Consider the following 93,019-nt stretch of genomic DNA (forward strand, 5'->3'; position numbering starts at 1 on the left):
TCGATACTGCCGTTGTCCGTGGCCTGCGCGGTATTGCCGGCGGCATCACTGACCTGCGCGACGACGCTGTAGCTACCTTCAGCCAGCGGCGTGCTGACCGCGACACTCCAGGAACCATCGGTCTGCACGGTGGCCGAGAGGTTCTGGGTAGCGCCGTTGGCATCGGTGACGGTGAGGGTGACGGTGCCACCGATTTGGTCACTGCTGCCGGTGAGGGTGGGCGTGCTGTCGTTGCTGTTGTCCGGCGCGCTGACGGTGAGGGTCGGCGCGGTGAGGTCGATACTGCCGTTGTCGGAGAGACTGGCCTGTGCGACCTGCTCTTCGCGCAGGAGTCCGGCGCTGCTGTCCAGGCCTGATGTATTGAAGCCAATCGTTGCTTCGACTTGTGCGCCGGTCTCGCTCAGCAAGATAAAGGAGTGGCCACCACCTGCGCCACCTGCGCCGCCGGCTGCGGGCCCCGCTGCAGTCGGCTCAAGTTCCAGTGTGGGGTCGAAGCCGGCGGCCAGGGCCTGCTCCAGATCGGATGGCAGGTCGTCCTCGCTGGCCAGGGCTGTTTCGCTAGTGGCGGGGGCGGCTTGCCAGAGACTGTCGCTGGCGACGTCCAGGCGTTCGCCGTTAGCCAGTTGCAGTACGGCGGTGGCGCCGCTTTCGGTCAGTAGCTGCTCGCCATTAAACAGGTGTTCACCTTCAAGGGCGGGGCGCTTGCTGCCATCGCTGGCGATGACGTAGGCGTTACCGAAAACCTGTTTGAGGGTGGCAGCAACGACGCTCATACCTTGGCTCCTGGCGCGCCGATGGGCGCGAATCATCCGTTTAGTTTAGTTGGCGCTCGGCGCAGAGGTGTATGATGCGGCAACTAATTGGCGTCAAAATAATGTCTTATTTGGTCGTTCTGACTAAAAGCGACAAGCTATTGACCCTTTGGGCGTGATCATAAACAATCCGCCCGTACAGTGTCACTTTGATATTGATCAGCTTTTTGCTGTGACGCGATTCGCATTTGCGGTCGATTTTTCGCACTTGGCGGATCGGCCACATACTCCCTGTGCTGCTTATGCGGTCAGCCCGTTCTGAAAGGAATTCAAGCATCATGCGTTTCTTCGTTCTCATGCCCCTGGCCTTTGCCGTCTCCCTGTCGGCCCAGGCGCTAACCTTGAATGAAGCCATGCAGCAGGCAATGGATAGCCATCCGCAGATCCAGGCGGGCATCAATGCGCGTTTGTCGACCGAAGAACAGATGAAGGCCGCGCAGGGAGGCTACCTGCCGCAGGTTGATCTGCTGGCCGGTTATGGTCGTGAGGGCACCGATAGTCCGGGTACGCGTGCGTCTTCGGGGCATGGTTTCAAAACCCTGACGCGGGGTGAGTCGACCCTGCGTTTGCAGCAGATGCTCTTTGATGGTTTTGCCACGCAGAGTGAAGTGGGGCGTCAGCGCGCTACCGTCAATGCGCGGGCCTATGCCTTGCTGGGTACGGCCGAGCGGGTGGGGCTTGATGTAGTGACGGTCTATCTGGATGTCCTCAAGCGTCAGGCCATGGTGCGTCTGGCTGAAGACAATCTGAACAGCCACCAGCGTATTTATGAGCAGATCAGCCTGCGCAGCCAGCGCGGGGTAGGGCGCATGGCCGATCTGGATCAGGCGGAGGCGCGTCTGGCGCAGGCACGCAACAACCTGATTACCGAGCAGACCAATCTGGCGGATGCCGAAGTCAACTATTTCAGCGTAGTGGGCCGGGTGCCCGGTGATCTGCGCCAGCCGGGTGCGCTGGACGCGCAGTTGCCCGCCAGCCTGCAGGCCGGTATCGAAGAGCTGCTGGCCAACAACCCGCTGCTACGCTCGGCCGACGCGGATGTACAGGCCACGCGTGAGCAGGAGAGTGCCGCCAAGTCGGCCTTCTATCCGCAGGTCAATGCGGAGTTGCAGCGCAACTTCGACAACAACCTGGACGGCACCAGCGGGCATAGCAACGAATGGCAGGCCATGCTGCGCATGCGCTACAACCTGTATGCCGGCGGCAGCAACCAGGCTGACCTGCGTGCCAAGGCGTATCAGGTCAATCAGGCCATGGACATCCGTAACGACGCCTTGCGCGTGTTGGGCGAGGAGCTTGGCCTGGCCTGGAATGCCCTGGATAACGCGCGCAAGCAGTTGCCGATTGCTCAGCAGTATGTGGACTACAGCACGCGGGTGCGTGACTCCTACCAGCAGCAGTTCACGCTGGGCGAGCGCAGCCTGCTTGACCTGCTGGACAGTGAGAACGAGTTGTTTGCCGCGGCGCGGCGTCTTGAGGAAGTGCGGACCCTGGAGCTGTTCAATCAGTACCGGATCAAGGCCACCACCGGCACCCTACTGCGTAGTCAGGGGGTAGTTGCGCCCCTGGCCAGCGTACCGCTGGAAGAGTCGAGTTCGCGTATCCGCCTGCCAGGGTTCAACTGAACCCAAGGGTGCGGCCAGGCTAGCTTCGGCGGCCCGGCAACGCGTAGTCTGTAGCGGCCGCCATTTGGGCGGCCGTTGTCTTTGTCGCCGCATGATCCGAGGTTTGCGTGGTAGCCGATCCTTCCTTCGCCGCACACAGCGATCCGCGCGATCGCTATGACGATCCGCTGCTCGACAGCCTGCTGTCACTGTGTGCGCTGCACCAGAAGCCGGTGAGTCGCGCGATGCTGACCGCCGGGCTGCCTTTGCCGCAGCAGCGCCTGAGCGCCGAGCTGCTGCCGCGTGCAGCGGCGCGCGCCGGCTTGCAGGGGCGTTGGTTGCGGCGCAGCTTGCAGCAGATTCCCGCGCTGGCCATGCCGGCACTGTTGTTGCTCAAGGACGGCCGCAGTGCGCTGTTGCTGGGTTTCGAAGGTGAGCAGGCGCGCATCATGCCCAGCGAAAGCGAGGGGGGCGAGGTGCTGGTGGATATCGCCCTGCTGGCCGAGGACTATGTCGGGCGCAGTTTCTTTGCCCAGCCGCGCCATCGCTTCGATATGGCGCGTGGCGAGCTGATTCCGCGGGCCAGGGCCTGGTTCCGCGATACCCTCAAGCGCTCGCGCTGGTTGTATGCCGATGCGCTGGCGGCCAGCGTGCTGATCAACCTGATTGGCCTGGCCACGCCGCTGTTTGTCATGAATGTCTACGACCGCGTGGTGCCCAACCAGGCCGAGGCTACCCTGTGGGTGCTGGCCATCGGCATTTGCGTGGCGTTCTTCTTCGATCTGCTGCTCAAGACCATGCGCGGCTTGTGCCTGGATCTGGCCGGCAAGAAGACCGACCTGATCATTTCCGCAACGCTGTTCGAGCGCATTGTTGGCATGGCCATGCGTTATCGCCCGGCGCGGGTTGGCAGCTTCGCCCAGCACATCCATGAGTTCCAGACCCTGCGTGACTTCCTGTCGTCACTGACCCTGGCAGCGCTGATCGACTTGCCCTTTACCCTGCTGATTCTTGCTGTGGTGGCCATGCTGGGCGGCCATCTGGTGTGGATTCCAATCATCGCCTTTCCTCTGGTGATCGCGATCAGCTGGGTGTTGCAGAAACCCCTGGAATCGACCATGCAGCGCAGCATGCAACTGGCCAGCGAGCGCCAGTCGAGCCTCATCGAGACGCTCGCCGGGCTGGACGCGGTGAAGGTCAACAATGCCGAGAGTGAACGGCAATACCTGTGGGAGCAGACCATCGGTACCCTCAGTCGCCTGGAGTTACGCGCGCGCATGCTGTCCGGTCTGGCCATGAACGCCACGCTGTTGATCCAGCAGCTGACCGGCGTGGCGATCATTGTCGTGGGCGTCTACCAGATCATTGCCGGGCAGCTCAGCATGGGCGGGCTGATTGCCTGCTACATGCTGAGCAACCGTGCCCTGGCTCCGCTGGGGCAGATCTGCGGGTTGATGACCCGCTACCAGCAGGCGCGGGTGACGCTGGATTCGATCAATCAGATGATGGAGCTGCCACAGGAGCGCCAGCCTGATGAACGCCCGCTGAAGCGGCAGAACCTGCAGGGGGCGGTGGAGTTTCGCCAGGTGGATTTCAGTTACCCCGATCAGCAGCAGGTCGCCCTGAAGAAGATCACCCTGCAGATTCGTCCGGGCGAGAAGGTTGGCATCATCGGGCGCAGTGGTTCGGGCAAGAGTTCGCTGGCCAAGCTGATTGTCGGCTTGTACCAGGCGGATGGCGGCAGCCTGCTGGTGGACGGTATCGATGTACGCCAGCTGGATGTCAGCGACCTGCGTTACAACATCGGCTATGTGCCCCAGGATATCCAGCTGTTCTCCGGGACCCTGCGTGACAACCTGCATTGCGGTGCCCGTTATGTAGAGGATGAGATGGTCCTGCAGGCCGCCGAGCTGGCCGGCGTGCACGAGTTTGCCCGTCTGCACCCGCAAGGCTATGAGCTGCAGGTCGGCGAGCGTGGCCAGAACCTGTCCGGCGGCCAGCGGCAGAACGTCGCTCTGGCGCGAGCCTTGTTGCTCGACCCGCCGATCCTCCTGCTCGACGAACCGACCAGCGCCATGGACAACACCGGCGAGGAGCGCCTCAAGCAGCGGTTGGCGGCGGTGATTGCCAACAAGACCTTGCTGCTGGTGACGCACCGTGCCTCGATGTTGAGCCTGGTCGACCGGCTGATTATCGTCGATCGCGGGCAGATCATTGCCGACGGCCCCAAGGCAGCGGTGATGGAAGCGTTGAAAAAGGGGCAGATCAGTGTCAGTTAATTCACTTCGCGAAGCCCTGGCCAGTTATTTCGGCAGTCGGGATGAGTTGGGCGACGAGCCGGTGCCCGAGGTGCAGAAGGCGCTTATCGAAGATGCGCCGCGGGTGTTGCGTCTGACCCTGTGGGGCATGCTGGCCTGCGTGGCGTGCTTGTTGCTGTGGGCGCATTTTGCCGTGGTGGACGAGGTGACGCGCGGCGATGGCAAGGCGATTCCTTCCTCGCGCCTGCAGAAGATCCAGAACCTCGAAGGTGGCATTGTCGCGGAGATCTTCGTGCGCGAAGGGCAGGTGGTGGAGGCCGGCGCGCCATTGCTGCGCCTGGATGACACGCGCTTTGCTTCGAATGTCGGGGAGACCGAGGCTGATCGCCTGGCCTTGCAGCTGCGCGTGGCGCGTTTGCAGGCGGAAGTGGACGAGCAGCCGCTGGCCTTGCCGGAGCAACTGCCGGAGGGGGCGCAGAGCCTGGCGGCGAGTGAGCAACAGCTGTTCGAGAGTCGCCAGCAGCAGCTACGTGACGAAGTGGCCGGTCTTGAAGAGCAACTGGCCCAGCGTCGTCAGGAGTTGCGCGAGTTCGTGGCCAAGCAGGGACAGTTCCGCAGCAGCCTGGGCCTGTTGCGCGAGGAAATCCGCATGTCCGAACCGTTGGTCGAGGCGGGGGCTATTTCGCCGGTGGAGGTGTTGCGCCTCAAGCGTGCCGAAGTCGATGCGCGTGGCCAGCTTGAAGCGACCGGCCTGGCCATTCCGCGTGCCGAAGCGGCGATCAAGGAAGTCGAGCGCAAGATCGATGAGACCCGTGCCCGCTTTCGCAGCGAGGCGCTGGGGCAGTTGAACGAAGCGCGCACCGAGCTGAGCAAGATCAAGTCCACCGGCAAGGCCCTGCAGGATCGTGTCGAGCGTACTTTGGTCACCTCGCCAGTGCGTGGTGTGGTCAAGCAGCTGCTGGTCAATACCATTGGCGGGGTGATCCAGCCGGGCAGTGACCTGGTCGAGGTGGTGCCGCTGGATGACAGCCTGCTGGTGGAAGCGCGTATCCGTCCGCAGGATATTGCCTTCCTGCATCCCGGGCAGGAAGCCGTGGTGAAGTTCACGGCCTATGACTACACCATTTATGGCGGCCTCAAGGCACAGCTGGAACAGATTGGTGCCGATACGGTCACCGATGACGAGGGCAACAGCTTCTACCTGATCAAGCTGCGCACCGAGAAGAGCCACCTGGGGACTGTTGAGCAGCCCTTGCTGATCATTCCGGGCATGGTGGCCTCGGTGGATATCATCACCGGGCAGAAGAGCATCCTCAGTTACCTGCTCAAGCCCATTCTGCGGGCGCGTGCCGAGGCCTTGCGCGAGCGCTAGGGCTGATCCTGCAGATCAGCCAGCGGATGTGCGCCGCTCCAGCAGGGCTGGAAATGGCTGGCCAGCACGCTGTCCGGCACATCCTGCAGGGTTGGCCAGCGCCAGTGGGGCTGCTGGTTCTTGTCGAGCAACCTGGCGCGCACGCCTTCGGAAAACTCGCCGAAGCGACAGCAGTTCTGACTCAGCGTGTATTCCATGCGCAGGCAGTCGGCCAGGCTCATGCCGCGTGCGCGGTGCAGTTGTTGCCAGCACAGCGCCAGGCTCAGCGGGCAGGCGCCGGCCAGGCGGGTGGCGGCTTCGCGGAGCAGGGGGTCATCACCTTCGCCTTGTGCCAGCAGGGCCGTTACGCAGCCCGCCAGGTCGGCGCTGTCGAGCAGGGCATCAATGCGTGCACGCCGTCTAAGCCATTGGCCTGTCGGGCAGTGCGCCAGGGCCTCGGCCTGTAGCTGCTCCAGTAACCCTGGCAGGGCGTTGGCCTGTTGCCAGTCGAGCGTTTGCAGGTCAGCCAGCAGTGCGTCCTGTTGGCTATCCTGCAGGAAGTAGTCGGCCAGGCCGAGGTCCAGGGCGTCGCGGGCGTTCAGCGGGCTGCCGGTCAAGGCCAGGAACAGTCCGAGGCGACCGGGCAGACGATTGAGAAACCAGCTGGCGGCCACATCGGGAAACAGGCCAATGGCGGTCTCCGGCATGCCCAGGCGGCTATCGGCGCAGACAATGCGCCGGTTGCAGCCTTGCAGCAGCCCCATGCCGCCGCCCAGTACATGGCCGTGTCCCCAGCCCAGCAGCGGTTTGCCGAAGTGGTGCAGCAAATGGTTGAGGCGATATTCCTCGGCAAAGAACTGGCGCGCCAGTTCGGGCACCTGAGCGGGGCTGGCCAGGCACTCCCGGGCCAGTTGGCGCACATCGCCGCCGGCACAAAATGCCTTGCTGCCCTGGCCGCGCAGGATCACGCCGACGATCTGCGGGTCAGCCTGCCAGACGCGTAGCTGCTGATCGAGTTGTTGCACGCTGGCGAGCGCCAGGGCATTGAGGGTGTTCGGACTGGCCAGGCTGGCGACGCCGAGCAGGCCGCCACGGCCTGTCGGCAGGCAGTCGATGTGTAGTGACATCAGCGGTTGCGCCAGCGCGGTTCACGCTTTTCCAGGAAGGCATTGACGCCTTCGCGGGTATCCTCGGCGTCGAACAGGTCGACGAAGCGCTCACGTTCGGCACTCAGCCAGCTATTTGGCGCTCGCTCGCGGGCACCCTGCAACAAGGGCTTGATGGCCCTTACCGCGACCGGGCTCTGCCGCGCCACGCGGGCGGCCAGCAGCAGGGCATGACCACGCGCCTCGCCGCGATCGACCAGCTGCTCGACCAGGCCGATCTGCAGGGCGGTTTGTGCATCGACACGCTCACCGCAAAGGATCATGCGCTTGGCCCAGCCTTCGCCGACCAGCCAGGCCAGGTGTTGCGTGCCGCCGGCACAGGGCAGCAGGCCAACTCCGGCCTCGGGTAGGGCCAGCTGAGCCTGCCGCTCGGCGATGCGCAGGTCGCAGGCCAGTGCGCACTCCAGGCCGCCGCCCATGGCATAGCCATTGATGGCGGCGATGGAGACCCCGCGAAAATCGCGGAGTGCTTCAAAGGCTTCGCCAAACAGGCGGGCCATTTCGCGGGCGCGTGCCTTGTCGCCGTCGGCGAACAGCTTTAGGTCGGCGCCGGCACTGAAGAAGGTGTTGCCCTGGCCGGTGATGACCAGGGCGTAGATGTCGTCGTCCTGGTTGAGGTGCTCGATGACCTGGCGCAAGCCGATCAGCGAGTCGCGGTCCCAGGTGTTGGCTGGCGGGTGATTGATGGTGATCAGCGCGGTGTGTTGCTGTTTTTCCACGGTGAGCTTGTGGGTCAAGTCAAAGTGGTGCGACTGATAGGGTTCGATTGCAGTGGTCATGGCAGCCTCGCAGTTCAGTCGAAGGACAGGCACGCAGCCGGTTATTCAAATAACCCGAGCGGGCCTGCCCTGGCAAGCCAGGCTTACTGGAGTTGCCGTGGCTGCCCCGCAGATTGGCGTTCCGCCTGCCACTGCTCAAGGGTCGGCAGGGTCTCGCTGGCGGAAAGACGCTCAACGATCTCGAAATAGTCCTGCTTGAGTGGATCCTTGAGTACTTCGCTGCGTTCCTTGACGCGCACGGCGTACATGCTCTGGGCATTCTGGTGGTCGAAGGCGCGCCACTCCTGCTGGTCCTTGAGCAGCTGGTAGCGATGTCCCTCCAGGGCCTTGATCACTGCTTCGCTGTCCAGACTGCGGGCGCGCTCTACGGCATCCCGCCACTGCCAGACGATGCTGTAGGCGGAAGCCGCAGAGCTCGAGGGATAGACCTGGTAGCGCTCACTGAACGTGCTGACGAAGGCCTGGCCGCGTGCGGAGTTTTCCAGTGCGGGCACGCGCCAGGTCCAGGGTTCGGTACCCAGCACGCCCTGCATTAGCGTGGGGCCTGCCTGTTCGACGATGCTTTGGGTGAGGTTGGGGGCAACAATCTGCATGCGCTTGTTCAGGCCAAGCTCACCGACGATGCGCATGGCGCGTACCAGGTCTTCACCGAACAGCACCAGAACCAGTACCTGGGCGTCGCTGGCGGCGGCCTGCTTGAGGGCGGCCTGGTGGTCGCTGATCCGTGCGCCGGGGAACGGCACCTTGAGCCCCGGGTGGCGCTGGTCGTCCTGGGTCGCGGTGGCCTGGCGCAGTGAGCTTTCACTGGTATGGCCCCAGGTGTAGTCGGCGGTGATGTAGAAGAACTGTTTGCCGGCCTGAGTCTTGCTCAGGTGCTTGCCGAGCACGGCGGCGCTCATCCAGGCGTTGTTGCATTCGCGGAACAGGTAGCGATGGCCGTCCTTGCCGGTGGTGTCGTTGGAGTAGGTGAGGGTGCCGAAGTACAGCAGGCCGCGCTCGCGCGCGCGCTTGCCGGCGGCGATGGCAACGGCGCTGGAAGCCCCGCCGAAGAGCATGGCAGCACCTTCATCGGCCAGCTTGTCGACATTGCGTACGGCTTTTTCCGGACGCGAGGCGCTGTCCTTGCTGACCAGGCGCAGCGGCCTGCCCAACACGCCGCCCTGGGCATTGACTTCATCGATGGCCAGCAGCGCGCCGCGCATCTGTGCCAGGCCTTCTTCTTTGTAGGGACCACTGCGTGGAAAGTTCAGGCCGAGGGTTACCGGTTCGGCGGCCTGCAGGGGAAGGCTGGCAGCGGCCCACAGGGCCAGTGTGGCAGTCAGTTTTTTCACGCGTTTGATCCTTGTCCTTGGCTGGGCTAAACAGTATGACTGTGAATCCCTTCAGGATATGTGGGCATTACCCATTGGTCGTAGGCGGCGAACTGTCGCAGTGTGCGCATGGCTTGACTTGCCCGGCCATGCTGCTTAGCGTCGCGCACTTTGTCTGGCAAGTGAGGTAGGTGATGAGCGAAGCGCAAGCCGTCAAGCTGGAGGCCGGCTGGAAAGCGGCGCTTGCTGACCAGTTCGAGCAGCCCTACATGCAGGCGCTGGGGCGTTTTCTGCGCGAGGAAAAGGCGGCGGGCAAGGTGATCTATCCGCCCGGTTCGCTGATTTTCAATGCGCTGAACAGTACGCCACTGGCCAAGGTCAAGGTGGTGATCATTGGTCAGGACCCTTATCACGGTCCGGGGCAGGCTCATGGTCTGTGTTTCTCGGTATTGCCAGGGGTGCCGGTGCCGCCGTCACTGCAGAACATCTTCAAGGAGCTGCAGCGTGACCTGAATATTGAGCCGCCAGGACATGGCTGCCTGCAGGCGTGGGCGGAGCAGGGGGTGTTGCTGCTCAACACCAGCCTGACCGTGGAGCAGGGCAAGGCCGGTTCGCATGCCGACAAGGGCTGGCAGACGTTCACCGACCGGGTGATCGAGGTGGTCAATGCCCGTGAAGGCCACCTGGTGTTCATGCTGTGGGGCGCGCACGCACAGAGCAAGCAGCGGCTGATCGATACGACGCGCCACCTGGTGCTCAAGTCGGCGCACCCCTCGCCGCTGTCGGCCTATCGCGGTTTCCTCGGCAATGGGCATTTCCGGCGCGCCAACCAGTACCTGCAACAGTGCGGTCTGCTACCTATCGACTGGCGTCTGCCGGTGCTTGCAGCGGACTGAGCAAAACCGCCAGACGGCCACTCTCGCCTAGCTGCTGCAGTCCCCGGTTGAGGCTGTCGCGCCAGTGCTGGGCCTGCGGATCCTGGCGATTGAACAGCACGAACAGGCCATCTTCGCGCAGTGGCCTGGGGGCAAGGCGCACCGTAGTCTGCTGTTCGCGCGGCAGTTTTCCCAGCAGATGGCGGGCTACGGCTTCTTCCATGGGCATGGCATCCAGTCGGCCTGCGATCAGCATGCGCAGGCCCTGGGTTTCATCCGGCAGGCGCAAGACCTGTAGCTGACCTTGTCGCTCAAGACGCTGGAACGCGTGGCTATAGTCATAGGCCACGACACCGGCCAGGCGTGCGTGCTGCAGGTCGGCAAGCGTTTGCCAGTGCAGATTGGCCTGGCGTCGCTCCACTAGTAGAACACGGTTGTGCATGAGCACATCGCTGAACAGGAAGTCACGTTCGCGGTCGCTGGTGCGTGACCAGAGCACGCTGCCCTGTACCCGCCCCTGACGGGCCTGGTGCAAGGCGCGAGCCCAGGGATAAAAGTGCCAGTCGACCTGCAGGCCCTGGCTGGCAAAGGCTTCGTCGATGATCTGCCGCAAGGGGCCGCCCGCGGGAAGCTGGCGGTCGATGAAGGGTGGCCAGTCGCCCGCGCTGAGGGTTATCCGGGGCTGGTCGGCGAACAGCGTGCCTGAGCCCAGTAACAGAAGCAGGGCGAGCCAGACGCAATGCCAGGGTGCTGCGTCTGCTCGCCACATGGCTTATTGCAGCATGCCCATGGCCGCTTCCATGGCGGCGGAGAGGTCTTCGTCGTCCTGCATGTTGGCGGTCGGATCGAGGCCCAGCTTGGCAAAGGCGGGGATCTGGCTCCAGTCCAGCTGGGTGTAAGGGTGCTGGCTGCCCAGATAGCTCTGCAGGGTGGCGACCTGGACGATATCCACGTAGTCGACCTTGGCCGAGTTGCGCTGGAAATCCAGGTACTGGCTAGGAATGCAGGCGATCTGCTCGGGGAAATCCCAGGCGCGCAGGATGCGGTCGCCGATGATCGGATGAATCTTCTCGATCACATGGTTGAGGCTGATCGAGTCGGCCAGCAGCTCGCTGTGTTCCTCGGCGTAGGTCAGGATGGGCAGTACGCCGATCATGTGCACCAGGCCGGCGAGGGTGGCCTGGTCAGGCGCCAGGCGTGTGTAGTGTTTGCACAACACATGGCAGATGCCGGCGATTTCCGTGCTCTTGTTCCACACTTCGCGCATCTTGCGATCCACCACGTCGGAGGTGGCCTGGAACATCTGTTCCATGGCCAGGCCGGTGGCCAGGTTGCAGGTGTAGTTCATGCCCAGGCGGCTGATGGCGGCCTGCAGGTCGGTGATTTCCTTGCTGGTGCGCAACAGCGGGCTGTTGACCACCTTGATGATCCGGGCGGTGAGGGCGGCATCGTTGCCAATTACCTTGCTCAGCGCCGGGATGCTGATATTCGGATCGTCGACGGCCTCGCGGACCTTGAGGGCGACTTCCGGCAGGGTCGGCAGGACCAGTTCGTCGTTGTCGATGGCCTGGATCAGTTCGGCCTGGACTTTCTCGGCAAGCTTGCTCATGAGCTCTCTCGTTGACGGCAATCGGGGGAGTTTAGCGTTGGATTTCGCGGTCGGCATCCACCACGTAGGGTAGGTCCAGCATGTGCAGGTCCGGCCCGTCGGGGCTGCCCAGATGCAGGCGGCCATCCTTGACGGCATCTTCCTGCACCACGGCCAGCAGTTCCGTGTCGCCGTCGACACTGGCTGCCAACACCACCTCGCCGACACTGCTGCCATGCACGGGGGAGAACAGTTCACAGGCCACTGCCGGCAGTGGGGCATCACGCAGCGCCAGACGGTACATGCGGCGCTTGAGTTTGCCGAGGTACTGCATGCGCGCGACGATTTCCTGGCCGGTATAGCAGCCTTTCTTGAAGCTGACGCCATCCACGGCCGGCAGGTTGATCATCTGCGGAATGAACAGCTCGCGGCTGGCGGCAAATACCTGGCCGATACCGGCGCGTATCTGCAGCAACAGCCAGGCTTGCAGCGGACCTTCGCCGAGCTGTTCGCCCAGCGTGGCCAGCACGGCGTGCTGTTCGCCGGCGGGCAGCCAGAGTTCGCAGCGCGTGCTGTCCAGGCGAATGGCCAGGCGCTCACCTTGACGCGCTACAGTGCCGGGCTGCTCGCCCGGCAGCAGGCCCAGCTGTTCCAGTAGCGCCTCACCCTGATGCAGGCCGATGCGTACCCAGGCCTGGCTTTCATCACTCAGGCGCGATTTGCTGAATACCGCATATTTCTGCAGATCGGCCAGTTGGCCGGCCAGCAGTTGCTGATCCATGGCGAGCAGGAACCCGTCGCTCTGGCTGACGATGCGAAAGCTCGACTGCATGCGCCCCTTGACGTTGCAGCGGGCGCCCAGGCTGCTATGGCTGTCGCTGAGGTAATTGATGTTGCAGGTCAGCTGACCTTGCAGGAACTTGCCGGCATCGCTGCCGCGTACAGCCAGCAGGCCTTCATGAGTAAGCAGGGTGAAGAAGGGGGAGAGAGACATGCGTGTTTCGCCCGTGGAAAACCAGATGCCCATCATAGAGGCCGGGGTGCCCCTTGTCAGCGTGGTGTGTCGGCATAAAAAGCGCTGCCGGCTGGCGCCGCTCAGCCTCTATAATGCCGCGGTATTTTCAGGAGCTCCCATGATGGTCGACGATATCGAACTCAATCGCCTGTTCTGGCATAGCCGGCGCGGCATGCTGGAACTGGATGTGCTGCTGGTGCCTTTTGTGCGCGAAGTGTATGCACACCTGGATGCCGAGGATCAGGCACGCTATCGCAAGTTGCTGGCCTGCGAGGATCAGGACATGTTCGGCTGGTTCATGCAGCGTGAGGAGCCGGAAGACCCGGACCTGCGACGCATGGTCAAGATGATCCTGGATCGCGTGCAGCCCAAGTAGCGCGCCCGCATGAGCGCGGCAATCGAGCCGTTCGAGTGCCACTGGCAGGCTTCGCCGCGGCTCCTGTGGCTGTATGCGCTGGCGCTGCTGGCCGCGCTGCTGGCCCTGGCCTGCTCGCCGTTGCCACTATGGCTGCAGGTACTGGGCGTATGTTCGCTGATCGGGCATGCCTTCTGGGTAGTGCCACGCCGCTTGTCGTTGAGTCACGCCAGTGCATTCAGCGGCCTGCGCCATGATCGCCAGGGCTGGCAGTTGTTCAGTCGCCGGCAGGGCTGGCAGGCCGTGCAGTTATGTCCGCAAAGCGTGGTGCTGCCCTGGCTGGTTCTGTTGCAGGTAAGGGTGCCGGGTCGGTTGGGCTATCGCCACGTGCTGATCGCCGATGACAGCCTGGAGCGCCAGCAACACCGGCGCTTAAGGGTGCGACTGCGCTTCAGCCGTAATAGGTTCCGGGCTGCAGGATAGTGTCCTCGGCGCGTTGCAGCTGGCCTGGATAATCCAGGGTGTAGTGCAGGCCGCGGCTTTCCTTGCGGCGCAGTGCCGACTCGATCATCAGTTCGGCGACCAGTGCCAGGTTGCGCAGCTCGATCAGATCGCGACTGACCCGGTAGTTGCTGTAGAACTCGTCAATTTCGCTTTGCAGCAGACGCACCCGGTGCTGCGCACGCTGCAGGCGCTTGTTGGTGCGTACGATGCCGACGTAGTCCCACATGAAGCGCCGTAGCTCGTCCCAGTTATGCGCGATGATCACGTCCTCGTCGGAGTCGGTGACCTGGCTGGCATCCCAGGCCGGCAGGTTGCTGGGCATGGCGATCTGTTCCAGCTGGGCAAGAATGTCAGCCGCCGCCGAACGGGCATAGACAAAGCATTCCAGCAGCGAGTTGCTGGCCAGGCGGTTGGCGCCGTGCAGGCCGGTGAAGCTGGTTTCGCCGATGGCGTAAAGCCCGGGCATGTCGGTGCGGCCATGCTGATCGGTCAGTACGCCGCCACAGGTATAGTGCGCAGCGGGAACTACCGGGATGGGCTGGCGGGTAATGTCGATGCCAAAGCCCAGGCAGCGTTCGTAGACGGTTGGGAAGTGGCTTTTGATGAACTCTGCCGGCTTGTGGCTGATGTCCAGGTAGACGCAGTCGATACCCAGCCGCTTCATCTCGTGGTCGATGGCGCGCGCCACAATGTCGCGCGGGGCCAGTTCGCCGCGCTCGTCGAAGCGCGGCATGAAACGTTCGCCATTGGGCAGCTTGAGTAGGCCGCCTTCGCCGCGCACGGCCTCGGTGATCAGGAAGTTCTTGGCTTGCGGATGGTACAGGCAGGTTGGATGGAACTGGTTGAACTCCAGGTTGCCGACGCGGCAGCCGGCACGCCAGGCCATGGCGATGCCATCGCCGCAGGCACCGTCGGAGTTGCTGGTATACAGGTAGACCTTGGCGGCGCCGCCTGTGGCCAGGACTACGAAGCGTGCGGCAAAGGTGTCGACTTCGCCACTATTGCGGTTCAGTACGTAGGCGCCCAGGCAGCGCTTGCCGCTTTCGCCCAGGCGGCGCCGACCGATCAGGTCGACCGCCACATGCTGTTCCAGCAGTTCGATATTGGTGTGTTGCCGGGCGCGCTCCAGCAAGGTGTTGAAGATCGCTGCGCCGGTGGCGTCTGCCGCGTGGATGATACGCCGGTGGCTATGGCCACCTTCGCGGGTCAGGTGGAACAGTTCACTGCCGTCTTCGCGGGTAAAGGGTACGCCCTGGTCGATCAGCCACTGGATCGCTTCGCGGCTGTTTTCTACGGTGAAGCGAACGGCCTCCTCCCGACACAGGCCGCCGCCCGCCACCAGCGTGTCCTCGACGTGCGACTGGGTGGTGTCACTCTCGTCGAGTACAGCCGCTACGCCGCCCTGCGCCCAGTAGGTCGAGCCGTTGGCCAGTTCGCCCTTGCTGAGTACGGCGATGCGCAGCGATTCGGGCAGGTTAAGTGCCAGGCTGAGGCCCGCTGCACCGCTGCCGATGACCAAGACGTCGTATTGATGGTGTTGGCTCATGTTCGAACTTCCGCGAAAAAGCGACGGCTAGTATATAGACAGGCTGGTCGGCACAATAGCAGACCCACGCCATCAGACTTGGCGCCTGGCTGTGACGGGTTGGCGCAGGGTGGTCAAGCCTTGTGCAGGTCCTTATGCCATGGGGTGACTAGCGGGAACTTTTTTAGTCTTTTCTGTTCCCAGGCTTGGATTCATGAATTCATGTCGACAGCGTCTGTCGACCATCAGGGCAGCCGTCCGGCTGTCGGGCGGGTAGTAGAGGGCGTTGATTTCAGGCGCGCCGCTGCTGTTCGCGAAGGGGAGAACTTTTGCGCAAGCTCCGAGTCTATCTTGGCAGGCCGGTTGATAGCCGCCCATGCCGCCTCTGCAGCAGGGGGCGAACATGCTGGTAGAAGAACAGGATCAGCAGCTGGTCGAGCGCGTGCAGCGTGGCGACAAGCGTGCCTTTGATTTGCTGGTACTCAAGTACCAACACAGGATTCTGGGGTTGGTGATGCGTTTCGTGCATGACCAGCAGGAAGCTCAGGACGTGACTCAGGAGGCTTTCATCAAGGCCTACCGGGCGTTGGCTAACTTCAGGGGAGACAGTGCTTTCTACACCTGGCTCTACCGGATAGCCATCAACACGGCGAAGAATCATCTGGTAGCGCGTGGTCGACGCCCTCCGGATAGCGATGTGAGTGCCGAGGATGCCGAGTTTTTCGAAGGCGACCACGGTTTGAAGGATAACGAGTCGCCCGAGCGACTGATGTTGCGTGATGAGATCGAAGCTACCGTGCATCGAGCCATCAAGCAGCTGCCGGAGGATTTGCGCACGGCGTTGACCCTGCGTGAGTTCGATGGATTGAGCTACGAGGACATTGCCACCGTGATGCAGTGTCCGGTAGGAACCGTGCGTTCGCGTATCTTCAGGGCGCGCGAAGCCGTAGACAAAGCCCTGCAGCCTTTGCTGCAGTAGACGCAAGCCTGTACCGCAGCTCGCTGCCAAGAGAGGAACAACCATGAGTCGTGAAAGCCTGCAGGAATCGCTGTCCGCACTGATGGATAACGAAACCGACGAGCTGGAACTGCGTCGCGTGCTGGCCGCTTGTGAGGAGCCGCAGATGCGCGAGCGTTGGCAGCGTTATCAGTTGGCGCGTGCGGCAATGCACGGCGAGTTGCGCGAGCCGCGTCTTGATCTGGCGGCTGCGGTCAGTGCGGCGCTAGCGGTTGAAGAGGCGCCTGTCGTCAAATCCCCTCGCCAGCCGCTGCGCACGCTTGGGCGTTTTGCAGTGGCTGCCTCGGTCACCGTGGCGGTGTTGGCAGGTGTCCGTTTGTACAATCAGGACAGCCTGCAGCAGCAAAGTCTGGCGCAGCAGTCTACAGCGCCCTCCAGTTTCAATCTGCCGCAGGTGCAGGGGCCTGCCTTGCTGGCAGCTTATGGCCAGCAGGCGGCAAGCAGCACGCCTGAACAGGGCGCATCGGTGAGCGTCTGGCATCAGCAGCGGCTGCCTGAATATCTTCGTCAGCATGCCCAGCAAGTCGGTATGGGGGCTGCTGATGGCGCGCTGCCTTATGCGCGGGCTGCCAGCATGCAGGGCAACTGATGACAGCAGGGTGGCGAGCCTGGTGCCTGGGCCTGGGGATGCTGTGTGCCGTACCTGCCCAGGCAGAGACGGCGGAAGACTGGCTGCAACGCATGCACGATGCCAGTCAGCTCGATTACCAGGGGGTATTCATCTACGAGCGTAACGGCAGTTTTTCCAGTCATCAGCTCTGGCATGCGGCGACGATGCATGGTGAGCGCCGAGAGCGCTTGTTGCAGTTGGATGGCCCGGCGCATGAAGTATTGCGTGTGAATGGCCGGACGCGCTGCCTCAGCAGTGATCTGCAGGGCCCTCTGGCTGAAGGGCAGGTTTGGCCGTCGCGCGAGCTGGATGTCGGGCAGTTGGCCAACTGGTATGTGTTGCGCCTATTGGGCAGTTCACGGGTAGCCGGGCGTGATGCGGTTGTGCTGGGGTTGTTGCCGCGTGATCCGCATCGCCATGCGTTCGAGCTGCATCTGGACCGACAGACGGCCTTGCCGCTCAAGTCGGTATCGCTCAATGAGCAAGGGCAGATGCTGGAGCGCTTCCAGTTCACCTCATTGCAGTTGCAGACGCCGACGTCGACCGATCTGCAGCCAGGAGCAGATTGCCGCACGTTGGATACTGATGTGTCCGCGTTGTCGGCAGCTCAGACGAATGACTGGCAGGTAGGCTGGTTGCCGCCTGGTTTCAGTGCGCAGGGGGTTATTCGTCGACCTGTGCCGGGAGATGGCGTCCCGCCGTTGCAGTGCCTGCTGTTTGCCGATGGGCTGGCGCGCTTTTCGGTGTTTGTCGAGCATCTGGGCGGTCTCTCGGTCGAAGAGGCGCATAGCCAGCTCGGACCTACCGTTGCCGTGTCGCGGCGCCTGTCGGCGCGCAGTGGCGAAGTGATGGTGACCGTGGTGGGTGAGATTCCTCTGGGAACTGCCGAACGCATCGCCTTGTCGGTACGCGAGGCGCAGGAGCAGGCCAGTGATTGAAGAACGTGGTCGCGTTGTTGCGCTGGAGCAAGGGGCAGTGTGGGTGCAGACCTTGCGCAAGAGCACGTGCAGCGGTTGTTCGGCCAAGGCTACCTGCGGCCAGGGCGTACTCGACAGCCTGGGGCTGGGTCGTGAGCGTGGTCATGTGCGAGCGCTGTGTCGCTTGCCGGTCCAGGTGGGCGATCAGGTCATGATTGGCGTGCGCGAGGAGCAGTTGCTACAGAGCGCTGTACTGGTCTATCTGTTGCCGCTGCTCGGCTTGTTTGCCGGGGCCCTGTTGGCTGATGGACTTGGATGGTCGGAGCCCCGGTTGATTGGCATGGCTCTGCTGGGCGCTGCGCTGGTATGGCTGGCGGTGCGCACGTACTGCCAGCGACATGCCGATGATGAACAACGCCAGCCTGTGGTGCTGCGTGCGCTGCTGGCCAGTGCGGAAACTGAAGCTGATTGTTGATGGGTTCTACAGACGGGAGTGGTATATCGATGTCTAGCCTCAAACGCTGCGTGAGTATGCTTCTGGGTAGCTATCTGTTGCTGGGTCAGGCGCTTCTGGCTAATGCCCAGCTGCCGGATTTCACCGAGCTGGTCGAGCAGGTTTCCCCGGCGGTAGTCAATATCAGTACCCGGCAGAATGCCCCGGTGCGTGCAGCTGGCATTGCGCAAATGCCTGATCTGGAAGGTATGCCGCCGCTGTTTCGTGAGTTTTTCGAGCGTAATCTGCCGCAGGTGCCGCGCAATCCCGGCGGTCGTCAGCGCGAGGCGCAATCGCTGGGCTCGGGCTTCATCATTTCCAGCGACGGTTATGTGCTGACCAATAATCATGTGGTGGCAGGTGCCGACGAGATTATCGTGCGCCTGTCCGATCGCAGCGAGCTGGAAGCCAAGCTGATTGGCGCCGACCCGCGGACCGATGTCGCCCTGCTCAAGGTCAAGGGCAAGAACCTGCCAGCGGTCAAGTTGGGTAATTCCGAGGCGCTCAAGGTGGGTGAGTGGGTGCTGGCCATTGGCTCGCCTTTCGGCTTCGATCATTCGGTGACCGCCGGTATTGTCTCTGCCAAGGGGCGCAGCCTGCCCAACGAGAACTACGTGCCGTTCATCCAGACCGATGTGGCAATCAATCCGGGTAATTCAGGGGGGCCGCTGTTCAACCTGAAGGGCGAAGTGGTCGGCATCAATTCGCAGATATTTACCCGCTCGGGCGGTTTCATGGGCTTGTCCTTCGCTATTCCGATGGATGTCGCCATGAGTGTTTCCAATCAGCTCAAGGCCGATGGCAAAGTCAATCGCGGCTGGCTGGGAGTGATGATTCAGGAGGTCAACAAGGACCTTGCCGAATCTTTTGGTCTGGATAAGCCGGCCGGCGCCCTGGTGGCTCAGGTCGTCGATAATGGCCCGGCAGCCAAGGGGGGGCTGCAGGTCGGCGATGTGATCCTCTCGGTCAATGACAAGGCGATCGTGGTGTCAGCGGACTTGCCACATCTGATCGGCACGTTGAAACCCGGTGATAGTGTGCGCCTTGACGTGGTGCGCGAGGGTGAGCGTAAGCGCATAACCCTGGCGGTGGGGGCATTGCCGGAAGAGGGCGAGGAAGTGGCGGCGGTCGGCGGTGCGGAACGCAGCAGTAACCGCATGGGGGTCACCGTGGTGGAGCTGAATGAAGAGCAGCGCCGTGCGCTGGACTTGCCCTTCGGTGTGGCGGTCAAGGAGGTTCAGGGTGGCCCGGCAGCGCTTATTGGCCTGCGTCCGGGGGATGTCATCACGCACCTGAACAACCGGGCGATCGACTCGGCGAAGACCTTTACCCAGATCGCCCAGGCGCTGCCGACCAACCGCTCGGTATCCATGCGTGTTCTGCGCCAGGGGCGCGCCAGCTTCATTACCTTCCGCCTGGCGGAGTAGCAGGCCGCTAATCCATGGGAGCCGGGCGTCGTGAGACGCTCGGCTTTTTTGTGCCTGCCGCTTGCCGGCCAGCAGGCGTGACGCCTGTAGCGCCGATCAGTTACACTGCCGGGCTATTTTTTGGCGGCCTGGCTGGCTTGTCGAGCGGTAGGCCTGCGTGCCGATGCGTGCTGTGCGTGATCCGCTGCCTTTATCGGCCTCCGGGCAATCCTGCTTGTTCAAGGTTTTCAACGATCTGCCCAAGCCTGCAGTCTTTTTCGAGTGTGTTTCCGTGAGCGACCTGAGCCATATCCGTAATTTTTCCATCATTGCCCACATCGACCATGGCAAGTCGACACTGGCGGATCGTTTCATCCAGATCTGCGGTGGCTTGTCCGATCGCGAGATGGAAGCGCAAGTCCTCGACTCCATGGATCTGGAACGTGAGCGCGGAATTACCATCAAGGCGCACAGTGTGACCCTGCATTACCCTGCGCAGGACGGTAAGACCTACCAGCTGAACTTCATCGACACCCCGGGGCACGTCGACTTTACCTATGAAGTCAGCCGTTCCCTGGCGGCCTGCGAAGGTGCCATTCTGGTCGTGGATGCCGGGCAGGGCGTCGAGGCGCAATCAGTGGCCAACTGCTATACGGCGATTGAGCAGGGCCTGGAAGTCATGCCGGTGCTCAACAAGATGGATCTGCCGCAGGCCGAGCCGGAGCGGGTCAAGGATGAAATCGAACACATCATCGGCATCGATGCGACCGATGCCGTGCCTTGCAGTGCCAAGAGCGGCATGGGGGTCATCGATGTGCTGGAGCACCTGGTCAAGGTCATTCCGCCGCCGCAAGGCGAAGTGGATGCACCACTGCAGGCGCTGATCATCGACTCCTGGTTCGATAACTACCTGGGTGTGGTGTCCCTGGTGCGGGTACGCCACGGGCGTATCAAGAAAGGCGACAAGGTACTGGTCAAGTCCACCGGAAAGGTTCATCAGGTCGACAGTGTCGGGGTGTTCACGCCCAAGCACACCGAGACTGCCGACCTCAAGGCCGGTGAAGTGGGTTTCATCATCGCCGGTATCAAGGACATCCATGGCGCACCGGTGGGTGACACACTGACCCTGTCCAGCACGCCGGATGTGGAAATGCTGCCCGGCTTCAAACGCGTCAAGCCGCAGGTCTATGCCGGACTTTTCCCGGTCAGCTCCGATGACTTCGAGGATTTCCGCGAAGCCTTGCAGAAGCTCACGCTCAACGATGCGGCGCTGCAATACGAGCCGGAAAGCTCCGATGCCCTGGGCTTCGGTTTCCGCATTGGCTTCCTCGGCATGCTGCACATGGAAATCATCCAGGAGCGCCTGGAGCGCGAATACGACCTGGACCTGATCACCACCGCGCCGACCGTGGTGTTCGAGGTCGAGTTGAAGAGTGGTGAGACCATCTATGTCGACAACCCCTCCAAGCTGCCTGATCCGGCGAGTATCGCCGACATGCGCGAGCCCATCGTGCGTGCCAACATCCTGGTGCCGCAGGAGCACCTGGGTAACGTGATTACCCTGTGTATCGAGAAGCGAGGTGTGCAGCGTGACATGCAGTTCCTCAGCAGCCAGGTACAGGTATCCTATGACCTGCCGATGAACGAAGTGGTGCTGGACTTCTTCGACCGCCTGAAGTCGGTGAGTCGTGGCTATGCGTCGCTGGACTACAGCTTCGATCGTTTTCAGTCGGCCAGCCTGGTACGCCTGGACGTGTTGATCAATGGCGAGAAGGTCGACGCCCTGGCACTGATCGTGCATCGTGATCGCGCTCACCACAAAGGCCGCGTGCTGACCGAGAAGATGAAGGAATTGATCCCCCGGCAGATGTTCGATGTGGCAATCCAGGCGGCCATCGGTGGGCAGATCATCGCGCGGACCACGGTCAAGGCGCTGCGCAAGAACGTACTGGCCAAGTGTTATGGCGGCGATGTGAGCCGCAAGAAGAAGCTGCTGGAGAAGCAGAAGGCTGGTAAGAAAAGGATGAAGCAGGTAGGCAGTGTGGAAATTCCCCAGGAAGCCTTCCTTGCCGTGCTCAAGGTGGATAGCTGAGTATCATGTCGTCGATCAACTTCCCGCTGTTGCTGGTTATTGCCGTTGCCGTCAGCGGTCTGCTGGCGCTGTTCGATCTGCTGTTTCTGGCCAGGCGGCGCCAGGCAGCGGTGGCCAGCTACCGGCAGGGTGTTGCCCAGGTCGACGAGGCCGTGGTTGAGCGGCTGAACAAGGAGCCGCTGCTGGTCGAGTACGGCAAGTCGTTCTTCCCGGTGTTGGCCATCGTGCTGGTGCTGCGTTCCTTTCTGGTCGAGCCGTTCCAGATTCCTTCGGGGTCGATGAAGCCCACCTTGGAGGTAGGCGACTTCATATTGGTCAACAAGTTTGCCTACGGGATTCGTTTGCCGGTGGTAGATAGCAAAATCATCGAGATTGGCCAGCCGGCACGTGGCGATGTGATGGTGTTTCGCTATCCCAGCGACCCGCGCATCAACTACATCAAGCGGGTAGTTGGCTTGCCGGGCGATACTGTGCGCTATACCAGTGAGCGGCGCCTGTATGTCAATGATCAATTGGTCAGTGAAATGCTCCTGGGTGACGAGCCGGGCAGCCTAGGTAGCGTGCGTCTGTTCACTGAGCAGTTGGGCGAGGTAGAGCACCATATTCGCAAGGAAATGCGCCGCTACCGCATGGAACCAGGCCGTGAGTGGCGTGTGCCTGCCGGGCATTACTTCCTGATGGGCGACAACCGCGACAACTCCAACGACAGCCGCTACTGGAATGACGCGCACATTCCCGTGCAGCTGCGCGGCATGGTTCCTGACGACCATATCGTTGGCAAGGCCTTTGCCATCTGGATGAGCTGGCCGGATCCCAAGCTGCGCAACTTACCCAATTTTTCGCGGGTCGGGCTGATTCACTGAGTCTTTGCGGCGGCAACGCGAGGATTTGTCGGGCGGTTCAGGACGCCAGATGTCAGCGGTTCTATGCTGTTGGCGCCGCCTTGGCTTTTTTCAATCACTCATTCGAGGTCAAACATGCAGATGGCACGTTCCCAGGGGGGCTGGTCGCTCCTCAATGTGATGCTGGTTCTCTCGCTGGTCGCGGTAATCGCCAGCGGCGTCTTCAAGATGCTGCCGCACTACCTGGACTTTATGTCGCTGGAAGAGATCATCACCTCGGTGGAAAACGACAAGGCTGCCAATGTGCGGACAATCGGCGAGCTCAATGCGCGCCTCAGCAAGGGCATGCAGGTCAACAGCATTCGCGGGATCAAGCTAGACGAGGCGGTGACCATCAAGATTGAGAACAACGAGTTTCGTGTGCACCTGAAGTACGAGCGTCGCGAGCCCTTTATCCGTAACCTCGATCTGGTGGCGCGGTTTGACAAAGAATTTCGTGTGCGCCTGCCGTGACCCAAGCTCAAGCTCTTGAACGTTTGCAACGCCGTCTGGGCCATCAGTTTGCCGATAGCGAGCTGCTGACGCTGGCCCTGACGCATCGCAGCTTTGCCGGGCGCAACAATGAGCGTCTGGAGTTTCTCGGGGATGCGATCCTCAACTTCGTTGCGGGCGAGGCACTCTACGAGCGCTTCCCGCAGGCGCGTGAAGGGCAGTTGTCGCGCCTGCGCGCGCGCCTGGTCAAGGGCGAGACCTTGGCCGTGCTGGCGCGTGGTTTCGAGTTGGGCGAATACCTGAGGCTGGGTTCCGGTGAGTTGAAAAGTGGTGGTTTTCGCCGTGAATCGATTCTTGCCGATGCACTGGAAGCGTTGATCGGTGCGATTTATCTGGATGCCGGCATGGATGTGGCGCGTGCCCGCGTGCTGGACTGGCTGGAAGGTGAGTTGCAAGGCCTGACCCTGGTGGATACCAACAAGGATCCGAAGACCCGCCTGCAGGAGTTTCTGCAATCGCGCGGCAGCGAGTTGCCGGCGTACAGCGTGGTGGATATCCAGGGTGATCCGCATTGCCGGACCTTCTTTGTCGAATGCACGATTACCCTGCTGAATGAAAAGACCTGTGGCCAGGGCGCCAGTCGGCGGATCGCCGAGCAGGTAGCGGCGGCTGCCGCACTGAGCGCCCTGGGCGTGGAGAACAGCCATGAGTGAAGAAATCAGCCGTTGCGGCTACGTGGCGATCGTCGGTCGTCCCAATGTGGGCAAGTCGACCCTGCTCAACCATATCCTTGGCCAGAAACTGGCGATTACCTCGCGCAAGCCGCAAACCACCCGGCACAACATGCTCGGCATCAAGACCGAGGGGGGCGTGCAGGCGGTGTATGTCGACACGCCCGGTCTGCACAAGAACAACGAGAAAGCGCTCAATCGCTACATGAACAAAAGCGCTAGTAACGCTCTGCGCGACGTCGATGTGGTGGTGTTCGTGGTGGATCGTATGCGCTGGACCGATGAGGACCAGATGGTGCTCGACAAGGTGCAGCATGTGCGCTGCCCAGTGATCCTGGCGGTGAACAAGGCCGATCGCCTGGAAGACAAGCGCGAGTTGCTGCCGCATCTGGAGTGGCTGTCGCAGCAATTACCGCAGGCCGAGGTGGTACCGATTTCCGCGTTGCACGGGCAGAACCTGGAAACCCTCGAGCGCCTGGTTGCCGAGCACCTGCCGGAGTCCGAACACTTTTATCCGGAAGAGCAGATCACCGACCGTTCCAGCCGTTTCCTGGCTGCGGAACTGGTACGGGAAAAGATCATGCGCCAGCTGGGTGCCGAGCTGCCGTACCAGATGACCGTGGAAATCGAAGAGTTCAAGCAGGAAGGGCGTATTCTGCATATTCACGCGCTGATCCTGGTCGAGCGTGAGGGGCAGAAGAAAATCATCATTGGCGACAAGGGCGAGCGTATCAAGCGCATCGGCCAGGACGCGCGCAAGGACATGGAAACTCTGTTCGATGCCAAGGTCATGCTCAACCTGTGGGTCAAGGTCAAGGGTGGCTGGTCCGATGATGAACGCGCCTTGCGTTCGCTCGGTTATCTGGACATCTGATTGCCAGCCGCTGGCGCGCTCCCGGCGCCCGGCTCCTTGAACCAGACAGGCAAACCATGCGTGCCTTCGTTCTGCACAGTCGCCCCTACAAGGAAAGCAGTGCGCTGGTGGATTTTTTCACCCGCCAGGGTCGCCTGCGCGCCGTGCTGCGTGGTGCGCGCGGCAAGTCTGGCAACCTGGCTAGGCCTTTCGTGCCGTTGAGCCTGGAGTTGCGCGGCCAGGCGGATTTGAAAAGCGTGGCACGTCTGGAGGCCGCGGGTGTGCCCAACCTGCTGAGCGGCGATGCATTGTTCAGTGGCCTTTACCTCAATGAGTTGCTGATGCGCCTGCTGCCCAGCGAGGATGCCCATCCCGCGTTGTTCGAGTTGTACGAGCAGAGCTTGCCGCTGCTGGCCGCCGGTAGTCCGCTGCAACCGCTGCTGCGCAGCTTTGAGTGGCGGCTGCTGGATGAGCTGGGGTATGCCTTTGCCCTTGATCATGACTGCCATGGGCAGCCGGTACAGGCCGACGGGCTCTACCAGTTGCTGCCGGAGAGCGGCTTGCAGCAGGTGTTCCAGCTGCAGCCCGGTTTGTTTCAGGGCCGTGAACTGCTGGCCATGAGCCAGGCGGACTGGCAGACTCCCGGTGCGCTCGCCGCTGCCAAGCGACTGATGCGCCAGGCCCTGGCGGCGCATCTGGGTGGCCGTCCGCTGATCAGCCGGGAACTGTTTCGCAAGCCCTGAATTGCTATTGCCATGGAGACTGTCGTGACTGCTGCCAACCGAATCCTGCTCGGCGTGAACATCGATCATGTGGCGACCCTGCGCCAGGCCCGGGGGACCCGTTACCCGGACCCGGTCAAGGCCGCGCTGGATGCCGAGGAGGCTGGTGCCGACGGTATCACCGTGCACCTGCGCGAGGATCGCCGGCATATCCAGGACCGTGATGTGCGGGTACTTGCCGAGGTGCTGCAAACGCGCATGAACTTCGAGATGGGCGTGACCGAATACATGCTGGCCCTGGGCGAGGAGCTGCGCCCGGCACATGCCTGCTTTGTACCCGAGACTCGCCAGGAGCTGACCACCGAGGGCGGTCTGGATGTGCTGGCCCAGGAGGCACGTATTGCCGAAGCGGTACAGCGGCTGGCGCGGCATGGTTGTGAGGTGTCATTGTTCATTGATGCCGACCCACGGCAAATCGAGGCGGCGGCGCGCATTGGCGCGCCGGCTATCGAGCTGCATACCGGTCGCTATGCCGATGCCGCTTCACCGGCCGCCGCGCTGCATGAGCTGGCGCGTATCCGCGAGGGGGTGGAGTGCGGGCTGGCGCATGGCCTGATCGTCAATGCCGGGCATGGCCTGCACTACCACAATGTCGAGGCGGTCGCGGCGATTCCCGGTATCAACGAGTTGAACATTGGCCATGCCATCGTTGCCCAGGCGCTGTTCGTCGGTTTCAAGGCGGCGGTAGCGGACATGAAGGCGCTGATCGTGGCGGCAGCCGCGCGCCGTTAGCTCAGGGAATGCCGTTCCAGCCAGGTTCGCGCAGGCCGGGTTCTTCGGCGCCGGGTAGCCAGCGCTGGTAGATCCGGCTGAAACTGCCGTCGACTTTCATCTGATCCAGGGCGGTTTGCCAACGGCGGACTACCCAGTCCTCGGTACCCGACCAGAAGGTAATGTAGCCGTAGGAGCTGCGATAGGGGTAAACCACTTCGACGTCATCCGGTCCCAGGTAGTCGACCTGTACAGCCGCCTCGTCGCGGGCATAAAAACTCAGGTTGTCGGCCACGATCAGTGGTACCCGGCCCATGCGCAGCAGGCGGAACATCTGTGCCGGTTCGGTGACACCCAGCAGGTTGTGCATGCCTGCCGCGGTTAACTCCTGGTAGGTAAACCAGTCGCGCGGTACGGCAATATCCTTGAAGCGCGCCAGTTCTTCACGCTGGCCGACCTTGATACCCGAGCCTTTGAGTGCGTAGAAATTGTCGTTGGCCAGCAGGATCGGGCCTACCCACTTGAACTGCGGCTCGCGCTCGCTGTTGCGCATGGTCGGAAAGATCGCCGTATTGGCCGTGGTCTGGGCAATCCGGTAGGCGCGAGCCCAAGGTACAACCTGCAGGCTGGCCTGCTGGTCGAGGCGTTTCAGCAGCTCGCGAACCAAGTCTACCGCGAGTCCTTCGGCTTGCCCCTGCTGGGAGAAGCTGATCGGCGGATACTCCTCGGTATACAGCTGTAGGGCCTGGCTGGCCGGTGAGAACAGCCAGGCCAGGAGCAGGAGCAGGGGGGCTGTCTTCATCGATGCAACTCGCAGGCGGACTGGAATTGACTATAGCGAATGCCGGGTGGGTCGGTGTTGACCCAGCTCAGGGCTTGCGTGCCAGCAGCACCGCACGCCGCGGTGCGGGCAGTCCCTCGCAGGTCAGGTCGGGGTTGTCTGGGGCGAGGAAGTCGCCCAACGACTGAAAGCGCATCCAGTCGGTAGCGCGCTGCTCAGCAACCGTGGTCTGGCTGACATCCACGCATTGCACATCAACCAGTCCGGCGCGGCGCAGCCAGCGCTGCAGAGCGGGTACGGAAGGTAGGAACCAGACATTGCGCATCTGGGCGTAACGGTCTTCGGGAACCAGCACCTGTTGTTCGTCGCCTTCAACCACCAGGGTTTCCAGGACGAGCTGGCCGCCGCGCTGCAGGCAGTCCTTGAGCTCCAGCAGGTGGTCGATGGGCGAGCGACGATGGTAGAGCACGCCCATGGAGAACACCGTGTCGAAGCCTTCCAGCTTGCCAGGCAGTTCTTCCAGGGCCAGCGGCAGGTGCCAGGCCGGCAGCTCGGCCAGGTACTGGCGGGCGGCAAGGAACTGGCAGAGGAACAGCCAGTTGGGGTCGATGCCGATCACCGCATCGGCCCCGGCCCCGAGCATGCGCCACAGGTAGTAGCCATTGCCGCAGCCGACATCCAGTATGCGCTTGCCGCGCAGATCGAGATGGGCCGCGACGCGTTGCCATTTCCAGTCCGAGCGCCATTCGCAATCGACCAGACAGTCGAAAAACTGCAGGGGCCCCTTGCGCCAGGGCATCAACCCGCGCAGGCCTTCCTCCAGAGCGACGCTGTCGGCGTGGCTGAGCGTGCCGTGCAGGGCAAAGCGTTCGCTCAGCTCCACACGCTCTGGAGACAGCACGGGCAGGCTTTGCAGCGCGGCCTGCCAGCGTGGCAGGTCACCGTGGCCAATGGCCAGCTTGGCAGCGATCTGTTCGTTCAGGGTATCTGCCCAGGCAGACAGCGGGCTGCCTTGCAGAAACGCGCCTAGGCGCTGCAGGTCAAGGCGCTCGATCATGGCAGGGCGACCAACGAGGCAAAGTTCAGGCACTGGAACCACGGCACGACCTGGCTGAAGCCGGCCTCAAGCAAGCGCTGGCGATGTACTTCCAGACTGTCCGGTTTCATGACGTTTTCCAGGGCGCTACGCTTCTGGGCAATTTCCAGTTCGCTGTAGCCGTTGGCGCGTTTGAAGGCAATGTGCAGGTCGTTGAGCAGCGTCTGTTGCTGTGCGTCGGCGAAGCACAGTTTTTCCGAGAGGATCAGTGCACCGCCCGGCAGCAGGGCCTGGCGGATGCGCGCAAGGAGTGGCAGGCGCTGCTCCGGCGGAATGAACTGCAGGGTGAAATTCATCGCCACCAGCGAGGTAGGGGCAAAGTCGATGGTCAGTACGTCGGCCTCCAGCACCTGCACGGGGAGCAGTTCCTGGTACATGGCATCCTGGGCGTTCAGGTACTCCTGGCAGCGCCTGGTCATCGCGGCGGAATTGTCCACGGCGACTACCCGGCAACCTTCGCTGCGCACATGGCGACGCATGGCCTGGCTCACGGCGCCCAGCGAACTGCCCAGGTCATACAAGATGCTCTGCGGTTGGGCGAAGTGTGCGGCCAGCACGCCGATATTCTCGACGATGGTCGGGTAGCCCGGCACCGAGCGCTTGATCATGTCGGGGAACACGCGCACCACGTCTTCGTTGAAGGCGAAGTCACCCAGTTGTGCCTGGGGGGTGGCGTACAGACGATCAGGAAGGTGGCTCATCGGCGGGCCCGTGGGGGATAACAAAGGGCGGCATTCTAGTGGCCCGCCGGGCGAATTCAAAGACACCGGCAGCTGCCTGGCCTGTGCGCTGTCGTTCAACGCACACGCACCGGGCAGTCATAGCGCCGGGCCGCTGGCGTGCTGCTGTCCCAGGGCTGCAGATACTCCAGGTGCAGGCGCGCCTGGCCTGGCTGGCTGGCGCGGAAGCGCCAGGTCGACAACCCGGCTGCACCGATCAGGCTGTCATCGTCGGGGTTGCGATAAACCTCCGGGCCCAGGCTGCTGAGTTGCGGGCTGGCAGCATCGAGTACCTGCCAGCGATAGCCGGTGGAGGGGTTGCTCGGCAGGCTGAGGACCAGCTCCTGACCTACCTTCAGGTCGATGGTGCGGCAGCGTGCCTGCTCGCCTGGGCTGAGGGTCAGGGTGCCAGCCTGTTGGGCACAGGCGCTCAGTGCGAGCACCAGGCCGGGCAGGGCAAGGCGCGGAAAAACAGGCATTGCAGCTCCTTGGTGGGTGTTTGGGCTGCCAGCTTAGTCAGTGCGCGAGTGCCTGGCTAGCCGGGCGTGGCTGGCCTGGCCGCGCGGATGCAGGTAGTGACCGAGCAGGTACAGCGCAATCACCAACAGGCCGGCCAGGCTGGGCAGGGGATGTGCAAGCGAGCTGAGCATGATGAAGCCTCCGGAACAGGACGTTCAGGACAATGCAAGGCCCTTGCCAGATACAACTGCCCGCCAGGCCGGGTGCGTTGCCGGAGGCGGGCGTTGTTGTGCGTGTTTTTGGTGCGCAAAGGCGTGGGTGTGCTGCTTTGTTGCCAGGCTGTACGAGCCTGTCGCCTGGACGTAGCGCTTTTCATGGATCAGGCTGGCATGCTGTAGGCACTGCCGTATGTCTGTCGGCAGTGCCGCCGCGAACGCCATTGGCGTCACAGGGAAGCCGGCTTGCTGCCACCCCGAGGTTTTCTAGCATGCTCAATGCCCGCCTGCTGCGCCTGGACGACCAGGCCCATGAACACGCCCACGATCACCATCAACTGGTGCTGTCGCTGTCCGGACGCGCCGAGTTCGAGGTCAACGGCCGTGGCGGCGAAGTATGCCGGATGCGCGCCTGCCTGGTGCCCGGTGATGCCGAGCACCAGTTCGCCGGGGTGGGCGACAATCGTATGCTGATTCTCGACCTTGATGAACGTGATACGCCGCTCGAGGACCTGCGTCTGCTCGAGCAGCTTTTCGATACCCCGCGTTTTCCTGCGCTGGATGCCGATTTCCAGAACCTGCTCAACTATGCCGGCGCCGAACTGGCTCGCTATGGCAGCGATCCGTTGCTGGCCCGTGCGCTGGGTGGCGTGCTGCTGCGCGCGCTCCACCTGCGGCTCTTCGCGCCACGCAGCAGTGCGCGTCCGCTGCCGCTGGACATCGAGCGGTTGGAGCGTTATGTACAAGACAACCTGGCCCGACGCATCAGCGTGGCCGAACTGGCCAGCCAGGCCTGTCTGAGTCCCAGTCACTTCCATGCGCTGTTCAAGGACAGCCTGGGCCTGACACCGCACCAATACCTGCTCAAGGCGCGTCTGGATCATGCCAGCCGACTGCTGCGCAGCAGTTCGTTGCCGCTGGTACGCATTGCCGAGGAGTGCGGTTTCTCCAGTCAGAGCGCCCTGACCACGGCCATGCGTCGCTACCTTGGCCTGACACCCAAGGGCCTGCGCCGCGACGGTTGAGTGCGCGCATTCTGGAGTTTTCTGCAAAAACTCCAGAGTCTTCTGCAAGAAAGCCAATGCCCTCTGCCCCTAGATTCGCTTATCCCGCCGCTGGTCCGCTTGTGCGTGCCTGACTTGCACCTCAGCGGCAATGGGCTAGACCGAACAATAACCATCTCCACAAGAGGAGGGGCGTGATGTTTCCCGCCAGTCACGTCTTGCAGGGCGACTTTCTTACCCGGACAGCCGCCGAGTTCTTCCCCGTCATCACGGGCAACTATGCCGTGGACGAGGAAGCCTATCTGAATGAGCTCCTGCAGCTCGCCGACCCTGGTGAACAGGGTATCCAGGCTATCCGCCAGGATGCCCGCGCGCTGATCGAACAGGTGCGCAACCGGGATAATGCCGTCGATACCCTCGACGCCTTGCTGCGCCAGTACAGCCTCGATACCCAGGAAGGGCTCATGCTCATGTGCCTGGCCGAGGCTTTGCTGCGCGTACCGGACAGCGCCACCGCCGATGCGCTGATCCGTGACAAGCTCAGTGCCGCCGAATGGGAGCGTCATCTGGGCCAGAGTGACAACCTGCTGGTCAATTTCGCGGCCTGGGGCCTGGTGATGACCGGCAAGGTGGTCGACCCGCAGTCCGCCGATGGTCGTCCCAAGAGTGTCATCGGCCGGTTGATCCAGCGTTCTGGCGAGCCGGTGATCCGTGCCGCGATGAACCAGGCGATGAAGCTGATGGGTGGCCAGTTCGTGCTGGGACGCAGCATCAGCGAGGCGCTGAAGAACGGCCGCAAGTGCCGCGAGCAGGGCTACACCTACTCCTTCGACATGCTCGGTGAAGCGGCACTGACCGCTGAGGATGCCGAGAAATACCTGGCCGACTACCGGCAGGCCATCGAGACGGTCGGCCGTGAGCCTCAGGTGGGCAACGGCCCACGGCCGTCGGTGTCGATCAAGCTGTCGGCGCTGCACCCGCGTTACGAAGTGGCGCAAAAGGCCCGTGTACTCACTGAACTGTTCGAGCGGGTCCGCGAGCTGGCCAGCCTGGCGCGCCGCCTGGATGTGGGCATCACCATCGATGCCGAGGAAGCCGACCGCCTGGAGCTGTCGCTGGAGCTGTTCGAAAAACTGCTGCGCGATCCGGCTATTGCCGGTTGGGGCGAGTTCGGCCTGGTCATCCAGGCGTACTCCAAACGCTGCCTGCCGGTGCTGGTCTGGCTTACGTTGCTGGGCCGCGAGCTGAAGGCGCGTATTCCGTTGCGCCTGGTCAAAGGCGCCTACTGGGACAGCGAGATCAAGCAGTGTCAGGTACAGGGCCTGGATGGCTATCCGGTGTTTACCCGCAAGGAAGCTACCGACACCTCCTACCTGGCCTGTGCCCGCTACCTGCTCAGCGAACACACCCGCGGGGTGATCTACCCGCAGTTCGCCAGTCATAACGCCCACACCGTCAGCTGTATCCTGGCCATGGCGCGCGACTTGCCACGGCCGCGTGACTTCGAGTTCCAGCGCCTGCATGGCATGGGCGATGCCCTGTATGACACGGTGCTCGAACAGCATGGCCGCAATGTGCGGATCTATGCCCCGGTGGGCGCGCACAAGGACCTACTGCCCTATCTGGTACGGCGCCTGCTGGAGAACGGTGCCAACTCGTCCTTCGTCCACCAGTTGGTCGATCCGCGGGTTCCGGTCGACTCGCTGATCGATCACCCGGTTAGCCAACTGCGCCAGCACACCCGGCTGGCCAATCATCGTATTCCCCTGCCACCGGCGCTGTTTGGCGCGGCGCGCAAGAACTCGCAAGGCCTCAATATGAATATCCAGCAAGAATGGAATGCTTTGGAAGCAGCGCTCAACGTGCAACTGCAACGCCAGTGGCAGGCCGCTCCGGTCATCAACGGCACCAGCCTGGCTGGCCAGGCGCATGAGGTGCGTTGTCCCTACGACCTGCAGCGCTTGGTCGGCACGGCGCAGTGGGCTACGGCCGACCAGGCCGCCCAGGCCATGGATGCGCTGTATGCCGCCTGGCCGCGCTGGAGTGCTACGCCGGTGGAACAGCGTGCCGCCGTGCTGGAGCGCCTCGCTGAGCTACTGGAGGCCAATCGCGCCGAGCTGATGGCGCTGTGCACCCTGGAGGCCGGCAAGAGCCTGCAGGACGGTATTGACGAAGTGCGTGAAGCGGTTGATTTCTGCCGTTACTACGCTCAGCAGGCCCGCGAGAAGTTGCAGCGCAGCGAGTTGAAAGGGCCGACCGGCGAGCGCAACGAGCTGTTCTACGAGGGGCGTGGGGTGTTTGCCTGCATCAGTCCGTGGAACTTCCCCCTGGCGATTTTCCTCGGGCAGATCAGCGCGGCGCTGGTCGCCGGCAACACCGTGCTGGCCAAGCCAGCCGAGCAGACCAGCCTGATTGCGGCGCGCACCCTTGAACTGATGTTCGAAGCCGGCCTGCCGCAGGAGGTGATTGCCCTGCTGCCCGGCGATGGTGCCACCCTGGGCGGGGTGTTCTGTCGTGATGCGCGACTGGCCGGGGTGTGCTTTACCGGTTCCACCGAAGTGGCCCGGCTGATCAACCGCCAGCTGGCCGACAAGCCCGGGGCGATTGCCACGCTGATCGCCGAGACCGGTGGGCAGAACGCCATGATCGTCGATTCCACGGCGCTGCCCGAGCAGGTCATCAAGGATGCCGTTGCCTCGGCCTTTACCAGTGCCGGGCAGCGCTGCTCGGCGCTGCGCGTTATGTATGTGCAGGCTGATATTGCCGAACGGGTCATCGACCTGCTCAAGGGCGCCATGGCTGAACTGCGTGTGGGTCCCACCCATCTGCGCGAGAACGATGTCGGGCCGGTCATCGATGGTGAAGCCAAGGCGGGCCTGCAGGCACATATCGACACGCTCAAGGGGCAGGGCAAGCTGCTCGCCGAGGCGGGGTTGCCGCAAGGCCTGAATGGTCACTTCATCGCGCCGGTGGCGTTTGAAATCTCCGCCATCAGCGAGCTGGAAAAAGAGCAGTTCGGCCCCATCCTGCACCTGGTGCGCTATGAGGCCAGCGCGCTGGAACAGGTGGTGGCGGATATCAATGGCACCGGCTACGGCCTGACCATGGGTGTACACAGCCGTAACGAGGCCACCGCGCAGCGCATCGAGCATCTGGCTAGGGTGGGCAACCTCTACGTCAACCGCAACCAGATCGGCGCGGTGGTCGGTGTGCAGCCCTTCGGCGGCCATGGCCTGTCCGGTACCGGTCCCAAGGCGGGTGGTCCGAACTACCTGATGCGTTTTGTCAGCGAGCGCACCACCTCGGTCAACACCACGGCGGTCGGCGGCAATGCGTCGCTGCTGTCACTGAACGATAACGATTGAGAAATGCCGGACCTGAGCGGAAACTTGCGTGCCCGCTCAGGTTTTGCGTGACCAGCGCAGCGTGGCAACAAGCCGCTCCTCGTGGAGTAGGCAGCTTTTTACAAGGCCGGTTTGCGGCTTGCAGCGGAGTGGCGCGATGCCCCGGGTGACGCGTCGACAACACAACAGCGGCGGCCTGGCTGCCCAACAACAAGAGAGAACAAGATGAACGAGCAGAGCTTATTCGTAGTCGGGGCGACCTTCGTGGTCTACCTGGTGCTGATGCTGGGCATCGGCATTGTCGCCTATCGGCGCACGGTCAACCTGTCCGACTATATCCTCGGCGGCCGTTCCATTGGTCCGACCACGGCGGCGCTGTCGGCTGGCGCTTCGGACATGAGTGGCTGGTTGTTGCTCGGTCTGCCTGGCTATGCGCTGGTGGCCGGTTTCGAGGCCAGTTGGATTGCCATCGGTCTGTTGGCCGGTACCTGGCTGAACTGGCTGTTTGTGGCACGCCGTCTGCGCGTCTATTCGCATGCGGCGAACGACTCGGTGACCATGCCGGCCTATTTCGAGAATCGCTTCAATGACAAGAGCCATGCGCTGCGCGTGGTGTCGGCGATCTTCATCCTGCTGTTCTTCCTCTTCTATGCCAGCTCCGGCCTGGTGGCGGCGGGCAAGTTGTTCGAGTCGGTGTTTGCCTTGGACTACAAGATCGCCGTGGTGGTGGGAACCATTGCCGTGGTCTCCTATACCTTGTTTGGTGGCTTCCTCGCCGTAGCCTGGACGGACGTGGTACAGGGCTTGCTGATGGCGCTGGCGCTGGTACTGGTGCCGGTCTTTGCCCTGAATGCGGTGGGTGGTGTTGATGCGGCGCATGCCGCCATGCAGGCCAAGAACCCGGAACTGCTGACCTTCTTCACCGATGTGAAGGGTGAGCCCCTGGGCTGGATTGCCATTCTTTCCCTGCTCGGCTGGGGTCTCGGCTACTTTGGCCAGCCGCACATCCTGGCGCGCTTCAAAGCCATTGCCAACGACAAGGACATGCCGACTGCCCGGCGCATTGCGGTGAGCTGGACAGCACTGACCCTGTTTGCGGCCCTGGCTATCGGCTGGGTAGCGATCGCCTACCTGCCGACCGATCTTAAGGATGCCGAAACGGTGTTCATGGTGCTGGTCAACAGCCTGTTCCATCCGGTCGTGGCCGGTATCCTGATGGCCGCCGTGCTGGCCGCCATCATGTCGACGGCCGATTCGCAATTGCTGGTCAGCTCTTCGGCACTGGCCGAGGACTTCTACAAGGCCATTCTCAAGAAGAATGCCGATGGTAACGAGCTGATCTGGATCGGTCGTGCCGCGGTGGTAGTGATCGCCTTGCTGGCGCTGTACTTCGCTCTCAACCCGGAAAGCACGGTACTGGGCCTGGTGTCCTATGCCTGGGCGGGTTTTGGTGCAGCCTTTGGCCCGGCAATCCTGCTGTCGCTGTTCTGGAAGCGCATGAATCGTCATGGTGCACTGGCTGGCATTCTGCTGGGCGGGATTACCGTGGTGGTCTGGAAACAGCTTTCCGGTGGCCTCTTCGATCTGTACGAGATCATCCCCGGCTTCCTCCTGGCGACCCTGGCGATCATCGTAGTCAGCCTGCTGACTGCCGAGCCGGACGCCGAGCTGCAGGCAACCTTCGACGAAGTGGACCGCCAGATGGCGCGCTGAGTCTCAGTTGCGGGCCCGTGGGCGTTGGTCGTTGCCCACTGACCGCGTGCTTCTGGCACACCCCCACGTACGACCCGATAGTGCTTCGCCGGCCACACCCCAGGGTGCTGGCCGGTTTTTTTGTGCACGCCGGCTATGCTCAGGAAACGCATCATGCGTCGATAGCCAGGGAGCAGCGGTCATGGACATGCTCGAGCGACTGCAGGGGGAGGGTGCCCTGCTGGGTAAGCTGCGTTGCCTTTTCCAGGTGCTGCGTGGCAAGGCTCCCCAGGTGGAGCGATTGGCCATTGCCCTGTATGACGAAGCCACGGATTGTGTGAAGACCTTTCTGGCCCTTGAGGAACCCAGCAACTCACTGGGTCACTACCATGCGCGCTTGTCGGAAACCACCTGGCTATTAACCGTGGCGCGCAGCCTGCGTCCGCGTCTGATCGAGGATTTGCGGGTACTCGCCGGCAGTCGCAAACCGCACGTTAAACAACTGCTGGATGCCGGTTACCTGAGTAGCTATACCCTGCCGATGTGCGTCAATGGACACTTCTTCGGCTTCATATTCTTCAATGCCCGACAAGCCGGGGCATTCGGCGAGGCCTTGCGGGCCGAGCTGGACATGCTGGCGCATCTGCTCAGCCTGATGGTCTACCAGGAGCGCATGACGCTGCGTACCTTGCAGGCAACCTTGCGCAGCGCCCTGGGGGTGAGTCGTGCCAGGGATCCGGAGAGTGCCGGGCACCTCGAACGCATGGCGCGCTATGCCTGGCTGATCGGTCATCACCTGGCAGCCGAGCATCAGTTGAGCGACGAGTATGTCGAACATCTCAGCCTGTTTGCCCCGCTGCATGATCTGGGCAAGTTGCGTACGCCGGATCGTGTATTGCTCAAGCCGGGGCCGCTGGATGTGCTGGAAACCTTGCTGATGCGTGAGCACCCCAGGGCTGGCCTCGAGCTGCTCGATGAGTTGCTCGACAATTTCGCCCTGGGTGGCGTGGGCTGGGTGCAGATGTTGCGCAATATCGTGCTTTACCACCATGAGGCGCTGGATGGTTCTGGATATCCGGAAGGCCTAGTGGGGCGAGCTATTCCATTGGAAGCACGCATTGTTGCAGTGGCCGATGTGTTCGATGCCTTGACCAGTGAGCGGCCCTACAAACAAGCCTGGCCGAACGAGTTGGCTTTCAGTCTGTTGCGCCAGGAAGCCGGGGTGCGTCTGGATGAGGCGTGCGTGGCGGTCTTGCTGGCGCATCCCGAAGCCGTACGGGAGATTCAGCAGCAGTGTGCGGAAAGTCGTTTTGGCTGAGTGAGCGTTTCAGGTCCGCCAGAGAATCTCGCTGACGCCTTCGGTAGTGACCTGTAGCCAACGATCACCTTCTTCCTCGGCTTCCTCCTCGTCCCAGGAACCGGGGGCGCAACGGATTGGCACGCCGAGCGCAGCATTGGCCGCGCGTGCGCAGGCCAGGTCGTCTTCCCAGGGCGTGCGGTCACTTTCCAGCAGCAGGCAGTGCCAGTTGCCGACCGCCTTGTGCAGCCACAGCACGGGAATCTCACCGGCTTGGCACTGCTGGGTCTTGCCGCGGCTTTGCCAGGGGCTGCAGGGTGCGATGGCCTGGCTCAGCCATTCGGCCACGGCGTCCTGGTCGCTGTCTTTCAGGTAGATCTCGATATCCGGTTGGCGCATGTGCAATTCCTCTGGCTGGGCGATTTGCTCGGCACGGCAGGCCAGGCGCGTCAGGCTGTCTTGATGATCCAATCGTAGCGTATGGATACCACGACTTCTAAGGGGCTGGCGATAACCGCGGCGCGCCGCTCGGCACTGGCCCGCCAGCCGTGCGGGGTCATGGCCAGCAAGTCGGCGCGGTCTTCCGCCTGCGGCAGCGCGAGGCGGTATTCCAGGGTATGGGTATCACTCAGCTGCATGCCCTGCGGAATCAGCTGCAGGTGCTTTTCGTCGTCATAGGGGCGTACTTCATCGTACAGGCGCTGGCGCAGCTCAAAGAGATGCTGACGGGTGGGGCCCATGCGCAACAGTCCGCCGCCGACCGGCAGCAGGCGATAGGCTTCCTGCCAGTCGAGCGGACTGAACACGCTGGTCAGCAGCGCACAGCTGGCATCGGCCAGCGGAATGCGGGCCATGCTGGCGACCAGCCAGGTGACGTTCCGGCTGCGCTTGCAGGCCTGGCGTACGGCATCGCGGGAGATGTCCAGGCCGTAGGCCTGACTGCCTGGCAGCGCCGCAGCCAGCTGGCTGGTGTAGTAGCCCTCGCCGCAGCCGATATCCAGCCACTGGCGTGGCGCATGGCTGGCGGCCAGTTGCGCCAGGCGCTGGGCCAGCGGGGCGTAGTGACCGGCCTGTAGGAAACGCCGGCGGGCCTCGACCATCGCCGGGTTGTCGCCCGGTGCGCGGCTGTTCTTGTGCTGTACCGGCAGCAGGTTGAGGTAGCCCTGGCGCGCCCGGTCGAAGCGGTGGCCCTGACTGCAACAGGCTCCCTGCGCGTCATAGGCCAGGCTGTGCTGGCAGAGCGGACAGATCAGCATGCGAGCAGACGCACCAGGGTCTGGTAGTAGATTTCGCTGAGGGCATCCAGGTCGGCGGCACGGATGTGTTCGTCACGCTGGTGGATGGTGGCATTCAGCGGACCCAGTTCGACCACCTGGGTGCCCAGGGTGGCGATGAAACGGCCGTCCGAAGTACCGCCGCTGGTCGAAGGGGTGGTGTGGATGCCGCACACCGCCTCGATGCTCGCCGCCACCGCATCGAGCAGTGCGCCGGGCTGGGTGAGGAAGGGCAGGCCGGACAGCGCCCAGTTGATGTGCCAGTCGAGGCCATGGCGGTCGAGAATGGCCGCGACACGCTGTTGCAGGCTCTCCACGGTGGATTCCGTGGAGAAACGGAAGTTGAACACGCAGGTCAGCTCGCCCGGGATGACGTTGGTGGCGCCGGTGCCGGCATGGATGTTGGAGATTTGCAGGCTGGTTGGAGGGAAGTAGGCATTGCCGCTATCCCAGTGTTCGCCAGCCAGCTCTGCCAGTGCCGGAGCAGCCAGGTGGATGGGGTTTTTGGCCAGGTGCGGATAGGCGACGTGACCCTGCTTGCCACGCACTGTCAGCGTGGCGCCGAGGCTGCCGCGTCGTCCGTTCTTGACGATGTCGCCGAGTTGCTCGGTGCTTGAGGGCTCGCCAACGATGCACCAGTCGAGCCGCTCGTTGCGCGCGCGCAGGCGTTCCACCACGGCGCGGGTGCCATGCTGGGCCGGCCCTTCTTCATCGCTGGTGATGAGGAAGGCAATCGCCCCCTGGTGGTTGGGATGGTCGGCAACAAAACGTTCAACGGCGGTGATCATCGCCGCCAGGCTGCCTTTCATGTCCGCCGCGCCGCGTCCGCGCAGCATGCCCTGGGCATCGATCTGCGGTTCGAAGGGCGGGTATTGCCAGGCCTCCAGGGGGCCGGTCGGCACCACGTCGGTGTGCCCGGCAAAGCACAGCACCGGGCCGTCGCCGCCGCGTCTGGCCCAGAAATTGTCCACTTCCTCGATGCGCATCGGCTCGATGTTGAAGCCCGCTGCCGCCAGGCGTTCGCACATCAGCGCCTGACAACCTTCGTCGGCCGGGGTGACCGAGGGGCGGCGGATCAGCTCGAAAGCCAGTTCCAGGGTAGGGGACAGCGCAGGCATGCAAGGCTCCAGCGGGCAGGTAAAAAAGGCCGGCCATATTAGCAGGCCAGTACCGGCCAGGGGTATCGGCCAAGCGTCGGACACGCTGGGCTGCAAGCGCTGGGCTAGACTGTGACAGTCCAACCAAGCAGGTGTCCTATGTTGCAACGTGAACACTGTGGGCTGTTGATCATTGATATCCAGGGGCGTCTGGCGCAGACGGTGGAGGAGAGCGCGGCGCTGCTGGACAACTGCCGGCGGCTGATTCTCAGCGTACAGTGCCTGGGCCTGCCGATTGTCTGGGTGGAGCAGAACCCGCAGGGGCTGGGGACGACCGTGCCTGAGCTGGCGGATTTGCTGACAGGTCTGCAGCCGATCAGCAAATACAGCTTTGATGCCTGTGGCGAACCGGCGGTTCTGCAGGCTGTGCAGGACAGCGGCCGGCAGCAGTGGCTGCTATGTGGCATCGAAGCACACATCTGTGTGTTCCAGACAGCCCGCAGCCTGTTGGCCCGCGGTTATCAGGTCGAGTTGCTGAGTGACTGCATGGCCTCGCGGCGCCTCGCCAACAAACAGCTGGCGCTGTCCCGTCTGCAAGGACTGGGGGCCACGCTGAGCAGCCTGGAGATGAGCCTCTTCGAGTTGCTCGGTGATTGCCGCAGCGAGGCGTTTCGTCCCGTGCTGGCACTGCTCCGTTGAGGGCGGCGCTGCACGTATAATGCGCGCCCGGTTGGCGATGAGGTGGCGCAATGGCCCTTGATGATCAGCGTTTTGGTGGAATTGCCCGGCTGTACGGAAGCGACGGCCTGGCCCGCCTGCAGGCCGCACACGTGGCGGTGGTCGGTATCGGCGGGGTAGGCAGCTGGGTGGCCGAGGCGCTGGTGCGCAGTGGCGTGGGCGAGCTGTCGCTGTTCGACCTGGATGACGTGTGCATCACCAACACCAATCGCCAGGTGCACGCCCTGCAGGGCGCGGTCGGGCGGGCCAAGGTCGAGGTCATGGCCGAGCGCATCCACGCCATCAATCCGGCCTGCCGGGTGCATGCCGTGGCGGACTTCGTGACCCGCGACAATCTCGCCGAGCTGATTACCCCGCAGCTGGACATGGTCATCGACTGCATCGATAGCGTGGCGGCCAAGGCGGCGCTGATTGCTTGGTGCAAGCGTCGCAAGATCGCCATCGTCACCACCGGCGGTGCGGGGGGGCAGATCGATCCGACCCGCGTGCAGGTGGTCGACCTGAACAAGACCTTCAATGACCCGCTGGCTGCCAAGGTACGCTCCACCCTGCGCCGCGACTATGGCTTCTCGCGCACGCCCGGCAAGCATTACAGCGTGCCCTGCGTGTTTTCCAGCGAACAGCTGCGTTACCCCAAGCCCGACGGCACGGTCTGTCAGGCCAAGGGCTTTGTCGGCGAAGGGGTCAAACTGGACTGCGCCGGCGGTTTCGGCGCGGTGATGATGGTGACTGCTACCTTCGCCATGGCTGCCACTGCCAAGGCCGTGGAAAAACTACTGGCCGGCGCACGTCGCCCGGCGGAGCGCACGGCGCCATAGCTGCCTGTCAGGTGCGCGCGCGGATGTGTTGCAGCACGGCGTGCAGGCCGTTGCTGCGCGAGGGCGTGAGCTGGCGTTGCAGGCCCAGCTGGTTGAACCACGCACCGATATCCAGCTGGGCCAGCTCGCTAGCCGGTAGTGTGTTGACGCGTGCCAGCAAAACAGCAAGCAGCCCGCGCAGCAGGCGGGCGTCGCTGTCGGCGCGCCACTGGCTGGCGCCGGCGGGGCCGTCGGCAACCAGCCAGACCTGGCTGCTGCAGCCTTGCACCTGGTTGGCCGTGCAGCGTTCGGCGTCACTGAGCGGCGCGAGGTGCTGCCCCCACTCGAGTAGCAGGCGGGCGCGCTGCTCCCAGCCGGCAGCCTGGTTGAACTGCTCAAGGGCGGTTTGCGCGGCGTCGGGCAAAGGGCTCATTGCAGCAGTGCCAAGGCGTTGTCGAGGGCGCTGAACAGCCGCGCCAGGTCCTCGCCATCGTTGTACAGGCCGAGGGAGACCCGGCACGCCCCAGGCAGGCCGAGGCTGTGCAATAGTGGCTGTGCGCAGTGGTGGCCATGGCGGATGGCTATGCCCTGTTCGGCGAGCAGGTGTGCCAGATCGCTGCCATGCACGCCGTCGACGACGAAGCTGGCCAGGGCGCACTGTGGTGTGCCGAGCAGGCGCAGCATCGGACGCTGGCGCAGGCCGTCGAGCAGCGCGTGGTGCAGGGCGGCTTCATGGCGTGCCACGGCCTGGGCATCAAGGCCATCCAGATAGCGCAAGGCCGCGCCCAGGGCGATCACCCCAGCGATGGGCGGGGTGCCGGCCTCCAGGCCCAACGGTGGCGGCAGGAAACTGGCCTGCTGGTAATCGGTGTGGCTGAGCATCTCGCCGCCGAACTGCCAGGGCCGCAACAGGCGGGCGGCCTGCTGGCGGGCGTACAGCACACCCACGCCATCGGCGCTGTACAGCTTGTGCGCGGAGAAAACGTAGAAATCGCAGCCCAGCGCGGCCAGGTCGGGGCGCTGGTGAACGCAGCCCTGGGCACCATCCACCAGGGTCAGCGCGCCCTGTGCGCGGGCCAGCTCAAGCAGTGCAGGCAGGAGATTCCAACGGCCCAGTACGTTGGACAGTTGGCTGACCGCGAGCAGGCGACAGCGCGGGCCGATCAGCGCGGCGGCCTGTTGCAGGTCGATCTCGCCTGCGGCGCTCAGCGGCAGGATGCGCAGGCTTAACTGCTGACGTTGTGCCAGCTGCTGCCAGGGCAGCAGGTTGGCGTGATGTTCCAGCGCGCTGATGACGATCTCGTCGCCGGCCTGCCAGGGGATGTCCAGGCTGTAGGCCAGCAGGTTGATGGCCTCGGTGCAGCTGCGCGTGAAGATGATCTCCCGGCTGTCGGCGGCGTTCAGCCAGCTGGCCAGCTGCTCGCGTACGCCTTCGAAGGCTTGGGTGGCGCGCTGTGCCGGAAGGTGCTGGGCACGGTGCACATTGGCGGCGCCGCGGCTGTAGTAGTCGCGCAGGGCGTCGAGCACGGCCTGCGGTTTCTGTGCCGTGGCCGCGCTGTCCAGATAGGTCTGGCCTTCGTCGTGCAGGGAGAGGATGCCGGGGAAGTCGGCGCGCCAGGGAGAAATGAGTGACATGGGCTGAACCGGTTCAAGCCTTCGCTACAGGCTGAAGGCGGGACGAGAGCGTGGGTATCCTGTCCGGCCTGCAGCCTGTAGCGCTTTTATCGGCTTTTAGTTATGCGCGTGCAGGGCTTCGTTGAGCTCGATGGCCGACTTGTGGGTCTTGCACTCCACGGCGCCGCTCTGCGAGTTACGACGGAACAGCAGGTCCGGCTGGCCAGCCAGCTCGCGGGCCTTGACCACGCGCACCAGGTTGCCCTGCTCGTCGAGCAGCGCCACCTTGGTGCCGGCGGTGACATACAGGCCGGACTCCACGGTGTTGCGGTCACCCAGCGGAATGCCGATACCGGCATTGGCGCCAATCAGGCAGCCTTCGCCGACGCTGATGACGATGTTGCCGCCACCGGACAGGGTGCCCATGGTCGAGCAGCCGCCGCCGAGGTCCGAGCCCTTGCCGACGAATACCCCGGCCGAGACACGCCCTTCGATCATCCCCGGACCGGCGGTGCCGGCGTTGAAGTTGACGAAGCCTTCGTGCATGACCGTGGTTCCTTCACCGATGTAGGCGCCCAGACGGATGCGCGAGCTGTCGGCCAGGCGCACGCCACTGGGTACCACGTAGTCGGTCATCTTGGGGAACTTGTCCACGGAGAACACCTCCAGCAGCTCACCCTTCAGGCGGGCTTCCAGCTGGCGCTCGGCCAGTTCGCTGAGGTCTACCGCGCCCTGGCTGGTCCAGGCCACATTGGGCAGCAGCGGGAAGATGCCGGTCAGGTTCAGGCCATGCGGCTTGACCAGACGATGCGACAGCAGGTGCAGCTTGAGATAGGCCTCGGGCGTCGAACTCAGCGCGCTGTCCTCGGCCAGCACGCAGACCACCAGCGGCTTTTCGCTTTCCGCGAGGCGCTTGAGCAGTGCCGACTGCAGCGGGTCGATGTGCTTCAGCGCAGCGGCCAGGTCACAGGCCTGGTTCTTGGTGATGGGCAGAGCCTGGTTGCCTTCCTGGTAACCGATCAGCGGGCAGACGGCCTCGACCAGTTCGGCGGCTGGATGCAGCAGCGGCTGGGCATAAAAGACTTCCAGCCAGGCACCCTGGCGGTTCTGGGTGCCTACGCCGAAGGCGATGCTGAAGAGAGGAGTGGTCATGGGCGATGTCCTTGTGGCTAAGGGGAAAAAGGTTCAGGCAAAGGCGCTGGCGTACTGCTCGGGCTTGAAGCCCAGCAGGCTGCGTTCGCCCAGGTCGAGTACCGGGCGCTTGATCATGGACGGCTGGGCGAGCATCAGGGCAATCGCCTTGGCCTGATCGAGATCGGCCTTGTCGGCGTCGCTGAGCTTGCGAAAGGTCGTACCGGCACGGTTGAGTACCTTGTCCCAGCCGTGCTCCTCGCACCAGCGCTGCAGGTGCTGGGCGTCGATGCCGGCGACCTTGTAGTCGTGGAAGTGGTAGCCGATCGCCTGCTCGTCGAGCCATTGGCGGGCTTTCTTCATGGTGTCGCAGGCTTTGATGCCGTACAGGGTCGGGGTCATGGCGTGCAGATCCTGGCGCGGTATGGGGCGGCGATTATGCCACAGGCAATGGCCAGCTCAGCGGCTGGCCAGGTAGTTGCGAATGCGCTGGGCGGCTTCGATGCATTCCTCCAGCGGCGCGACCAGCGCCATGCGAATGCGCCCGGCCCCAGGGTTGACGCCCTCCACCTCGCGCGACAGGTACGAGCCGGGGACCACGGTGACATGCTGGGTAGCGAACAGCTCGCGGGTGAACTGCTGCTCATCCATGCCGGTATTGGCCCATAGGTAGAAGCTGCCATCGGGACGCTGCACATCCAGAACCGGCGCGAGGATGTCCAGTACGGCTGTGAACTTGGCACGGTATTGCTCGCGGTTGGCGCGCACGTGCGCTTCGTCATGCCAGGCGGCGATGCTGGCCAGTTGCGTCTGCACCGGCATGGCACAGCCGTGATAGGTGCGGTAGAGCAGGAAGTCCTTGAGGATGGCGGCATCGCCAGCCACGAAGCCCGAGCGCAGCCCTGGCAGGTTGGAGCGCTTGGACAGGCTGTGGAACACCACGCAGCGGGCAAAGTCGCTACGTCCCAGTTCCACGCAGGCGCTGAGCAGACCGGGCGGCGGGTTGCCTTCATCGAAGTACAGCTCGCTGTAGCACTCGTCGGCGGCAATGATGAAGTTGTACTGGTCGGCCAGGGCAATCAGCTGCTTGAGCGTGCTCATGGGCGTCAGCGCGCCGGTGGGGTTGCCCGGCGAGCAGAGGAAAAGAATTTGCGTGCGTTGCCAGACCTCCGCCGGCACCGCGGCATAGTCCGGGTTGAAGCCGTTTTCGGCCAGGCAGGGCAGATAGTAGGGCGTGGCGCCGGCCAGCAGCGCGGCGCCTTCGTAGATCTGGTAGAACGGGTTGGGTGACAGCACCAGCGCCGGCTGCTGGCGGTCGATGACCGCCTGGGTGAAGGCGAACAGCGCCTCGCGGGTGCCGTTGACCGGTAACACATGGCGGGCACTGTCCAGCCAGCCAGCCGGCACGCCAAAGCGCCGCTGGCACCAGCCGCTGATGGCTTCGCGCAGGGCCGGCAGGCCCAGGGTGGTGGGGTACACGGAAAGCTGCGCGAGGTTGTCGGCCAGGGCCTGGGCAACGAAGGGCGGTGCCGGGTGCTTGGGCTCGCCAATCGACAGGGCGATTGGCCGCAGTTCAGCGGGGGGTTGAACATTGGCCAACAGGGCGCGCAGCTTCTCGAAGGGGTAGGGGTGTAGCTGTTGCAGTGCGGGGTTCATCGGGCAAGGCTCCGGACAGAAGGCGGCGCGTGGCAGTACAGGCTGCCGTGCGGGTCAGAATTCGATACGTTGCGGCTCGCAGCCACCCTGGGCTTCGCTCAACTGGCCGACGATGGTCTGCTGCAGGCGGCTGCACAATTCAGGGTCGGCCAGTGGCTGGTTGTCGGCATCGGTGATGAAGAACACGTCTTCCACGCGTTCGCCGAGCGTGGCGATCTTGGCGTTCTGCAGCGACAGGTCGAAGTCGAGAAAGATGCGCCCCAGGCGGGCCAGCAATCCGGGGCGGTCGGGGGCGATGACCTCGAGAACGGTTACCGGGCGCTGTGCATCGTTATGGATGGTCACCTGCGGGGCGAAGGCGAAGTGCTTGAGCTGACGCGGTACACGGCGCTGAATGATGGTTGGGTAGTCGTCGGGGTTCTTCAGCGCGGCGACCAGACCATCGCGAATTTCCCGGATACGCGCCGGGTTGTCGCCAATCGCTCCGCCATCGGCATCCAGCACCATGTAGGTGTCGAGGGTGAACTGACTGGTCGAGGTGATGATGCGTGCGTCCTGAATGTCCAGGTTGAGCTGACTCATGGCCGCCACGGTGACCGCGAAGAAGTCGTGCTGGTCCGGTGCGTAGATGAAGATCTGCGTCGCGCCGCCGAGTTCCTGCTGGCTGCTGCCGCGAATCAACACCAGCGGGTCCTGGCCATGGGGGTGCTGGAGAATGGCGGCGGTGTGCCAGGCCACATCGTCGGGGCTGTGGCGCAGGAAATAGTCATCGCCCAGCTGCGACCAGAGCAGCTCGGCCTGGTCGGCGTCCTGTTCCGCGGCAATCAATAGCTCGCGTGCACTGTCCTGGGTCTGGCGGATCTGCTCTTCGCGGTCCAGCGGGTTTTCCAGGCCGCGGCGCAGGGTAGCCTTGGTGGCGCTGTACAGTTGGCGCAGCAGACTGGCGCGCCAGGCGTTCCAGAGGGTCGGGTTGGTGGCGTTGATATCCGCCACGGTCAGTACATAGAGGTAGTCCAGGCGGGTCTGGTCGCCGACACGCTGGGCAAAGTCGTAGATGACCTGGGGGTCGGAAATGTCCTGGCGCTGCGCGGTGGTCGACATGATCAGGTGATTGCGCACCAGCCATACCACCAGGCGGCTGTCCCAGGCCGGTAACTGGTGACGCAGGCAGAATGCCTCGGCATCCACCGCGCCGAGTTCCGAATGGTCGCCGCCACGGCCCTTGCCGATATCGTGGTATAGCCCGGCGATGTAGATCAGTTCGGGTTTGGCCAGGGTGTCGATCAGCTCGGCGGCCAGCGGGAATTTCTCGGCCATTTCCGGCCAGCGGAACTTGCGCAGGTGCTTGATCAGGTTGAGGGTGTGCGCATCCACCGTATAGATGTGGAACAGGTCGTGCTGCATCTGTCCGACAATTCGCCCGAACTCCGGCAGGTAGCGGCCAAGAATGCCGTAGCGGTTCATGCGTCGCAGGTTGCGGTGGATGCCCTCGCGGCTCTTGAACAGTTCGATGAACAGGCTGGTGTTGCGGATGTCGCGGCGGAAATCCTCGTCGATCAGGTGGCGGGCATCACGCAGCAGGCGGATAGTGCCGGCTTCCACGCCCTTGAGGTGTGGGTTTTGTGCGAGCAGTACGAAGATTTCCAGAATGGCGAAGGGCGTGCGCTGGAACACCTTGGGGTGTGCGGCGACCAGGAAGCGCCCACGCACCAGGAAACGACTGTTCAGCGGTTGTGCCAGGGGACTTTGTCCGGCATCGAGGATCACTTCCTGAAAATGCTGCATGATCAGGTCGTTCAGTTCGGCTACCGCCATCACGGCGCGGTAGTACTTCTGCATCATTTGCTCTACTGCCAGCTTGCCTGGCTGGTCGTGCAGGCCGAGCAGCTCGGCGATGCGATTCTGGTAGTCGAACAGCAGGCGGTCCTCGGCGCGGCCGGCGAGCATGTGCAAGGCATAACGCACCTTCCACAGCAGGTCCTGGGAGGCGGTCAGCAGGCTGGCCTCGGACTCGATAAGGAATCCCTGGGCGGCCATGGCTTGCAGGTTGAGGGTGCCGAACTGGCGGCGGGCGATCCACAGGATGGTCTGGATGTCGCGTAGCCCGCCTGGCGAGCCCTTGACGTTGGGCTCCAGGTTGTACTCGGTGTCGTTGTACTTGCGATGGCGGGCGCGCTGTTCTTCGCGCTTGCCAAGAAAGAAGGCCCGGCTGGGCCACATCTGCTCCGCTGAAGTAGCGTCCTGCATGCGTTGGCGCAGGTGTTCGGGGCCGGCAATGGTGCGGCTTTCCATCAGGTTGGTGATCACCGTCAGGTCAGCCCGTGCCTCTTCGGCGCACTCGGCAACGCTACGCACGCTTTGTCCGACTTCCAGGCCGATATCCCAGAGCAGGGTGAGGAAGCCTTCGATGCTCTCGCGATGCTGCTCGTGGTTGGCCCGTTCCAGGAGGATCAGCAGGTCGATATCCGAGTAGGGGTGCAGCTCGCCGCGTCCGTAGCCGCCGACCGCCAGCAGGGCAATGTCGTCGGCCTCGCCCCAGGCAAAGCGTTGCCAGGAGGCGGCAAGCAGCTGGTCGACGAACCAGGCACGCTCATGGATCAGCCGGCGAATGTCGCGCTGGCTGCAGAAGCGCTGGTCCAGCACGCTGCGTGCCTGCTGGATGGCTTTCTTGAAGGCCGCAATCGGGCTGCTCTTGAGCGCGAGCTCTGCCTGAAACTGGCTGGGGTCGAACAGCTCCGGATCGGTGTGCGGCATGCGACTTCCTCGGGATGGGCTTAGGGGGCGCGGCGCGGCAGGGTGTCGTCGCTGCGCAGGGTGAAGATTTCGTAGCCGTCGGCGGTGACCAGTACGGTGTGCTCCCATTGCGCGGAGAGCTTGCGATCCTTGGTAATGGCCGTCCAACCATCGCCCAGCAGGCGGGTTTCCGCGCGACCCTGATTGATCATCGGTTCGATGGTGAAGGTCATGCCTTCCTTGAGTTCCAGGCCGGTGCCGGCCTTGCCGTAGTGCAGTACTTGCGGTTCTTCGTGGAACACGGCGCCGATACCGTGGCCGCAGTATTCGCGGACTACGGAGTAGCCGTGTTTCTCCGCGTGCTTCTGGATCACTTCGCCGATGTCACCCAGTCGGGTGCCGGGACGCACCAGTTCGATGCCCTTGTACAGGCATTCCTGGGTAATCCGGCAGAGCTTTTCCGCCCATTCCGGCACTTTGCCAACCATGAACATCTTGCTGGTGTCGCCGTGGTAGCCATCCTTGATCACGGTGATATCGATATTGACGATGTCACCTTCCTTGAGTGGCTTGTCGTTGGGGATGCCATGGCAGACCACATGGTTGATCGACGTGCAGATGGACTTGGGGAAGCCCTTGTAGTTGAGAGGGGCAGGGATGGCTTGCTGTACGTTGACAATATAGTCGTGGCACAGGCGATCCAGTTCCTCGGTGGTGACCCCGGGCTTGACGTGTTCGCCGATCATCTCCAGCACTTCGGCGGCCAGGCGGCCGGCCACGCGCATTTTCTCGATTTCAGCGGGGGACTTGAGGGTGACGGTCATAACAGCTCTCGGGGGGAGTAAACAGAAAGGCGCGTATATTAACAGCTACAGCTCGTAAGCCCCAAAGTGCAGCTGCACGCTTGGGCTCTTGCATTGCGGCGTGTAGCGTGTGGCGGTGTTCTGTGGTATAAAACGCGCCGCTTTGCGGGCGACATGCCTGGAAAGCCTTAACTCCGCACACGCATCGACACGGTCGCCTGGGTGCCCGCAAGGGTTGGCAGCTGGGGTGCGTGGAGGCCTAACCCGTTTCTTTCGAGGAATAGCAATGACTCAAGTCACCATGCGCGACATGCTGAAGGCCGGTGTGCACTTCGGCCACCAGACCCGTTACTGGAACCCGAAAATGGGCAAGTTCATTTTCGGCTCGCGCAACAAGATCCACATCGTAAACCTGGAAAAAACCCTGCCGATGTTCAACGAAGCCCTGGCTTTCGTTGAAAAGCTGGCTGCTGGCAAGAACAAGATCCTGTTCGTCGGCACCAAGCGTTCGGCCAGCAAGATCGTTCGCGAAGAAGCCAGCCGTTGCGGCATGCCCTACGTTGATCATCGCTGGTTGGGCGGCATGCTGACCAACTACAAAACCATCCGTGCTTCGATCAAGCGCCTGCGTGATCTGGAAACCCAGTCCCAGGACGGCACCTTTGCCAAGCTGACCAAGAAAGAAGCGCTGATGCGTACCCGTGATCTGGAAAAACTGGATCGTAGCCTGGGTGGTATCAAGGACATGGGCGGTCTGCCGGACGCACTGTTCGTGATCGACGTTGACCACGAGCGCATTGCCATCACCGAAGCCAACAAGCTGGGTATCCCGGTGATTGGCGTGGTTGATACCAACAGCAGCCCGGAAGGCGTTGACTACATTATCCCGGGTAACGACGACGCCATCCGCGCCGTTCAGCTGTACCTGGCTTCCATGGCCGATGCCGTCATCCGTGGCCGTGGCAACGCTGCCGTGAGCGCTGACGAGTTCGTCGAGGAAGCTGCTTCCGAGGCCGCTGAAGGCTAAGTTCGGAGCGTCTGACGCAACCCGATCCGCAAGAAGGGGGCTAGGCCCCCTTTTTGCCAACTTCGAATTGCCGGTCTGTGTTTGTGCAGGTCGGATGAATGGTTTAACACCACTTCAAGAGGATTGTGACATGGCAGAAATCACTGCAGCCCTGGTTAAAGAACTGCGCGAGCGTACCGGCCAAGGCATGATGGAATGCAAGAAGGCCCTGGTTGCCGCCGGTGGCGACATCGAGAAAGCCATCGACGACATGCGCGCCTCCGGTGCCATCAAGGCCGCCAAGAAGGCTGGCAACATTGCTGCCGAAGGTTCGATTGCCGTGCGTGTCGAGGGTGGCCGCGGCATGATCATCGAAGTCAACTCGCAGACCGACTTCCTGGCCCTGCAGGATGACTTCAAGGCTTTCGTCAAGGAGAGCCTGGACGAAGCTTTTGCCCAGAAACTGACTGAAGCGGCTCCGCTGATCGCTTCCCGCGAATCTGCCCGTGAGGCGCTGGTCGCCAAGTGCGGTGAGAACGTGAACATCCGTCGCCTGGCGACCGTTGAAGGCGAGACCGTTGGCTCTTACCTGCACGGTCACCGCATCGGTGTTCTGGTTCAGCTCAAGGGTGGCAACGAAGAGCTGGCCAAGCACATTGCTATGCACGTAGCTGCCAGCAACCCGGCCGTACTGAGCCCGGCTGACGTTTCCGAAGAGCTGATCGCCAAGGAAAAGGAAATCTTCCTGCAGCTGAACGCCGACAAGATCGCCGGCAAGCCGGAAAATATCGTCGAGAACATGGTCAAGGGTCGTATCGCCAAGTTCCTCGCCGAAGCCAGCCTGACCGAGCAAGCCTTCGTCATGGACCCGGAAGTCAAGGTCGGTGAACTGGCCAAGAAAGCCGGTGCCGAGATCGTTTCCTTCATCCGCTTCGAAGTGGGCGAGGGCATCGAGAAGGCCGAGTCCGACTTCGCTGCCGAAGTGGCTGCCCAGGTCGCTGCTGCCAAGCAATAAGGCTGTCTGCCTGACCCCTTAAGAGGCTGCCCGCTCACGCGTGCGGCCTCTTCGTCAAAATGGCGGGCCACCTGGGGAGGCTCGGCGCGACGGCCCCGCTCGGCGGGTGACCTGGGCGCGTGCACCCTTGAGGTGCCCTGATCGCATGCGCCTGGCGCATGATTATTCAACGCCGCAGGAGAGAAAACGTCATGGCTCAGCAGCCGAACATTCGTCAAGCTCGCTATAAACGCATTCTGCTCAAACTCAGCGGCGAGGCCCTGATGGGCTCTGAGGAGTTTGGCATCGATCCCAAGGTGCTCGACCGTATGGCGCTGGAGATCGGCCAGTTGGTGGGCATTGGCGTACAGGTTGGTCTGGTGATTGGTGGCGGTAACCTGTTCCGTGGTGCCGCGTTGTCGGCAGCCGGTATGGATCGGGTGACTGGCGACCATATGGGCATGCTGGCCACGGTGATGAATGCGCTGGCCATGCGTGACGCGCTGGAGCGCTCGAACATCCCGGCGCTGGTGATGTCGGCCATTTCCATGGTGGGCGTGACCGATCACTATGATCGTCGCAAGGCAGTGCGCCATCTGAATGCCGGTGAAGTGGTGATCTTCGCTGCCGGCACTGGCAATCCGTTCTTTACCACTGACTCGGCGGCCTGCCTGCGCGGTATCGAGATTGATGCCGACCTGGTACTCAAGGCGACCAAGGTGGATGGCGTGTACACTGCCGATCCGTTCAAGGATCCGAATGCCGAGAAATTTGATCGCCTCACCTACGATGAGGTGCTGGACCGCAAGCTGGGTGTCATGGACCTTACCGCCATTTGTTTGGTGCGTGACCACAAGATGCCGCTGCGGGTATTCAACATGAACAAGCCGGGTGCCCTGCTCAATGTCGTGGTAGGCGGTGCCGAAGGTACGCTGGTCGAGGAGAGCGAAGCATGATCAATGAGATCAAGAAGGACGCGCAGGTGCGCATGCAGAAAAGTGTCGAATCGCTGGAGCACGCGTTCGCCAAGATTCGTACCGGGCGTGCCAGTCCGGCCATCCTCGACAGCATCATGGTCTCCTATTACGGCAGCGATACCCCGCTGCGCCAGGTGGCCAACGTGACGGTCGAAGATTCCCGTACCCTGGCGTTGACCGTGTTCGACAAGAGCATGATCCAGGCGGTCGAGAAGGCCATCATGACCTCCGACCTGGGCCTCAATCCGGCCACGGCCGGTACCACCATTCGTGTGCCGATGCCGGCGCTGACCGAAGAAACCCGCAAGGGCTACACCAAGCAGGCACGCCAGGAAGCCGAGAATGCCCGCGTGGCGGTGCGTAATATTCGCCGTGATGCGCTGGCTCAGCTCAAGGATCTGGTCAAGGAAAAGGAAATCAGCGAAGACGAGGAGCGTCGTGCCGCTGATGAGGTACAGAAGCTGACTGACAAGTTCGTCGCTGAAGTGGAAAAAGCCCTGGAAGGCAAGGAAAAGGATTTGATGGCCGTTTGAGGGCCGGCCTCGTCATGGATAAGACCAATCCCGCTGTACCGCGGCATGTTGCCATCATCATGGATGGCAACAACCGCTGGGCCAAGAAACGCCTGCTGCCCGGTGTGGCTGGGCACAAGGCCGGCGTCGATGCCGTGCGTGCGGTCATCGAGGTGTGCGCCGATGCCGGCGTCGAGGTGCTGACGCTTTTTGCCTTTTCCAGTGAGAACTGGCAGCGCCCGGCGGATGAGGTCAGCGCCCTGATGGAGTTGTTCCTCGGGGCGTTGCGGCGTGAGGTGAAGAAGCTCGACGAGCATGCGATTCGCCTGCGCATCATGGGCGATCGTTCACGTTTTCATCCCGAGTTGCAGGCGGCCATGCGCGAAGCCGAGCAGCGTACTGCCCGGCATACGCGTTTTACCCTGCAGATCGCCGCCAACTATGGGGGGCAGTGGGATATTACCCAGGCTGCACAGCGCCTGGCCCGCGAGGTGCAAGCCGGTCACCTGCGGCCGGAAGATATCAGTCCTTCGTTGCTGCAAGGCTGTCTGGCGACGGCAGACTTGCCGCTGCCCGATCTGTGCATCCGTACCGGTGGCGAACGGCGCATCAGCAACTTCCTGCTTTGGCAGTTGGCTTACAGCGAACTGTATTTTTCCGATCTTTACTGGCCCGACTTCAAGCAGGCTGCCATGCGTGAGGCGCTGGAGGACTTTGCCGGTCGCCAGCGGCGCTTTGGCAAGACCAGCGAGCAGGTCGAGGCCGAGGCGCGCTCCTGATGCTCAAGCAACGTGTGCTCACCGCGCTGTGGCTGTTGCCGCTGGCGCTGGCTGGTTTTTTCTATCTGCACGGGGCGGCTTTTGCCCTGTTCATTGGTCTGGTGGTTTGCCTGGGAGGCTGGGAGTGGGCGCGTCTGGCTGGGCTGCAGGGACAGCCGGCGCGACTGGCCTACAGTGCGCTGGTGGCCGCTTGGCTGTTGGGACTCTATCAGCTGCCCAGCCTGGCGCCCTGGGTGTTGTGGCTGGCCCTGGCCTGGTGGCTGTGGGCGACTGTGCTGGTGCTGGGCTATCCGCGCAGCCAGCGTTTGTGGGCTGGACGCCCCGGCAAGTGCCTGATGGGCCTGCTGATCCTGCTGCCGGCCTGGCAAGGGCTGGTGCTGCTCAAGCAGTGGCCGCAAGGCAATGCGCTGATTCTCGCCGTCATGTTGCTGGTGTGGGGGGCAGATATTGGTGCCTATTTTGCCGGCAAGACCTTCGGTAAGCGCAAGCTGGCGCCGCGGGTCAGTCCTGGCAAGAGCTGGGAAGGGGCCATTGGCGGGCTGTGCACCAGCCTGTTGCTGACCCTGGGCTTCGCGCTCTATCAGGGCTGGCCATGGACTGCCAGTCTGCAGGCCATGCTGGGGGCTGCGCTGATCGTGGCGTTTTCCATCATTGGTGATCTCAACGAGAGCATGTTCAAGCGGCAGGCCGGTATCAAGGACAGCAGTAACTTGCTACCTGGGCATGGCGGCGTGCTGGACCGTATCGATAGCCTGACCGCGGCGGTGCCTTTGTTTGCCTTGTTGCTCTGGTTGGCTGGCTGGGCTGCGCCATGATGCCGGCGCGCGTGACGGTACTGGGTGCCACCGGCTCGATCGGCCTGAGCACCCTGGATGTGCTGGCGCGACATGCCGAGCGCTACGAGGTGTTTGCTTTGACGGCGTTCAGTCGGGTGGATGAGCTGGCAGGTCTGTGCCGGCGCCATCGTCCGCGTCTGGCGGTCGTCGCCGATGCACGAGCGGCTGCCAGCCTGCAGCAACGCTTGCGCGATGCCGGGTTGAACACCGAGGTGTTGTACGGCGAACAGGCGCTGTGCGAGGTCGCCAGCGCAGCTGAAGTCGATGTGGTGATGGCGGCCATTGTCGGTGCCGCGGGCCTGCGTCCTACGCTGGCTGCCGTGCAGGCGGGCAAGCGTGTGTTGCTGGCCAACAAGGAAGCACTGGTGATGTCCGGGGCGTTGTTCATGCAGGCGGTACGTCGGCATGCTGCGACCCTGCTGCCCATCGACAGCGAACACAATGCGATTTTTCAGTGTCTGCCGGAACGCACGGGCAGCCTGGAACAGTTGGGCGTGCGGCGTATCCTGCTGACTGCTTCGGGCGGGCCGTTCCGCGAGTTTACCTTCGAGCAGATGGCTAGCGTGACGCCGGCCCAGGCCTGCGCTCATCCGAACTGGTCGATGGGGCAGAAGATTTCCGTCGATTCGGCGAGCATGATGAACAAGGGGCTGGAGCTGATTGAGGCATGCTGGCTGTTCGATGTGCCGCCGGCACGGGTCGAGGTCGTGGTGCACCCGCAAAGCGTCATTCACTCGATGGTCGATTATCTGGATGGCTCGGTGTTGGCCCAGTTGGGCAATCCGGACATGCGTACACCCATCGCGCATGCGCTGGCCTGGCCGGAGCGCATCGACGCTGGCGTCAGTGCGTTGGACCTGTTTCGTATTGCTCGCCTGGATTTCCAGGCCCCGGACGAGCAGCGCTTTCCTTGCCTGCGTCTGGCGCGTCAGGCGGCCGAGCAGGGTGGTACGGCGCCTGCTTTGCTGAATGCCGCCAATGAAGTGGCGGTAGCCGCCTTCCTGGCCGGGCGTATCGGCTTTACGGCCATAGCTGCGTTGATCGAGGAGGTTTTGCAGCGTGAGCCAGTCGCTGCTGCCGATGACTTGCAGCAGGTGTTCGCCGCTGATGCACGGGCGCGTGAACTGGCGGGCGCCTGGCTGGTCAGACAGGCAGGCTGAGCGGAGCCCTGGGGGCTAGCGCGTTTAACGGAGAACGACCATGTCGGCAATCTACATGCTACTGGGCACACTGGTGGCGCTGGGGGTGCTGGTCACCATTCACGAGTTCGGGCACTTTTGGGTGGCGCGCCGCTGCGGCGTCAAGGTGTTGCGCTTTTCCGTGGGTTTCGGTACCCCGTTATGGCGCTGGCGCGATCGCCAGGACACCGAGTTCGTGATTGCCGCCATTCCGCTGGGCGGCTACGTGAAAATGCTCGATGAGCGCGAAGAGTCGGTTCCCGAGGCCTTGCGCGATCAAGCGTTCAATCGTAAGCCGGTAGGCCAGCGCATCGCCATTGTCGCGGCAGGGCCGCTGGCCAACTTCCTGCTGGCGCTGGTGTTTTTCTGGGTGTTGGCCATGCTCGGCAGCCAGCAGGTCAAGCCGGTGGTGGGTGAGTTGCTACCAGGTAGTCCTGCCGAACTGGCTGGGGTGCGACCCGGCGAAGAAATCGTTGCGGTAGATGGCAAGACCACTTCTGGCTGGTCGGCGGTCAATCTGCAATTGGTCAAGCGCCTGGGTGAAACCGGCAGTTTGCGCCTGGAACTGGTAACGCCGGGCGACAGCCTGGCGCGTCAGGTGGATGTGCCGCTGCAGGACTGGTTGCGTGGCGCACATGATCCGGATCCGCTGGCTGGGTTGGGTATTCGCCCATGGCGTCCGCAGGTGCCGGCGCGTCTGGCTCATCTTGATGAGAGTGGGCCGGCCGCCGCCGCCGGCTTGCGCCTGGGTGACCATTTGCTGAGCCTGGATGGCCAGCCGGTGGGCGACTGGGCCGATTGGGTGCGTGCTATCCAGCAACGCCCTGGGGAAACTGTGCGAGTGGGCTTCGAGCGTGATGGTCTGGTCCAGGAGCTGAGCATAACGCTTGCCGAACGTGGTCAGACTGGTTATCTCGGCGCCGGGGTGGCGGCAGGGGAGTGGCCGGCGCAGATGCTTCGTGAGGAGCGCTTCGGGCCCTTTGCGGGACTGCTCGAAGGCGCTCGGCGCACCTGGTCAATGACCCTGCTGACCCTTGATTCGCTGAAGAAAATGCTGCTCGGCGAGCTGTCGGTAAAAAACTTGAGTGGGCCGATAACCATTGCTAAAGTGGCGGGCGCTTCAGCCCAGTCCGGCCTTGGCGATTTTCTCCATTTTCTCGCCTACCTGAGCATCAGCCTGGGTGTGTTGAATCTGTTGCCGATTCCTGTCCTGGACGGGGGCCACCTGTTGTTCTACCTGGTCGAGCTGGTGCGCGGCCGGCCCTTGTCGGAGCGGGTGCAGACGTGGGGGATGCAGATCGGCATCAGCCTGGTCATTGGGGTGATGTTGCTGGCCCTGTTCAATGATCTGGGCCGCTTGTAACGCATCGCTGATTTTTCGGATCAGCCGTCGCTGACGGCCGGTTCTTTATTATTAGATGGAATAAAAGGACTTCATGAAACGCTTCCTGCTCCCCGCGGCTATGACCGCGCTCATGATCCCCGCAGTTCAGGCCGAGTCCTTCACCATCAACGATATTCGCGTCAATGGCTTGCAGCGTGTCTCGGCGGGCAGCGTGTTCGGCGCCTTGCCGTTGAGCGTCGGTGATCAGGTCAGCGACCAGCGTCTGGTAGAGGCCACCCGCGCGCTGTTCAAAACCGGCTTCTTCCAGGATATCCAGTTGGGTCGCGACGGTAACGTCCTGGTCATCAGCGTAGTTGAGCGGCCGTCCATTTCCGGTATCGAGATCGAGGGCAACAAGGCGATTTCCACCGAGGACCTGCTCAAGGGCCTGAATCAGTCCGGGCTGGCCGAGGGTGAGATCTTTCAGCGTGCCACGCTGGAAGGCGTGCGCAACGAGCTGCAACGCCAGTATGTGGCCCAGGGCCGTTATTCGGCGGAGATCCAGGCAGAAGTGATCCCCCAGCCGCGCAACCGTGTGGCCCTGAAGATCACCATCAACGAAGGCAGCGTGGCGGCTATCCAGCACATCAACGTGGTGGGTAACACGGTATTCGCTGACGAGCAGTTGATCGACCTGTTCGAGCTGAAGACCAGCAACTGGCTGTCTTTCTTCAAGAACGATGACAAATATGCCCGCGAGAAGCTGTCCGGTGACCTGGAGCGGCTGCGCTCCTACTATCTGGATCGCGGCTATATCAACATGGACATCACCTCTACCCAGGTGTCCATCACGCCGGACAAGAAGCATGTCTACATCACCGTCAACGTCGACGAGGGTGAGAAGTACACGATCCGCGAGGTCAAGCTGACCGGCGATCTCAAGGTGCCGCAGGAAGAAGTCGAAGCCCTGCTGCTGGTTCAGCAAGGCCAGGTGTTCTCGCGCAAGCTGATGACGACGACCTCCGAGCTGGTGACTCGCCGTCTGGGCAACGAGGGTTATACCTTTGCCAACGTCAACGGCATCCCGCAGGCCCACGACGAGGACAACAGTGTCACCATCACCTTTGCCGTCGATCCGGGCAAGCGCGCCTATGTCAACCGCATCAACTTCCGTGGCAATACCAAGACCGAAGATGAAGTGCTGCGCCGCGAAATGCGCCAGATGGAAGGCGGCTGGGCTTCGACCTACCTGATCGACCAGTCCAAGGCACGCCTGGAACGTTTGGGCTACTTCAAGGAAGTCAACGTGGAAACCCCGGCCGTACCGGGTAGTGATGATCAGGTCGATGTTAACTACAGCGTCGAGGAACAACCTTCTGGTTCGATCACTGCCAGCGTCGGTTTCGCGCAGAACGCCGGTCTGATCCTCGGTGGTTCGATCAGCCAGAACAACTTCCTGGGTAGTGGTAACAAGGTCAGCATCGGTCTGACTCGCAGCGAATACCAGGAGTCGTACAATTTCGGTTTTGTTGATCCCTACTGGACCATCGACGGCGTCAGCCTGGGCTACAACGCCTTCTATCGCACCACCGATTACGATGAGCTCAACACCAGCGTGTCCAGCTATGCAGTAGACAGCTATGGTGGTGGCATCAACATCGGTTATCCGATTACCGAGACTTCGCGTATCAACTATGGGCTGAGTGTCCAGCAGGACGACATCAGTACCGGCATCTACACCGTCGATGAAATTTTCGATTTCATGAAGCAGGAAGGCGACAGCTACCTGAACTTCAAGGGCTCGATCGGCTGGTCGGAGTCGACCCTGAACCGTGGCACCATGGCGACCCGCGGTTATTCGCAGAGCCTGGTGCTGGAAACCACCCTGCCGGGTAGTGACCTGTCGTTCTACCGCCTCGACTATAACGGCCAGGTCTTCAAGGGGCTGACCCAGAACACTGCTCTGCGTTTCCATGGACGTCTGGGCTATGCCGACAGCTATGGCTCGACCAGCGAGCTGCCGTTCTACGAACACTACTATGCCGGCGGTTTCGGCTCGGTGCGTGGTTACAAAGACAGCAGCCTGGGCCCGCGCAGTACGCCGAGCCGGGGTACCAATCCGGGGACTGCGCTCGATCCGGATCAGGATCCGTTGCCCTTTGGTGGTAACGTGCTGGTGCAGGGCGGCGTCGAGTACCTGTTCCCCATGCCGTTCGTCAAGGATCAGCGCTCGCTGCGCACCGTGCTGTTCTGGGATGTGGGCAACGTATTCGATACCAACTGCAGTGATACCCAGAAAAATGGCGTGCCTGGTGGCCGTAGCAAGGATGCCGCCTGTGACCTGGATCTGAGCAACCTGGCCAGTTCGGTGGGTGTCGGTCTGACCTGGGTAACCGCTCTGGGCCCGCTGAGTTTCAGCCTGGGCATGCCGATCATGAAGCCGGATGACGCAGAGACCCAGGTGTTCCAGTTCTCCCTCGGCCAAACCTTCTAATTGCTACACCACTTGAACAGACAACAGTAATTGTTGCAGGAGTGCATCGTGCGTAAGTTGACTCAATGGGTTCTGGTTTCTGCTGCTCTGCTGGCCGCTACTCCGGCCCTCGCAGAAATGAAGGTGGCGGTGCTGAACTACCAAATGGCCCTCCTGGAGTCCGATGCCGCGAAGAAGTATGCCGTCGATGCGGAGAAGAAATTCGGTCCGCAACTCAATCGCCTGAAGGGTCTGGAATCCGATGCCAAGCGCATTCAGGACCGCCTGGTCAAGGATGGCGAGAAAATGCAGCAAGCCGAGCGTGAGCGCCTGGAGCTGGAGTTCAAGCAAAAGGCCCGTGACTTCCAGTTCCAGTCCAAGGAGCTCAATGAAGCCAAGGCACTGGCTGACCGCGACATGCTGCAACAGCTCAAGCCGAAGCTCGACAAGGCCGTGGAAGAAGTCATCAAGCAGGGTAATTACGACCTGGTACTGGAGCGTGGTGCCGTGGTCGATGTCAAACCGCAGTTCGACATCACCCGCAAGGTTATCGAGCGCATGAACCAGTCGCGCTAAGCATGGCGGTCCTGTCTTTTAGTCTTGGCCAACTGGCCGAGCAGCTCGGCGCTACCTTGCAGGGTGATGCCGAGCTTCGTATCAGCGGGCTGGCTGCGTTGCAGCAGGCCCAACCCAGTGACCTGAGTTTCCTGGCCAATGCGCAGTACCGCAAATTCCTGGCGAGCAGCCAGGCAGGTGCGGTATTGCTGACCGAGGCAGACGCCCAAGGTTATAGCGGCAATGCACTGATCACTGCCAATCCCTACCTGGCCTATGCGCGCCTGTCGCATCTGTTCGATCGCAAGCCTCAGGCGGTACCGGGTATTCATCCCTCGGCGCTGGTGGCGGCAGATGCTCAGGTCGACCCAACGGCCAGCATTGGTCCTGGCGTGGTGATCGAGAGCCAGGCGCGGATCGGTGCCCAAGTAGTCATCGGTGCCTATTCGGTGGTTGGTGCGCGCAGCTCGATTGGCGACGGTGGCTGGTTGGCCCCGCGCGTCACCCTGTACCACGACGTGCAGATTGGTCAGCGGGTAGTGATCCAGTCCGGTGCGGTGATTGGTGGTGAAGGCTTCGGCTTTGCCAATGACAAGGGTGTCTGGGAAAAGATTGCGCAGATTGGCGGTGTACGCATTGGCGACGATGTGGAAATCGGTGCCAACACCACCATCGACCGCGGCGCGCTCTCCGATACCGTGATCGGCAATGGTGTGAAGCTGGATAACCAGATCATGATTGCGCACAACGTGCAGATTGGCGACCACACCGCCATGGCAGGTTGCGTGGGTATTTCCGGCAGCACCAAGATCGGTCGGCATTGCATGATCGCGGGCGGTGTCGGCATGGTCGGGCATATCGAGGTCTGCGATAACGTGTTTGTCACCGGCATGACCATGGTCACTCGCTCGATCAGCGAGCCTGGGGCCTATTCCTCGGGTACCGCCATGCAACCAGCGGGTGAGTGGAAGAAGAGTGCTGCGCGGATTCGTCAGCTCGACGACATGGCGCGCCGTCTACAGCAGCTGGAAAAACAGCTGGCTGCCGTGACCTCGGGCGGGGATACCTCATCAGAGGCCTGATCCTTTCGCATCCCCCCTATTTTTTAAGGCTCTTGGAACATGATGGACATCAACGAGATTCGCGAATACCTGCCGCACCGCTATCCTTTCCTGCTGGTGGATCGGGTAGTCGAGCTGGATGTCGAGGGCAAGCGCATTCGCGCCTACAAGAATGTCAGCATCAACGAGCCCTTTTTCAACGGTCATTTTCCCGAGCATCCGATCATGCCGGGTGTGCTGATCATCGAAGCGATGGCCCAGGCGGCCGGTATCCTTGGCTTCAAGATGCTCGATGTCACGCCGGCCGATGGTACGTTGTACTACTTTGTGGGTTCGGACAAACTGCGTTTCCGCCAGCCGGTGGTGCCGGGGGATCAGTTGATCCTCGAGGCGCATTTCCTCAGCTGCAAGCGTGGAATCTGGAAGTTCGAATGTCGCGCCAGCGTAGCTGACAAGGAAGTCTGCTCGGCGGAAATCATCTGTGCGGAACGCAAACTATGAGTTTGATTGACCCTCGTGCCATCATCGATCCTTCGGCCCGCCTGGCCGAAGACGTGCAGGTCGGCCCCTGGTCGATCATCGGTGCGGATGTCGAGATTGGCGAGGGTACGGTGATTGGTCCGCATGTGGTGCTCAAGGGCCCCACGCGGATTGGCAAGCATAATCGCATCTACCAGTTTTCCTCGGTTGGCGAAGATACGCCGGACCTGAAATACAAGGGTGAAGCCACCCGCCTGGTGATCGGCGACCACAACGTGATCCGCGAAGGGGTGACCATTCACCGTGGCACCGTGCAGGATCGTAGCGAAACCACCATTGGTGATCACAACCTGATCATGGCCTACGCCCACGTCGGCCATGACAGCGTGATCGGCAACCACTGCATCCTGGTCAACAACACCGCACTGGCCGGGCACGTGTGGGTGGACGACTGGGCGATTCTTTCCGGCTTTACCCTCGTTCATCAGTTCTGCCGCATCGGCGCACACAGTTTCTCCGGTATGGGTACGGCCATCGGCAAGGATGTACCGGCGTTTGTTACGGTATTTGGCAACCCGGCCGAAGCGCGCAGCATGAACTTCGAAGGCATGCGTCGCCGGGGTTTCTCCAACGAGGCGATCGCCGCGCTGCGTCGCGCCTACAAGGTGGTGTACCGCCAGGGGCTGACTGTCGAACAGGCCATGGCCGAACTGGCCGAGAGTGCCGCCAGCTTTCCTGAAGTGGCGGTATTCCGTGACTCGATTCTTGCCTCGACCCGTGGCATTACCCGCTGAGCATGGCTAGTTCGCGTCCCTTGCGGGTTGCCTTGCTGGCTGGCGAGGCCTCTGGCGACATTCTCGGTGCCGGTCTGATGGCGGAAATCCGCGCCCGCCACCCCGATGTGCAATTCATTGGTATTGGCGGGCCGCGCATGATCGCGGCCGGTCTGCACAGTTATTTCCCCATGGAGCGCCTGTCGGTGATGGGCCTGGTGGAAGTGCTGGGACGGCTGCCGGAGTTGCTGGCTCGTCGCCGTCGCCTGCTGCGTACCCTGCTGGCGGAGCGCCCGGACGTATTCATCGGCATTGATGCACCGGACTTCAACCTGACCCTGGAACTCAAGCTGCGCCGTGCCGGGATCAAGACCGTGCACTACGTCAGTCCATCCGTCTGGGCCTGGCGGCAGAAGCGTGTACTGAAGATTCGCGAAGCCTGCGACCTGATGCTGACCCTGTTCCCCTTCGAGGCACAGTTCTACGATGCCCAGCAGGTGCCGGTACGTTTTGTCGGCCACCCGCTGGCCGACAGCATTCCCTGCGAAGTGGATCGCTTGGCGGCACGCCAGCAGCTGCAATTGCCTGCCGATGAGCCGGTCGTGGCCTTGTTGCCCGGCAGTCGTGGCGGAGAGGTGGCCAAGCTCGGCGAGCTGTTCCTCGATGCAGCGGAACGCTTGCGCGCCATGCGCCCGCAACTGCAGTTCGTGTTGCCCTGTGCCAACGCCGAGCGGCGTGCCCAGTTGGAAAGCATGCTGGCCTCGCGCAACCTGCCGCTGCGCCTACTCGATGGCCAGTCCCACGAAGCGCTGGCCGCCTGTGATGCGGTGCTGATCGCCTCCGGTACCGCGACCCTGGAAGCGCTGCTGTTCAAGCGCCCGATGGTGGTGGCCTATCGCCTGGCGCCCTTGACCTATAGCATCCTGCGGCGCTTGGTGAAGAGTCCCTATGTGTCGCTGCCCAACCTGCTCGCCGAGCGCATGCTGGTGCCGGAACTGATTCAGGAAGCGGCCACGCCGGACGCTTTGGCGCAGAGCCTGTACTCGCTGCTGGAGGGCGGCCAGGCGCAGACCGATGGCTTCGAAGTCATCCACCGCGCATTGCGCCGTGATGCCTCGGTGCAGGCTGCCGAAGCGGTGCTGCAACTGATCGAGCCACGCTGATGCAGTTGGGCATGGACTTTGCGCAGGTCGAGGCGCTGGTTGCCGGGGTCGATGAGGTTGGACGCGGACCGCTGTGCGGCGCGGTGGTCACTGCGGCGGTGATCCTCGATCCGCAACGGCCGATCCTCGGTCTCAATGACTCGAAGAAGCTCAGCGAAGCGCGTCGCGAACAGCTGTTCGAGGAAATCCGCGAGAAAGCCCTGGCCTGGTGCATTGCCCGTGCCGAAGTGGAGGAAATCGACCGGCTGAACATTCTCCAGGCGACCCTGCTGGCCATGCAGCGCGCCGTTGAAGGCTTATCCGTGACCCCGCGCCTGGCGTTGATTGATGGCAACCGCTGCCCACGCCTGGCGGTACCCTGCAGCGCCGTGGTCAAAGGTGACAGCCAGGTGCCGGCGATTGCCGCTGCGTCGATCCTTGCCAAAGTCAGTCGTGACCGCGAGATGCATGAGCTGGACCGCCAGTATCCCGGCTATGGCCTGGCCGTGCACAAGGGTTACCCGACCGCCATGCACCTGCAGGCATTGCGCACCCTGGGGCCTACGCCGATCCACCGGCGCTCCTTTGCCCCGGTGCGGGCACTCCTCGAACCGTCCTGATACACGCCTGAGCGGCTGTTTTGTCGCCTGACGACAAGCATTGGTCGATCCCTGAAAAGTCAGCTATCCCTGCAATAGCGGAAAGTGCCCGACCGCGCAGGCGAGTCCGCTCGCCTGCCTTCGGTTCCTGCCCGGCCAACCCGGGCCCATCACAACAGGCCGCCACAAGCGGCAGGGGAGTTGTCCATGCAAGACATTGCCACTCAGGTCGTCGACCTGCTCAATGGCCTCATCTGGGGCAAGGTGCTGATCTGGTTGCTGGTAGCCTGCGGGGTGTATTTCACCTTGCGCCTGGGCTTTATCCAGTTCCGTCATTTCGGCCACGCCTTCAGCATCCTCAAGGGCAGCCGCCGTTCCGACGAATCCGGCATTTCTTCCTTCCAGGCGCTCTGTACTTCGCTGGCGGCACGCGTCGGTACCGGCAATGTGGCCGGTGTAGCGGTAGCCATTACCCTGGGTGGCCCCGGGGCGATCTTCTGGATGTGGGTGATTGCCCTGCTGGGCATGGCCACCGGCTTTGTCGAAGCCACCCTGGCGCAACTGTTCAAGACCCGTGATGACCGTGGCCAGTACCGTGGCGGCCCGGCCTACTACATGGAAAAAGGCCTGAATGCCCGCTGGATGGGCGTGCTGTTCTCGATCTTCCTGATCATCGCCTTCGGTTTCGTGTTCAACTCGGTGCAGGCCAACACCATCAGCGGTGCCCTACAGGGTGGCTTCGGCATGCCGGAGTGGCTGACCGGCGTAGTGCTGGTGCTGGTTACCGCGTTGATCATCTTTGGCGGCCTGCGCGCTATCGCGCGTTTTTCCGAGTTGGCCGTACCGTTTATGGCGGTGGCTTACCTGCTGGTAGCCGTAGCGCTGATCCTCCTCAACCTGGACAAGATCCCCGGCATCCTCAGCCTGATCGTGCAGAGCGCCTTTGGCCTGCATGAAGCGGCGGCGGGCGGGATTGGCGCGGCCATCCTCAATGGCTTCAAGCGCGGCCTGTTCTCCAACGAAGCCGGCATGGGCTCGGCGCCCAACGCGGCGGCCTCGGCCACGCCCTATCCGCCGCATCCGGTGTCGCAGGGCTATGTGCAGATGGCTGGCGTGTTCATCGACACCCTGCTGATCTGTACCGCGTCGGCTGCGATCATCCTGCTGGCCGGTCCGCAGGAGGGCGAGGGCATCATGCTGGTGCAGAATGCGCTGACCCATCAGGTCGGCGACTGGGGCAAGTATTTCCTCACCCTGATCATCCTGTTCTTCGCCTTTACCTCGATCGTCGCCAATTACTTCTACGCCGAGAACTGCCTGGTGTTCATCGAGCACAACCACCCGGCCGGATTGTTGCTGTTCCGCCTGATCGTACTGGGTATGGTAATGTTCGGGGCGATGGCCTCGCTGCCCTTCGTGTGGAACCTGGCTGACCTGTCGATGGGCCTGATGGCCATCACCAACCTGATCGCCATCCTCCTGCTGTTCCCGCTGGTGCTCAAGCTGGCGCGCGACTACAACGCGCAACTCAAGGCCGGCAAGCTGCCGACCTTCGATGCGGCGCAGTACCCGGAAGTGCAGGACAAGCTGGAACCGGGTGTCTGGGACCAACGTTAAGCCACGGACGCCGCAGCGTTGTGCTGCGGCGTCTGCTTACTCGCCAGTCAGGCTGGCCAGGCGTGCCTCGACATCGGCCAGGCGCGCCTCCAGCACGCTCAAACGTTCCTCCAGTGCGCCGCGTGCTTCCGCGCTCGCGGCCGCGCTGCTGCCCAGCGCGGCAATGCGCTCGGCACGTTCCTCGGCATCGCCGAGCAGGTGCATATAGCGGTCCTCGCGTTGCCCGCCCTGGCGGGCCACCTGCATCACCCACTGATGACCGATCAACCGCTGCAACTGATGCAGCAGCTCTTCGCCATCCTCGAAGGCATGCAGACGCTGGCTGCGCGTGAGCAGTTCATTGACTGTCTGCGGGCCGCGTAACAACAGCAGGCCGAGCAGGCACAACTGCGGCGGGGTCAGTCCGAGTGCCTTGTCCAGGCGTTGTTCCCAGCGATCGGCGCGACTGCCCATGACCAGGCGCACCAGTTGGCGGTTTTCCAGTTGGCGCAAGGCGGCGCCGATCGGCCCGCTATCCAGGTTCATCAATGGCTCGCGGCTGGTCTTTTGGTTGCAGGCCAGTTGCAGGGCATTGAGGGTCAGGGGATAGCTTTCCGGCGTGGTGGCCTGCTTCTCGATCAGGCTGCCGAGCACGCGTACTTCCACCGGGCTCAGCGGATGTTCATCGAAGAGAGGGATATCACTCATGGTCTGTCTCACTCGGCTGGCAGGGGAGTGCAGCCTAACCCGTGACGCCGCGACTGCCCAGCCAAGCGCACAACAGCCTGCTAAGATGCGCGCCGCACTGACAGAGGCCAGACACCATGCACGGGCATGACCGCCAGACAGACTATGACGTAATCATCATCGGTGCCGGTGCTGCCGGCCTGATGTGTGCCTGGCAGGCCGCCGCCCGCGGGCGCCGCGTGTTGCTGCTGGAGCATGCCAACAAACCCGGCAAGAAAATCCTCATGTCCGGTGGCGGGCGCTGCAACTTCACCAACCTGTACGTCGAACCGGGCAACTACCTGTCGGCCAACCCGCATTTCTGCAAGTCGGCACTGGCCCGCTACACCCAGTGGGACTTTCTCGAAGCGGTCAACCGGCATGCGGTGCCTTATGAAGAGAAGAAGCTCGGCCAACTGTTCTGCGTCAACAAGGCCAGCGACATCCTCAACCTGCTGCTCGACGAGTGCCAGCAGCACGGCGTGTGCCTGCGTATGGAAACCCACGTAGAGCGCATCGACGCCCGCGCGCAGGACGGTTACCAGCTGGTCAGCAGTGGCGGAACCTGGCAATGCCAGTCGCTGGTGGTAGCCACCGGCGGCCTGTCGATCCCGACCCTCGGCGCCAGCGGCTTTGGCTACCAGGTGGCCCGTCAGTTCGGTCACCAGGTACTGCCTACGCGCGCCGCGCTGGTGCCGTTCACTATTACCGATCCGGCGCTCAAGGCATTGTGCAGCGAGTTGTCCGGCACCTCGGTGGAAGACTGCCTGGTCAGCTGTAACGGCCAGCAGTTCCGCGAGAACATCCTGTTCACCCACCGCGGTCTGAGTGGCCCGGCCATCCTGCAACTCTCCTCCTACTGGCAGGCTGGCGAAGAAATTCACATCAACCTGCTACCGCATCTCGACCTGCCGGAATGGCTGGTCGAGCAGCAGCAACAGCGCCCGAATATCGAGCTGCGTACCCTGCTTGCCGAATGCTTCACCAAGAAGATGGCCGGCCTGCTGTGCGAGCAGTGGTTTGTCTCGCGTCCACTCAAGCAGCTCACGCCGGCTGAGTTGCAGGCGATTGCCGAGCGGCTGGGCAATTGGCGGCTGGTGCCGGCCGGCACCGAGGGTTATCGCACCGCCGAAGTTACCCTGGGCGGGGTGGATACCCGCGAAGTGTCGTCCAAGACCATGGAATCGCAAAAAGCCCCCGGCCTGTATTTCATCGGCGAAGTGCTGGATGTCAGTGGCCAGCTGGGCGGCTTCAACTTCCAGTGGGCCTGGGCTTCGGGCTACGCCGCCGGACAGTACGTCTGAACCACGTGCAACACGGCTAGGCACCTTTTCGCGGCGGTTTGGCAGGCTGTTTACCTGGCCTGTGGCGGCGGGCCAGTTGCAGGGCTTGCTGCCAGACGGCCTCGCGCGCAGCGGCGCGGGCCAGGTCGGCCGCGGTCTGGCCGAATTCGGACAGGCTGTCCAGCCGTGCGCCGGCACAGAGAAGCCGGGCAAGGGTTTCGGCCGAGGCCTGGCGTGCTGCGACATGCAGCGGTGTCTCGCCCATTTCCCCCGCTGCATTGACCTCAGCTCCCGCGTCGATCAACAGCTGTGCCGCTCTCTCATTGCCTTGCCAGAGCACTACATGCAGCGCGCTATCGCCGTCATAACCGCGGCTTTGCAGGGTAACGGGCTGCTCCGGGTGGTCAGGGAACATTACACAGGCAAGATCTTGCAGCAGTTGTTGCAGTTCCGGGCTTGGCTCAGACATATAGACAGCGCCTTGCTGGTGAAGGGGATGGGGGTTGGCGGGTGCAGGCCCTGGCTACTGGTTGATCTGCGCCTGCCGCTCAAGTACCCAGCAGCGCGGATTATGGCTGTAGCCAATATGTGCGTAATACGCCTGCGCAGCGGGAGCAGCGATCAAAATGAGCTTGCAGCGCGGCCCGAGCTGTTGCTGTGTGAGCCTTTGCAGCTGCTTGCCAATCCCGGACTGCTGATAGGCGCTGCACACCGCCAGGTCAGACAGGTAGCAGGCATAGTGAAAGTCGGTCAACGCACGGGCCATGCCCACCAGCTGTTCACCAGCCCAGGCGCTAACGGTCAGGTTGCTGTTGGCGAGCATACCCTCGATACAGGCCAGGTCATCAATCGGACGGCGCGCCCCGAGCGTGGAGCGCTCCAGCAAATCAATAAACTGCGCGGCACTGACCGGGGCGTTGATTGTGTAGTCGATGTGCATGGGTGGCCTTGGTGTCTGACGGTGCGCTGCGGATTGGCAACGGGTTTGTTTTCGGCTGGTTGGCGGCTGTTCAAGTGTGACTGGCCTGGGCATTGAGCACGGCATGTTCCTCAAGCTCGGCCTCAATGAGCGCAGCAATCATGGTGCGATATATGCGGTCGACCACCTTGGGATGGACACTTTTCGTCTGTGCTCGTGTTATCGCTTGTGCAATAACCTGCGCCACTCGGCCGGTAGCTCTCAATTTATTAGTTATGGTTTTGAAGAATGCTGCCTGCGCAACAAGGCGGTCGCGCTGGGCGAGCAGGGTAAAAATCGCTCTATCAATACTTTTTTAGAAACATGATCTGTTATTTTTATTATTTAAAAGTTTTTAAAATCGTTGGGTTGCTCTTCGCCAGTCAGTGCTTTCTCTAAGTTGCTGCTGGTTTCAGAGAAGATTTTAACCATATCTTGATATGCGACTTTGCTTGGCAAAGGGTAGCCTAGGCATTTGCTGAGTGCCGGTACATCTTGAATGAGTTCGAATTGTAATCTTGCTTTCTCATTTTTTGCTGCAAATCTAACATGGTATTCATTGCTGCATAAAAGTACATCTGCAAATATCCAGGTGTGTATGCCTTTTCCTATGAGTATGCCGTCACTTTCATCCTGAATTCTAAAAACGGCTCTGCTGTCACCGTAAGTGGCAGCGAAATAGTCTCTGGCTCTTTTCCAAAGAGTGTTTTTGTCTGACTTGGGTATGCTGTAGTCGTACGTAAAAACGCGCTCGGTACTTTCGCTGATCATTTCATGTTGTGAATAATTTTTGCCTGTCGCACATCCGGTGAGCGTGATTAGTGTGGCGATTATTATTGGTTGTATTGCTTTCATGGTGTGATTCCTGTGGTCTTTTTTAAAGTAAAGTTTGCTCGCTATTGTGGGCCGCAAAAACATTAACTGAGCCTCCGCTTAAGTCAATTACAGAACGCCCCGACATACCATTGCCCCGCGTCTGTTTTGCGCGGTTGTTGGATTGAGGCACGGCAGCGTGGTTGGCGGGGTAGGTGAGCTGGCGGGGTGACGAGTAGGCTGGGCATGCATGTCCTTATGCGGGTAGCCACGGCGGGGATAAGCCGACCTTAATTTCTGTGCGGGCAAAGGGCAAGCGTGCGGCAGCACAAAAGAAAAGGGCACCTTGCGGGTGCCCTGAAGATACAGCTGTGGAGTCGTCGGTTATTCAGAGCCACGTTGGCGGCGGAAGTTCCCTTCAGGGTTGCGCCGGCACCAGCAACAGGCGGCGCTGGCCATACACCTTGTCGATGTTCTCCGGGCGTAGCGGGAAGCTCTGGTAATGGCCCTGGCGCCAGGCGTCTATGCCGTCGGCATAGTGGCGGCTGGCCGGGTTGCCGGACTGGCCGCTGCTGTTCAGGCCGAGCATCGGCTCGTCGCGGCCGAAGTCGACGATCAGGCGCATGGCGGGGATCAGCCAGGTGTCGAAGTCCTGTCCCCAGGCATAGGCCGAGACGTTGAGGGTGCTGTGGTCGCCGCCGGCCGGGTAGGGGCCGCGGTTCAGGTAGCCGGACAGGGCATTGACGCTGGCGCGCTGGCTGGCCGGCAGGTGGGCGGCCAGTTTGCTGCTGTCGCTGCGCCAGTAGTAGCTGTGCAGCTTGCCCCACTGCCAGTGCTGGCGGTCGCTGCCCAGGCGGGCTTCCAGCAGCTCCACGGCGGCGGCCAGGCTGCGCGCGAGGATGGTTGGCTTGTCTTCCTGGCTGGCGGTGCGCTGGTCGTTCCAGAACGGGCTGTCTTCCCGGCCGAGCAGGTGGTCGGCTTGAGCCGAGTAGGAGAGGTTGGCGGTTTCCACCAGGGCCTGCCAGGCCGGGCTGTGCAGCGGGCCGAGTTCGTCGAGGAAGATTTCCTGGGCGCTGCTGTGCAGGAAGGCGCCATACAAGGCGGCGTCGGCAGAGCCGGCAGCGAGCTGGCCATCGAAGGCCAGCAGGCGGCGCAAGGCTTCTTCGGCGCGGGCGCGTCGTTCGCCGGGCAGGGCGGCAATGGCTTGCTGCAGACCTTCGGCCATGCCGGGTGCCTGGAACATGGCCTGCAGCTTGCCGACGAAGGGTGAGTGTTGGTCGTATTGCATGCTGATCATGCTGCGCGTGTCGTGGCGCGAGCTGGCTTCGGCCAGTTGCGCGATGCGCTCGGCGCGTTCCGGGTAGTACCAGGAGCTGGACAGCTGTACGCCATAGCCGGCTGGTACGCTGCGCTGGTTGGCAGTGCCCAGCCAGCCCTGTGGTGGGTCCTGGTCGTAGGGGTGGAGCATCGGGTCGGCATAGCCATCCCAGGCGAAACGCTTATCCCAACCGGGGGAGGGCAGCAGGCCGCGGCCCTGGCGGCGGTTAGGGAAGCGTCCGCTGACCTGCCAGGCGATGTGTTGTGCATCGGCATACACCAGGTTGAGAGCCATGGCGCGGATCTGGCTGGTCGCGGCATGGGCCTGGTCGACCGACTGGGCGCGCGACAGGGCGAAGAAGGCGTCGAGGGTCTGGTCCTGTTCCAGTTGGATATGCCGCAGGGCCAGGCCGTAGCGGCTGTTCAGCGGCAGTGGCTGCATGGCGTGCTGGCGTTCGCTGCCGCGGCTATTGAGCAGCGGGCCGTTGCGGGTTTCATGAATGACTTCGCGCTGCGGGCGCTGGCCCTTGATGAAGAAGGTTTCGTGGCGTTCGCGGGTGGGCAGCCACTGGCCGTCGGCCAGGTACAGCAGGCGGCCGTTTTCTTCGCGCAGTTGTTCCAGGTAGAGGTCCTGGTTGTCGCCCATGACCATGGTCATGCCCCAGGCCAGCTTGCCGTTGAAACCGGCCACCACGGCGGGAATCCCGGCCAGGGTGATGCCGGCGGCCTGGTAGCGTGGCGCGCGGATCTGCATGAAGTTCCACAGCGACGGCTGGCTGAGCGGCAGGTGGGTGTCGTTGGCCAGCAGGGTCTTGCCGCTGGCGCTGCGCGACGGGGCGATGGCCCAGTTGTTCGAGGCGGCAGTGCCGAACAGCTGCAGGCCAGCCAGTTGCTGGCCGGTCTGTTGCAGCTGCGCCAAACCGGGAATTTGCCCGTGCAGAGCCAGGCCGGCGAGCTTGTCCGCTTCGTCGAAGGGCAGCGCTTCGTCCGGGTAGATGGGCAGCAGCCAGGCCAGCTGCGCGCTGCCGACCCGTTCGGCGAGCAGCAGTGCAGCAATTTCTTCCTTGAGGTTGGCGGCCAGGCCGAAGTTGAGCAGGCAGAACAGCAGCGCTGAGTCCTCAGCCTGCCAATAGGCGGGGCGATGGCCGGCTTCGGCGAGGTCCATGGGCAGCTTGTCGCGGTGGCGGAACAGGTAAGCGTTCACCCCACGGGCATACACCTGGAAGATTTCCTGCAGCTGTGGCGAGGCATTGCGGTACATCTGCTCGGCGCTGGCGCGCAGGTTGACGGCACGCATGAAACGGTCGACTTCCAGTACGCCGGGACCGGCCAGTTCGGCCAGGCGGCCCTGGGCCAGCAGGCGCATGCTGACCATCTGGCTGAGGCGGTCGGCGGCATGCAGGTAACCCATGCTGAACAGCGCATCGTGGAAACTGTTGCTCTCGATCAGCGGCATGCCCAGCGCATTGCGGCGCACGACCACGTTTTGCCCGAGGCCCTGGATGCGTACCACGCCCTGATCGGGGTGCACGCTGTCGGCATAGCGGCTATTGAGCAGCGACTGGCAGCCAGTCAGGCCGAGCAGGCTGCCCAGCAGGGCGCCCAGGGCCAGGGGACGAAGCAGCGAGGTGGCGGGCATGACGAAGTTCCTGGGCGGGGCCAATGGGCGGTGGGTCAGGCGCGGGCGGCCAGTTGCTGTTGCAGGTGCAGGACGGCCTGGCGTACGGCGATCTTGTGTTGCAGCTCCAGCTCGCGGAAGCGCTGCTCGTGGGCCTTGCGCTCGCGGCTGGGCAGGTCTTTCCAGGCCTGATGGCTGGGCACGTCTGCAACCTCGGCATGCACGGTGTGCAGCACGGCAAAGGGCGCGGAGCAGGACAGGCTGGCATCGTAGTGGTCGAGGAGCACCTTGAGGCGGATGCAGCCTTCGATCCACGGCATCTGTTCATCGAGCAGGCAGCCGGCAATGATCTGCAAGTCGCCCGCCAGGCGCTGCTGGCGTTCAGCCTGTTGCTGCTGGCGGGCTTTCTCTTGCTGGGCGACGCGCCGCCAGAGCAGCGCGGCGTAGCCGGCCAAAGCCAGGATCAGCAGGGTAGCGAACAGGCCGGCCAACCAGTAGAGCGTCATGCAAGGTCCTCATGCCCGGCGCGGGCAATTGCCGTGCGCGGTCAGTCGTTGATCAGGGTGCCGGGGATTATCTCGCCATTCCGCCGCAACTGCACGCTGCGGGTGAACAGGAAGCCGGTTTTGACCTGGCCGGTGAACTGGTAGCGCACCGCTTCATCGGGCTTTTCCAGCCAGCGCACGATGCGCCTTACGTGCCGCCACAGGTTGGTCTGTACCGGCACCTGGAAGTCATGGCGCCCGCCGGCCGGCACGGTGAACCAAGTGTTGTTCTGCCCGCTGGCGAAGGGTACGTCGTTCAGCTCGACGCGGTAGGCCAGGCCGCGCACCGGCAGGCTGAAGTCGTTGGGGTTTTCAATACGCATGTGCAGGATGAAGGACTGTTCGAGCAGCTTGGCCTTGACCACTTCCACGCGCAGCAGTTGCACCTGCGGATCGGCGAAGTCGTCGCTGACCCAGGTGGAGCAGGATGCCAGGCTGCTGCCGAGCAGTGCGATTAGCACTAATCGGATAAAGTTTCTCATTTGCGCCTGGTATAGCATCGCGATACTCCGAAGACGCACCAGTGTAACAAGCAACTGCTCGGTCGCAAGTGCTTGTTGCAGTAAAAAAAGCTGCGCCATACTGCTGTCATTGTGAAGGGCCCGGCAGCAGCGCAGGGAGCCGGCGCGGTAGCGTGCGGGGGCGAATAATGGCAAGCGCAAAGGACAGGAGTGTGACCATGCAATGCTTTGAAATAGCTTTTTCCGGAGAACTGGTGGAAGGCGCGCGGGTCGAGGTGGTCAAGGCCAACCTGGCCAAGCTGTTCCAGGCCGACGAGCAGCGGATTGCCTTGCTGTTTTCCGGGCGGCGCGTGGTCATCAAGAGCGGCCTGGATGCCGCCGGGGCGGAGAAATACCGCATGACCCTGGAGCGCGCCGGGGCGCGGGTCGAGGTGTGTGACCTGAGTGCCGAGGTCGAGGAAATCGAGCTGGCCGCACCGCCGCCCGCTGCACCGCTTGCCGCCGCGCCTGCGGTTCGCCCGGGACGCCTGCAGGTGACGCCGCGTGACGAGGTGATGGCGGCCTTTAGTGACGTGGATGCACCGGACTTCGGCCTGGCTCCGGTAGGTGCCGATCTGCAGGACGACAAGCCCGAGGCGCCGGCGCCGCATCTCGATCTCAGTGGCCTCAGTGTCGCCCCGGTAGGCAGCGACATGGGCCAGGCCAAGGCCGAGCCGGCACCGCCGGCACCGGACACCTCGCACCTCAAGGTGCTCTGATCAGGGCAGCAGCGGGCCGCAGCACTTCTTGAACTTGCTGCCCCCGCCACAGGGGCAGGGGTCGTTACGGCCGGCCTTGAGCGGCACGCCGGGGTCGAGGAAATACCACTGCCCCTGGTGCTCCACGAAGGCGGAGCACTCATGCTGGCTATGTTCGCCCTGTGCGTCGGCCCAGCGGGCGATGAAGCTGACCCGTGCATGCGCCGGCTGGCCGCCGAGCGGCTCATGCTGCAACACCTCCAGGCCCAGCCAGCGGCTTTGTTCACTCCACAGGCGCATGGCCGGCAGGTCCAGCCCGGCCTGCTGTGCCGGCAGGGTGCTGCGCTGCAGGTAATCGATAGCGCCCAGGACATAGGCGCTGTAGCGCGAGCGCATCAACTGTTCGGCACTGGCTGCTGGCGTACCGCGGTGCAGCCGCGCGCAACAGTCGTCCAGGTTGAGCGCGCTGCCGCAGGGGCAGGGTGCGTTGTCAGGCATGCTTACCACCAGTACTTGCCAAAATTTTCCGGGTTGGCCCAGAACTTGGCGTTGAGCCAGTCCGGTGCCTGTTTGTAGGCCAACAGGTCGTAGGTGAACAGGCTCAGCGTCTGCTTTTCGCGCAGGAAGCTGTCGCTGGCCTGCATGGCCAGGGCATAGAAGTCGGTGGGCGTCCAGCCACTGGCCTGCAGATCGACCAGCACGGCCAGGCGGCTGCTGTTGAGGTTGCGGATGCTGCCGAGTAGTTGCCGGCCCTGCGCCGGGCTGAGGTGTTCCAGGCAGTCGACGACAATCGCCAGGTCGTAGCGTTGGCTGGCCAGTGTCTCGGGCAGGCGCGCGCTGGCCGGGCAATGCACTAGCTCGGCCTGGGCATGGGCCTGGCAGTAGGCCGTGATAGTCGGCAGTGGGCTGTTGCCGACCAGCAGCAGCCGGCTGGGTTGGTACTGCTCAAGCAGGGCGGCCAGCGCGCGTTGCGGGCTGGGCGATGAAGAAGGCATGGGTTGTCCTGTCGGTAATGGGCAAGGCGAGGGCGATTGAACTGCAAAAGCGCCTGGCGGGGAAGGGCGTAAGCGCGCTTGCCGGTAAAGCCGGGACAGCCGGTGGCTGCTTTGGGTAGACTACTGAAAATTTATCCAGTGACCGGCGCGGCATGCTCAGTAGCGAACTCAAGTCCCAGATCCAGGGCGCCTATACCCGTTTTCTCGAAGCCAAGGGCCTCAAGCCACGTTATGGCCAGCGCCTGATGATTGCCGAGGTGGCCAAGGTGTTGGGTGCCATCCGCAGCGATGAGGAAGGCCGGCGCCTGGGTGATCCGGCCGTGGTGGCGGTTGAGGCCGGCACTGGCACCGGCAAGACGGTGGCCTACAGCCTGGCCAGCATTCCCACTGCCAAGGCGGCCGGCAAGCGCCTGGTGATCGCCACCGCGACGGTGGCGCTGCAGGAGCAGATCGTCCACAAGGATCTGCCCGACCTGCTGCGCAACAGTGGGTTGAACTTCAGCTTTGCCCTGGCCAAGGGGCGCGGTCGCTACCTGTGCCTGTCCAAGCTCGATCTGCTGCTGCAGGAGGGCCATGCGCAAAGCGCCACCGCCCAGTTGTTCGCCGACGAAGGCTTCACCATCGAGGTGGACGAACGCAGTCAGAAGTTGTTCAACCAGATGATCGAGAAGCTCGCCGGCAACCGCTGGGACGGCGACCGCGACGCCTGGCCGGAGGCCATCGAAGACGGCGACTGGCAGCGCCTGACCACCGACCATAGCCAGTGCACCGGCCGGCATTGCCCGAACTTCCAGCAGTGCGCCTTCTACAAGGCCCGCGAAGGCATGGGCAAGGTCGATGTGATCGTCACCAACCATGACATGGTGCTGGCCGACCTGGCGCTGGGCGGCGGTGCGGTGCTGCCCGACCCGCGCGATACCCTGTATGTGTTCGACGAAGGCCACCACCTGCCGGACAAGGCCATCGGCCACTTTGCCCATTACACCCGGCTGCGCTCCACCGCCGACTGGCTGGCGCAGATCGATAAGAACCTCACCCGACTGCTGGCCCAGCATCCGCTGCCGGGTGACCTCGGCCGGCTCATCGAGCAGCTGCCGGAGCTGGCCCGCGAGCTGCGCGGCCAGCAGCAGTTCATGTTCAGCGCCTGCGAGGAGCTGGCCGAGTTTCGAGCCGGCGAAGACATGCAGGGCAGCGAGCGGCCGCGTCATCGCTTTGTGGCCGGGGTGGTGCCCGAGCACCTGCGCGAGATGGGCATGGAGCTGAAGAAAGGCTTTTCCCGCCTGGCCGAACTGCTCGGCCAGGTCAGCGAACTGCTCAAGCAGGTCATGGATGGCGAAGCCGGCCTGGGCCTGGCGGGGCAGCAGGCCGAGGAGTGGTATCCGCTGTTTGGCAGCCTGCAGGCGCGTGCCCAGGCCAACTGGGAACTGTGGCTGGCCTTCAGTAGCGAAGACCCTGCCGACAGCCCGCCGATGGCTCGCTGGCTGACCCTGGCCGAGGGCGGCGCGCTGTATGACATCGAAGTGAATGCCAGCCCGATCCTCGCGGCGGAAACCCTGCGCCGCAACCTGTGGAATGTCGCCTACGGCTGTCTGGTGACCTCGGCCACGCTGACCGCGCTGAACCGCTTCGACCGCTTCAGCATGCGCGCCGGGCTGCCGCGCAACACGGTGACCAGCGTGGTGCCCAGCCCGTTCCGACATGCCGAGGCCGGCGTGCTGCGGGTGCCCGACCTCAAGGCCGACCCGCGTGACGCGGCGGCGCACACCGCGGCGATCACCCGTCATTTGCCCGAGCTGGTGGAGGGCGCGCGCGGCAGCCTGGTGCTGTTTGCCTCGCGCAAGCAGATGCAGGACGTGTTCGACGGCCTGGAGCGTGACTGGCGCAAGCGCGTGCTGATTCAGGGCAACCTGTCCAAGCAGGAAACCCTCAATCGGCACAAGGCGCGGGTCGACGAAGGTCAGCCCAGCGTGCTGTTTGGCCTGGCCAGCTTTGCCGAAGGGGTGGACTTGCCGGGTGCCTATTGCGAGCACGTGTTGATCGCCAAGATTCCCTTTGCCGTGCCGGATGACCCGGTGGAAGCCGCGCTGGCCGAGTGGATCGAGGCACGCGGTGGCAATCCGTTCATGGAGATTGCCGTGCCGGATGCCTCGCTGCGCCTGGTGCAGGCCTGCGGCCGTCTGTTGCGCAGCGAGGAAGATCGTGGACAGATTACCCTGCTCGACCGGCGGGTCGTCACCCAGCGCTATGGCCGGGCGATTCTCGATGCGTTACCACCGTTTCGCCGGCAGATCGACTGATCAGTTGAGCAGTTCGGCAAAGGCCTTGTCGGCTTCCAGTACCTCGGGCAGCTTGTCGAACAGGGCCGGCAGGTCGAGGCCTTCGCAGAGCGGATTGTCCAGTTCGGCCTGGGCGGCCTGCAGGTCGTCCGGGTGTTGCTCGAGGGCTTCGGCGATCAGCACGGCCTGGGCCAGCAGGCGCGGCAGCGGCCTATCTTCACTGGACTCATGGGGGCGCGCCTGCAGGGCAATGGCCTGCTGGATCACGCCCGGCAGTTGCCAGCGGCGCGCCAGTTCGGCGCCCACCTCCGGGTAGCCAAAGCCCAGTTGCAGGGTCTCCTGGGCGACCCGGCCGGCTGAGTCGCTGGCCCCCTTGCGGTTGAGGCGTGCGGCGATATCTGCTGCGCCGGTCTGGATCAGCAGTTCGCCGATGTTGTGCATCATCCCGCAGGTAAAGGCGGTCTCGCTGGCCACGCCACGCTGCTTGGCGAGCAGCCGGCACAGGCTGGCGACCTTGAAACTGTGCAGCCAGAACCCTTTGAGATCGAAACCATTGCTGCTCTGGAACGCCCCGGTGACCGCCGAGGCCAGTACCAGGGTACGCAGGGTGTTGATACCCAGACGGGTGGTGGCGTCTTCCACGCTGGCAGCTTCACGCGCGCCGCGAAAGCGTGCCGAGTTGGCCAGGCGCAGCACCTTGGCGGCGATCACCGGGTCCAGGGCAATGTTACGCGCTACGTTGTCGAGGTTGGCGTTGGGGTCATCAAACTGCAGGATCAGATCCTGCGCCACCTTGGGAATGGTCGGCAGGCTGTGCAGTTGGTCAAACAGGCTGTTCAATTCCATGGCGCACTCCACTGTGCTGGGACGGTAACTGACAAGATAGTTAGCGTCCGAGTGGCCTGCCCGGTGCAGCACCGTTTTTTTTCTGTGCCTCAGCGTTCTCCCGGTGGTGGCTGGCTGGCGCGCTGCAGGTCGTCGCCAAGAGGGCCCAGTCGGGGCTTGTCGCCGGCGCGGTAGGCCGCGCGTGCAATGGCGTGGGCACCCAGCGGGGCACTGAGCAGCAGGGCAAGGATGCCGGCGAGTGCCGGCCACGACCACGCGCCGGCGCTGCCCAGGGCCGCTCCGGCAAACAGCAGCATGGCGCCCAGCGCACCGGCCTTGCTGGCGGCATGCAGGCGACTGTAGGCATCCGGCAGGCGCCACACGCCCAGCGCGCCGAGCAGCGAAAGCAAGGCCCCCAGCAGCAGGCACAGGCTGGCCAGCCAGGGCAACAGGTGATCCGGCAGATTCATTGTGGTGGCTCCTGGTCATGCGTCTTGCTGAACAATAGGGCATAGGCGGCACTGCCGATGAACGACAGCAGCGCCAGCAGCACCGCCACATCCAACAGCACGCGCTGGCTCTGCCAGAGGCTGAACAGCACCAGGGCAGCGACACCCAGCAGGGTCAGCGCGTCGATAGCCACTGCTCGGTCGGCCTGGCTGGGGCCGCGCCTCAGGCGCAGGAGAATCAGGCTCATGCTGGCCAGCAGCAGGCTACCGACCAGTGGCAGCAGCCAGTCGGCACCGGCCAAGGCGATCGTCGCGTTCATTGGCTTATCTCCGCAGGGTGCCGGCGTAGCCAGCCGAGCAGGCGTGTCTGCAGGGCATCGACCGCCTGCTGGGCCTGCTCGGCCTGCCGGCAGTCGAGCAGGTGCAGGAACAGGCAGCGCTGTCCGGGACGATAGTCCAGGGCCAGGCTGCCGGGCGTGAGGGTCAGCAACGCGGCGATCAGTGTGGCCTGCCGGGGGTTATCCACCGCCAGCTGCACGGCAACGATGGCTGGCGCCACCTGCGCGGGCCGGCTCAGCGCTAGCCAGGCTACCTGCAGGCTGGCAATCAGCAGCTGGCCGGCATACCAGCCGACAAACCCCAGGGCCTGCTCGGCCCGCCAGGCCAGGTGGCGTGCCGCAGGCAGCAGCAAGCCGAGCAGGCGTAGCAGCAGGTGCATGGCCAGCACACTGAGCAGGGCCGGATAGGGCAGCCACAGGCTGGCCAGCAGCAGGCAGAACAGATACACACGCATGCTTCAGTCTCCCGCAGGTGGCGCGAGCAGCGCCAGGTGGGCTTCGCCGCTGAGCAGCTGGCTGGCGCTGGCCTGTGCGTAATCGAGTACGGGCCCGGCGGCCAGGCCGATCAGCAGGGTCAGGCCGGCCAGCACGGCAATGCAGGCCAGCGCCAGGCGCAGGCCGGCGCTGTTGCCCAGCGCTGCCTCGCCTTCCGGGTGCGGCTTGAGGAAGGCTTCGTTCCAGATCTTGCTCATCGACAGCAGGGTGAACACACCGGTGAGTAGGGCCACGGCAGCGGCTGTCCAGGCGGCCAGGTCGAGGCTGGCTTTGACCAGCAGGAACTTCGCCCAGAAGCCAGACAGTGGCGGAATACCCGCCAGGGATAGGGCCGGGATGGCAAACAGCAGGGCCAGCCAGGGGGCGCGGGCATACAGCCCGCCCATCGCAGCCAGTCGCTCGGAACCACACAACAGGGCAGCCAGGCCGCCGATGAAGAACAGGTTGGCTTTCACCACGATGTGATGGATCAGGTAGAACACCGCGCCGGCCAGCGCCAGCGGGCTGGCCAGGGCCAGGCCGAGGACCATGTAGCCGACCTGGCTGACCACATGGAAGGACAGGATGCGCCGCACCTCGGTTTGTGCCGCGGCACCCAGCACGCCGACCAGCATGGTGGCGCAGGCCAGCCACAGCAGCACCTGGTGCAGCGCGCCAGGCTCCGGCCAGAGCAGGGTGACCAGACGGATCAGCGCGTACACGCCAACCTTGGTGAGCAAGCCGGCGAACAGCGCGGAGATCGGCGTCCAGGCCACGTGGTAGGTGGCCGGCAACCAGCCGAATACCGGGAACAGCGCGGCCTTGATGGCAAACGCCAGGAGCATCAGCAGCACCGCCAGTTCGGCGCCGGCGCTGGCCTGGCCGCTGCGGAACTGCACGGCCAGTTCACCCATGTTGAGCGTGCCGGCGCTGCCATACAGCAGGCCGGCGGCCAGCAAGAAGACCAGGGTGGCCAGCAGGTTGAGCGCCACGTAAGTCAGGCTGCCGGCCAGCCGGCGTGGGCCGCCACCCAGGGAAATAAGGGCAAACGAGGCGATCAGCAGCACCTCGAACCACACATACAGGTTGAACAGGTCGGCGGTGATGAAGGCACCGCAGATGCCCGCCATCAGGCCATGCACGAACAGGTGGAAATGCCGCTCCAGACGCCCGTGGCCGTGGTGGGTGAGGCCGTAGAGCAGGGTGGCCAGGCCGATCAGCGCGCTGATGGCGATCAGTGCCGCGGCCAGCCGGTCGATCACCAGGCTGATGCCGTACGGCGCCTGCCAGCCGCCCATCTGCGCACTGAGCACCTGGCCCTGCGCGGCCTGCCAGAGCAGCACCCCGGCGCAGCCGAGCAGCAGCACACTGCCCAGCAGGCTGGCGCGGATCACCCAGGCGCCCTGGCGACGCAGCAGGATGCACGCCACCAGGGTCAGCAGCGGCAACAGCACAGGGCTGATCAGCAGTAGCGCCTTCATGCCTGGCCCTCCCGGTCCGGGCCCTGGCGCAGATCCGGGGCGGGTTCCTCGGTGACGGCGCTGACGTGGTCGGTTTCCCGGTCGCCGTGCAAGTCACGGCTGCGTTTGAGCAGCGCCAGGGCAAAGGCGAACAGGGCAAAGCCGATGACGATGGCGGTCAACACCAGCGCCTGCGGCAGCGGATTGGCGGCGGCCAGCGGCACCTGGCCGGCCGGGGTGAAGGCGGCCTGTTCGGCGCCCAGGCGGCCGGCGGCGAATACCGCCAGGTTGATGGCATTGCCCAGCACCGCGATGCCCAGCACCACGCGCTTGAGATTGCGGTCGAGGAGCATCCACAGGCCCAGTGCGGCCAGCCCGGCGACGGTCAGTGCGGTGAGCCAGATCATGCGGCATGCTCCTCGGCAGTCAGGCGCTGAAACAGGTGCAGGCTGGCGCCGAATACACACAGGTACACGCCCAGGTCGAACAGTAGGGGCGTACCCAGCGGTAGTTCGCCGAGCCACAGCCAGTGCGCCTGGAAGAACGCGCCGCCGCCGAGCAGGCCCAGGCTGGCGGCCAGCAGGGCCACCGCCAGGCCAATCCCCATCAACGTGCGTGGGCGCAGGCGGAGCAGGCGTTCGGCGCTTGCCGGGCCGTGCATCAGCACCAGCAGCACACAGCCGGCCGCCGCCGTCAGGCCGCCGATAAACCCGCCGCCGGGCAGGTTGTGGCCGCGCCAGAGGAGCAGCAACGAGGCACCGAGGAGCAGCCAGACCAGGGGCTTGAGGCCTTCCAGCAACAGGCTGGAGGCAAACACCGGATCACCCGTGCCGAGCTTGGCCGGGGTACGCCCGAGCAGGCTGGCAGCGGCCAGCATGGCCAGCGCCACCACGACGATTTCCCCCAGGGTGTCGAAGGCGCGGAAGTCCACCAGAATCACATTGACCACATTGGCACCGTGGCCCTGGCCGTAGCTGTTGGCCAGATACCACTGTGCCAGGTCGCCGGGCAGCGGCGCGGCGCTGCTGACCAGCAAGGCCAGGCCGATGCTCAGGCCAAACAGGCCGGCCAGCACGGCGCGTGGCCAGGCTAGGCCGCGGTCCTGTGGCGCCACGCGGGGCATGCGCCGGTAGATCAGGGCCAGCAGCACCACGCCGAGGCTTTCCACCATGAGCATGGTCATCGCCACGTCCGGTGCCTGCATCAGGAAGAACAGCAGCGTCAGGCCCAGTCCGCTCAGGCCGAGGGCCGCCACCAGGCTCAGGCGACCCGGCAACCAGGCCGCGCCCAGCGCGCCAAGCAGGCTCAGGCTGGCGGCCAGCAGTGCCGGCAGGCTGGCCTGGTGCAGGTCGAATGGCGCCAGCGGCCAGCCCAGCCAAGTGATCCCGATGCCCAGCAACAGGCTGATGCACAGCGCCAGCAGGGCCAGATGCTGGCGGAGCGAGCCATGCTGGAAGGCGCTGGCGGTGAGCGCGGCCACGGCGAAGACGCGTTTCAGCAGGCGGTCCCAGAGCAGGTCGCCACTGAATTGCCAGAACCACTGCAGACGCCCGAGCAGCTTGAGCAACAGATCGCGGCGCAGGTAGAAGGCCAGCCCCAGGCTGATGGTCAGCAGGCTGGCGAGCAAGGCCGGGGTGAAACCGCCCCACAGGTACAGGCTGACATCCACCGGGCCGCTGGCAATGTTCTGTACCGCGATGTTGACCAGCCAGGTTTCCGGCCAGCTGTTCCACGCACCGAGCAGGAAACCACCGAGCGCCAGCAACAGCGGGCCGAGCCACAGCGGCAGGCTGACTTCGTGGGGCTGGCGCGGATAGGCACCCGGCGGGCCGAGGAAGCTCTTGACGAAGACCAGCCCGGCGGCGGCGAACAGCAGGGCGTTGGTGAGGATCATCACCGTGGTGATCAGCCCGCCGACCAGGCCCAGTTCGAGCAGCCCGCTGTACTTGAACTCCTTGGCGATGAAGCCGAAGAACGGTGGCAGCCCGGCATTCGAGAACGCCGCCAGGGCCACCGCGCAGCCGGTCAGCGGCATGAACCGCCACAGGCCGCCCAGCCGCGGATATTCACGGGTGCCGGTGGCATGGTCGATGGCGCCCACCGCCATGAACAGGGCCGCCTTGTACAGCGAGTGGGCAACCAGATAAAGGACGAACGCCTGCAGGCCATAAGGCGTATTGCTGCCGATCAGCATGGTCAACTGGCCGAGCACCGCCACCGTGGTGTACGCCAGCAGACGTTTCAGGTCGGTCTGGCGAATCGCCAGCAAGGCGCCGAGCAGCGCCGTGGCAGCGCCGAAGGCAATCAGCAGGCTGCTCCAGCCCAGCGAGCCGCCCAGGCTGGGGTTGAGCCGGGCGAGCAGGAAGACCCCGGCCTTGACCATGGTGGCCGAGTGCAGGAAGGCCGACACCGGAGTCGGCGCATTCATCGCATTGGGCAGCCAGAGATGGAAGGGCAGTTGTGCGGATTTACTGAAGCAGCCCAGCAGCACCAGCAGCATGATGGCCGGGAACAGCGCATGGCCCTGCACCTGGGCTGCGTCGAGGCTGGAGATCTGCCAGGTCTGCGCCACGCCGCCGAGCAGGAGCAGGCCGGCCAGTAACGCCAGGCCGCCACCGCCGGTAATCAGCAGCGCCTGCAAAGCGGCGCGGCGCGCCTCAGGCTTGTCATGCTGGAAGCCGATGAGCAGGAAGGAAGCAACGCTGGTCAGTTCCCAGAACACGAACAGCAGGATCAGGTCATCGGCCAGCACCAGGCCGAGCATGGCCAGCATGAACAGCAGCAGATAGGCATAGAAGCGTCCCAGCTGGCGGTGCTGCTCCAGGTAGCCGGCGGCATACAGCACGATCAGGCTGCCGATACCGCTGATCAGCAGGCCGAACAGCAGGCTCAGGCCGTCCAGACGCAGGTGCACGGCAATCTGTAGCGCCGCTATCCAGTTCACCCGCTGCTCGAGGACCTGACCGTCGGCAATGCTGCCCATATGGCTCAGCAGCCAGAAGAAAATGCCCAGCGGCAGCAGCGCCAGACACGCCCCGGCGTGCCGGGGCAGCAGGCGGGTCAGCGCCGGTGCCAGCAGGGCGGCGAGCAGTAACAGCAACAGTGCTTGCAGCATCGTCAGGGGTGTTTTCCAGGTCAGGGTGTTTTTAAAACTCAACAAAAAAAGCCGTGCTTGTCAGCTGCCAAGGCATGTACGAATGTTGCACGGCGGCTTGCCGCCAGGCGGTGTACAAGCCGGCAACGGCGCGGCACCATGGCGGCTTTGCCGACCAGCCGGGGAGTTGCCGCGTGCACGTTCAGGGTTATTTCGATCTGCGTTTTGAAACATTGCGCGACGCTTTTGCCGCGCTGTTCGACAACCCCCAGCAACGTGGCGCGGCGTTGTGCGTGCAGGTTGAGGGCGAAACGGTGGTCGACCTGTGGGGCGGTGTGGCCGACCGCGACGGACAGCAGGCCTGGCACAGCGACACACTGCTCAACCTGTTCTCCTGCACCAAACCGTTTGCCGCCGTGGTGGTATTGCAACTGGTCGGCGAAGGCAAGCTGGAGCTGGATGCGCCAGTGGCGCGCTACTGGCCGGAGTTTGCTGCCGCCGGCAAGGCACAGATCAGCGTGCGCCAACTGCTTTGCCACCAGGCCGGCCTGCCGGCGATTCGTGCCAACCTGCCGGCCGAGGCACTCTACGACTGGGCGCAGATGTGTGCCGCGCTGGCCGCCGAGCAGCCCTGGTGGACGCCCGGCGACGGCCATGGCTACGCGCCGATCACCTACGGCTGGCTGGTTGGCGAACTGCTGCGCCGGGTGACCGGACAGCCCCCGGGCGAGCTGATCGCCGCGCGTATCTGCCAGCCGCTCGGCCTGGATTTCCACGTCGGCCTGGCCGACAGCGAGTTTCACCGTGTGGCGCACATCGCCCGTGGCAAGGGCGACCTGGGTGATGCCGCCGCGCAACGTCTGTTGCAGTGCATGATGAGCCAGCCACAGGCAATGACCACGCGGGCCTTCTGCAACCCGCCGTCGATCCTTACCAGTACCAACCGCGACGAGTGGCGGCGCATGCAGCAACCGGCGGCCAACGGCCATGGCAATGCCCGCTCGCTGGCCGGGTTCTACCACGCACTGCTGGACGGCCAGTTGCTGTGCGCCGAGCTGCTCAACGAAATGACCCGCGAGCACGCCTGCGGCGCAGACCGCACCCTGCTCACGCCCACGCGCTTTGGCCTGGGTTGCATGCTCGACCAACCGGCGCTGGCCAATGCCACCTATGGGCTGGGCAGCCAGGCCTTCGGGCATCCGGGGGCGGGCGGTTCGGTGGGCTTTGCCGATCCGCAGCGCGGCCTGAGCTTTGCTTTTGTCACCAACACACTGGGCCCCTACGTGCTGATGGACCCGCGCGCCCAGCAACTGGCCCGGGTACTCGGCGCATGCCTGTGACACGGCCTCTCGCCCTGCGTCGCGCATCCTTCTAGAATGCGCTCATTCCTTGCCTTGCGGAGCGTCACCCCCATGCGTCATTCCCTGCTTGTCCTGCTGCTGGCCAGCGTCACCCTGGCGGGTTGTGCCACGGAAAAAGCCCAGGCCCCCACGGCCAAGCGCAAGGCCCCGGCCGCCGACCTGCACAGCCAGCAGGAGGCCGAGCAGGCCCGCCTGCAACGCTGGCTCGACGAGCACCAGCCGCGCCTGCAAGCCGCCGTCAAGGACAGCGCATTCGAGGTGCGCCGTGAAGCCCATGTACTGATCGTCACCGCGCCGGCCGACAGCACCTTCAACCCGGACCGCCCGCATATGCTGGTGCCAGCCAGCCTGGCGCCGCTGACCCGCCTGGCCAAGGAGCTGGAAAAGGACCCCGAGGCTGCCGTGCTGATCCTTGGCCATGCCGACAGCAGCGGCAATGCCAAGCACAACGACGAACTGAGTGGCCAGCGGGCCCAGGCCGTGGCCTCGATCTTCCGCCTGACCGGCTTCCAGCGTGACCGCCTGTCCTTGAAAGGCCTGGGTTCGCTGATGCCGCGTGCCGCCAACGACAGCCTGGCCGGGCGCAAGCTCAACCGCCGCGTGGAGATGATCGTGACGCCGCGGCACACCCTGGAAGAGCGCCTGGCCTACTTCAGCCAGCCGCAGCCGGCTGCCCCGCAACTGGCCAGCGCCGATCTGCCGGCCAAGAGCGCCAGCAAGGCCAAGGCCAAGGCCAAGAGCAAAACCACCAGCCAGCCCTGAGTGATTGCCGCGGCCTTGTCGCCGGTCAATGGGCGTCGTGAAATTGCCGCTATGGTCAGCGCAGTAACAGGAGAACTCCCCGATGCAACAATCCCTCAGTGACATGCGCCGTGACTACACCCGCGACGGCCTGTGCGAATCGCAGGCACCGCTGGACCCCTTCAAACTGTTCCGCCAGTGGCTCAGCCAGGCCGTGGAAACCGAGCAGCCGCCGGTCGAGGCGAATGCCATGACCCTGGCTACGGTGGATGCTGACGGTCGCCCGCATTGCCGCGTGCTGCTGCTCAAGGGGCTCGACGAGCAGGGTTTCACCTTCTTTGGCAACTATGAGAGCGCCAAAGGCGAACAGCTGGCGGCTCGCCCCTTTGCCGCGATGGCCTTCTTCTGGCCGGGCCTGGAGCGTCAGGTGCGTATCGAAGGACGGGTCGAGCGGCTCAGCAGCGAAGAGTCGGCGGCCTACTACCAACAGCGCCCGCTGGGCAGCCGCCTGGGTGCCTGGGCCTCGCCGCAAAGCCGGGTAGTGGCCGACCGCAGCGCCCTGCAGCAGCTGGTGGCGGTCACCGAAGCACGCTTTGCCGGCCAGGAACCGCCCTGTCCGCCGCACTGGGGCGGCTATCGCCTGCTCCCCGATCGCCTGGAGTTCTGGCAGGGTCGGCCGAGTCGCCTGCATGACCGTCTCAACTACCGCCTGAACGACGGGCAGTGGTTGCGCGAACGCCTGGCCCCCTGAGACAGACCGTGCTGCAGGCTGGCGCACAGTGGCTCAACGCTCTGCTGTTGCGCTATCGCCTGCGCCTGCTGTTCGCTGCCAGCGTACTGCTGACGGCGGTGCTGGGCTGGCCCAAACCGGCCCTGTGGCTGGCCTGGGGCAGCTTGTTGCTGGTTCTCCTGGCCAGCCTGAATACCCTGCGTCACAAGCGCACCCTGCGCGGGCTGATCGGCTTACTGGGGCTGGCCAGCCTGGCCCTGTTGGTCCTGGAACGGGTACTGCAATGGCACCCGCTGTTCGGTCAGGGGGTGGGCATGATGGTCTTCTACCTGGCCATGGTGGCCTCGCTGTTCAACCGGGTCATCCATGAGCGTCCGGTCACCGGCGAGCTGATCTATGGCCTGCTGGCGCTCTACCTGTTGCTGGCGCTGGCCTATGCCATGGCCTATCAGTTGATCAACAGCCTGCAACCGGACGCCTTTCGCAGCCTGCATGGGCCGTTGCAGATCAATGACTTCGTCTATTACAGCCTGGTGACCCTGACCACCCTCGGCTATGGCGACATCCATGCCCTGGCCCCCGCCGCGCGCCTGCTGTCGGTCAGCGAGGCGGTGGCCGGGGTCATGTTCATCGCCATCGCCGTGGCGCGCAGCCTGATGCTGATCAACGACCGCGACGACAGCGCCTGACCGGCCGGCTCGCCTGGGCTCAGCGCGGCGCCGGCTGCGGGCGGATGCCGAACAGCAGCGTGTAGAGTACCGGCACGATCACCAGGGTCAGCAAGGTGGCTGCCGCCAGGCCGAACATGATCACCACGGCCATGCTCTGGAAGAAGCCGTCGGTAAGCAGGGGCGCCATGCCGAGGATGGTGGTCAGCGCCGCCATCGCCACCGGGCGTACCCGGCTGATCGCCGCATCCACCACACAGGCATAGGGCTCCTTGCCGCTGCCCAGCTGCAGGTTGATCTCGTCAACCAGCACGATGCCATTCTTGATCAGCATCCCGGACAGGCTGAGCAGGCCGAGCAGGGCCATGAAGCCGAAGGGAATACCGGTCAGCAGGAAGCCGGCGGTCACGCCGATCAGCGCCAGTGGCACGGTCAGCCAGATCACGCTGGCCTGCTTGAACGAGTCGAACAACAGCACAGTGATGATGAACATCAACAGGAAACCCAGCGGCAGCGCGCCGAATACCGCGCCCTGTGCATTGCTCGAATTTTCCTTCTCGCCGCCCCATTCCATGCGGTAGCCAGGGGGCAGGGCAATGGCTTCGATCGGCGCCTGCACGCGCGCCATCATCTGCGGCGCGGTCTCGCCACTGACGATGCTCGGGTCAGCCATCACGGTCAGCGTACGGTGCCGGTTGCGCCGCACCACCAGGGGGTTTTCCCATTCCGTCTCGAAGCGCGTGACCACCTGGCCCACCGGGATATAGGCGCGCAGCGCCGGGCTCCACAGTTGCAGGTTGTTGATCTGGCTGGCGTCCAGGCGCTCTTCGGCGGGCGGCCGGGCGATGATCGGCAGCATCCGCGTGCCATCGCGGTACAGGCCCACCTGCATGCCGGAGAAATTGCTCAGCAGCGTCTGGTCGAGGTCGTCTTTGTTGATGCCGGTGGCGCGCGCCTGCGCTTCGTCCAGTTGCGGGCGGATCACCTTGGTGCGGTTGCGCCAGTCATGCACTACACCGCTGGCCACCGGGTCGCCGCGCAGAATCTGCTCGGCCTGGTAGCCGAGCTGGCGCAGCACGTCGGGGTCGGCACCACTGAAGCGCACTTCGATCTTCGCGCCACCCCCTGGGCCGAGCATCAGCTGGCGAAACTTCAGGCGTACATTGGGCAGGGCGCTGCCCAGTTGCCCGTCGAGCTGTTCGATCAGCGGCAGGATATCCGCCTGGTTGTGGCTGCGTACCAGGATCTGTGCGTAGTTGGCGTAGCTCTTCTCCGGGTCGTAGGTCAGGATGAAGCGCATCGCCCCGCGGCCGATGGTGCTCACCGCACGATCGATTCGCGGGTCGGCGAGCAGCACCTGCTCCGCCTCGATCACCGCCTGCTCGGTGGCGCGGATATCGCTGCCCTGCGGCAACCACAGGTCGATGAAGAACATCGGGGTGTTGGAGGGCGGGAAGAAGCTCTGGCGCACCTGGCTGAACCCCAGCAGCGCGGCAAGCAGCAGCCCGGCGAGCAGTGCCAGGGTGAGCAGGCGGTAGCGCATGCACAGCTCCAGCAGCCGCCGGTAAAGCACGAACATCAGCCCCTGGTAGGGGTCGCTGTGCGGCGCGCTGCCTTCGGCTATTTGCTCCTTGAACAGCAGCGAGCAGAAGAACGGCGTGATGGTGATTGCGGTGACCCAGCTGAGCATCAGCGAAATCAGCAACACCTGGAACAGCGAGTAACAGTATTCCCCCGTGGAGTCGCTGGACAGGCCGATGGGGGCGAACGCCAGCACCGCGATCACCGTGGCGCCGAGCAGCGGCAGGGCGGTCTGGCGCACGATGGCATTGGCGGCCTGCAGGCGGCTTTGTCCACGTTGCAGGCCCACTAGCACGCCCTCGACGACCACGATGGCGTTATCCACCAGCATCCCCAGGGCGATCACCAGCGCGCCCAGGGAGATGCGCTGCAACTCGATGCCCCACAGCTTCATGAAGATGAAGCTGCCCAGCACCGTCAGCGCCAGCACCAGGCCAATCAGCAGGCCGCTACGCGCGCCCATGAAGATCAGCAGGATGCCCACCACGATCACCACCGAGGCAATGAAGTTGAGCACGAAGCTACGCACCGAACTGTCCACTTCCACGGCCTGGTTATAGAAGGTATCGATGTGCATGCCCGCCGGGCGCAGGGCATCCAGCTCGGCCAGGCGCTGCATCACCGCCTGCCCGGCGTTGACCACGTTGACCTTGGGCGCGAAGGCCACACCCAGCGCCAGGGCGCGCTCGCCGTTGTAGCGGTAGAGATTGTTCGGCACCTCGGCGTAGCCGCGGCGCACCTGGGCGATATCCCCCAGGTAGATCAGCTGGGTGGCCCCCGGCTCGCTGATCAGCAGGCGCTCCAGTTCGGCCACGTCTTGAAACTCGCCGGTAGGGTGCAGGCGGATGTATTCGCTGCCGGCACGGATGCTCCCGGCATTGGAAACCACGTTCTGCTTCTGCAGGATGCCGAACACCTGCTCGGGCGGTAGCCCCAGGGCAGTCAGCTTGCTGCGGGAAATCTCGATCTGCACCTCTTCCTGCAAGGTGCCGTTGAGACTGACCTTGCCGATGCCTTCCACCAGCACCAGCTCGCGCCGCAGCAGGTCGGCGAAGTCGCGCAGCTCCTGGTAGCTGTAGCCGGCGCCGCTGATGTTCAGCCAGATCCCGAACACATCGCCGAAGTCGTCGTTGACCACCGGCGTCTGCACGCCCGGCGGCAGGCGCGGCGCCAGGTCGTTGACCTTGCGGCGCAGCTCGTCCCAGATCTGCGGCAGGTCGTCCGGCCCATAGTGGTTCTGCACATCCACGGTAATCTGGGTCAGCCCGTTGCTGGAAATCGAACGGATCTTGTCGATATAGGGCAGTTGCTGGATGGCATTCTCCAGCGGATAGGTGACTTCCTCCTCGACCTGCTGAGGCGAGGCACCGGGGTACTGCACGGTAATAATCGCCGTCTTCAGGGTAAAGGCAGGGTCCTCCAGGCGGCCCAGCTCAACAAAGGCAATCAGCCCGCCCAGGCCCAGCAACAGGGTGGCCAGCCAACTGGTGATGCGCCGCTGGATGAAATAACCGGCCAGATTGTCCATTACAGCCCCCGCTCACGAACCCAGGGCTTGACCGCCGCACCCTCGCTGAGCTCGCGCCCGCCAGCGGCGACCACCTGTTCCCCGGCCTGCAGGCCTTCGAGTACCTGGATGCCGTCGCCACTGATCTGCCCGACTTTCACCGGCCGCTGGCGAACCCGCAGCACACCCTCGGCATCGGCTGCCGCCACCCACACCACCTGGCTGTCCGGCGCGCTATTGTCGGGGCTGAAAACCGCCTCGACAGGAATCAGCAACGGCACCTCGCGGCGCTCGTACAGCTCGGCGAAATCCACGATCACCGTAGCGCTCATGCCGGGCAGGGCGGTAAAGCCGCTGGGCGTGTCGAAGCTGACACTTACCTGATAGGACAGCGTCTTGGCATCCGGCACGGTGGAAAACTCCTTGAACTGGGCCTCGATCAGCTTGCCGTCGGCCCCCTCCAGGCGTACCTGCGGGCGATAGTCGCGCGCGCCGCGACTCACCCCGGTGAGCAGGTTTTCCGGAATCTGGAAACTGGCATCCAGGCGCTTGCCCGCCTGGATACGCGCCACCACCTGATTGGCCTGCACCACCTGGAAGTTATCCAGGTAGGTGGCGGCAATCACCCCGTCGAAGGGCGCGCGCAGCTGGGTGTAGTCCAGCTCCTGGCGGGCCAGCTTGAGCGCCGCCTCGGCCGAGCCCAGTTGGGCCTTCTTCTGGTCATACTCGGCGCGTGACACCAGCTGGCGCTCCACCAGCTTGGCCATGCGCTGGAACTGCGCCTGGGCCAGGTCATAACTGGCCTGGCGATCCTTGACGCGCAGGTTGAAGTCGGCCGGATCGAGACGCGCCACCAGCTCACCCTGCTTGACCTGCTGGCCGGGGCGTACCGGCAGGGCCTGCAACTCGCCGGACACGCGGAACGACAACTCCGCCTCCTGGCTGGCCTGGATACGCGCAGGAAACTCACGAACCAGGCTACCGCCGAAATCCGCCACGCTGATCAGCTTGACCGGGCGCACCACCTCGACAGCGGCAGGCGGTTGCTCATTGCCACAGGCAGCCAAGAACAGGGGAAGCACAAGGACGGCAAGGCGGGTGGGACTGGACATGGTCTCTCCTGAGAGCGCAAGGAAACAGTGGCCTGTGGCACACAGGCTGGCAAAGCATGGCTGATCGGCGCGCGCTCAGCCAGTCATCCGTGCGCACAGCGCCAAGCCATTCCCGCCAAGGCCCGCGACTGCGCCTGGCCTTGCACCCTGCGCGCCCATGCCGCAGCACAGGGCGGGCCGGCCCGGCTTGTGCTTTGCCGGCCGAGAAATTAACGTCCCAACCTAGCGGGCCTTGCTGCCCATCTGCGCAAAAGGACGTGCATGCCCATCCCCAGCCATCAGGCCCAATTACCTCCACCACCGCTGCGTAGCGCGCCGCACCGTCTGGGCAATCGCCTTGCCTGTGCTGGCCTGCTGACGAGTGCTGAGTATCCATACAGTGGTAATGCTCGCACAAAAAGAGGAAGTCGCCCGAATACGACATGGCGCCAAGCGTGTGAGGTAATGCGTTGATTGTTAGGGATTTTTTGATTTTGCAGGGTGAGCGAATGCGGACTTATGAGGAAGTCGCTACTATCGCGTTAGTAAAGAACACCATCTAATCACTGTTATGTGTAAGGAGTGCATTTAGGCCGATAGGGGTAGTAGGTGGGGGACTGGCAATCCCTGTGACGCTTGTTGGCTCTGTAGCCCTTCTGCTGGTTTTGTTGCGTTACGCAAGTATCAACTTGATTCCATCGGATCAAAACAACATTAAGGAGGTGTCTATGGTAAAAACATTAACTGCTCGTACTCGTGTGTTCTTAAGCTCCATCTTTGAAACAACATGGGCTATCGGAGTCGGCAGCGTTGTTGGACACCTATTGGCCTAAGTGCATTCAGAAATGCTAGGAGAGTTCGCTATGGAAAGGTACAAGAATTTAGGCGGAGACTCCGGCGTCGCCTTCTACGAAATAGGGCCAGAATCAATAACCGTGCAATTCACAACGGGCGCAACTTATTTATATAACTACAGAAGCGCCGGCCAACACCATATAGAGCAAATGAAAGCATTGGCCATCGCCGGGCATGGACTTAACAGTTACATAAAAAGATATGTCAATCGAGGTTATGCTGGCAGGCTGCGGTAACACATAACAATTGGTTCAAGTCGTTCGCTTCGCTCACTCGGGACCGGCTTAAGCCGGCCCCTTAACCAAACGTTAGATGCAGTTTCAAAAATCACGGAACCATCATGGCATTCGACATGTATCACAGTAGCGAGAAAGCATGCATAGAAACGCATGAAGAGTCGCTATTCGTTCCTGTTAACGAAAATCCGAATTACCCATGCCTCGACTGGCTTTCGGCAGAACTCTATAACTCCCCCAAGATTTCACCAGAAAAATCGAACGCTATTGTTCATGAGCTTATTGCGTTGCGAGAGGAGGTTCTTGGCACAGAGCTAAGCTATTTAACAAGAACCATTGACAGAGTCATGCCTTTCTTCAGCAAAGCATACATACTCAAAGCTGAGATAAAGTGCGTAAGCGATTGAGGCTCGTGCCATGCATCTAACAAGTGGTTCAAATCGCTCGCTCCGCTCGCTGGGACGGGCTAAAGCCCGCCCCTTAACCAAACGTTAGGCTGCACAAAACATGCGTACTTCTCCACTCTACCGCTCCGTCAACACTCGGACTCATGGCGTGAAACATGGCATGGGTGGAGAGTTCCGACATGCCCGCCACTCGAAGAGCCTCGAAAATAGCGAAGCCGTCCGCTCATCTATGCACAGCCGGCTTAAGCACGGCCGTGACTACACCCCACTTTTCCGATTTCTACTATCAAGAGTAGGAGACCATTGGAATCAAGTATATGCGGAGGCCAAGTCTCGTCTCGACACAACGGAGCCGATATTCTGGCTTGTCGCAAGATCTGAAGAGCAGAAAGAAGAGCTCGTGCGCGTAGGCGAGAGCAGCTATTTCAGCGGATTGTTCGTTGATGGAGAAGGCCTACTTCAGCTGGTAAACTCAAGCTTGAGGGCTCAAGACATGGAGCCCTTCTGTACTTGTTGCACGCACACATTTAATGGCGTTCGGTTCGGCATCCAAGAATAAACACAACACTTAGGCGCAACCACACCAAGTGCAGCCTAACAATTCATTCAAGCCGACGCCGCTTCACGGCGCGGCTTAATTCAGGCGTTA

90 protein-coding genes are annotated in these 93,019 nt (G+C 63.2%); 48 read left to right on the plus strand and 42 right to left on the minus strand.

The window, feature by feature from the left end:
• On the minus strand, positions 1–773 hold a 773-nt coding region (locus CW360_RS07280; RefSeq protein ID WP_170307369.1), incomplete at its 3' end, for a retention module-containing protein.
• A 317-nt stretch (positions 774–1,090) separates the two neighbouring features.
• On the opposite strand from CW360_RS07280, the gene CW360_RS07290 reads away from it, so the two are divergent.
• The 3 genes from CW360_RS07290 to CW360_RS07300 all read left to right on the plus strand — a co-directional run bounded on the left by CW360_RS07290 (position 1,091) and on the right by CW360_RS07300 (position 6,046).
• A complete protein-coding gene (locus CW360_RS07290) occupies positions 1,091–2,437 on the plus strand; it encodes a TolC family outer membrane protein (protein WP_101193247.1) in 1,347 nt (448 codons plus the stop codon).
• A 107-nt stretch (positions 2,438–2,544) separates the two neighbouring features.
• Positions 2,545–4,695: a type I secretion system permease/ATPase gene (locus tag CW360_RS07295; protein WP_101193248.1), complete on the plus strand. Its 2,151-nt coding sequence runs from the start codon at positions 2,545–2,547 to the stop codon at positions 4,693–4,695.
• A complete protein-coding gene (locus CW360_RS07300) occupies positions 4,685–6,046 on the plus strand; it encodes an HlyD family type I secretion periplasmic adaptor subunit (protein WP_101193249.1) in 1,362 nt (453 codons plus the stop codon). The genes CW360_RS07295 and CW360_RS07300 overlap by 11 nt, the downstream gene beginning before the upstream one ends.
• Here the strand turns inward: CW360_RS07300 and CW360_RS07305 are convergent.
• From CW360_RS07305 to CW360_RS07315, 3 genes are all read right to left on the minus strand, one after another.
• Entirely contained in the window at positions 6,043–7,152 is a 1,110-nt protein-coding gene (locus CW360_RS07305; RefSeq protein ID WP_101193250.1) for an enoyl-CoA hydratase/isomerase family protein, read from the minus strand. The genes CW360_RS07300 and CW360_RS07305 overlap by 4 nt on opposite strands.
• The gene (locus tag CW360_RS07310; protein WP_101193251.1) at positions 7,152–7,970 is read right to left on the minus strand and encodes an enoyl-CoA hydratase; all 819 of its coding nucleotides are present in this window, start codon (positions 7,968–7,970) and stop codon (positions 7,152–7,154) included. Before CW360_RS07310 ends, CW360_RS07305 begins: the two co-directional genes overlap by 1 nt.
• Positions 7,971–8,053: 83 nt before the next feature.
• A complete protein-coding gene (locus CW360_RS07315; protein WP_101193252.1) occupies positions 8,054–9,301 on the minus strand; it encodes an ABC transporter substrate-binding protein in 1,248 nt (415 codons plus the stop codon).
• A 173-nt stretch (positions 9,302–9,474) separates the two neighbouring features.
• Between CW360_RS07315 and ung the strand changes: the two genes are divergently transcribed.
• On the plus strand, positions 9,475–10,176 hold the full coding sequence (gene ung, locus CW360_RS07320; protein ID WP_101193253.1) for a uracil-DNA glycosylase: 702 nt from the start codon (positions 9,475–9,477) through the stop codon (positions 10,174–10,176).
• Here the strand turns inward: ung and CW360_RS07325 are convergent.
• Genes CW360_RS07325 through ygfZ form a run of 3 tightly spaced genes read right to left on the minus strand, consistent with a single transcriptional unit; the run spans position 10,139 to position 12,737 of the window.
• A complete protein-coding gene (locus CW360_RS07325; protein WP_101193254.1) occupies positions 10,139–10,924 on the minus strand; it encodes a substrate-binding periplasmic protein in 786 nt (261 codons plus the stop codon). The genes ung and CW360_RS07325 overlap by 38 nt on opposite strands.
• A gap of 3 nt (positions 10,925–10,927) precedes the next feature.
• A complete protein-coding gene (locus CW360_RS07330; protein ID WP_093986310.1) occupies positions 10,928–11,764 on the minus strand; it encodes an HDOD domain-containing protein in 837 nt (278 codons plus the stop codon).
• Positions 11,765–11,795: 31 nt separating this feature from the next.
• The gene (ygfZ, locus tag CW360_RS07335; RefSeq protein ID WP_101193310.1) at positions 11,796–12,737 is read right to left on the minus strand and encodes a CAF17-like 4Fe-4S cluster assembly/insertion protein YgfZ; all 942 of its coding nucleotides are present in this window, start codon (positions 12,735–12,737) and stop codon (positions 11,796–11,798) included.
• A 142-nt stretch (positions 12,738–12,879) separates the two neighbouring features.
• Here ygfZ and CW360_RS07340 point away from each other — a divergent pair, with 142 nt between their 5' ends.
• On the plus strand, positions 12,880–13,134 hold the full coding sequence (locus CW360_RS07340) for an FAD assembly factor SdhE (RefSeq protein WP_093986323.1): 255 nt from the start codon (positions 12,880–12,882) through the stop codon (positions 13,132–13,134).
• Positions 13,135–13,143: 9 nt separating this feature from the next.
• Entirely contained in the window at positions 13,144–13,596 is a 453-nt protein-coding gene (locus CW360_RS07345) for a protein YgfX (protein WP_101193255.1), read from the plus strand.
• Here CW360_RS07345 and nadB read toward each other — a convergent pair.
• Positions 13,565–15,163, minus strand: a complete 1,599-nt coding sequence (gene nadB, locus CW360_RS07350; protein ID WP_101193256.1) for an L-aspartate oxidase — start codon at positions 15,161–15,163, stop codon at positions 13,565–13,567. The genes CW360_RS07345 and nadB overlap by 32 nt on opposite strands.
• 382 nt (positions 15,164–15,545) lie before the next feature.
• On the opposite strand from nadB, the gene rpoE reads away from it, so the two are divergent.
• The 12 genes from rpoE (at position 15,546) to pdxJ (ending at position 26,110) form a co-directional block, all read left to right on the plus strand.
• Positions 15,546–16,121, plus strand: coding sequence for an RNA polymerase sigma factor RpoE/AlgU (gene rpoE, locus CW360_RS07355; RefSeq protein WP_101193311.1), 576 nt, complete (start codon positions 15,546–15,548; stop codon positions 16,119–16,121).
• Positions 16,122–16,164: 43 nt separating this feature from the next.
• Positions 16,165–16,749 (plus strand): sigma-E factor negative regulatory protein, encoded by a 585-nt coding sequence (locus CW360_RS07360; protein WP_101193257.1) that lies wholly within the window; start codon positions 16,165–16,167, stop codon positions 16,747–16,749.
• Positions 16,749–17,708: a MucB/RseB C-terminal domain-containing protein gene (locus CW360_RS07365; protein ID WP_101193258.1), complete on the plus strand. Its 960-nt coding sequence runs from the start codon at positions 16,749–16,751 to the stop codon at positions 17,706–17,708. The genes CW360_RS07360 and CW360_RS07365 overlap by 1 nt, the downstream gene beginning before the upstream one ends.
• A complete protein-coding gene (locus CW360_RS07370) occupies positions 17,701–18,162 on the plus strand; it encodes a SoxR reducing system RseC family protein (protein ID WP_101193259.1) in 462 nt (153 codons plus the stop codon). The genes CW360_RS07365 and CW360_RS07370 overlap by 8 nt, the downstream gene beginning before the upstream one ends.
• A gap of 29 nt (positions 18,163–18,191) precedes the next feature.
• Complete coding sequence (locus CW360_RS07375; RefSeq protein WP_101193260.1) at positions 18,192–19,607, plus strand: DegQ family serine endoprotease; 1,416 nt, start codon at positions 18,192–18,194, stop codon at positions 19,605–19,607.
• 271 nt (positions 19,608–19,878) lie between these two features.
• Positions 19,879–21,678 carry a translation elongation factor 4 gene (gene lepA / locus CW360_RS07380; RefSeq protein WP_093986322.1) on the plus strand — a complete coding sequence of 600 codons (1,800 nt, stop codon included), beginning with the start codon at positions 19,879–19,881 and terminating at the stop codon, positions 21,676–21,678.
• A gap of 5 nt (positions 21,679–21,683) precedes the next feature.
• Positions 21,684–22,541, plus strand: coding sequence for a signal peptidase I (gene lepB / locus CW360_RS07385; RefSeq protein ID WP_101193261.1), 858 nt, complete (start codon positions 21,684–21,686; stop codon positions 22,539–22,541).
• A gap of 114 nt (positions 22,542–22,655) precedes the next feature.
• A complete protein-coding gene (locus CW360_RS07390) occupies positions 22,656–23,033 on the plus strand; it encodes a DUF4845 domain-containing protein (RefSeq protein WP_101193262.1) in 378 nt (125 codons plus the stop codon).
• Positions 23,030–23,725, plus strand: coding sequence for a ribonuclease III (gene rnc / locus CW360_RS07395; RefSeq protein WP_101193263.1), 696 nt, complete (start codon positions 23,030–23,032; stop codon positions 23,723–23,725). The genes CW360_RS07390 and rnc overlap by 4 nt, the downstream gene beginning before the upstream one ends.
• The gene (gene era, locus CW360_RS07400) at positions 23,718–24,617 is read left to right on the plus strand and encodes a GTPase Era (protein ID WP_093986296.1); all 900 of its coding nucleotides are present in this window, start codon (positions 23,718–23,720) and stop codon (positions 24,615–24,617) included. Before rnc ends, era begins: the two co-directional genes overlap by 8 nt.
• A 56-nt stretch (positions 24,618–24,673) precedes the next feature.
• On the plus strand, positions 24,674–25,339 hold the full coding sequence (gene recO, locus CW360_RS07405) for a DNA repair protein RecO (RefSeq protein WP_101193264.1): 666 nt from the start codon (positions 24,674–24,676) through the stop codon (positions 25,337–25,339).
• Between the two features lie 24 nt (positions 25,340–25,363).
• Positions 25,364–26,110: a pyridoxine 5'-phosphate synthase gene (pdxJ, locus tag CW360_RS07410; protein WP_101193265.1), complete on the plus strand. Its 747-nt coding sequence runs from the start codon at positions 25,364–25,366 to the stop codon at positions 26,108–26,110.
• 1 nt (position 26,111) lies between these two features.
• On the opposite strand, the gene CW360_RS07415 is transcribed toward pdxJ, so the two are convergent.
• From CW360_RS07415 to CW360_RS16765, 5 genes are all read right to left on the minus strand, one after another.
• A complete protein-coding gene (locus tag CW360_RS07415) occupies positions 26,112–26,891 on the minus strand; it encodes a substrate-binding periplasmic protein (protein WP_101193266.1) in 780 nt (259 codons plus the stop codon).
• A gap of 67 nt (positions 26,892–26,958) precedes the next feature.
• A complete protein-coding gene (gene cmoB / locus CW360_RS07420; protein WP_101193267.1) occupies positions 26,959–27,927 on the minus strand; it encodes a tRNA 5-methoxyuridine(34)/uridine 5-oxyacetic acid(34) synthase CmoB in 969 nt (322 codons plus the stop codon).
• Positions 27,924–28,667 (minus strand): carboxy-S-adenosyl-L-methionine synthase CmoA, encoded by a 744-nt coding sequence (gene cmoA, locus CW360_RS07425; protein WP_101193268.1) that lies wholly within the window; start codon positions 28,665–28,667, stop codon positions 27,924–27,926. Before cmoA ends, cmoB begins: the two co-directional genes overlap by 4 nt.
• Before the next feature lie 95 nt (positions 28,668–28,762).
• Positions 28,763–29,164 carry a protease inhibitor I42 family protein gene (locus CW360_RS07430; RefSeq protein ID WP_101193269.1) on the minus strand — a complete coding sequence of 134 codons (402 nt, stop codon included), beginning with the start codon at positions 29,162–29,164 and terminating at the stop codon, positions 28,763–28,765.
• Positions 29,165–29,197: 33 nt separating this feature from the next.
• Entirely contained in the window at positions 29,198–29,335 is a 138-nt protein-coding gene (locus tag CW360_RS16765; RefSeq protein WP_157825264.1) for a hypothetical protein, read from the minus strand.
• Between the two features lie 296 nt (positions 29,336–29,631).
• On the opposite strand from CW360_RS16765, the gene CW360_RS07435 reads away from it, so the two are divergent.
• From CW360_RS07435 to CW360_RS07450, 4 genes are all read left to right on the plus strand, one after another.
• On the plus strand, positions 29,632–30,384 hold the full coding sequence (locus tag CW360_RS07435) for a helix-turn-helix domain-containing protein (RefSeq protein ID WP_093986287.1): 753 nt from the start codon (positions 29,632–29,634) through the stop codon (positions 30,382–30,384).
• 176 nt (positions 30,385–30,560) lie between these two features.
• Positions 30,561–33,728 carry a bifunctional proline dehydrogenase/L-glutamate gamma-semialdehyde dehydrogenase PutA gene (putA, locus tag CW360_RS07440; protein WP_101193270.1) on the plus strand — a complete coding sequence of 1,056 codons (3,168 nt, stop codon included), beginning with the start codon at positions 30,561–30,563 and terminating at the stop codon, positions 33,726–33,728.
• Between the two features lie 204 nt (positions 33,729–33,932).
• Positions 33,933–35,420 (plus strand): sodium/proline symporter PutP, encoded by a 1,488-nt coding sequence (gene putP / locus CW360_RS07445; RefSeq protein ID WP_101193271.1) that lies wholly within the window; start codon positions 33,933–33,935, stop codon positions 35,418–35,420.
• A gap of 181 nt (positions 35,421–35,601) precedes the next feature.
• Positions 35,602–36,717, plus strand: coding sequence for an HD domain-containing phosphohydrolase (locus CW360_RS07450; protein ID WP_101193272.1), 1,116 nt, complete (start codon positions 35,602–35,604; stop codon positions 36,715–36,717).
• 9 nt (positions 36,718–36,726) lie between these two features.
• On the opposite strand, the gene CW360_RS07455 is transcribed toward CW360_RS07450, so the two are convergent.
• The 3 genes from CW360_RS07455 to dapE are packed head-to-tail and all read right to left on the minus strand — an operon-like array spanning position 36,727 to position 39,088.
• Positions 36,727–37,095 (minus strand): hypothetical protein, encoded by a 369-nt coding sequence (locus CW360_RS07455; protein WP_093986282.1) that lies wholly within the window; start codon positions 37,093–37,095, stop codon positions 36,727–36,729.
• A gap of 50 nt (positions 37,096–37,145) precedes the next feature.
• The gene (locus CW360_RS07460) at positions 37,146–37,952 is read right to left on the minus strand and encodes a putative RNA methyltransferase (RefSeq protein WP_101193273.1); all 807 of its coding nucleotides are present in this window, start codon (positions 37,950–37,952) and stop codon (positions 37,146–37,148) included.
• Positions 37,946–39,088: a succinyl-diaminopimelate desuccinylase gene (gene dapE, locus CW360_RS07465; protein WP_101193274.1), complete on the minus strand. Its 1,143-nt coding sequence runs from the start codon at positions 39,086–39,088 to the stop codon at positions 37,946–37,948. Before dapE ends, CW360_RS07460 begins: the two co-directional genes overlap by 7 nt.
• A 138-nt stretch (positions 39,089–39,226) precedes the next feature.
• Between dapE and CW360_RS07470 the strand changes: the two genes are divergently transcribed.
• Positions 39,227–39,766: an isochorismatase family protein gene (locus CW360_RS07470; protein WP_101193275.1), complete on the plus strand. Its 540-nt coding sequence runs from the start codon at positions 39,227–39,229 to the stop codon at positions 39,764–39,766.
• 50 nt (positions 39,767–39,816) lie between these two features.
• A complete protein-coding gene (tcdA, locus tag CW360_RS07475; RefSeq protein ID WP_101193276.1) occupies positions 39,817–40,623 on the plus strand; it encodes a tRNA cyclic N6-threonylcarbamoyladenosine(37) synthase TcdA in 807 nt (268 codons plus the stop codon).
• Positions 40,624–40,630: 7 nt separating this feature from the next.
• On the opposite strand, the gene CW360_RS07480 is transcribed toward tcdA, so the two are convergent.
• The 7 genes from CW360_RS07480 to map all read right to left on the minus strand — a co-directional run bounded on the left by CW360_RS07480 (position 40,631) and on the right by map (position 48,560).
• On the minus strand, positions 40,631–41,035 hold the full coding sequence (locus CW360_RS07480; protein WP_101193277.1) for a SufE family protein: 405 nt from the start codon (positions 41,033–41,035) through the stop codon (positions 40,631–40,633).
• Positions 41,032–42,237: an aminotransferase class V-fold PLP-dependent enzyme gene (locus CW360_RS07485; protein ID WP_101193278.1), complete on the minus strand. Its 1,206-nt coding sequence runs from the start codon at positions 42,235–42,237 to the stop codon at positions 41,032–41,034. Before CW360_RS07485 ends, CW360_RS07480 begins: the two co-directional genes overlap by 4 nt.
• A 96-nt stretch (positions 42,238–42,333) precedes the next feature.
• Positions 42,334–43,368, minus strand: a complete 1,035-nt coding sequence (gene dapD, locus CW360_RS07490) for a 2,3,4,5-tetrahydropyridine-2,6-dicarboxylate N-succinyltransferase (protein ID WP_093986273.1) — start codon at positions 43,366–43,368, stop codon at positions 42,334–42,336.
• Positions 43,369–43,401: 33 nt separating this feature from the next.
• A complete protein-coding gene (locus CW360_RS07495; RefSeq protein ID WP_101193279.1) occupies positions 43,402–43,749 on the minus strand; it encodes an ArsC family reductase in 348 nt (115 codons plus the stop codon).
• Positions 43,750–43,806: 57 nt separating this feature from the next.
• Entirely contained in the window at positions 43,807–45,003 is a 1,197-nt protein-coding gene (gene dapC, locus CW360_RS07500; protein WP_101193280.1) for a succinyldiaminopimelate transaminase, read from the minus strand.
• Between the two features lie 54 nt (positions 45,004–45,057).
• Positions 45,058–47,757, minus strand: coding sequence for a [protein-PII] uridylyltransferase (locus CW360_RS07505; protein WP_101193281.1), 2,700 nt, complete (start codon positions 47,755–47,757; stop codon positions 45,058–45,060).
• A gap of 20 nt (positions 47,758–47,777) precedes the next feature.
• Positions 47,778–48,560 (minus strand): type I methionyl aminopeptidase, encoded by a 783-nt coding sequence (gene map / locus CW360_RS07510; RefSeq protein ID WP_101193282.1) that lies wholly within the window; start codon positions 48,558–48,560, stop codon positions 47,778–47,780.
• A 265-nt stretch (positions 48,561–48,825) separates the two neighbouring features.
• On the opposite strand from map, the gene rpsB reads away from it, so the two are divergent.
• From rpsB to CW360_RS07590, 16 genes are all read left to right on the plus strand, one after another.
• Entirely contained in the window at positions 48,826–49,566 is a 741-nt protein-coding gene (rpsB, locus tag CW360_RS07515) for a 30S ribosomal protein S2 (protein WP_093986268.1), read from the plus strand.
• 130 nt (positions 49,567–49,696) lie between these two features.
• The gene (gene tsf / locus CW360_RS07520; RefSeq protein ID WP_093986267.1) at positions 49,697–50,560 is read left to right on the plus strand and encodes a translation elongation factor Ts; all 864 of its coding nucleotides are present in this window, start codon (positions 49,697–49,699) and stop codon (positions 50,558–50,560) included.
• A gap of 191 nt (positions 50,561–50,751) precedes the next feature.
• A complete protein-coding gene (pyrH, locus tag CW360_RS07525) occupies positions 50,752–51,495 on the plus strand; it encodes a UMP kinase (protein ID WP_093986266.1) in 744 nt (247 codons plus the stop codon).
• A complete protein-coding gene (frr, locus tag CW360_RS07530) occupies positions 51,492–52,049 on the plus strand; it encodes a ribosome recycling factor (protein ID WP_093986265.1) in 558 nt (185 codons plus the stop codon). Before pyrH ends, frr begins: the two co-directional genes overlap by 4 nt.
• Before the next feature lie 14 nt (positions 52,050–52,063).
• Positions 52,064–52,807 (plus strand): polyprenyl diphosphate synthase, encoded by a 744-nt coding sequence (gene uppS, locus CW360_RS07535; RefSeq protein ID WP_093986264.1) that lies wholly within the window; start codon positions 52,064–52,066, stop codon positions 52,805–52,807.
• Positions 52,807–53,622, plus strand: a complete 816-nt coding sequence (locus tag CW360_RS07540) for a phosphatidate cytidylyltransferase (RefSeq protein WP_101193283.1) — start codon at positions 52,807–52,809, stop codon at positions 53,620–53,622. Before uppS ends, CW360_RS07540 begins: the two co-directional genes overlap by 1 nt.
• On the plus strand, positions 53,619–54,803 hold the full coding sequence (ispC, locus tag CW360_RS07545) for a 1-deoxy-D-xylulose-5-phosphate reductoisomerase (protein WP_101193284.1): 1,185 nt from the start codon (positions 53,619–53,621) through the stop codon (positions 54,801–54,803). The genes CW360_RS07540 and ispC overlap by 4 nt, the downstream gene beginning before the upstream one ends.
• A gap of 40 nt (positions 54,804–54,843) precedes the next feature.
• Positions 54,844–56,184 (plus strand): RIP metalloprotease RseP, encoded by a 1,341-nt coding sequence (gene rseP / locus CW360_RS07550; protein WP_101193285.1) that lies wholly within the window; start codon positions 54,844–54,846, stop codon positions 56,182–56,184.
• 73 nt (positions 56,185–56,257) lie between these two features.
• Positions 56,258–58,639, plus strand: coding sequence for an outer membrane protein assembly factor BamA (gene bamA, locus CW360_RS07555; RefSeq protein ID WP_101193286.1), 2,382 nt, complete (start codon positions 56,258–56,260; stop codon positions 58,637–58,639).
• 48 nt (positions 58,640–58,687) lie between these two features.
• Complete coding sequence (locus tag CW360_RS07560; RefSeq protein ID WP_093986258.1) at positions 58,688–59,194, plus strand: OmpH family outer membrane protein; 507 nt, start codon at positions 58,688–58,690, stop codon at positions 59,192–59,194.
• 2 nt (positions 59,195–59,196) lie between these two features.
• Complete coding sequence (lpxD, locus tag CW360_RS07565) at positions 59,197–60,255, plus strand: UDP-3-O-(3-hydroxymyristoyl)glucosamine N-acyltransferase (protein WP_101193287.1); 1,059 nt, start codon at positions 59,197–59,199, stop codon at positions 60,253–60,255.
• A gap of 39 nt (positions 60,256–60,294) precedes the next feature.
• The gene (fabZ, locus tag CW360_RS07570; RefSeq protein WP_093986256.1) at positions 60,295–60,735 is read left to right on the plus strand and encodes a 3-hydroxyacyl-ACP dehydratase FabZ; all 441 of its coding nucleotides are present in this window, start codon (positions 60,295–60,297) and stop codon (positions 60,733–60,735) included.
• The gene (gene lpxA / locus CW360_RS07575; protein WP_093986255.1) at positions 60,732–61,508 is read left to right on the plus strand and encodes an acyl-ACP--UDP-N-acetylglucosamine O-acyltransferase; all 777 of its coding nucleotides are present in this window, start codon (positions 60,732–60,734) and stop codon (positions 61,506–61,508) included. The genes fabZ and lpxA overlap by 4 nt, the downstream gene beginning before the upstream one ends.
• 2 nt (positions 61,509–61,510) lie before the next feature.
• On the plus strand, positions 61,511–62,650 hold the full coding sequence (gene lpxB, locus CW360_RS07580) for a lipid-A-disaccharide synthase (protein ID WP_101193288.1): 1,140 nt from the start codon (positions 61,511–61,513) through the stop codon (positions 62,648–62,650).
• Positions 62,650–63,249 (plus strand): ribonuclease HII, encoded by a 600-nt coding sequence (gene rnhB / locus CW360_RS07585; protein WP_101193289.1) that lies wholly within the window; start codon positions 62,650–62,652, stop codon positions 63,247–63,249. Before lpxB ends, rnhB begins: the two co-directional genes overlap by 1 nt.
• Before the next feature lie 186 nt (positions 63,250–63,435).
• Positions 63,436–64,845 carry an alanine/glycine:cation symporter family protein gene (locus tag CW360_RS07590; protein ID WP_101193290.1) on the plus strand — a complete coding sequence of 470 codons (1,410 nt, stop codon included), beginning with the start codon at positions 63,436–63,438 and terminating at the stop codon, positions 64,843–64,845.
• A 36-nt stretch (positions 64,846–64,881) separates the two neighbouring features.
• Here CW360_RS07590 and CW360_RS07595 read toward each other — a convergent pair whose 3' ends face one another.
• Complete coding sequence (locus tag CW360_RS07595; protein ID WP_101193291.1) at positions 64,882–65,532, minus strand: YceH family protein; 651 nt, start codon at positions 65,530–65,532, stop codon at positions 64,882–64,884.
• 116 nt (positions 65,533–65,648) lie between these two features.
• Here CW360_RS07595 and CW360_RS07600 point away from each other — a divergent pair, with 116 nt between their 5' ends.
• A complete protein-coding gene (locus tag CW360_RS07600) occupies positions 65,649–66,854 on the plus strand; it encodes a BaiN/RdsA family NAD(P)/FAD-dependent oxidoreductase (RefSeq protein ID WP_101193292.1) in 1,206 nt (401 codons plus the stop codon).
• A gap of 16 nt (positions 66,855–66,870) precedes the next feature.
• On the opposite strand, the gene CW360_RS07605 is transcribed toward CW360_RS07600, so the two are convergent.
• The 7 genes from CW360_RS07605 to CW360_RS07635 all read right to left on the minus strand — a co-directional run bounded on the left by CW360_RS07605 (position 66,871) and on the right by CW360_RS07635 (position 72,584).
• Positions 66,871–67,302 (minus strand): ankyrin repeat domain-containing protein, encoded by a 432-nt coding sequence (locus CW360_RS07605; RefSeq protein WP_101193293.1) that lies wholly within the window; start codon positions 67,300–67,302, stop codon positions 66,871–66,873.
• A gap of 54 nt (positions 67,303–67,356) precedes the next feature.
• Entirely contained in the window at positions 67,357–67,773 is a 417-nt protein-coding gene (locus CW360_RS07610) for a GNAT family N-acetyltransferase (RefSeq protein WP_093986246.1), read from the minus strand.
• A 70-nt stretch (positions 67,774–67,843) separates the two neighbouring features.
• Positions 67,844–68,101 (minus strand): chorismate mutase, encoded by a 258-nt coding sequence (locus tag CW360_RS07615; protein ID WP_101193294.1) that lies wholly within the window; start codon positions 68,099–68,101, stop codon positions 67,844–67,846.
• A gap of 35 nt (positions 68,102–68,136) precedes the next feature.
• Positions 68,137–68,646, minus strand: coding sequence for a DUF4468 domain-containing protein (locus CW360_RS07620; RefSeq protein WP_157825265.1), 510 nt, complete (start codon positions 68,644–68,646; stop codon positions 68,137–68,139).
• A gap of 376 nt (positions 68,647–69,022) precedes the next feature.
• Positions 69,023–71,560, minus strand: a complete 2,538-nt coding sequence (locus tag CW360_RS07625) for a penicillin acylase family protein (RefSeq protein WP_101193296.1) — start codon at positions 71,558–71,560, stop codon at positions 69,023–69,025.
• 35 nt (positions 71,561–71,595) lie between these two features.
• Complete coding sequence (locus CW360_RS07630; RefSeq protein ID WP_101193297.1) at positions 71,596–72,045, minus strand: DUF2489 domain-containing protein; 450 nt, start codon at positions 72,043–72,045, stop codon at positions 71,596–71,598.
• Positions 72,046–72,086: 41 nt separating this feature from the next.
• A complete protein-coding gene (locus tag CW360_RS07635) occupies positions 72,087–72,584 on the minus strand; it encodes an LEA/WHy family protein (RefSeq protein ID WP_101193298.1) in 498 nt (165 codons plus the stop codon).
• 179 nt (positions 72,585–72,763) lie between these two features.
• Between CW360_RS07635 and CW360_RS07640 the strand changes: the two genes are divergently transcribed.
• The gene (locus tag CW360_RS07640; protein ID WP_101193299.1) at positions 72,764–73,303 is read left to right on the plus strand and encodes a hypothetical protein; all 540 of its coding nucleotides are present in this window, start codon (positions 72,764–72,766) and stop codon (positions 73,301–73,303) included.
• On the opposite strand, the gene CW360_RS07645 is transcribed toward CW360_RS07640, so the two are convergent.
• Positions 73,304–73,780, minus strand: a complete 477-nt coding sequence (locus CW360_RS07645) for a YchJ family protein (protein WP_101193300.1) — start codon at positions 73,778–73,780, stop codon at positions 73,304–73,306.
• 2 nt (positions 73,781–73,782) lie between these two features.
• Entirely contained in the window at positions 73,783–74,277 is a 495-nt protein-coding gene (locus CW360_RS07650; protein WP_101193301.1) for a DUF6231 family protein, read from the minus strand.
• 152 nt (positions 74,278–74,429) lie between these two features.
• Here CW360_RS07650 and dinG point away from each other — a divergent pair, with 152 nt between their 5' ends.
• Positions 74,430–76,574: an ATP-dependent DNA helicase DinG gene (dinG, locus tag CW360_RS07655; protein WP_093986238.1), complete on the plus strand. Its 2,145-nt coding sequence runs from the start codon at positions 74,430–74,432 to the stop codon at positions 76,572–76,574.
• Here the strand turns inward: dinG and CW360_RS07660 are convergent, their stop codons facing one another.
• The 7 genes from CW360_RS07660 to mbhE form a co-directional block, all read right to left on the minus strand.
• Positions 76,575–77,399, minus strand: coding sequence for an HDOD domain-containing protein (locus CW360_RS07660; RefSeq protein ID WP_093986237.1), 825 nt, complete (start codon positions 77,397–77,399; stop codon positions 76,575–76,577). It abuts the gene before it with no gap.
• A gap of 89 nt (positions 77,400–77,488) precedes the next feature.
• The gene (gene mnhG, locus CW360_RS07665; RefSeq protein WP_093986235.1) at positions 77,489–77,848 is read right to left on the minus strand and encodes a monovalent cation/H(+) antiporter subunit G; all 360 of its coding nucleotides are present in this window, start codon (positions 77,846–77,848) and stop codon (positions 77,489–77,491) included.
• Positions 77,845–78,147 carry an MrpF/PhaF family protein gene (locus CW360_RS07670; RefSeq protein WP_101193302.1) on the minus strand — a complete coding sequence of 101 codons (303 nt, stop codon included), beginning with the start codon at positions 78,145–78,147 and terminating at the stop codon, positions 77,845–77,847. Before CW360_RS07670 ends, mnhG begins: the two co-directional genes overlap by 4 nt.
• Positions 78,144–78,620 carry a Na+/H+ antiporter subunit E gene (locus tag CW360_RS07675; RefSeq protein ID WP_093986233.1) on the minus strand — a complete coding sequence of 159 codons (477 nt, stop codon included), beginning with the start codon at positions 78,618–78,620 and terminating at the stop codon, positions 78,144–78,146. The genes CW360_RS07670 and CW360_RS07675 overlap by 4 nt, the downstream gene beginning before the upstream one ends.
• A 3-nt stretch (positions 78,621–78,623) precedes the next feature.
• Positions 78,624–80,120 carry a proton-conducting transporter transmembrane domain-containing protein gene (locus CW360_RS07680; RefSeq protein WP_101193303.1) on the minus strand — a complete coding sequence of 499 codons (1,497 nt, stop codon included), beginning with the start codon at positions 80,118–80,120 and terminating at the stop codon, positions 78,624–78,626.
• A complete protein-coding gene (locus CW360_RS07685) occupies positions 80,117–80,506 on the minus strand; it encodes a sodium:proton antiporter (RefSeq protein ID WP_093986230.1) in 390 nt (129 codons plus the stop codon). Before CW360_RS07685 ends, CW360_RS07680 begins: the two co-directional genes overlap by 4 nt.
• Complete coding sequence (gene mbhE / locus CW360_RS07690; RefSeq protein ID WP_101193304.1) at positions 80,503–83,214, minus strand: hydrogen gas-evolving membrane-bound hydrogenase subunit E; 2,712 nt, start codon at positions 83,212–83,214, stop codon at positions 80,503–80,505. The genes CW360_RS07685 and mbhE overlap by 4 nt, the downstream gene beginning before the upstream one ends.
• A gap of 173 nt (positions 83,215–83,387) precedes the next feature.
• On the opposite strand from mbhE, the gene CW360_RS07695 reads away from it, so the two are divergent.
• The 4 genes from CW360_RS07695 to CW360_RS16900 all read left to right on the plus strand — a co-directional run bounded on the left by CW360_RS07695 (position 83,388) and on the right by CW360_RS16900 (position 86,714).
• On the plus strand, positions 83,388–84,533 hold the full coding sequence (locus tag CW360_RS07695; RefSeq protein WP_101193305.1) for a serine hydrolase domain-containing protein: 1,146 nt from the start codon (positions 83,388–83,390) through the stop codon (positions 84,531–84,533).
• Positions 84,534–84,605: 72 nt separating this feature from the next.
• Positions 84,606–85,316: an OmpA family protein gene (locus tag CW360_RS07700; protein WP_101193306.1), complete on the plus strand. Its 711-nt coding sequence runs from the start codon at positions 84,606–84,608 to the stop codon at positions 85,314–85,316.
• A gap of 82 nt (positions 85,317–85,398) precedes the next feature.
• Positions 85,399–86,046 (plus strand): pyridoxamine 5'-phosphate oxidase, encoded by a 648-nt coding sequence (gene pdxH, locus CW360_RS07705; RefSeq protein ID WP_101193307.1) that lies wholly within the window; start codon positions 85,399–85,401, stop codon positions 86,044–86,046.
• A gap of 8 nt (positions 86,047–86,054) precedes the next feature.
• Positions 86,055–86,714, plus strand: coding sequence for a potassium channel family protein (locus CW360_RS16900; RefSeq protein ID WP_170307371.1), 660 nt, complete (start codon positions 86,055–86,057; stop codon positions 86,712–86,714).
• Positions 86,715–86,733: 19 nt separating this feature from the next.
• On the opposite strand, the gene CW360_RS07715 is transcribed toward CW360_RS16900, so the two are convergent.
• Together CW360_RS07715 and CW360_RS07720 are read right to left on the minus strand one after the other, a co-directional pair.
• On the minus strand, positions 86,734–89,802 hold the full coding sequence (locus CW360_RS07715; protein WP_101193308.1) for an efflux RND transporter permease subunit: 3,069 nt from the start codon (positions 89,800–89,802) through the stop codon (positions 86,734–86,736).
• Positions 89,802–90,893 (minus strand): efflux RND transporter periplasmic adaptor subunit, encoded by a 1,092-nt coding sequence (locus CW360_RS07720; protein WP_101193309.1) that lies wholly within the window; start codon positions 90,891–90,893, stop codon positions 89,802–89,804. The genes CW360_RS07715 and CW360_RS07720 overlap by 1 nt, the downstream gene beginning before the upstream one ends.
• Before the next feature lie 1,174 nt (positions 90,894–92,067).
• Here CW360_RS07720 and CW360_RS16770 point away from each other — a divergent pair.
• Positions 92,068–92,370 (plus strand): hypothetical protein, encoded by a 303-nt coding sequence (locus CW360_RS16770; protein ID WP_157825239.1) that lies wholly within the window; start codon positions 92,068–92,070, stop codon positions 92,368–92,370.
• Positions 92,371–93,019 lie beyond the last annotated feature (649 nt).

The organism is Pseudomonas fluvialis (assembly GCF_002835605.1).
Taxonomy (GTDB): domain Bacteria; phylum Pseudomonadota; class Gammaproteobacteria; order Pseudomonadales; family Pseudomonadaceae; genus Aquipseudomonas; species Aquipseudomonas fluvialis.

Excerpts from the sequence above, each read along its gene's own strand:
- CW360_RS07290 (WP_101193247.1), top strand. The coding sequence starts at position 1,091 with ATGCGTTTCTTCGTTCTCATGCCCCTGGCCTTTGCCGTCTCCCTGTCG.
- CW360_RS07305 (WP_101193250.1), bottom strand. The coding sequence starts at position 7,152 with ATGTCACTACACATCGACTGCCTGCCGACAGGCCGTGGCGGCCTGCTC.
- CW360_RS07310 (WP_101193251.1), bottom strand. The coding sequence starts at position 7,970 with ATGACCACTGCAATCGAACCCTATCAGTCGCACCACTTTGACTTGACC.
- ung (WP_101193253.1), top strand. The coding sequence starts at position 9,475 with ATGAGCGAAGCGCAAGCCGTCAAGCTGGAGGCCGGCTGGAAAGCGGCG.
- CW360_RS07325 (WP_101193254.1), bottom strand. The coding sequence starts at position 10,924 with ATGTGGCGAGCAGACGCAGCACCCTGGCATTGCGTCTGGCTCGCCCTG.
- CW360_RS07330 (WP_093986310.1), bottom strand. The coding sequence starts at position 11,764 with ATGAGCAAGCTTGCCGAGAAAGTCCAGGCCGAACTGATCCAGGCCATC.
- ygfZ (WP_101193310.1), bottom strand. The coding sequence starts at position 12,737 with ATGTCTCTCTCCCCCTTCTTCACCCTGCTTACTCATGAAGGCCTGCTG.
- CW360_RS07340 (WP_093986323.1), top strand. The coding sequence starts at position 12,880 with ATGGTCGACGATATCGAACTCAATCGCCTGTTCTGGCATAGCCGGCGC.
- CW360_RS07345 (WP_101193255.1), top strand. The coding sequence starts at position 13,144 with ATGAGCGCGGCAATCGAGCCGTTCGAGTGCCACTGGCAGGCTTCGCCG.
- nadB (WP_101193256.1), bottom strand. The coding sequence starts at position 15,163 with ATGAGCCAACACCATCAATACGACGTCTTGGTCATCGGCAGCGGTGCA.
- rpoE (WP_101193311.1), top strand. The coding sequence starts at position 15,546 with ATGCTGGTAGAAGAACAGGATCAGCAGCTGGTCGAGCGCGTGCAGCGT.
- CW360_RS07360 (WP_101193257.1), top strand. The coding sequence starts at position 16,165 with ATGAGTCGTGAAAGCCTGCAGGAATCGCTGTCCGCACTGATGGATAAC.
- CW360_RS07365 (WP_101193258.1), top strand. The coding sequence starts at position 16,749 with ATGACAGCAGGGTGGCGAGCCTGGTGCCTGGGCCTGGGGATGCTGTGT.
- CW360_RS07375 (WP_101193260.1), top strand. The coding sequence starts at position 18,192 with ATGTCTAGCCTCAAACGCTGCGTGAGTATGCTTCTGGGTAGCTATCTG.
- lepB (WP_101193261.1), top strand. The coding sequence starts at position 21,684 with ATGTCGTCGATCAACTTCCCGCTGTTGCTGGTTATTGCCGTTGCCGTC.
- CW360_RS07390 (WP_101193262.1), top strand. The coding sequence starts at position 22,656 with ATGCAGATGGCACGTTCCCAGGGGGGCTGGTCGCTCCTCAATGTGATG.
- era (WP_093986296.1), top strand. The coding sequence starts at position 23,718 with ATGAGTGAAGAAATCAGCCGTTGCGGCTACGTGGCGATCGTCGGTCGT.
- recO (WP_101193264.1), top strand. The coding sequence starts at position 24,674 with ATGCGTGCCTTCGTTCTGCACAGTCGCCCCTACAAGGAAAGCAGTGCG.
- CW360_RS07415 (WP_101193266.1), bottom strand. The coding sequence starts at position 26,891 with ATGAAGACAGCCCCCCTGCTCCTGCTCCTGGCCTGGCTGTTCTCACCG.
- cmoB (WP_101193267.1), bottom strand. The coding sequence starts at position 27,927 with ATGATCGAGCGCCTTGACCTGCAGCGCCTAGGCGCGTTTCTGCAAGGC.
- cmoA (WP_101193268.1), bottom strand. The coding sequence starts at position 28,667 with ATGAGCCACCTTCCTGATCGTCTGTACGCCACCCCCCAGGCACAACTG.
- CW360_RS07430 (WP_101193269.1), bottom strand. The coding sequence starts at position 29,164 with ATGCCTGTTTTTCCGCGCCTTGCCCTGCCCGGCCTGGTGCTCGCACTG.
- CW360_RS16765 (WP_157825264.1), bottom strand. The coding sequence starts at position 29,335 with ATGCTCAGCTCGCTTGCACATCCCCTGCCCAGCCTGGCCGGCCTGTTG.
- CW360_RS07435 (WP_093986287.1), top strand. The coding sequence starts at position 29,632 with ATGCTCAATGCCCGCCTGCTGCGCCTGGACGACCAGGCCCATGAACAC.
- putA (WP_101193270.1), top strand. The coding sequence starts at position 30,561 with ATGTTTCCCGCCAGTCACGTCTTGCAGGGCGACTTTCTTACCCGGACA.
- putP (WP_101193271.1), top strand. The coding sequence starts at position 33,933 with ATGAACGAGCAGAGCTTATTCGTAGTCGGGGCGACCTTCGTGGTCTAC.
- CW360_RS07450 (WP_101193272.1), top strand. The coding sequence starts at position 35,602 with ATGGACATGCTCGAGCGACTGCAGGGGGAGGGTGCCCTGCTGGGTAAG.
- CW360_RS07455 (WP_093986282.1), bottom strand. The coding sequence starts at position 37,095 with ATGCGCCAACCGGATATCGAGATCTACCTGAAAGACAGCGACCAGGAC.
- CW360_RS07460 (WP_101193273.1), bottom strand. The coding sequence starts at position 37,952 with ATGCTGATCTGTCCGCTCTGCCAGCACAGCCTGGCCTATGACGCGCAG.
- dapE (WP_101193274.1), bottom strand. The coding sequence starts at position 39,088 with ATGCCTGCGCTGTCCCCTACCCTGGAACTGGCTTTCGAGCTGATCCGC.
- CW360_RS07470 (WP_101193275.1), top strand. The coding sequence starts at position 39,227 with ATGTTGCAACGTGAACACTGTGGGCTGTTGATCATTGATATCCAGGGG.
- tcdA (WP_101193276.1), top strand. The coding sequence starts at position 39,817 with ATGGCCCTTGATGATCAGCGTTTTGGTGGAATTGCCCGGCTGTACGGA.
- CW360_RS07480 (WP_101193277.1), bottom strand. The coding sequence starts at position 41,035 with ATGAGCCCTTTGCCCGACGCCGCGCAAACCGCCCTTGAGCAGTTCAAC.
- CW360_RS07485 (WP_101193278.1), bottom strand. The coding sequence starts at position 42,237 with ATGTCACTCATTTCTCCCTGGCGCGCCGACTTCCCCGGCATCCTCTCC.
- dapD (WP_093986273.1), bottom strand. The coding sequence starts at position 43,368 with ATGACCACTCCTCTCTTCAGCATCGCCTTCGGCGTAGGCACCCAGAAC.
- CW360_RS07495 (WP_101193279.1), bottom strand. The coding sequence starts at position 43,749 with ATGACCCCGACCCTGTACGGCATCAAAGCCTGCGACACCATGAAGAAA.
- dapC (WP_101193280.1), bottom strand. The coding sequence starts at position 45,003 with ATGAACCCCGCACTGCAACAGCTACACCCCTACCCCTTCGAGAAGCTG.
- CW360_RS07505 (WP_101193281.1), bottom strand. The coding sequence starts at position 47,757 with ATGCCGCACACCGATCCGGAGCTGTTCGACCCCAGCCAGTTTCAGGCA.
- map (WP_101193282.1), bottom strand. The coding sequence starts at position 48,560 with ATGACCGTCACCCTCAAGTCCCCCGCTGAAATCGAGAAAATGCGCGTG.
- rpsB (WP_093986268.1), top strand. The coding sequence starts at position 48,826 with ATGACTCAAGTCACCATGCGCGACATGCTGAAGGCCGGTGTGCACTTC.
- tsf (WP_093986267.1), top strand. The coding sequence starts at position 49,697 with ATGGCAGAAATCACTGCAGCCCTGGTTAAAGAACTGCGCGAGCGTACC.
- pyrH (WP_093986266.1), top strand. The coding sequence starts at position 50,752 with ATGGCTCAGCAGCCGAACATTCGTCAAGCTCGCTATAAACGCATTCTG.
- frr (WP_093986265.1), top strand. The coding sequence starts at position 51,492 with ATGATCAATGAGATCAAGAAGGACGCGCAGGTGCGCATGCAGAAAAGT.
- uppS (WP_093986264.1), top strand. The coding sequence starts at position 52,064 with ATGGATAAGACCAATCCCGCTGTACCGCGGCATGTTGCCATCATCATG.
- CW360_RS07540 (WP_101193283.1), top strand. The coding sequence starts at position 52,807 with ATGCTCAAGCAACGTGTGCTCACCGCGCTGTGGCTGTTGCCGCTGGCG.
- ispC (WP_101193284.1), top strand. The coding sequence starts at position 53,619 with ATGATGCCGGCGCGCGTGACGGTACTGGGTGCCACCGGCTCGATCGGC.
- rseP (WP_101193285.1), top strand. The coding sequence starts at position 54,844 with ATGTCGGCAATCTACATGCTACTGGGCACACTGGTGGCGCTGGGGGTG.
- bamA (WP_101193286.1), top strand. The coding sequence starts at position 56,258 with ATGAAACGCTTCCTGCTCCCCGCGGCTATGACCGCGCTCATGATCCCC.
- lpxD (WP_101193287.1), top strand. The coding sequence starts at position 59,197 with ATGGCGGTCCTGTCTTTTAGTCTTGGCCAACTGGCCGAGCAGCTCGGC.
- fabZ (WP_093986256.1), top strand. The coding sequence starts at position 60,295 with ATGATGGACATCAACGAGATTCGCGAATACCTGCCGCACCGCTATCCT.
- lpxA (WP_093986255.1), top strand. The coding sequence starts at position 60,732 with ATGAGTTTGATTGACCCTCGTGCCATCATCGATCCTTCGGCCCGCCTG.
- lpxB (WP_101193288.1), top strand. The coding sequence starts at position 61,511 with ATGGCTAGTTCGCGTCCCTTGCGGGTTGCCTTGCTGGCTGGCGAGGCC.
- rnhB (WP_101193289.1), top strand. The coding sequence starts at position 62,650 with ATGCAGTTGGGCATGGACTTTGCGCAGGTCGAGGCGCTGGTTGCCGGG.
- CW360_RS07590 (WP_101193290.1), top strand. The coding sequence starts at position 63,436 with ATGCAAGACATTGCCACTCAGGTCGTCGACCTGCTCAATGGCCTCATC.
- CW360_RS07595 (WP_101193291.1), bottom strand. The coding sequence starts at position 65,532 with ATGAGTGATATCCCTCTCTTCGATGAACATCCGCTGAGCCCGGTGGAA.
- CW360_RS07600 (WP_101193292.1), top strand. The coding sequence starts at position 65,649 with ATGCACGGGCATGACCGCCAGACAGACTATGACGTAATCATCATCGGT.
- CW360_RS07605 (WP_101193293.1), bottom strand. The coding sequence starts at position 67,302 with ATGTCTGAGCCAAGCCCGGAACTGCAACAACTGCTGCAAGATCTTGCC.
- CW360_RS07610 (WP_093986246.1), bottom strand. The coding sequence starts at position 67,773 with ATGCACATCGACTACACAATCAACGCCCCGGTCAGTGCCGCGCAGTTT.
- CW360_RS07620 (WP_157825265.1), bottom strand. The coding sequence starts at position 68,646 with ATGAAAGCAATACAACCAATAATAATCGCCACACTAATCACGCTCACC.
- CW360_RS07625 (WP_101193296.1), bottom strand. The coding sequence starts at position 71,560 with ATGCCCGCCACCTCGCTGCTTCGTCCCCTGGCCCTGGGCGCCCTGCTG.
- CW360_RS07630 (WP_101193297.1), bottom strand. The coding sequence starts at position 72,045 with ATGACGCTCTACTGGTTGGCCGGCCTGTTCGCTACCCTGCTGATCCTG.
- CW360_RS07635 (WP_101193298.1), bottom strand. The coding sequence starts at position 72,584 with ATGCTATACCAGGCGCAAATGAGAAACTTTATCCGATTAGTGCTAATC.
- CW360_RS07640 (WP_101193299.1), top strand. The coding sequence starts at position 72,764 with ATGCAATGCTTTGAAATAGCTTTTTCCGGAGAACTGGTGGAAGGCGCG.
- CW360_RS07645 (WP_101193300.1), bottom strand. The coding sequence starts at position 73,780 with ATGCCTGACAACGCACCCTGCCCCTGCGGCAGCGCGCTCAACCTGGAC.
- CW360_RS07650 (WP_101193301.1), bottom strand. The coding sequence starts at position 74,277 with ATGCCTTCTTCATCGCCCAGCCCGCAACGCGCGCTGGCCGCCCTGCTT.
- dinG (WP_093986238.1), top strand. The coding sequence starts at position 74,430 with ATGCTCAGTAGCGAACTCAAGTCCCAGATCCAGGGCGCCTATACCCGT.
- CW360_RS07660 (WP_093986237.1), bottom strand. The coding sequence starts at position 77,399 with ATGGAATTGAACAGCCTGTTTGACCAACTGCACAGCCTGCCGACCATT.
- mnhG (WP_093986235.1), bottom strand. The coding sequence starts at position 77,848 with ATGAATCTGCCGGATCACCTGTTGCCCTGGCTGGCCAGCCTGTGCCTG.
- CW360_RS07670 (WP_101193302.1), bottom strand. The coding sequence starts at position 78,147 with ATGAACGCGACGATCGCCTTGGCCGGTGCCGACTGGCTGCTGCCACTG.
- CW360_RS07675 (WP_093986233.1), bottom strand. The coding sequence starts at position 78,620 with ATGCGTGTGTATCTGTTCTGCCTGCTGCTGGCCAGCCTGTGGCTGCCC.
- CW360_RS07680 (WP_101193303.1), bottom strand. The coding sequence starts at position 80,120 with ATGAAGGCGCTACTGCTGATCAGCCCTGTGCTGTTGCCGCTGCTGACC.
- CW360_RS07685 (WP_093986230.1), bottom strand. The coding sequence starts at position 80,506 with ATGATCTGGCTCACCGCACTGACCGTCGCCGGGCTGGCCGCACTGGGC.
- mbhE (WP_101193304.1), bottom strand. The coding sequence starts at position 83,214 with ATGCTGCAAGCACTGTTGCTGTTACTGCTCGCCGCCCTGCTGGCACCG.
- CW360_RS07700 (WP_101193306.1), top strand. The coding sequence starts at position 84,606 with ATGCGTCATTCCCTGCTTGTCCTGCTGCTGGCCAGCGTCACCCTGGCG.
- pdxH (WP_101193307.1), top strand. The coding sequence starts at position 85,399 with ATGCAACAATCCCTCAGTGACATGCGCCGTGACTACACCCGCGACGGC.
- CW360_RS07715 (WP_101193308.1), bottom strand. The coding sequence starts at position 89,802 with ATGGACAATCTGGCCGGTTATTTCATCCAGCGGCGCATCACCAGTTGG.
- CW360_RS07720 (WP_101193309.1), bottom strand. The coding sequence starts at position 90,893 with ATGTCCAGTCCCACCCGCCTTGCCGTCCTTGTGCTTCCCCTGTTCTTG.
- CW360_RS16770 (WP_157825239.1), top strand. The coding sequence starts at position 92,068 with ATGGCATTCGACATGTATCACAGTAGCGAGAAAGCATGCATAGAAACG.